The sequence below is a fragment of the Sphingobium estronivorans genome (assembly GCF_008692605.1).
Taxonomy (GTDB): domain Bacteria; phylum Pseudomonadota; class Alphaproteobacteria; order Sphingomonadales; family Sphingomonadaceae; genus Sphingobium; species Sphingobium estronivorans.
In genome coordinates this window covers 167158-261897 of sequence record NZ_LFCT01000003.1, presented here as the reverse complement: position 1 = coordinate 261897, position 94740 = coordinate 167158, and the positions used below count along the sequence as shown (strand labels likewise).

General features: G+C 64.1%; 92 protein-coding genes and 1 tRNA gene (1 of these 93 only partly in view). 59 read left to right on the top strand and 34 right to left on the bottom strand.

Annotation, left to right across the window (positions count from 1 at the left end):
• Both F7P65_RS21950 and F7P65_RS04010 read right to left on the bottom strand, forming a co-directional pair.
• Window positions 1-812, bottom strand: an 812-nt coding sequence (locus F7P65_RS21950; protein ID WP_162854521.1) for a hypothetical protein, incomplete at its 3' end; no start/stop codon positions are given.
• Window positions 813-857: 45 nt separating this feature from the next.
• Window positions 858-1748, bottom strand: coding sequence for a LysR family transcriptional regulator (locus tag F7P65_RS04010; protein ID WP_150290457.1), 891 nt, complete (start codon window positions 1746-1748; stop codon window positions 858-860).
• An 88-nt stretch (window positions 1749-1836) separates the two neighbouring features.
• Between F7P65_RS04010 and F7P65_RS04005 the strand changes: the two genes are divergently transcribed.
• Entirely contained in the window at window positions 1837-2982 is a 1146-nt protein-coding gene (locus F7P65_RS04005; RefSeq protein WP_150290456.1) for an isovaleryl-CoA dehydrogenase, read from the top strand.
• A 53-nt stretch (window positions 2983-3035) separates the two neighbouring features.
• Here the strand turns inward: F7P65_RS04005 and F7P65_RS04000 are convergent, their stop codons facing one another.
• On the bottom strand, window positions 3036-3374 hold the full coding sequence (locus tag F7P65_RS04000; RefSeq protein WP_150290455.1) for a DMT family protein: 339 nt from the start codon (window positions 3372-3374) through the stop codon (window positions 3036-3038).
• 60 nt (window positions 3375-3434) lie between these two features.
• Between F7P65_RS04000 and F7P65_RS03995 the strand changes: the two genes are divergently transcribed.
• The 4 genes from F7P65_RS03995 to F7P65_RS03980 are packed head-to-tail and all read left to right on the top strand — an operon-like array spanning window position 3435 to window position 8198.
• Complete coding sequence (locus tag F7P65_RS03995; protein WP_150290454.1) at window positions 3435-5036, top strand: carboxyl transferase domain-containing protein; 1602 nt, start codon at window positions 3435-3437, stop codon at window positions 5034-5036.
• Complete coding sequence (locus F7P65_RS03990) at window positions 5033-6913, top strand: acetyl/propionyl/methylcrotonyl-CoA carboxylase subunit alpha (protein WP_150290453.1); 1881 nt, start codon at window positions 5033-5035, stop codon at window positions 6911-6913. Before F7P65_RS03995 ends, F7P65_RS03990 begins: the two co-directional genes overlap by 4 nt.
• Window positions 6913-7365, top strand: coding sequence for a MaoC family dehydratase (locus F7P65_RS03985; RefSeq protein WP_150290452.1), 453 nt, complete (start codon window positions 6913-6915; stop codon window positions 7363-7365). Before F7P65_RS03990 ends, F7P65_RS03985 begins: the two co-directional genes overlap by 1 nt.
• Window positions 7362-8198 (top strand): HpcH/HpaI aldolase/citrate lyase family protein, encoded by an 837-nt coding sequence (locus F7P65_RS03980; protein WP_150290451.1) that lies wholly within the window; start codon window positions 7362-7364, stop codon window positions 8196-8198. The genes F7P65_RS03985 and F7P65_RS03980 overlap by 4 nt, the downstream gene beginning before the upstream one ends.
• Window positions 8199-8308: 110 nt before the next feature.
• Here F7P65_RS03980 and F7P65_RS03975 read toward each other — a convergent pair whose 3' ends face one another.
• Window positions 8309-9235 (bottom strand): DUF2171 domain-containing protein, encoded by a 927-nt coding sequence (locus F7P65_RS03975; protein ID WP_150290450.1) that lies wholly within the window; start codon window positions 9233-9235, stop codon window positions 8309-8311.
• A gap of 217 nt (window positions 9236-9452) precedes the next feature.
• Here F7P65_RS03975 and F7P65_RS03970 point away from each other — a divergent pair.
• The 3 genes from F7P65_RS03970 to F7P65_RS03960 all read left to right on the top strand — a co-directional run bounded on the left by F7P65_RS03970 (window position 9453) and on the right by F7P65_RS03960 (window position 10713).
• Window positions 9453-9528: transfer RNA gene (locus F7P65_RS03970), tRNA-Ala, on the top strand.
• 65 nt (window positions 9529-9593) lie between these two features.
• Complete coding sequence (locus F7P65_RS03965; RefSeq protein WP_150290449.1) at window positions 9594-10364, top strand: NUDIX hydrolase; 771 nt, start codon at window positions 9594-9596, stop codon at window positions 10362-10364.
• A 76-nt stretch (window positions 10365-10440) separates the two neighbouring features.
• Window positions 10441-10713 carry a DUF4242 domain-containing protein gene (locus F7P65_RS03960; RefSeq protein ID WP_150290448.1) on the top strand — a complete coding sequence of 91 codons (273 nt, stop codon included), beginning with the start codon at window positions 10441-10443 and terminating at the stop codon, window positions 10711-10713.
• A gap of 3 nt (window positions 10714-10716) precedes the next feature.
• Here F7P65_RS03960 and trpE read toward each other — a convergent pair whose 3' ends face one another.
• Both trpE and F7P65_RS03950 read right to left on the bottom strand, forming a co-directional pair.
• Complete coding sequence (trpE, locus tag F7P65_RS03955; RefSeq protein ID WP_150290474.1) at window positions 10717-12219, bottom strand: anthranilate synthase component I; 1503 nt, start codon at window positions 12217-12219, stop codon at window positions 10717-10719.
• 25 nt (window positions 12220-12244) lie between these two features.
• The gene (locus F7P65_RS03950; RefSeq protein WP_150290447.1) at window positions 12245-14194 is read right to left on the bottom strand and encodes a peptidylprolyl isomerase; all 1950 of its coding nucleotides are present in this window, start codon (window positions 14192-14194) and stop codon (window positions 12245-12247) included.
• 165 nt (window positions 14195-14359) lie between these two features.
• Here F7P65_RS03950 and tpiA point away from each other — a divergent pair, with 165 nt between their 5' ends.
• The 3 genes from tpiA (at window position 14360) to F7P65_RS03935 (ending at window position 17434) form a co-directional block, all read left to right on the top strand.
• A complete protein-coding gene (gene tpiA / locus F7P65_RS03945; RefSeq protein ID WP_150290446.1) occupies window positions 14360-15100 on the top strand; it encodes a triose-phosphate isomerase in 741 nt (246 codons plus the stop codon).
• Between the two features lie 243 nt (window positions 15101-15343).
• On the top strand, window positions 15344-15712 hold the full coding sequence (gene secG / locus F7P65_RS03940; protein ID WP_150290445.1) for a preprotein translocase subunit SecG: 369 nt from the start codon (window positions 15344-15346) through the stop codon (window positions 15710-15712).
• Window positions 15713-15802: 90 nt separating this feature from the next.
• The gene (locus F7P65_RS03935; protein WP_150290444.1) at window positions 15803-17434 is read left to right on the top strand and encodes a CTP synthase; all 1632 of its coding nucleotides are present in this window, start codon (window positions 15803-15805) and stop codon (window positions 17432-17434) included.
• Between the two features lie 68 nt (window positions 17435-17502).
• Here the strand turns inward: F7P65_RS03935 and F7P65_RS03930 are convergent, their stop codons facing one another.
• The gene (locus F7P65_RS03930; protein ID WP_150290443.1) at window positions 17503-18636 is read right to left on the bottom strand and encodes a PQQ-dependent sugar dehydrogenase; all 1134 of its coding nucleotides are present in this window, start codon (window positions 18634-18636) and stop codon (window positions 17503-17505) included.
• A gap of 169 nt (window positions 18637-18805) precedes the next feature.
• Between F7P65_RS03930 and rimP the strand changes: the two genes are divergently transcribed.
• From rimP to ligA, 17 genes are all read left to right on the top strand, one after another.
• Window positions 18806-19330 carry a ribosome maturation protein RimP gene (gene rimP, locus F7P65_RS03925; protein WP_150290442.1) on the top strand — a complete coding sequence of 175 codons (525 nt, stop codon included), beginning with the start codon at window positions 18806-18808 and terminating at the stop codon, window positions 19328-19330.
• 13 nt (window positions 19331-19343) lie between these two features.
• A complete protein-coding gene (gene nusA / locus F7P65_RS03920; protein ID WP_150290473.1) occupies window positions 19344-20915 on the top strand; it encodes a transcription termination factor NusA in 1572 nt (523 codons plus the stop codon).
• 6 nt (window positions 20916-20921) lie between these two features.
• On the top strand, window positions 20922-21158 hold the full coding sequence (locus F7P65_RS03915) for a tautomerase family protein (RefSeq protein ID WP_150290441.1): 237 nt from the start codon (window positions 20922-20924) through the stop codon (window positions 21156-21158).
• A gap of 63 nt (window positions 21159-21221) precedes the next feature.
• On the top strand, window positions 21222-21878 hold the full coding sequence (locus F7P65_RS03910) for a DUF448 domain-containing protein (protein WP_150290440.1): 657 nt from the start codon (window positions 21222-21224) through the stop codon (window positions 21876-21878).
• Window positions 21879-21949: 71 nt separating this feature from the next.
• Window positions 21950-24577: a translation initiation factor IF-2 gene (gene infB / locus F7P65_RS03905; protein WP_150290439.1), complete on the top strand. Its 2628-nt coding sequence runs from the start codon at window positions 21950-21952 to the stop codon at window positions 24575-24577.
• A gap of 106 nt (window positions 24578-24683) precedes the next feature.
• Entirely contained in the window at window positions 24684-25082 is a 399-nt protein-coding gene (gene rbfA, locus F7P65_RS03900) for a 30S ribosome-binding factor RbfA (protein ID WP_150290438.1), read from the top strand.
• Window positions 25083-25153: 71 nt separating this feature from the next.
• Entirely contained in the window at window positions 25154-26050 is an 897-nt protein-coding gene (locus F7P65_RS03895; protein WP_150290437.1) for an alpha/beta hydrolase, read from the top strand.
• Window positions 26050-26631: a thymidine kinase gene (locus F7P65_RS03890; RefSeq protein WP_150290436.1), complete on the top strand. Its 582-nt coding sequence runs from the start codon at window positions 26050-26052 to the stop codon at window positions 26629-26631. The genes F7P65_RS03895 and F7P65_RS03890 overlap by 1 nt, the downstream gene beginning before the upstream one ends.
• 111 nt (window positions 26632-26742) lie before the next feature.
• Entirely contained in the window at window positions 26743-27117 is a 375-nt protein-coding gene (locus F7P65_RS03885; RefSeq protein ID WP_240334186.1) for a DUF6491 family protein, read from the top strand.
• A gap of 33 nt (window positions 27118-27150) precedes the next feature.
• Window positions 27151-28056, top strand: a complete 906-nt coding sequence (gene truB, locus F7P65_RS03880) for a tRNA pseudouridine(55) synthase TruB (RefSeq protein WP_150290435.1) — start codon at window positions 27151-27153, stop codon at window positions 28054-28056.
• 19 nt (window positions 28057-28075) lie between these two features.
• Window positions 28076-28345, top strand: coding sequence for a 30S ribosomal protein S15 (rpsO, locus tag F7P65_RS03875; protein ID WP_046763409.1), 270 nt, complete (start codon window positions 28076-28078; stop codon window positions 28343-28345).
• A 176-nt stretch (window positions 28346-28521) separates the two neighbouring features.
• On the top strand, window positions 28522-30831 hold the full coding sequence (gene pnp, locus F7P65_RS03870; protein ID WP_150290434.1) for a polyribonucleotide nucleotidyltransferase: 2310 nt from the start codon (window positions 28522-28524) through the stop codon (window positions 30829-30831).
• 146 nt (window positions 30832-30977) lie between these two features.
• On the top strand, window positions 30978-31991 hold the full coding sequence (locus tag F7P65_RS03865; RefSeq protein WP_150290433.1) for a sensor histidine kinase: 1014 nt from the start codon (window positions 30978-30980) through the stop codon (window positions 31989-31991).
• Between the two features lie 59 nt (window positions 31992-32050).
• Entirely contained in the window at window positions 32051-32836 is a 786-nt protein-coding gene (locus F7P65_RS03860) for an outer membrane protein assembly factor BamD (protein WP_150290432.1), read from the top strand.
• A gap of 61 nt (window positions 32837-32897) precedes the next feature.
• Window positions 32898-34574 (top strand): DNA repair protein RecN, encoded by a 1677-nt coding sequence (gene recN, locus F7P65_RS03855; RefSeq protein WP_150290431.1) that lies wholly within the window; start codon window positions 32898-32900, stop codon window positions 34572-34574.
• A gap of 14 nt (window positions 34575-34588) precedes the next feature.
• Window positions 34589-34999, top strand: a complete 411-nt coding sequence (locus tag F7P65_RS03850; RefSeq protein ID WP_240334185.1) for a putative quinol monooxygenase — start codon at window positions 34589-34591, stop codon at window positions 34997-34999.
• A 158-nt stretch (window positions 35000-35157) separates the two neighbouring features.
• Complete coding sequence (gene ligA / locus F7P65_RS03845) at window positions 35158-37293, top strand: NAD-dependent DNA ligase LigA (RefSeq protein ID WP_150290430.1); 2136 nt, start codon at window positions 35158-35160, stop codon at window positions 37291-37293.
• 23 nt (window positions 37294-37316) lie between these two features.
• On the opposite strand, the gene yghU is transcribed toward ligA, so the two are convergent.
• Entirely contained in the window at window positions 37317-38183 is an 867-nt protein-coding gene (yghU, locus tag F7P65_RS03840) for a glutathione-dependent disulfide-bond oxidoreductase (RefSeq protein ID WP_150290429.1), read from the bottom strand.
• 128 nt (window positions 38184-38311) lie between these two features.
• Window positions 38312-41329, bottom strand: a complete 3018-nt coding sequence (locus F7P65_RS03835) for a TonB-dependent receptor domain-containing protein (protein WP_150290428.1) — start codon at window positions 41327-41329, stop codon at window positions 38312-38314.
• A 468-nt stretch (window positions 41330-41797) separates the two neighbouring features.
• On the opposite strand from F7P65_RS03835, the gene groES reads away from it, so the two are divergent.
• The 3 genes from groES (at window position 41798) to F7P65_RS03820 (ending at window position 44554) form a co-directional block, all read left to right on the top strand.
• A complete protein-coding gene (groES, locus tag F7P65_RS03830) occupies window positions 41798-42085 on the top strand; it encodes a co-chaperone GroES (protein WP_025549259.1) in 288 nt (95 codons plus the stop codon).
• 49 nt (window positions 42086-42134) lie between these two features.
• The gene (gene groL / locus F7P65_RS03825; RefSeq protein WP_150290427.1) at window positions 42135-43781 is read left to right on the top strand and encodes a chaperonin GroEL; all 1647 of its coding nucleotides are present in this window, start codon (window positions 42135-42137) and stop codon (window positions 43779-43781) included.
• Between the two features lie 170 nt (window positions 43782-43951).
• Window positions 43952-44554 (top strand): hypothetical protein, encoded by a 603-nt coding sequence (locus tag F7P65_RS03820; protein ID WP_150290426.1) that lies wholly within the window; start codon window positions 43952-43954, stop codon window positions 44552-44554.
• Here the strand turns inward: F7P65_RS03820 and F7P65_RS03815 are convergent, their stop codons facing one another.
• The gene (locus F7P65_RS03815; RefSeq protein WP_150290425.1) at window positions 44555-45235 is read right to left on the bottom strand and encodes a GNAT family N-acetyltransferase; all 681 of its coding nucleotides are present in this window, start codon (window positions 45233-45235) and stop codon (window positions 44555-44557) included.
• 174 nt (window positions 45236-45409) lie between these two features.
• Here F7P65_RS03815 and F7P65_RS03810 point away from each other — a divergent pair, with 174 nt between their 5' ends.
• A complete protein-coding gene (locus F7P65_RS03810; RefSeq protein WP_420853301.1) occupies window positions 45410-47359 on the top strand; it encodes a putative bifunctional diguanylate cyclase/phosphodiesterase in 1950 nt (649 codons plus the stop codon).
• 12 nt (window positions 47360-47371) lie between these two features.
• Here the strand turns inward: F7P65_RS03810 and F7P65_RS03805 are convergent, their stop codons facing one another.
• Window positions 47372-48331: a crotonase/enoyl-CoA hydratase family protein gene (locus F7P65_RS03805; RefSeq protein ID WP_150290423.1), complete on the bottom strand. Its 960-nt coding sequence runs from the start codon at window positions 48329-48331 to the stop codon at window positions 47372-47374.
• A gap of 236 nt (window positions 48332-48567) precedes the next feature.
• Between F7P65_RS03805 and F7P65_RS03800 the strand changes: the two genes are divergently transcribed.
• Both F7P65_RS03800 and tgt read left to right on the top strand, forming a co-directional pair.
• Window positions 48568-48747, top strand: a complete 180-nt coding sequence (locus F7P65_RS03800; RefSeq protein ID WP_150290422.1) for a hypothetical protein — start codon at window positions 48568-48570, stop codon at window positions 48745-48747.
• Window positions 48748-48799: 52 nt separating this feature from the next.
• Entirely contained in the window at window positions 48800-49930 is a 1131-nt protein-coding gene (gene tgt / locus F7P65_RS03795) for a tRNA guanosine(34) transglycosylase Tgt (protein ID WP_150290421.1), read from the top strand.
• A 3-nt stretch (window positions 49931-49933) separates the two neighbouring features.
• Here the strand turns inward: tgt and F7P65_RS03790 are convergent, their stop codons facing one another.
• From F7P65_RS03790 to F7P65_RS21945, 3 genes are all read right to left on the bottom strand, one after another.
• Window positions 49934-51487 (bottom strand): sensor histidine kinase, encoded by a 1554-nt coding sequence (locus F7P65_RS03790; protein ID WP_240334183.1) that lies wholly within the window; start codon window positions 51485-51487, stop codon window positions 49934-49936.
• A 188-nt stretch (window positions 51488-51675) separates the two neighbouring features.
• The gene (locus F7P65_RS03785; RefSeq protein WP_240334181.1) at window positions 51676-51900 is read right to left on the bottom strand and encodes a NepR family anti-sigma factor; all 225 of its coding nucleotides are present in this window, start codon (window positions 51898-51900) and stop codon (window positions 51676-51678) included.
• A gap of 92 nt (window positions 51901-51992) precedes the next feature.
• Window positions 51993-52157, bottom strand: a complete 165-nt coding sequence (locus F7P65_RS21945; protein ID WP_162854520.1) for a hypothetical protein — start codon at window positions 52155-52157, stop codon at window positions 51993-51995.
• 66 nt (window positions 52158-52223) lie between these two features.
• On the opposite strand from F7P65_RS21945, the gene F7P65_RS03780 reads away from it, so the two are divergent.
• From F7P65_RS03780 to prsR, 7 genes are all read left to right on the top strand, one after another.
• Window positions 52224-53018, top strand: coding sequence for a response regulator (locus tag F7P65_RS03780; RefSeq protein ID WP_150290469.1), 795 nt, complete (start codon window positions 52224-52226; stop codon window positions 53016-53018).
• Window positions 53019-53111: 93 nt separating this feature from the next.
• Window positions 53112-53246 (top strand): hypothetical protein, encoded by a 135-nt coding sequence (locus tag F7P65_RS22470; protein ID WP_275897545.1) that lies wholly within the window; start codon window positions 53112-53114, stop codon window positions 53244-53246.
• 116 nt (window positions 53247-53362) lie between these two features.
• Window positions 53363-54010, top strand: a complete 648-nt coding sequence (locus tag F7P65_RS03775) for a sigma-70 family RNA polymerase sigma factor (protein ID WP_150290468.1) — start codon at window positions 53363-53365, stop codon at window positions 54008-54010.
• Window positions 54011-54058: 48 nt separating this feature from the next.
• The gene (locus F7P65_RS03770; protein ID WP_338053886.1) at window positions 54059-54331 is read left to right on the top strand and encodes a hypothetical protein; all 273 of its coding nucleotides are present in this window, start codon (window positions 54059-54061) and stop codon (window positions 54329-54331) included.
• 140 nt (window positions 54332-54471) lie between these two features.
• Window positions 54472-55860: a TIGR03013 family XrtA/PEP-CTERM system glycosyltransferase gene (locus F7P65_RS03765; RefSeq protein WP_150290418.1), complete on the top strand. Its 1389-nt coding sequence runs from the start codon at window positions 54472-54474 to the stop codon at window positions 55858-55860.
• A 10-nt stretch (window positions 55861-55870) separates the two neighbouring features.
• A complete protein-coding gene (gene prsK / locus F7P65_RS03760; protein WP_150290417.1) occupies window positions 55871-57955 on the top strand; it encodes an XrtA/PEP-CTERM system histidine kinase PrsK in 2085 nt (694 codons plus the stop codon).
• Window positions 57955-59319 (top strand): PEP-CTERM-box response regulator transcription factor, encoded by a 1365-nt coding sequence (gene prsR / locus F7P65_RS03755; protein WP_150290416.1) that lies wholly within the window; start codon window positions 57955-57957, stop codon window positions 59317-59319. The genes prsK and prsR overlap by 1 nt, the downstream gene beginning before the upstream one ends.
• A 39-nt stretch (window positions 59320-59358) precedes the next feature.
• On the opposite strand, the gene F7P65_RS03750 is transcribed toward prsR, so the two are convergent.
• Both F7P65_RS03750 and F7P65_RS03745 read right to left on the bottom strand, forming a co-directional pair.
• Window positions 59359-59703: a GntR family transcriptional regulator gene (locus F7P65_RS03750; protein WP_150290415.1), complete on the bottom strand. Its 345-nt coding sequence runs from the start codon at window positions 59701-59703 to the stop codon at window positions 59359-59361.
• Between the two features lie 72 nt (window positions 59704-59775).
• On the bottom strand, window positions 59776-60354 hold the full coding sequence (locus F7P65_RS03745; RefSeq protein ID WP_150290414.1) for a nitroreductase family protein: 579 nt from the start codon (window positions 60352-60354) through the stop codon (window positions 59776-59778).
• Window positions 60355-60493: 139 nt separating this feature from the next.
• Here F7P65_RS03745 and F7P65_RS03740 point away from each other — a divergent pair, with 139 nt between their 5' ends.
• Entirely contained in the window at window positions 60494-61999 is a 1506-nt protein-coding gene (locus F7P65_RS03740) for a peptide MFS transporter (RefSeq protein ID WP_150290413.1), read from the top strand.
• Window positions 62000-62008: 9 nt separating this feature from the next.
• Here the strand turns inward: F7P65_RS03740 and F7P65_RS03735 are convergent, their stop codons facing one another.
• Window positions 62009-62476: an SH3 domain-containing protein gene (locus F7P65_RS03735; protein WP_150290412.1), complete on the bottom strand. Its 468-nt coding sequence runs from the start codon at window positions 62474-62476 to the stop codon at window positions 62009-62011.
• A 113-nt stretch (window positions 62477-62589) separates the two neighbouring features.
• Here F7P65_RS03735 and F7P65_RS03730 point away from each other — a divergent pair, with 113 nt between their 5' ends.
• The 3 genes from F7P65_RS03730 to F7P65_RS03720 all read left to right on the top strand — a co-directional run bounded on the left by F7P65_RS03730 (window position 62590) and on the right by F7P65_RS03720 (window position 64192).
• Window positions 62590-63588 carry a 2-hydroxyacid dehydrogenase gene (locus tag F7P65_RS03730; RefSeq protein ID WP_150290411.1) on the top strand — a complete coding sequence of 333 codons (999 nt, stop codon included), beginning with the start codon at window positions 62590-62592 and terminating at the stop codon, window positions 63586-63588.
• Between the two features lie 208 nt (window positions 63589-63796).
• On the top strand, window positions 63797-63982 hold the full coding sequence (locus F7P65_RS03725) for a DUF1328 domain-containing protein (protein WP_150290410.1): 186 nt from the start codon (window positions 63797-63799) through the stop codon (window positions 63980-63982).
• A gap of 6 nt (window positions 63983-63988) precedes the next feature.
• On the top strand, window positions 63989-64192 hold the full coding sequence (locus F7P65_RS03720) for a DUF5818 domain-containing protein (RefSeq protein ID WP_150290409.1): 204 nt from the start codon (window positions 63989-63991) through the stop codon (window positions 64190-64192).
• 38 nt (window positions 64193-64230) lie between these two features.
• On the opposite strand, the gene F7P65_RS03715 is transcribed toward F7P65_RS03720, so the two are convergent.
• A complete protein-coding gene (locus F7P65_RS03715) occupies window positions 64231-64518 on the bottom strand; it encodes a hypothetical protein (RefSeq protein ID WP_240334180.1) in 288 nt (95 codons plus the stop codon).
• A gap of 390 nt (window positions 64519-64908) precedes the next feature.
• Between F7P65_RS03715 and acnA the strand changes: the two genes are divergently transcribed.
• The 3 genes from acnA (at window position 64909) to F7P65_RS03700 (ending at window position 68677) form a co-directional block, all read left to right on the top strand.
• Window positions 64909-67578 (top strand): aconitate hydratase AcnA, encoded by a 2670-nt coding sequence (gene acnA / locus F7P65_RS03710; protein WP_150290408.1) that lies wholly within the window; start codon window positions 64909-64911, stop codon window positions 67576-67578.
• Between the two features lie 74 nt (window positions 67579-67652).
• Window positions 67653-67904, top strand: a complete 252-nt coding sequence (locus F7P65_RS03705) for a CBU_0592 family membrane protein (protein WP_150290466.1) — start codon at window positions 67653-67655, stop codon at window positions 67902-67904.
• 71 nt (window positions 67905-67975) lie between these two features.
• Window positions 67976-68677, top strand: a complete 702-nt coding sequence (locus F7P65_RS03700; protein ID WP_150290407.1) for a glutamine amidotransferase — start codon at window positions 67976-67978, stop codon at window positions 68675-68677.
• Here F7P65_RS03700 and F7P65_RS03695 read toward each other — a convergent pair.
• Complete coding sequence (locus F7P65_RS03695; RefSeq protein ID WP_150290406.1) at window positions 68674-69330, bottom strand: glutathione S-transferase; 657 nt, start codon at window positions 69328-69330, stop codon at window positions 68674-68676. The two genes, F7P65_RS03700 and F7P65_RS03695, sit on opposite strands and share 4 nt — an antisense overlap.
• Before the next feature lie 124 nt (window positions 69331-69454).
• Here F7P65_RS03695 and F7P65_RS03690 point away from each other — a divergent pair, with 124 nt between their 5' ends.
• The gene (locus F7P65_RS03690; protein WP_150290405.1) at window positions 69455-70678 is read left to right on the top strand and encodes a polyhydroxyalkanoate depolymerase; all 1224 of its coding nucleotides are present in this window, start codon (window positions 69455-69457) and stop codon (window positions 70676-70678) included.
• Window positions 70679-70690: 12 nt separating this feature from the next.
• Here F7P65_RS03690 and F7P65_RS03685 read toward each other — a convergent pair whose 3' ends face one another.
• The 5 genes from F7P65_RS03685 to sppA form a co-directional block, all read right to left on the bottom strand.
• Entirely contained in the window at window positions 70691-71044 is a 354-nt protein-coding gene (locus F7P65_RS03685; RefSeq protein WP_150290404.1) for a YbaN family protein, read from the bottom strand.
• Window positions 71044-72348, bottom strand: a complete 1305-nt coding sequence (locus F7P65_RS03680) for a sensor histidine kinase (protein ID WP_150290465.1) — start codon at window positions 72346-72348, stop codon at window positions 71044-71046. The genes F7P65_RS03685 and F7P65_RS03680 overlap by 1 nt, the downstream gene beginning before the upstream one ends.
• Before the next feature lie 84 nt (window positions 72349-72432).
• Complete coding sequence (locus F7P65_RS03675) at window positions 72433-73098, bottom strand: response regulator transcription factor (protein WP_150290403.1); 666 nt, start codon at window positions 73096-73098, stop codon at window positions 72433-72435.
• A 38-nt stretch (window positions 73099-73136) separates the two neighbouring features.
• Window positions 73137-73445, bottom strand: coding sequence for a hypothetical protein (locus F7P65_RS03670; RefSeq protein ID WP_420853300.1), 309 nt, complete (start codon window positions 73443-73445; stop codon window positions 73137-73139).
• 79 nt (window positions 73446-73524) lie between these two features.
• Complete coding sequence (sppA, locus tag F7P65_RS03665; protein WP_150290401.1) at window positions 73525-75426, bottom strand: signal peptide peptidase SppA; 1902 nt, start codon at window positions 75424-75426, stop codon at window positions 73525-73527.
• Window positions 75427-75581: 155 nt separating this feature from the next.
• Here sppA and gpmA point away from each other — a divergent pair, with 155 nt between their 5' ends.
• The 8 genes from gpmA to F7P65_RS03625 all read left to right on the top strand — a co-directional run bounded on the left by gpmA (window position 75582) and on the right by F7P65_RS03625 (window position 83362).
• Window positions 75582-76268 (top strand): 2,3-diphosphoglycerate-dependent phosphoglycerate mutase, encoded by a 687-nt coding sequence (gpmA, locus tag F7P65_RS03660; protein ID WP_150290400.1) that lies wholly within the window; start codon window positions 75582-75584, stop codon window positions 76266-76268.
• Window positions 76269-76385: 117 nt separating this feature from the next.
• Complete coding sequence (gene purE, locus F7P65_RS03655) at window positions 76386-76880, top strand: 5-(carboxyamino)imidazole ribonucleotide mutase (protein WP_150290399.1); 495 nt, start codon at window positions 76386-76388, stop codon at window positions 76878-76880.
• A gap of 1 nt (window position 76881) precedes the next feature.
• On the top strand, window positions 76882-77952 hold the full coding sequence (locus F7P65_RS03650) for a 5-(carboxyamino)imidazole ribonucleotide synthase (protein WP_150290398.1): 1071 nt from the start codon (window positions 76882-76884) through the stop codon (window positions 77950-77952).
• On the top strand, window positions 77949-78476 hold the full coding sequence (locus F7P65_RS03645) for a dihydrofolate reductase (protein WP_150290397.1): 528 nt from the start codon (window positions 77949-77951) through the stop codon (window positions 78474-78476). The genes F7P65_RS03650 and F7P65_RS03645 overlap by 4 nt, the downstream gene beginning before the upstream one ends.
• 8 nt (window positions 78477-78484) lie before the next feature.
• On the top strand, window positions 78485-79423 hold the full coding sequence (locus F7P65_RS03640; protein ID WP_150290396.1) for a bifunctional riboflavin kinase/FAD synthetase: 939 nt from the start codon (window positions 78485-78487) through the stop codon (window positions 79421-79423).
• A 34-nt stretch (window positions 79424-79457) separates the two neighbouring features.
• Window positions 79458-82289, top strand: coding sequence for an isoleucine--tRNA ligase (gene ileS, locus F7P65_RS03635; protein ID WP_150290395.1), 2832 nt, complete (start codon window positions 79458-79460; stop codon window positions 82287-82289).
• Between the two features lie 147 nt (window positions 82290-82436).
• A complete protein-coding gene (gene lspA, locus F7P65_RS03630) occupies window positions 82437-82949 on the top strand; it encodes a signal peptidase II (protein ID WP_205451907.1) in 513 nt (170 codons plus the stop codon).
• Window positions 82949-83362 carry a DUF3035 domain-containing protein gene (locus F7P65_RS03625; RefSeq protein WP_150290394.1) on the top strand — a complete coding sequence of 138 codons (414 nt, stop codon included), beginning with the start codon at window positions 82949-82951 and terminating at the stop codon, window positions 83360-83362. Before lspA ends, F7P65_RS03625 begins: the two co-directional genes overlap by 1 nt.
• A gap of 10 nt (window positions 83363-83372) precedes the next feature.
• Here F7P65_RS03625 and F7P65_RS03620 read toward each other — a convergent pair whose 3' ends face one another.
• The 9 genes from F7P65_RS03620 to F7P65_RS03580 all read right to left on the bottom strand — a co-directional run bounded on the left by F7P65_RS03620 (window position 83373) and on the right by F7P65_RS03580 (window position 92800).
• Window positions 83373-83702 carry an ArsR/SmtB family transcription factor gene (locus F7P65_RS03620; protein ID WP_150290393.1) on the bottom strand — a complete coding sequence of 110 codons (330 nt, stop codon included), beginning with the start codon at window positions 83700-83702 and terminating at the stop codon, window positions 83373-83375.
• On the bottom strand, window positions 83689-84144 hold the full coding sequence (locus tag F7P65_RS03615) for an SRPBCC family protein (RefSeq protein ID WP_150290392.1): 456 nt from the start codon (window positions 84142-84144) through the stop codon (window positions 83689-83691). Before F7P65_RS03615 ends, F7P65_RS03620 begins: the two co-directional genes overlap by 14 nt.
• A 65-nt stretch (window positions 84145-84209) precedes the next feature.
• The gene (dxs, locus tag F7P65_RS03610) at window positions 84210-86144 is read right to left on the bottom strand and encodes a 1-deoxy-D-xylulose-5-phosphate synthase (protein WP_205451904.1); all 1935 of its coding nucleotides are present in this window, start codon (window positions 86142-86144) and stop codon (window positions 84210-84212) included.
• Window positions 86145-86193: 49 nt separating this feature from the next.
• Window positions 86194-86664 (bottom strand): Fur family transcriptional regulator, encoded by a 471-nt coding sequence (locus F7P65_RS03605; protein ID WP_150290390.1) that lies wholly within the window; start codon window positions 86662-86664, stop codon window positions 86194-86196.
• Between the two features lie 50 nt (window positions 86665-86714).
• On the bottom strand, window positions 86715-87041 hold the full coding sequence (locus F7P65_RS03600) for a DUF423 domain-containing protein (protein ID WP_150290389.1): 327 nt from the start codon (window positions 87039-87041) through the stop codon (window positions 86715-86717).
• Window positions 87038-88846: a monovalent cation:proton antiporter-2 (CPA2) family protein gene (locus F7P65_RS03595; protein ID WP_420853299.1), complete on the bottom strand. Its 1809-nt coding sequence runs from the start codon at window positions 88844-88846 to the stop codon at window positions 87038-87040. Before F7P65_RS03595 ends, F7P65_RS03600 begins: the two co-directional genes overlap by 4 nt.
• Before the next feature lie 11 nt (window positions 88847-88857).
• Window positions 88858-89280: an iron-sulfur cluster assembly scaffold protein gene (locus F7P65_RS03590; RefSeq protein ID WP_150290387.1), complete on the bottom strand. Its 423-nt coding sequence runs from the start codon at window positions 89278-89280 to the stop codon at window positions 88858-88860.
• Between the two features lie 56 nt (window positions 89281-89336).
• Entirely contained in the window at window positions 89337-90722 is a 1386-nt protein-coding gene (locus tag F7P65_RS03585) for a hypothetical protein (protein WP_150290386.1), read from the bottom strand.
• A gap of 2 nt (window positions 90723-90724) precedes the next feature.
• A complete protein-coding gene (locus F7P65_RS03580; RefSeq protein ID WP_150290385.1) occupies window positions 90725-92800 on the bottom strand; it encodes a transglycosylase domain-containing protein in 2076 nt (691 codons plus the stop codon).
• Between the two features lie 105 nt (window positions 92801-92905).
• On the opposite strand from F7P65_RS03580, the gene F7P65_RS03575 reads away from it, so the two are divergent.
• Window positions 92906-93103, top strand: a complete 198-nt coding sequence (locus tag F7P65_RS03575; protein ID WP_150290384.1) for a hypothetical protein — start codon at window positions 92906-92908, stop codon at window positions 93101-93103.
• 16 nt (window positions 93104-93119) lie between these two features.
• Here F7P65_RS03575 and F7P65_RS03570 read toward each other — a convergent pair whose 3' ends face one another.
• Entirely contained in the window at window positions 93120-94415 is a 1296-nt protein-coding gene (locus F7P65_RS03570) for an MFS transporter (RefSeq protein WP_150290383.1), read from the bottom strand.
• 134 nt (window positions 94416-94549) lie between these two features.
• On the opposite strand from F7P65_RS03570, the gene pgsA reads away from it, so the two are divergent.
• Window positions 94550-94740: the 5' end (the start) of a CDP-diacylglycerol--glycerol-3-phosphate 3-phosphatidyltransferase gene (gene pgsA / locus F7P65_RS03565; protein ID WP_150290382.1), read on the top strand. Its footprint extends 373 nt past the window's final position; the window shows 191 of its 564 coding nt (coding positions 1-191); the start codon lies at window positions 94550-94552; the stop codon falls past the right edge of the window.

Below are 94740 nucleotides of genomic sequence, written 5' to 3'. Positions count from 1 at the left end.
GCCATGGGCGCTGACGGCGGACAGTGATTGGCACTGAAGGATGAGGCGCTGAAGTCGATGGTGCCGGTTCCATCGAGCGTTCCAAAATATAGCTTCGTTCCGTTGAGCACGTGCTGCCCCACCGGAGTCATGGAGAAATTGACGGTTCCCGCGCCGAAGTCTGCCCCGAAGCTGCTGTTCCCGCTCACGGCGTAAACACCACTTGCATCGGCAAACTGGCCGTCAATGGTCGTTTGATAGCTTGCCGCGCCTGTTCGTGGCATGTCCGACGCAGCCGTTTTCAGGCCATAGCTCAAAAAGACTGTCCGAACATCCAGGCCGGATGTGCCCTGCGCAATGCGCTGCCAGGCGCCATAGCTGGTATAGGTGAGGGCCCGCGTCGGATTGCCGCTGCCTGGGTTGGACAGCACCAGATTATCGATCGTGGCGCCGCTCTTTTTCTCATATACCGTGATCGCGGCATTGGACTGGGCAGCGACGCGGTCAGCTTCGGTAAACTGCATTGAGGCATTGGACGGGCCGACGGTTTTGACGGTGTAGGATTTGGAACTCGCGTCGTAGCGAATTTCGGTCCCATAGTCGCTGCCAGCCAGAATGCCCCCGCTGCTTGTTGGGGGAGTGGCAGAGCCATTGGGTGCGACGCTATAGTTGATTTCGGCTCCGCGCGCGCTGAAGGTCTGGCTATATTGCAGATCGACAAGGGTTGCGTTGGTCGGTGCCGGCGGTGTCGAATTGACCTGGTCTCCGCCCCCGCCGCACGCAGACAGGGAAAAGGATGCCGCACCCAAGGCAGCGTAAAGCCGGTAACGCATTGTGTAATATCCCCCGATAAAATGGCCCCGACGGGTAATATTTTTTTACCTGTTGTCAATGCGTTGTCGAAGTGGAGGGGCTTTGAGTGCCGCTTCCAGTGCGGCCAGTATCGATGCTCCGCGTACACCGTCAGCACGTGCGCCATGGAGGAAGCCGATGGTCCGGCGCTCGCCAAAATCCTTGAGCTGTGCGTGAACCATATCGGGCCAAGCATAGCTCATCGGCATCACTGTCACGCCCAGTCCTGCGGCGACCATTTGCATGACCCGTTCGTCATTGGTGGACCGGAAGGCGAAATGCGGTCGCACGCCGCGGTCGACGAAATAGCGGCTGGTGGCCGACAGGGCTTCGCAATGGCGGCGCACGATCATGGTTTCGGTCGCCAATTCCTCTGCCGAGACGGTGTCGCGCCCAGCCAAACGGTGTGTGGCTGGCATCGCAACGCCATAGCCTTCCTCAATAATGGTGTGGGTGCCGAACCGATCGGTGCCGGGGCGGATGAGGCTGAGCGCCACATCGATCCGCTCTGCGTCGAGCCGACCCAGCAATTCCCGCTCACTGCCGGGGATGAACTCGATCCGGCCCTGCTGCGCGGGCGGGCAGCTTGCGACGGCGCGGGCCACGGCTTCTCCGGGGATGCTCAGCAGCAGGCCGATGCGCAGGACCGGGGCTTGTTCCGCCTTCTCCCCTGCCAGTTCGGCGAGGTTGAATTCGCGCTCGATCCGCCGGGCATGGGTGAGGAGGCGCGCTCCGGCTTCGGTCAGTTCGACCCGCTGGTTGCTGCGCAGGAACAGCGGCGCGCCGACGGCCTGTTCCAGCTTGGCGATGCCGACCGACAGCGTCGGCTGCGACACGAGACAATGCGCGGCGGCGCGGGAGAAATTGCCCTGGTCGACCACGGCCAGAAAATAGCGCAGCAGATAGCGTTCGATCATAGACAGAAACTATACACTATCCTGCGCGGTTTCAATTTTTCTTGGGGTGCGTTGAGGGTTAGGATGCGCGCCAAGGAGAGCCAAGCCAATGACCGATTTCGATTTCGCGCTGGGTGAAAATGCGGAGATGATCCGCGAGACGAGCGCGCGCTTCGCCACTGACCGCATCGCCCCGCTGGCGGCGGAAATCGACGCCAAGGACTGGTTCCCGCGCGAATTATGGCCCGAAATGGGCGCGCTGGGGCTGCATGGCATCACCGTCGATGAGGCGGATGGCGGGCTTGGCCTTGGGTATCTGGAGCATGTGATCGCGCAGGAAGAGGTGGCGCGGGCGTCAGCCTCCATAGGTTTGAGCTATGGCGCGCACTCCAATCTGTGCGTCAACCAGATTCGTCGCTGGGCCACGCCGGACCAGAAGGCGCGCTATCTGCCCAAGCTGATTTCCGGCGAGCATGTCGGATCGCTCGCCATGTCGGAAGCGGGCGCCGGATCGGACGTTGTTTCCATGAAGCTGCGCGCGGAGAAGCGCGGCGATCGCTATGTACTCAATGGCACGAAATTCTGGATCACCAACGCGACTTATGCGGACACGCTGGTCGTCTATGCCAAGACGGGTGAAGGGTCGCGCGGCATCACTGCCTTTCTGATCGAGAAGGATTTTGCGGGCTTCTCCATCGGGCAGAAGATCGACAAGGTCGGCATGCGCGGTTCGCCCACCGCCGAACTGGTGTTCGACGATTGCGAAGTGCCGGAGGAAAATGTGATGGGGCCGCTTCATGGCGGCGTCGGTGTGCTGATGTCGGGTCTCGACTATGAGCGGGCGGTGCTGTCGGGCATTCAACTCGGTATCATGCAAGCCTGTCTCGACGTGGTGCTGCCCTATGTCCGCGAGCGCAAACAGTTCGGCCAGCCCATCGGCGCCTTCCAACTGATGCAGGCCAAGATTGCCGACATGTATGTCGCGCTCAATTCGGCGCGGGCCTATGTCTATGCGGTGGCGCAGGCTTGCGACCGGGGCAGGACCACGCGCTTCGATGCGGCGGGCGCGATCCTGCTGGCGAGCGAAAATGCGATGAAGGTCGCGTTGGAGGCGGTTCAGGCGCTGGGCGGCGCGGGCTATACCAAGGACTGGCCGGTCGAGCGTTATATGCGCGACGCCAAGCTGCTCGACATTGGGGCTGGCACCAATGAAATCCGCCGGATGCTCATCGGCCGCGAATTGATCGGGGTTTAGAGCATCGTGCGGAAAAGTGGGTACCGGTTTTTCGCCAAAACGATGCGGGCTCTCTACGCGCGGCCCACGAACAGGAAGCCGACCGCTGCCATGATGCAGAGGAAGGCGGCCAGATGGCGCCAGTGCAGCGGCTCGCCCAGCACTGTCACCATGAAGCCGCCGAAGATCAGCAGTGCAATGGCTTCCTGCGTGATCTTGAGCTGGCCCGCGCTCCAACCGCTGGCGAAGCCGAAGCGGTTGGCGGGCACGGCGAAGCAATATTCGACGAAGGCGATGCCCCAACTGATCAGGATGACCGTGAACAGGGGTTTGTTCATCCCGCCCTTCAGGTGCCAATACCAGGCGGTGGTCATGAACAGGTTGGATATGGTGAGGAGCAGGATGGTCGGCATGAATGGCCTCGGATATGCAATCAAAAGGCAGGGGAACGCAAGGCAGGGGAGCGCAAGGGCATGAGTGCGCCGGTTCTCGACACGAAGCTCTCGGCGGAGAGTGAGGCTTTTCGCGCCAACGCCGTGCATAACCGGGCGCTGCGGGATGAGTTGCACGCCAGGGTCGCGCAGGCGGCGCTCGGCGGCAGCGAGGCGGCGCGGGCCAAGCATGTGGCGCGCGGCAAGCTGTTGCCCCGTGAGCGGGTGGAACGGCTGCTCGATCCGGGGAGTCCCTTTCTGGAAATCGGCCAGCTTACCGCAGGCGGCATGTATCATGGCGAGGTGCCGGGCGCGGGCATGATCGCGGGGATCGGTCGGGTGTCGGGGCGGCAGGTGATGATCGTCTGCAATGACGCGACGGTGAAGGGCGGGACTTACTATCCGCTGACGGTGAAGAAGCATCTGCGCGCGCAGGAGATTGCTTTGGAGAACCGGCTCCCTTGCGTCTATCTGGTCGACAGCGGCGGCGCGAACCTGCCCAATCAGGCGGAGGTCTTCCCGGATCGGGATCATTTCGGTCGCATCTTCTACAATCAGGCGCAGATGTCGGCGCGGGGCATCCCGCAGATCGCCTGCGTCATGGGCAGCTGCACGGCGGGCGGCGCCTATGTGCCCGCCATGTCGGACGAGACGGTGATCGTACGCAATCAGGGCACGATTTTCCTTGCCGGGCCGCCGCTGGTGCAGGCGGCGACGGGCGAGGTGATCTCCGCCGAGGATCTGGGCGGCGCGGAAGTCCATGGCCGCCGCTCCGGCGTGGTCGATCATGTCGCGGAGAATGACGAACATGCGCTGACCATCGTGCGCGACATTGTTTCGACGTTGCAGCCGGCGCCGGGCATCGACCTCAACCTGCGTGAGCCGAGAGCGCCGAAATATGATCCGGAGGAGCTTTACGGCATCGTGCCCCAGGACGTCCGGGCGCCCTATGATGTGCGCGAGGTGATCGCGCGGATCGTCGACGGCTCTGAATTTCATGAGTTCAAGGCGCTTTACGGCACCACTTTGGTCTGCGGCTTCGCTCATATCTGGGGGATGCCGGTGGCGATCCTCGCCAATAATGGCGTGCTGTTCAGCGAGAGCGCGCAGAAGGGCGCGCATTTCATTGAACTTGCCTGCCAGCGGCGCATCCCGCTGCTGTTCCTCCAGAATATCTCCGGCTTCATGGTCGGCGGCAAATATGAGGCGGAGGGGATCGCCAAGCATGGCGCGAAGCTGGTGACGGCGGTGGCGACGGCCAGCGTGCCCAAGATCACCGTGCTGATCGGCGGCAGCTTCGGCGCGGGCAATTATGGCATGTGCGGGCGCGCCTATGGCCCGCGTTTCCTCTTCACCTGGCCCAACAGCCGGATTTCGGTGATGGGTGGTGAGCAGGCGGCGAGCGTGCTGGCGACCGTCCACCGCGACGCCGCGAAGTGGACGCCGGAGGAGGCCGAAGCCTTCAAGGCGCCGATCCGCCAGAAATATGAGGATGAAGGCAATCCCTATCACGCCACCGCGCGGCTGTGGGACGATGGGGTGATCGACCCCGCCCAGACCCGCGACGTGCTGGGCCTTGCCTTTGCCGCCACGCTCAACGCTCCAGTCGAGGAGGCGCCCCGCTTCGGGGTGTTCCGCATGTGATCCAGTCCCTGCTCATAGCCAATCGCGGCGAGATCGCCTGCCGTATCATCCGCACCGCGCGCCGCCTCGGCATCCGCACCGTGGCGGTCTATTCCGACGCCGACGCGAACAGCCTGCATGTGCGGCAGGCCGACGAGGCGGTGCATATCGGTCCGTCGCCGGCGCGCCAATCCTATCTGATCGGCGAGCGGATCATCGCCGCCGCTAGGGCGACGGGGGCAGAGGCGATCCATCCCGGTTACGGCTTCCTGTCGGAAAATGCCGCCTTTGCGCAGGCGGTAATCGACGCGGGCCTGATCTGGGTCGGTCCGAACCCGTCCAGCATCACCGCCATGGGGCTGAAGGACGCCGCCAAGAAACTGATGGCCGACGCGGGCGTGCCGGTCACGCCGGGCTATCTGGGCGAGGATCAGAGCGCTGACCGCCTGCAAGCCGAAGCCGACGCCATCGGCTATCCCGTACTGATCAAGGCGGTCGCGGGCGGTGGCGGCAAGGGCATGCGGCGGGTGGACGCGGCGGCGGATTTTGCCGACGCGCTGCTTTCCTGCCAGCGGGAGGCGGCTTCCAGCTTCGGCAATGATCAGGTGCTGATCGAGAAATATATCCTCTCGCCGCGCCATATCGAGGTGCAGGTGTTCGGGGACAGCCACGGTCAGGTGGTTCATCTGTTCGAGCGCGACTGCTCGCTCCAGCGCCGCCACCAGAAGGTGATCGAAGAAGCCCCCGCGCCCGGCATGGACGAGGCGACCCGCCAGGCCATTTGCGCCGCGGCGGTGCGGGCGGCGCAGGCGGTCGACTATGTCGGCGCGGGCACGGTCGAGTTTATCGCCGACGCCAGCGCCAAAGAGAGTGGGGGCCTGCGCGCCGACCGCATCTGGTTCATGGAGATGAACACGCGGCTCCAGGTCGAGCATCCGGTGACGGAGGAGATTACCGGCGTCGATCTGGTCGAATGGCAGCTTCGTGTGGCGAGTGGCGAGCCGCTGCCAAAGAAGCAGGGCGAGTTGTCGATCAACGGCCATGCCATCGAAGCGCGTCTCTATGCCGAGGACCCGGTGAGGGGTTTCCTGCCCAGTCCCGGCCGGATCGACCGCTTGTCGTTCGACCATCACGCCCGCGTGGAAACGGCGGTGGAAGAGGGCGATACCGTCAGTTCCTTCTACGACCCGATGATCGCCAAGGTCATCTGCCATGGCGCGGATCGGGACGCGGCGCGGCTTGGTCTGCTCCGCTGGCTGGACAGCAGCTTCGTCGGGCCGCTGCGCACCAACAAGCCTTTCCTGCACGCCTGTCTCGCCATGCCGGATTTTGCCGAAGGTCGGCTCGACACCGGCATGATCGAGCGGCAGGGGGAGGCGCTGACGGCGATCGATGGCCCCTCCGATCGCGTTCTTGCGGCGGCTGGCCAGCATTTCCGCAGGGAATGGCAAGGGAAGGGGCTGTTCGGTTTCCGCCTCAACGCAGCGCCCAAAACCTCAGTCGATCTGTTCGTGGATGGCCGTCCTGTCGTCGCGGAGGCGAAGTCCAGCGAGCTTCGCACCGGTCTTTGCTCCGACATGGAGCGGGACGGCACGATCATCGTGACCGAGGCGGGACAAAGCTGGTTCTTCAGCCAGACGCCGCCGGTCAAGGCGGGCGGCGCGGCGGCATCGGACGGCGCGATCCTCTCCCCCATGCCGGGCCGGATCATCGCCGTCGCCGTGGCGAAGGGCGACAGGGTCGCCAAGGGCCAGAAGCTGGTCACGCTGGAGGCGATGAAGATGGAGCATAGCCTTGTCGCGCCCTTCGATGGCGTGGTGGCGGAACTGGATGCCAGCGAAGGCGGGCAGGTCAGCGAAGGCACGCTGTTGGTGCTGGTCGAGCGGGAGGAAGGTTGATGGCGGGCCGCTATTTTGACGAATGGCAGATTGGCGACCGGATAACCCATGAAATCCGCCGCACGGTGACGGAAACCGATAATCTGCTGTTCAGCACCATGACCCATAACCCCCAGCCGCTGCATCTGGATGCGGAAGCGGCCAAGGCGTCGGAGTTCGGGCAGATTCTCGTCAATGGCACCTTCACCTTCTCCCTGATGGTGGGGCTGTCGGTGGGCGATACGACCTTGGGCACGCTGGTTGCCAATCTGGGTTATGACAAGCTGGTCATGCCCAAGCCCGTCTTCATCGGCGATACCATGCGGGCGGAAACCGAAGTCACGGACCTCAAGGAAAGCCGCTCGCGCCCCGAAGCGGGGATCGTGACATTCACGCACCGCCTCTATAACCAGCGGGACGAGGTCGTCTGCCAATGCCTGCGGACGGCATTATTGCGGAAGAGGCCCGCATGAAGCTGCGCTCGCTGCTGTTCGTGCCCGGCGACCGCCCCGAACGCTTCGCCAAGGCGGCGGCCAGCGGCGCCGACGCGATCATCCTCGATCTGGAGGATTCGGTCGCCCCGGAACGCAAGGCCTTCGGGCGCGAGGCCATTGCCGAATGGCTAGCCGGCCCGCGCGATTGCGTGGCCTTTGTCCGGGTGAATCCGCTGGACGGGGATCATAGCCGGGCCGACCTTGCCGCCATCCTGCCCGCGGCGCCTGACGGCATCATGCTGCCCAAGGCGGAAGGCGCGGCGAGCGTCCATGCACTGATCGGCCTGGCCGATGGCGGGACCGTGCCGCCGATCCTTCCCATCGCAACCGAAACGCCCGTCGCCATTTTCGAACTGGGCACCTTCCGACAGGTCGGGGACCGGTTGGCGGGCCTGACCTGGGGGGCTGAGGATTTGCCGGCATCGATCGGCGCCTCGACTTCGCGCGAGGAGGATGGACGCTATACTGCGCCCTTCGAAATGGCGCGCGGCCTGACGCTCTTTGCCGCGCACGCCGCCGGAGTGCCCGCAATCGATACGGTGTTCCCCCGGATCGGGGCGATGGACGACCTCAAGGCCTATGTCGGACGGGCGCGGCGCGATGGCTTCACCGGCATGATGGCGATCCATCCGGTACAGGTCGCCGTGATCAATGAAGGCTTTACCCCCAGCGCAACCGAAGTCGCGCACGCAAGGGCGGTGGTGGAGGCATTCGCCACCCATCCCGGTGCTGGCGTGCTGAAACTCGACGGCAAGATGATCGACCGGCCCCATCTCATCCAGGCGCAACGGGTTCTGGCTGCGGCTCAATAGGCGGGGGGCTCAATAGGCGGGCAGGGAGGGGCGCGACTTTCGCCGCGCCCCGGTTATTTCAGGGCATATGCTGCCCTCAACATGCTCAGACACCCCATGAGAGCCTGGTTCTAATGCGGACGGCCCTGGTCGTCGGGCGCGTTGAGGCTGCCGCGATCCTCCCGGCTCCGATCCTCCATCCCCCAGCCGGCATCGCCGCGGCGGTGGGCATGTTGACCGCTTTCGACATACCAGGCGGCATGGGCTTCCGCGGCCGTCTTTTCCAATGTCACAAGGCGGGCATCGACCGATTTGATCCAGAAGCAGGGGATGGAATGGTGCATCCCGCCCGCATCGGGATCGTTTCTCGTCAAGATGATGCGATCCTCGCGCAGCGCATCGACGGTGCCGACATGCAGGCCATCGGCCCCGACCACTTCCATATTTTCGCGCACCTGCGCCATGGCCCTGCGCTGATCGCCGCGCCGACTGCGCCAATCGCCGAACTCCCGGTTGAAGCGTTCGCGATTTTCGCGTTGATATGCGGCATAGTCGCGGTCCAGTTCCGCGATCCGGTCCTGCCGCCAGAGATAATAGTTGGCGTCGTGATGCCCGCCATAATCATGCACCGGGCCATAGGAGCGGATGGCCGAGCCATGATCCTCGCTGCCATAGCCGCTGCGTTCGCCGGTGAACGGCGCATAGCCGCTGTTGGGCAGATAGCGGTTGCTGCTGGAGGCGGAGGCGAAGCCGACGCGACTGCTTTCATCGCGCGGATCGCCATAGGGGCGGTTATAATATTCATCATATTCGCGGCGCACTTCGGCGTCATGATCGCCGAACCAGCTTCGGATCTCATCCCCCGCCCGGTCGAAGAAGCCGCGCATATCCGGATCGTAGCCTTCGGGGTAATGCTGGAAATCCGGGCCGCTTGCGGGTCTCCGCATCCCGGCGCCATATCGATGGCCGCGCAACATCCGGTAACGGTCCGATCCGCGATCCCAATCGCTGTAGATGCGGTCATTGTCGCCATAGCGGCGCCCGCCTTGGTAAGCCATGGTCCTTCTCCTTTGATTATCCTTTCCACGGTGCATGGACTGCCCCGTCGTCGCACCAATGAGCGGGGACACGCATCGTTCCAGTTGTTGCGCGACATCAACGTTCCTGCTTTGTCCTTGTTCCAGCCGAGGGGCCGCAACGCAGCGAGGAATTGTGGTTTTGCGCAAAAAGACCGTTGCGCGGGCGCAATCGCTCGCTTATAGGCAGCGCTCCTTCGGGGCCGTAGCTCAGCTGGGAGAGCGCGTCGTTCGCAATGACGAGGTCAGGGGTTCGATCCCCCTCGGCTCCACCAATTCCTCCATGGGATTGGCCTGAAGGGACTTTACCGCTGGCGATGTCCATGCCTATGGCGGTTTCATGACAGACAATGCGATCCAGGCTCGCGCTGCAGCGACCGTGGTGATTCTGCGCGATCGCCACGATGCCGCGCCGGAAATCCTGATGATGGAACGGGCGTCGAGCATGGCTTTCGCTGCGGGCGCGTTGGTATTTCCCGGCGGGGCGGTGGATGCGGACGACCGCGAACTGGCGGCGGCGATCGGCAGCGGCCTGGCCCTGGACGAAGCGGCGGCCCGCATTGCCGCCATTCGTGAGACGCTGGAGGAAAGCGGCCTTGCCATCGCCTTCAAACGTCCTGTCGAAGCGGATCGGATCGTCGCCATGCGGCGGGCTTTGGCCGCGGGCTCGGGTTTCGGAGACGTGCTGAGCGTCCATGGGCTGGAGATCGCGCTGGATGCGCTGGTGCCGTTCGCGCGCTGGCACCCTTCAAGTTTCGATCAGGTGAAGCGCGTGTATGACACCCGTTTCTATCTGGCACGCGCGCCGGAAGGGCAGGCGGCAAGCGTCGATGAAACCGAAAATGTGCGCCTCTTCTGGAGCGGCGCGGCGGACACGCTGGCACGATGCGAGCGGGGGGAAGGCCAGATCATCTTTCCGACGCGGCGCAATCTGGAACGGCTGGCGCAGTTTCCCTGCTATGACGATCTCGCCGCTCATGCGCTGTCCGTCCCGGTCGAGAAGGTGACTCCCTGGATCGAGGAGAGGGATGGAGAGCGGCGTCTCTGCATCCCCAGCCACCTTGGCTATCCGGTGACGTCGGAACTTTTGGAGGCGGCCTGGCGCGGCTAAGGCATGTGATATCGCCTCTCGAACCGGGATCGCGAAAGGCGTACACTCCGCCCGCCTTCGAGATGGGGAGGATGTCATGCCGCAATTCGTGATCGAACGGGACATGCCGGGTGTCGGCCAGTTGTCGGGCGAGCAGTTCAAGAGCGCGTCGCAGGGGTCCTGCACGGTCCTGCGCCAGCTTGGGCCGGATATTCAATGGGTTCACAGCTATGTGACGGACGACAAGATTTATTGCGTCTATCGCGCGCCCAGCGAGGCTCTGATTCGCCAGCATGCGGAAATGGCGGGCTTCCCCGCCAACAGCATCGTGCAGGTCCGGGCGACGATCGATCCGACGACCGCCGACTGACCTTTACTGGCCGAAGCCCGATTCGCGTGCCAGTGCGACCGCTTCGCGCGCGGCGGCGACCAGCGCGCCGCTTTTCGCCTCGCATTCGCGCTGCTCATATTCGGGGGTCGAATCGGCGACGATGCCGGCGCCGGCCTGCATGTGCATGACGCCGTCCTTCAGGACCGCGGTGCGCAGGACGATGCAGCTGTCCATATTCCCGTCCGGCCCGAAATAGCCGACGCCGCCGGCATAGGCGCCGCGCGTTTCCGGTTCCAGCTCCGCGATGATTTCGCAGGCGCGGACCTTGGGCGCGCCGGAAACGGTGCCTGCCGGGAAGCCCGCGAAAAGGGCGTCCAGCGCATCCTTGCCCGGTGCCAGCCGCCCGACCACGTTCGAGACGATGTGCATGACGTGGCTGTAAAATTCGACCGTATAGCTGTCCGTTACGGTGACGGTGCCCGCCGCCGCGACCCGGCCCACATCGTTGCGGCCGAGGTCGAGCAGCATCAGATGTTCCGCCCGTTCCTTGGGATCGGCGAGCAGGCTTTCACGGTTGGCGGCGTCCTCGACTGCGTTCCGGCCGCGCGGGCGGGTGCCGGCGATGGGGCGGATGGTGACTTCGCCGTCGCGGGCGCGGACCAGGATTTCCGGGCTGGACCCAATCAGCGCGAAGCCCGGCAGGTCCAGATAATAAAGGAAGGGGGAGGGATTGATCCGCCGCAGCGCGCGATAGAGCGCAATCGGGGGCAGGGTGAAGGGGCTGGTGAAGCGTTGGGCCAGTACCACCTGAAAGATGTCGCCCGCGACGATATAGTCCTTTGCCTTGTTGACCATCGCGGCATAGCGGCCCGGTTCCAGCACCGGCGTCACATCGACATCGGCAATGTCGGCGGCGGCGATCTGCGCGGGGAGGGCCGCCGCCAGTCGCGCGGCAACGCCGTCGATTCGCTCCAGCGCCTGGTCGATGGCGCGGTCGGCATCGGTGAAACCGTCTTTCCACACCGGCGCGACCAGATAGAGCGCGTCGGCCAGCCGGTCGAAAACCAGGATCACGGTTGGCCGCACGAACAGCATGTCGGGCAGGGCAATCGGATTTTCGGCGGGGCGCGGCAGCTTTTCGACCAGTCCGACCGTCTCATAGCCGAAATAGCCGACCAGACAGGCCAGGGCGGCGGGCAACGCCGGATCGAGCTCCGCCCGGCATTCCGCCACCAGCGCCCGCAGCGCGTCGAGCGCATTCACGCTTTCCGGCTGAAACGCCTCCCGGTCGGTCGCCCATTGCCGGTTGATCTCGGCCCTCTGGCCCTGCGCCCGGAACACGAGGTCGGGGGCGAGGCCGATCAGGCTGTAGCGTCCCCGGACCGCGCCGCCCTCGACCGATTCCAGCAGGAAATCGCCGCGATCGGCTTCGAACAATTTGAGCGCGGCGGAAATCGGCGTGTCGGTGTCGGCGATCTGGCGCCGCCACACCAGCGCGGACTGTCCCGCCGCCAGTGCCTTGCGCGCGCTGTCGATGCCGTCCATCGCGGCCGATCCCCCCGCGACCATCTTACTGACCGCCGCTATTGGTGCTGGCGAGCGCGCGCTGGACGCTGGCGACGGCATTCGCGTTGCGCTTGACGCCCATATCCTTCTCGACCGCGCGTTCGAACTGCTGGCCATATTCCTGGCCGACGACATCGCTCAACTGGTCGCGGACCTGATTGAGCAGCGCCTTGTCGCTGGCCGCGTCACCATGTTTGATGCCGTTCAGCTGCACCACGAAATAACCGCGATCCTGACCCACCGGCAGCGTCTTCACGCTCCCTGCGGCCATGGAAAAGAGCATGGCGACTTCCGCCGGCGGGCGCTGCCCGTCGCGCATCAGGTCGGCGCGACGGCCGCCCACCACCTGCGGCGCGGGCAGCGGGATACCGGCGGCGGCGATCGCGTCGGACAGCTTCGCGCCCTTGGCGACCTTGGCGCGGATCTGTTCGGCCAGCGCCTTCGCCTTCTCATTGCCCTGGGCCAGCTTGTACTGCATCACCACCAGCGCCTTGATCTTGGCGAGCGGCGGCGGCGCGGCGGCCTGGATGTCGCCGGGCGCGGTGAGCGCATAGCGCTTGTCGGCGGCGATGGGGATCAGTTGCGCATCGTCATCCTGGCTCATCGCGAAGACGGGGGCCAGCAGCGGCTTCACGTCGGGCGAAACCTGATCGGCGTCATCCTCAACCTGCTTGCCGGAGGACACGAGGAAGGGCGTGGTTTCGAGCTTGAGCCCATTATCCTTCACCACTTCCTCGAAGCTGCCGCCATTGGCGATCTGATCCTCGATCTTGCCGGTGAAGTCGCTGAGCAGCTTCTTTTCCTTCTGCGTCCGCAGCGTGGCGACGATTTCGCCGCGCACGGCGTCCAGGGCGCGGGCAGGGGTCGTCTTGACCGCCGTGACGCGCAGCAGCACCCAGCCCAGCGAACCGCGCGTCGGGCCGACCAGTTCGCCCTGCTTCGCGGCAAAGCCTGCATTGGCGACGGCGGCGGACGTGGCAGCGGTCAGCGCCTCCCGGCTTTCGTCGGTAAGCTGCGAGACGGAAAGGCCAGCACCCTGCGCGGCGGCGGCGAGCGACTTTCCACCCTTGACCTGATCGGCCATCGCCTTGGCGCCCGCTTCGGTCGGCAGGATCAACTGTTCGAAGCTGCGGCTGTCCCTGGCGGCATAGACGGCCTTGTTCTGATTATAATAGGCGGCGATCTCTGCGTCGGTGGGCTGCGCGGCCTGGGCGAAGCGCTCCACGTCGATCACCGCGTAGCGGATGCGGCGTTGTTCCGGGATGGTGTAGCGCCCGGCATTGGCCTTGTAGAATGCATTGAGCTGCGCGTCGGTCGGGTCCTTGATGTCCTTGAACGCGCTGGCCGGGATGGCCGCGATGGTGCCCTGACGCGCTTCCAGCAGCAACGAGGCATAGGGCAGCACCAGGGAATCGCCCAGCTTCACGCCCAGGCCCAGGGGGCTCAGCATCTGCCGTTCCAATATTTCGCGGCTGAAGTCGTCGCGCAGCGCCTGCTCGGTGATCCGTTCGCGCATCAGCAACTGGCGGAAATTGTCCTGGCTGAAATTGCCGGCCGCATCCTGAAAGGCGGGAATCTGCGCGATCTGGGCATCGACGAGCCGCTTGGAGATATGGATTTTCTGATCGTTCGCATATTCCTTCAGCGTCAGCGATGCGACCAGCTGGTCATAGACCTGCGCCGCGCCGCCCTGCGCCAGAAAATCAGCGATTTGCAGTCCCGGATTGGAACGGCGCGCATTTTCGAACACGCGCTGTACCCGGTCCTGAAGCTCCGTCACGGTCAACCGCGATCCGCCCGCCTTCGCCGCGGTTTCCCCGGCGCCCAGCGTCGTGCCGAACTTGCCGCTGGTAATATCCCCCATGATGAAGGCGGCGGCGACGATCCCAAGGAAGATCAGGGCCGCGAAGGCGCCGAATTTGGAGTGGATGAAACGGCGAAAGACTGAAAGCATGGAGGAAAGTCCGTAATGCGGCTTTGATGGCGGCCCGCTTTAAGGGCGGATCGTCGCGCGGGCAAGGGGCGCAAGGCTGGACAAATGGCCGAGCGCCGTTCATCGGCTCGAACAACTCGACAGTTCGTCCAAATGGGCGGGCCACTATCACAAGGGGAACAGCGGATGAGCAGGCGAAAGCTGGTTGTCGGTAACTGGAAGATGAACGGCTTGCGGGCCCAACTGGGCGAGGTCGAGGCGATTGGCGCGCTTGCCCGCGATCATGCGGCGGCCGAGGTTGGGCTGTGCCTGCCCGCGACCTTGATCGCGGCGGCGGACGGCGTGAAGGGCGCGGTCTTTGTGGGGGCGCAGGATTGCCATATGAAGGACAGCGGCGCGCATACCGGCTGCCTGTCCGCGACGATGCTGGCGGAAGCGGGCGCAAGCTGGACCATTGTCGGCCATAGCGAGCGGCGGCAGGATCAGGGCGAAAGCGATGCCGACATCGCCGCCAAGGCGCTGGCGGCGAAGGCTGCGGGCCTGAAGGTCATTCTCTGCGTCGGCGAAAGCCTCGACGTCCGCGACGCGGGCAATGCCGAGGCGGTGGTGTCGGAACAATTGCTGGCGTCTCTGCCGGAGGGCGCGGCGGCCGATTGGCTGGCGATTGCCTATGAACCGATCTGGGCGATCGGCACGGGCCGAATCCCGACCATGGAGGCGGTCGCGGCAATGCACGCCGCGCTGCGCGCCGCGCTGGCGAGCCGGATCGGGGCAGAGGCCGACGGGATGCGAATCCTCTATGGCGGGTCGATGAACGGCGACAATGCCGCCGAACTGATGGCGATTGTCGATGTCGATGGCGGTCTGGTCGGCGGCGCGAGCCTGACGGCAGCAAAATTCGCCCCGGTGATTGCGGCGGCCGCCTGAAAACGGCCCTGTTTTCGGTTAGGGCCACTCTTTTCGTTTCAGGCCCCATCCTTTCGTTTCAGGCCCATCCTTGCGTTTCGGGCCCATCCTTGCGTTTCAGGCCCATCCTGGCGTTTCAGGCGAAGTCGGGACATGCGTCCTGCCCTCGCCTGAGCGACGCTTGGCGAAGGCGGGCGGTTGCCCCCGCGCGCTATCGTCGCTATGTGCGCGGCAACGCACCCTTTACCGGACCATTCGCTAGCCATGTTCACCTTCATCCTCGTCGTGCAGGCCATTGTTGCCGCTCTGCTTGTCACCGTCATCCTGATGCAGAAGTCGGAAGGCGGCGGCCTGGGCGTCGGCGGCAGCCCGGCGGGGTTCATGTCGGCGCGCGGCGCGGCGGATTTTCTGACGCGTTCGACCACGATTCTGGCGACGGTGTTCGTGTCGCTGTCGATCGTGCTGGCGGTGATCGCCTCGGTCCAGCATCGTCCGAGCGACATCGATACCTCGCTGGTGAAGCAGGCCCCCAGCGCGCCGGCGTCGGCTCCGGCCCCGGCGACGGGCAATAATCCGCCGGCGGGTACGCCGGGCGGTACCCCCTCCAATGGCGCGGTTCCGCTCGCCAACTAGGCGACTGAACGCTCAATTCGACTTTTTTTGCTCGCGCGTGGATTCGCGCGCTTGCCCAACTCGTTTGTAAAAGGCTAAGCCTCTCCTCCCATGGCGCGGTATATTTTCATCACCGGCGGCGTGGTCTCCTCGCTTGGCAAGGGCCTGATGGCCGCTTCGCTTGCAGCTCTGTTGCAGGCGCGAGGTTTCCGTGTGCGCATTCGGAAATTCGATCCCTATCTCAACGTCGATCCGGGCACGATGAGCCCGTATCAGCACGGCGAAGTCTATGTGACCGATGACGGGGCTGAAACCGACCTCGACCTTGGCCATTATGAGCGCTTCACCGGCGTGTCGGCGCGGCAGTCGGACAATGTGACGCAGGGCCGGGTCTACCAGACCATCATCCAGCGCGAACGGCGCGGCGATTATCTGGGTGCGACGGTTCAGGTGATCCCGCATGTCACCGACGAGATCAAGGCGTTCGCCACCGCCGACACGGACGATCTCGACTTCGTGCTGTGCGAAATCGGCGGCACGGTGGGCGATATCGAATCGCTGCCCTTCATGGAGGCGATCCGCCAGCTTCATAACGATCTGGATCGCGGCCAGTCGATCTTCGTCCATGTGACGCTGGTCCCCTATATCGCCGCGGCGGGCGAGCTGAAGACCAAGCCGACCCAGCATAGCGTGCGCGAGTTGACCTCGCTGGGCATTCAGCCCGATATCCTGCTCTGCCGCTGCGAACATCCGCTGCCGGAGAGCGAGCGCAAGAAGATCGCGCTGTTCTGCAACGTTCGCCCTGAAGCGGTGATCCCGGCGCTCGACGCCAGCAGCATCTATGCCGTCCCCCAGCAATATCATGCCGAGGGGCTGGACGACGAAGTGCTCAACGCCTTCGGTATCACCAATGCGCCCGCGCCCAAGCTGGACCGCTGGGACGACATCATGGATCGCCAGCAAAATCCCGAGGGCGAAGTCACCATCGGCGTGGTCGGCAAATATGTCGGCCTGCTCGACGCCTATAAGTCGCTGCATGAGGCGCTGCATCACGGTGGCCTTGCCAATCGGGTGAAGGTCAACATCAAGTGGATCGACGCTGAGCTGTTCGAGAAGGGCGAGGATCTCGCCGCCAGCCTTGAACCGATGCACGGCATTCTGGTCCCCGGAGGCTTCGGCGTACGCGGGTCGGAGGGCAAGATCGCTTCGGTCAGGTTCGCCCGTGAGCGCAACGTGCCCTTCTTCGGCATCTGCCTCGGCATGCAGATGGCCTGTATCGAGGGGGCGCGGAACACGGCGGGGATCGCGAACGCCTCGACCACCGAGTTCGGCGAAACCAGCGAGCCGGTCGTCGGCCTCATCACCGAATGGATGAGCAAGGAGGGTCTGCAAAAGCGCACCGCCGAAACCGATCTGGGCGGCACCATGCGTCTGGGCGCCTATCCGGCCAAACTCACCGGCAACAGCGTCGTCGCGGGCATCTACAATGCGACCGACATCAGCGAACGGCACCGCCATCGCTATGAAGTCAACGCCGGTTATCGCGAGCCGCTGGAGAAGGGCGGCCTGATCTTCTCGGGCATGTCGCCGGACGGCACGCTGCCGGAGATCGTCGAGCGGCCCGACCACCCCTGGTTCGTGGGCGTGCAGTTCCACCCGGAACTCAAGTCCAAGCCTTTCGACCCGCATCCGCTGTTCGCCAGCTTCATCGAAGCGGCCGTCAAGCAAAGCCGGTTGGTGTAAGAGGAACGGGGCCGGATTGGCCCCGTTTTCTTGCCGTCATCCCTGCGGTGGGATGACCGCTATGTATGTCATGCCGCAGGCGTCAGCTTCAACAACCGACCCTGCGACCCTTGCCCGCCATCTTCCAGCAGCCAGAGCGCGCCATCCGGTCCTTGCTCCACCTCCCGGATTCGCGCGCCCATATCCCACTGGTCGGCCTTGGCGGCATTCTCGCCATTCAGCGTCACCCGCACCAACGCCTTGCTCGACAGCCCGCCGATGAACAGCGAGTTCTTCCACTGCGGGAACAGGTCGCCGGAATAATAGGCAAGCCCGCTCGGCGAGATCACCGGGTTCCACCAGAGTTTGGGCGCCTCGAATCCGTCTCCCGGCTTGTGATCGGGAATGTCGCGCCCGTCATAATGGCTGCCATTGGAGGCAAGGGGGTAGCCATAGTTGAGGCCCGGTTTGATGAGATTGACCTCATCTCCGCCCTTCGGCCCCATTTCCTGCTCCCATAGCCGCCCATCCTTGTCGAAGGCGATTCCCAGCAGATTGCGATGGCCATAGGACCAGATCGCCGGATGGAATCCCTTGGCCGCCAGCGGATTGCCCGCAGCCGGTGTCCCGTCCAGATTAAGCCGCAACACCTTGCCAAGGGTTGATTTGGGGTCCTGCGCCGGATCGAATTTCTGCCGCTCGCCATTGGTGAAGAACAGATATTTGCCATCCGGCGAAAAGGCGATGCGGCCGGAATAATGACCATTGCCGTCGACATAGGGCGATGCGCGGAAGATCACCTTAACCCCGTCCAGCCGGGTCGTGCCGTCGCTGGCCTGATGGAAGGCGCCCATGGCCAGCGCCACGCCCTTGCCGCCCCGACCGGCTTCGGAAAAGCTGAAATAAATCCTCTTGGTTTGCGCGAAGTCGGGCGCCGGCACCACATCCATCAGCGCGCCCTGGCCTTCGCTGTCGACCCCCGGAATCCCCGCCACCGGGATTTTCGTCCCGTTCCCCGGATCGAACAGGATCATCTCGCCCGCCTTTTCGGTGATCAGCATTCGTCCATCGGGCAGGAAGGTCATAGCCCAGGGAGAATCGAAATCGGCGATCACCGACGTCTTGAACGGCTTGCCCGTCGAGGCACTGTTCTGCCCCACGGCATGATCCGCCGAACAGGCGGTCAGCACCAAAGGCAAGGCAATCAGGGCGAATTGGCGCATGGCATCCCCTCTCGTCGGCACGTAAAACACCTCGTCACAAATAATGTTGCAGCGCGGGCGCATCGCGCCTATATCGCCCTTGCTTCCTTACATCGTCAAACATGTCAGGGTCGCGGGCGGAACGCCTGCGGCAACAACGAAGCTGCATATTTTGTTTTTTGGAGACTCCATGGCGGACATCGCCGAACTGACAGCCCTGATCGAACCGGAGGTGAAGGCCTTGGGCTTCGCCCTCGTGCGCATCAAGCTGTTCGGGTCGGGTGACGAATATACGCTTCAGATCATGGCTGAACGGCCCGAAACGAAGCAACTCGTCATCGAGGATTGCGCCGCCATCTCCCGCCGCCTGTCGGATGTGCTGGACGAAGCCGACCCGATCGAGGAGGCCTATCGCCTGGAAGTGAGTTCGCCGGGCATCGATCGTCCGCTGACCCGCCTCACCGATTTCCTCGAATGGGCGGGGCATGAGGCGAAGATCGCCGCCACAGAAACCGTGTCCGGCCGCAAGAGCTTCCGGGGCGTGCTGAACGGCATTGAAGGCGAAAATATTTTGTTCACCGACGCCAAGGCCGGTGACGTGGTCATCCCCTTTGCGCTGGTTGGCGACGCCAAGCTGATACTGACCGACGCACTGATTGCTGCTAGTATGCCGCTCTCCTCCGATGGGGCGGATGAGTTCGAAACCGAAGAATAAGGGTTCAACGATCATGGCCAACGCCATTTCCGCCAACAAGGCCGAGCTGCTCGCGATTGCCAACAGCGTCGCCAGCGAGAAGATGATCGACAAGGCGATCGTCATCGAGGCGATGGAAGATGCGATCCAGCGCGCCGCCCGTGCGCGCTACGGCGCCGAAAACGACATTCGCGCGAAGTTGGACCCGGACACCGGCGACCTGCGCCTGTGGCGCGTCGTCGAAGTGGTCGAGGCGGTCGACGATTATTTCAAGCAGGTCGATCTGCGTCAGGCGCAGAAGCTGAAGAAGGACGCCGTGATCGGCGACTTCATCGTCGACCCGCTGCCCCCGATCGATCTGGGCCGCATCGACGCCCAGTCGGCCAAGCAGGTGATCTTCCAGAAGGTCCGGGACGCCGAGCGCGAGCGCCAGCATGAGGAATTCAAGGACCGCGTGGGTGAGATCATCACCGGCGTCGTGAAGTCCGTCGAATTCGGCCATGTCGTGGTGAACCTGGGCCGCGCCGAGGGCGTCATCCGCCGTGACCAGCAGATCCCCCGCGAAGTGGTTCGCGTCGGCGACCGCATTCGCTCGGTGATCCTGAACGTGCGCCGCGAAAATCGCGGTCCGCAGATTTTCCTCAGCCGCGCGCATCCCGAGTTCATGAAGAAGCTCTTCGCGCAGGAAGTGCCCGAAATCTACGACGGCGTGATCGAGATCAAGGCCGCCGCTCGCGATCCGGGCAGCCGCGCCAAGATCGGCGTCATCAGCCGCGATTCGAGCATCGATCCGGTGGGCGCCTGCGTCGGCATGAAGGGCAGCCGCGTGCAGGCCGTCGTGCAGGAAATGCAGGGCGAGAAGATCGACATCATCCCCTGGAGCGAGGACACGGCGACCTTCGTCGTCAACGCGCTCCAGCCCGCGCAGGTCGCCCGCGTCGTCATCGACGAGGAAGAAGAGCGCATTGAGGTCGTCGTCCCCGACGATCAGCTGTCGCTCGCCATCGGTCGTCGCGGCCAGAATGTCCGTCTCGCCTCGCAGCTGACCGGCAAGGCCATCGACATCATGACCGAGGCCGACGCGTCCGAGAAGCGTCAGAAGGAATTCGTCGCCCGCTCCGAAATGTTCCAGAACGAACTGGATGTGGACGAGACCCTCTCGCAGCTGCTGGTAGCCGAAGGCTTTGGTGAGCTGGAGGAAGTGGCCTATGTCGGTATCGACGAACTGGCCGCCATCGAAGGCTTTGACGAGGAGTTGGCGCAGGAGCTGCAAAGCCGCGCGCAGGAAGCGCTGGATCGCCGCGAAGCCGCCGCGCGCGAAGAGCGTCAGGCGCTGGGCGTCGAGGATGCTCTGGCGGACATGCCGCACCTCACCGAAGCCATGCTGGTGACGCTGGGCAAGGCGGGCGTGAAGACGCTGGACGATCTGGCCGACCTCGCCACCGACGAGCTGATCGCCAAGAAGCGGGTCGACCAGCGCCGCCGCCGCAATGAGAGCAATGAGGACAAGGGCGGGATTCTCGCCGAATATGGCCTCAACGAAGAGCAGGGCAATGAGATCATCATGGCCGCCCGCGCCCACTGGTTTGAAGGCGAGGAAGCGTAAGCCGATATGCCCTTTGTCGACATCCGTCTGGCCGGAAACGCCACCCGCGAGCAGAAGGCGGCCATCGTCGCCGACGTCACCCAGTCGCTCGTCGAGCGGCTGGGGAAGCCGGCCTCTGCCGTGCAGGTGGTGATTTTCGAAATTTCGACGGAAAATTACGGCGCGGCCGGTCAGCTCATTGCTGACCGTGCGCCTGCACCCAAGCCTGGGGAGGACGCCAATGCTGCGGTCACTTCCCGATGAGAGGCTGACGCTCTCCCACAGCGCGAAGATCGGCGTGGCCGCTCCCATAAGGGAGGCACGGGCATGACCGAACGCAAATGCATCCTGTCGGGCGACCGCGCCGACCCGGACATGCTGGTCCGTCTTGCTTGCGGTCCGAATGGCGAAGTCCTTCCCGACATCCGCGCCAAGGCACCCGGTCGCGGCGCCTGGATCGGCGTATCACGCGGCGAAGTCGAACAGGCGCTCGCCAAGGGCAAGCTCAAGGGCGCGCTCGCCCGCGCGTTCAAGACCGGCGAGCTGCAAATTCCGGACAACCTGCCCGAACTGATCGAGGACGGTTTGCGCAAGGCTTTGCTCGACCGGCTCGGGCTGGAGGCGAAGGCTTCCCTGGTGCTCACCGGTTCGGAAAAGATCGACGTCGCCTGCCGCAAGGGCGATGTCACGCTGCTGCTCCACGCCGCCGATGCGGCCGCTGACGGCAACCGCAAGCTGGACCAGGCATTGCGCGTCGGACAGGAAGCCGAAGGCACGGATTTGGCAGGCATCGTCTTGCCTGTGGACCGACACGCCCTATCTATGGCAATGGGGCGGGATAATGTCGTCCATATCGCAGTGACCGACTCGCGTGCGGCGTCGCGTCTGCGTGCGGCCATCAGCCGCTTGGAAAGCTATCTGGGTTGCGCTAACGGGGCGCCGGTGCATGGGGAGCAGGACTCCGCTGGTGCGCTGGGCGTCTGAGGCAGCTTTTGGAATGAGGCGCCGGCGGGCCTTACCGGCCGGAGTTGAAGTGAAGGGTATAGTTCAGTCGTATGAGTGACAGCAAGGAAGACAAGCCGGTTCTGGGCCGCAAGCCGCTGGGGATCAAGCGCACGGTCGAGTCCGGTCAGGTGCAGCAGCAGTTCAGCCATGGCCGTAAGAATACGGTCGTGGTTGAGGTGAAGCGGCGCCGTATCCTGGGCAAGCCGGGCGAAGCCGGCCACGCTGCGCCTGAACCGCAGGCCGATCCCGCGCCCGCACCCCGCGCCGAAGCGCCGGCACCCGCGCCTGCGCCGCAGCAGCCCCGCGCGCCACAGCCCGCCCCGGTGCGTCAGGCGCCGCCGCAGAGCCTGATGTCGCGTCAGGAATTGCAGGCCAAGCTGCTGCGCGAGGCTGAGGAAGCCCGCATGGCCGCGCTGGAAGATGCGCGCCGCCGTGAGGACGCCCAGCGTCTTGCCGCGAGCGAAGAAGAAAAGCGCCGCGCCGAGGAAAACCGTCTCGCCGCCGAAGCTGCCGACGCGGATGCCGCGCGTCAGGCAGAGGAAGCCGCCAAGGCCGCCGAGGAGGCTGCCAAGGCGCCCGCCGCGCCTGCGCCTGTCGAGGAACCGGCTGCGCGCGCCGCTGCCGCTCCGGCCGAAGCCGCGCCCGCCGCTGCCGAGCAGAAGCCCGCTGCGACGACCACCAGTTCTTCGACCATGCCACCGCCGCGCCGCTTCACGCCGGTCGCGCCGGTCAAGCGCCCGGAGCCTGCCAAGCCCGACCGCGCCAAGCGCGGCGACGACAATCGCCGCCAGGCCGGCAAGCTGACCGTCACCCGTGCCCTGTCGGATGACGACAGCGCCCGCGCCCGCAGCCTCGCCGCACTGAAGCGCGCCCGCGAGAAGGAACGCCGCGCCCATTATTCGGGCGGCGCCCAGCCGCGCGAGAAGCAGTCGCGCGACGTGGTCGTGCCGGAAAGCATCACCGTTCAGGAACTTGCCAACCGCATGGCCGAAAAGGGCGCGGATCTGGTGAAGGCCCTGTTCAAGATGGGCACCGCTGTCACGCTCAACCAGGCGATCGATCAGGATACGGCTGAACTGCTGGTCGAGGAATTCGGCCACCGCATCCAGCGCGTGTCGGACGCCGACGTCGAAATCGGCATGGAGGGTGAGGTTGACGCGCCCGAAACGCTCAAGGCCCGCGCCCCGGTCGTGACCATCATGGGCCATGTCGACCACGGCAAGACCTCGCTGCTCGACGCGCTGCGCGGCACCAATGTGGTGTCGGGCGAAAGCGGCGGCATTACCCAGCATATCGGTGCCTATCAGATCAAGACCAAGGGCGGTGATCTCATCACCTTCCTCGATACGCCCGGTCACGAGGCTTTCTCGGAAATGCGCGCCCGCGGTGCCAATGTCACCGACATCGTCATCTTGGTGGTGGCGGCGGACGACGGCCTGATGCCGCAGACCATCGAAGCCATCAACCATACCAAGGCGGCAGGCGTCCCGATGATCGTCGCGATCAACAAGTGCGATAAGCCGGAAGCCAATCCGCAGAAGGTGCGCGAGCGCCTGCTGAGCGAAGAGGTCGTGGTCGAGGACATGGGCGGCGACGTCCAGGATGTGGAGGTTTCGGCGCTCAAGAAGACCGGCCTTGACGAACTGCTCGAGAAGATCCTGCTCCAGGCCGAACTGCTCGAACTGACCGCCAACCCCGATCGCGCTGCCGAAGGCAATGTGATCGAGGCGCAGCTCGACAAGGGCCGCGGCGCGGTCGCGACCGTGCTCGTGCGCAAGGGTACGCTGAAGATCGGCGATACCTTCGTCATCGGTTCGGAAAGCGGCAAGGTCCGCGCGATGATCAACGACAAGGGTCAGCAGGTGAAGACCGCCGGTCCCTCGACCCCGGTCGAGGTGCTGGGTCTGTCCGGCGTGCCGATGGCGGGCGACCAGCTTACCGTCGTCGAGAATGAAGCCCGCGCCCGCGAAGTCGCTGCCTATCGTCAGGAACAGGCGACCAAGAAGCGCACCACGGCCGCCCCGACCAGCTTCGAACATATGTTCTCGGCGCTCAACACCAAGGTCATCGAATATCCGGTGGTGGTGAAGGGCGACGTGCAGGGTTCGGTCGAGGCCATCGTGTCGTCGCTCAACCGCATCTCGACCGACGAGATCAAGGTCCGCATCCTGCATTCGGGCGTCGGCGCGATCACCGAAAGCGACGTCACGCTGGCCGCTGCCAGCCGCGCGCCGCTGATCGGCTTCAACGTGCGTCCCAATGCCAAGGCGCGTCAGTTGGCGGAGCGCGAGAAGATCTCGCTGCGCTATTATGACGTGATCTACGACCTGCTCGAAGAGGTTCGCGGCGAAATGGCGGGCCAGCTGGCTCCCGAGCGCATCGAAACCATCGTCGGCCGTGCCGAGGTGCTTCAGGTGTTCCCGGCGGGCAAGAAGGACAAGGCGGCCGGTCTGCTCGTCCTCGACGGCATCATCCGCAAGGGTCTGTCGGCGCGCCTTACCCGCGACGATGTCATCGTGTCGCGCACCAACATCGCCTCGCTGCGCCGCTTCAAGGACGATGTGTCCGAAGTCCGCGCCGGCATGGAGTGCGGTGCGGTGTTGCAGGACACCAACGACATCAAGGTCGGCGATACGCTCGAACTGTTCGAGGTCGAGGAACGCGCCCGCACGCTATAATGTAGGAAAACCCGCCCTCCCGGAGATTTGTTTTTGTGATTTTCGAGTCAGCAGATGATGCTGCCTGCTTCGAAATCACTCCGGGGGGAGGGGAGATTTTTTGGCTATGGCTCAACAAAATGAAGGCCCTTCTGTCCGTCTGCTTCGCGTGGGCGAACAGGTGCGCCATGTCCTGTCCGACATCCTCCAGCGCGGCGACGTGCATGACGATGTGCTGACCAGTCATGTGGTCAGCATCACCGAAGTGCGCATGTCGCCCGACCTGCGCCACGCAACCGTGTTCGTGAAATCGCTGCTGGGGCAGGACGAAGGGGCGGTGATCAAGGCGCTGCGCACCAACACGGCCTATCTCCAGCGTGAGGTCGCGACCCGCATACGCCTCAAATATGCCGCGAGACTTAAATTCCTGGCCGATGAGAGCTTCGATGAGGGCAGCCATATCGACAGGCTGCTGCGCGATCCCAAGGTCGCCCGCGATCTGGAAAAGCCCGAAGAGGAAGAGTAACCCCGTCGACGGAACGGCGCGGCCCGGCTAACAGCGTCTTTCCCGCAGGCGAAGCGAAAGGGGCAGGGGGCATGACAAGGATCGGCATTTTCGGGGCCGCAGCTTTGGCGTTCGCGTCGCCGCTGTCCGCGAAGGAAGCGGCGATCCATCCCGCCGTCATCAGCGATCCCGCCCCCGATGCGGCCTATCCCGCAGGCATGAGCGCCTTCGTCATCCCGTCGGAAGACGGCGCGCTGAATGCGCTATTCTACACCGCCGCCGGTTCGGGCCTGCACCCGACACTGCTGTTGCTCCACGGCTTCCCCGGCAACGAGCAGAATCTGGACCTCGCGCAGGCGGCGCGCCGCGCCGGGTGGAATGTGCTGACGCTCCATTATCGCGGCAGTTGGGGCAGTCCCGGCAGCTTTTCCTTCACCCATGCCTCGGAAGATGCATGGAACGCGCTGCAATTCCTCCAGCGATCGGCCAATGTCGCCCGATATCGCATCGATACCAGCGCCATCGTTATTGCCGGGCACAGCATGGGCGGCTTCATGGCCGCCGATGTCGCCGCCGCCGAACCCCATGTCGCGGGCCTGTTCCTGATCGACCCCTGGGACCCGGCGGAGACCGTTGCCGCCCTCTCCACCCCGCAAGGCGAGGCGGGCTGGAAGGAAGAGGTGGCAGGCGACCTCCCGCCGCTCAAGGGCGCCACCTATGAAAGCCTGACCGGCGAAATCCGCGCCAATGGCGAGAAATTCGACCTGGGCCGTCAGCTCGTCGGCTATGGCCGCCGTCCGCTCACCATCATCGGCGCGGAGCGGGGCATTGGCGCCATGGCGCGCAAGGTCACGGCCGATGCGCAATCCGCCAATCCCGACACGCGCCTGATGGTCTGGCCGACCGACCACAGCTTTTCCGACAAGCGCATCGCGCTGGCCGACGCGCTGGTGCGTTTCCTCAAGCAGATCGCGCCCATGGCACGCTGATGGCCAAGCTCTATTTCTATTATAGCTCGATGAATGCGGGGAAATCGACGATCCTGCTGCAATCCAGCTTCAACTATCGCGAACGCGGCATGGAAACCATGCTCTGGACCGCCGCCGTCGATGACCGCTACGGTCACGGCCTGATCGTTTCGCGCATCGGGCTGGAGGCGGAGGCGCATCTGTTCGATGCGGGGACCGATATGTTCGCGGGTATCGCCGCCCAGCATGCCCAGACTCCTTTGTCCTGCGTGCTGGTCGATGAGGCGCAGTTCCTGAATATGGCGCAGGTCTGGCAACTCGCCGCGATATGCGATCGACTGGGCATTCCCATCCTCTGCTATGGCATCCGCACGGATTTTCAGGGGCAATTGTTCGAGGGCAGCGCCGCGCTGCTGGGCGTTGCCGACACGTTGACGGAGATCAAGACGATCTGCGAGTGCGGACGGAAGGCAACGATGAACCTGCGCGTCGATGGGGAGGGGCATCCGATCCGCGAGGGGGAGCAGACCGAAATCGGCGGCAATGACCGCTATGTCGCGCTCTGCCGCCGGCATTTTGTCGAGCGGCGTTCGGGCCACTAATTTGTCTTAAAGTGTCGCATCGGCCTCCCGGCCGGGCGGTCGGCGCTCTATCTTGGCGTGATAAGGATAGAGCAATTGGGGGTTCTGCTCTCTGGAAGATGGAGACGAACCATGAAGACAATGATCGCCTTTCTCGCCGCGCCGCTGCTGTTGACGGGGGCGATGGCATCCGCCGCGCCGATGGCGGCGGCCCGGCAACCTGTCCCCGCGGAAGCCTCGATCCCCTTCGTCAATCATGGCGGGGTCTGGAACTGGCAGGCGGACGGCTCGCACGGCCTGTATGTCCAGGACCAGCATCGCCGCTGGTATTATGCGAAGCTGATGGGCAATTGCTTCGACCTGCCTTTCGCCAATGCGGTGGGCTTCGAAACGCGCGGGATCGACACGCTCGATAAGTTCGGCACGGTGATCGTGCGTGGCCAGCGCTGCCCGATCATGAGCTTCACCCTGAGCGACGGTCCGCCCGTCAAGGCAAAGAAAGGCTGACAGCAGGCGGCGCTCCCGGTAGAGGGCGCCGCCATGCACGGCTGGATCATCATCGACAAACCTCATGGGCTGGGATCGACGCAGGCAGTCAGCGCGGTGAAGCGCGCCCTGCGCCAGAGCGGCGCCGGCAAGTGGAAGGTCGGCCATGGCGGTACGCTCGATCCGCTGGCGACCGGCGTGCTGCCGATCGCGATCGGCGAGGCGACCAAGCTCGCCGGGCGGATGCTGGACAGCGACAAAATCTATGATTTCACCGTCACCTTTGGCATCCAGACCGACACGCTGGACCTTGAGGGCAAGGAAATAGCCATCAGCGACCATCGTCCGACGCTGGCCGAGGTCGAGGCGGTCCTGCCGTGCTTCACCGGCCTCATCGAACAGGCGCCGCCGGCTTATTCCGCGATCCTGATCGATGGCCAGCGCGCCTATGACCTCGCCCGCGCCGGGCAGGATGTGGAGATGAAGACGCGCGCCGTCACCATCCATGCGCTCACCGTCACGGATCGGGAGGCCGAAGGGCAGGGCTTGGGCTCCGTCACGCTGACCGCCCATGTCTCCAAGGGCACCTATATCCGCAGCCTGGCCCGCGACCTTGCGCTGGCCCTTGGCACGGTGGGCCATGTCACCATGCTCCGCCGTGTGAAGGCGGGGCCGTTTACCCTGGAATCCGCGATTTCGCTGGACAAATTGGACGAAGCTGCTAGGGGCGGCGGCATCGCGCAGCTGATGCTGCCGTTGACGGCGGGGCTGGACGACATCCCGGCTCTCGCAGTCTCTCCCGACGACGCGCTGGCTCTCCGACAGGGGAAGGCGCTTGTGGGGAAACCGCATACCGGTCTCATGCTGGCGATGGAAGGCGAAACGCCCGTCGCGCTGGTGGAGGCCAGTGGCCCAGAAAACCTTAGGGAAATCAGGGTGGTGCGCGGCTTCAATCTCTAGATGTTACGAAAGGAAGCCGATGTCGATTACTGCTGAGCGCAAGGAAGCGCTGATCAAGGAACATGCCCGCGCCGAAGGCGATACCGGTTCGCCGGAAGTCCAGGTTGCGATCCTGTCGGAGCGCATTTCGAACCTGACCGAGCATTTCAAGGGTCACCACAAGGATAACCACAGCCGTCGCGGCCTGCTGATGCTGGTCAACAAGCGCCGTTCGCTGCTGGACTATCTGAAGAAGAAGGATGCGGGTCGCTACACCGACCTCATCACCAAGCTGGGCCTGCGCAAGTAAGTCTGCTAAAGAAGGGACGGCCCCCCAGCGGGGCCGTTTCCGATTCTGGAATAGGGCGCAATCCGGCGCCCCGTTTCATAAAGGGGCCAGACGATGCCCCGACACCGCAGCGGGCCGGTTAGCCCGCAACACAGGCCCCGCCCGGCAATAGGGCCAGGTGGGCGAAGGAAAAATCTATGTTCGATGTAAAGAAGGTATCAATCGAGTTGGGCGGCAAGACCCTCACGCTCGAAACCGGCCGTATCGCGCGTCAGGCCGACGCCGCCGTGCTGGCGACCTATGGCGAAACCGTGGTGCTGTGCGCCGTGACCGCCGCAAAGTCGGTGAAGGAAGGACAGGACTTCTTCCCGCTGACCGTCCACTATCAGGAAAAATATTCGGCTGCCGGTCGCATTCCGGGCGGCTTCTTCAAGCGTGAGCGCGGTGCCACGGAAAAGGAAACGCTGGTTTCCCGCCTGATCGACCGTCCGATCCGTCCGCTGTTCCCCGAAGGTTTCTATAACGAAATCAACGTCATCGCGCAGGTCCTGTCGTTCGACGGCGAGAGCGAGCCCGATATCGTGGCGATGATCGCCGCTTCGGCCGCGCTGACCCTGTCGGGCGTTCCTTTCCTGGGGCCGATCGGTGCTGCCCGCGTCGGCTACAAGGACGGCGAATATCAGTTGAACCCGTCGCTCGACGAAGTGAAGACCGGCGATCTCGACCTGGTCGTCGCCGCCACCGGCAATGCCGTGATGATGGTCGAATCCGAAGCCAAGGAGCTTTCGGAAGACGTCATGCTCGGCGCGGTCCTGTTCGCGCATGAAGCGTCGAAGAAGGTCGTCAACGCGATCATCGACCTCGCCGAGAAGGCTGCGAAGGATCCCTGGGACGTCGCCAAGGGCGATGACCTTGAAGACCTGAAGAAGAAGCTGAAGAAGCTGATCGGCAAGGACATCACGGCCGCTTACAAGCTGACGGACAAGTCGGCCCGCTCCAACGCGCTGAACGAAGCCCGCGCCAAGGCGAAGGCCCAGTTCGCGGCCGACGGCCTCGACGCCCAGACCGTGATGGCCGGCATCAAGCTGACCAAGAAGCTGGAAGCCGAAATCGTGCGCGGCGCCATTCTGAAGGACGGCAAGCGCATCGACGGCCGCACGACCACCCAGATCCGTCCGATCGAGGCGATGGTGGGCTTCCTGCCGCGCACCCATGGTTCGGCGCTGTTCACCCGTGGCGAAACGCAGTCGATCTGCACCACCACGCTGGGCACCAAGGACGCCGAGCAGATGATCGACGGCCTGAACGGCGTTCATTATGAAAGCTTCATGCTGCACTATAACTTCCCGCCCTATTCGGTCGGTGAAGTCGGCCGCTTCGGCGCGCCGGGCCGTCGTGAAGTCGGTCATGGCAAGCTGGCATGGCGTGCCCTGCACCCCGTTCTGCCTACCAAGGAAGAATTCCCCTACACCATCCGCGTTCTGTCGGACATCACCGAGTCCAACGGCTCGTCCTCGATGGCGACGGTCTGCGGCGGTTCGCTGTCGATGATGGATGCGGGCGTTCCGCTGAAGCGTCCGGTGTCGGGCATCGCCATGGGCCTGATCCTGGAAGGCAAGAATTTCGCTGTCCTCAGCGACATTCTGGGCGATGAGGATCACCTCGGCGACATGGACTTCAAGGTGGCCGGTACCGAAGCGGGCATCACCACCATGCAGATGGACATCAAGGTTGCCGGCATCACGCAGGAAATCTTCGAAGTCGCGCTGCGTCAGGCCAAGGAAGGCCGCGCCCATATCCTGGGTGAGATGAGCAAGGCGCTGTCGACGACCCGTACCGAACTGTCAGCCCATGCCCCGCGCATCGAGACGATCCAGATCGACAAGTCGAAGATCCGCGACGTCATCGGCACCGGCGGCAAGGTGATCCGCGAGATCGTTGCGGAAACCGGCGCCAAGGTCGATATCGACGATGAGGGCATCATCAAGATTTCGTCGTCCGACATCGCCCAGATCGAAGCCGCCAAGAAGTGGATTCTCGGCATCGTCGAGGAAGCGGAAGTCGGCAAGATCTACACCGGCAAGGTCGTCAACATCGTCGACTTCGGTGCGTTCGTGAACTTCATGGGTGGCAAGGACGGCCTCGTCCACGTCTCCGAAATGAAGAATGAGCGCGTCGAGAAGCCGACCGACGTTGTCTCCGAAGGCCAGGAAGTGAAGGTCAAGGTCCTGGAGATCGATCCGCGCGGCAAGGTTCGCCTGTCGATGCGCGTCGTCGATCAGGAAACCGGCGAGGAACTGGAAGACACCCGTCCTGCCCGCGAGCCGCGCGAACCCCGTGGGGATCGCGGCGACCGGGGCGACCGCAACCGCCGTGACCGCGGCGGCGACCGGGGTGGGCGTGGGGATCGCGGCCCGCGCCGCGACCGTGGTCCGCGTGGCGAAGGCAAGGGCGGCGATGATGACGGCTCCAACGCCGGCCTGCCCGATTTCCTGACCCAGGACTGATCGCGAGCCATCGGCTTTGACGGAAAAGAAGAGGGCGCCTGGATCATCCAGGCGCCCTTTTCGGTGAATCGAAGACTTTACTGATCTCAATCAATTGGCGCAGGCAAAAGTTATGTTACTGTAACAAAGGGCCTAGGGGGATCGACATGCAGCGAAAAAACGAACGCTTTGTCGAGCGTCTGCCGCTTGTCCTGCACCGACCCTGGCATGCTTATCTGCTGGCGGCTGCTCTGTGTCTGATGGCGTTGGCGATGCGTAGCGCCGCCGAGATCGCCATGCCGGTCGGTTATCCGTTCGTTTCCTTCTTTCCCGCCGTCATCCTGGCGACTTTTTTGTTCGGCGTGTGGCCCGGCGTCTTTGCGGCCGTGCTTTGCGGCTTCATCTCCTGGTATTTCTTCATTCCCCCGCGCATGGGCTTTTCCTTCAATCCGGGGGTGATGCTGGCGCTGGGCTTTTACGGCGTCGTCGTGGCCGTGGACATCGCGCTCATCCATATGATGCAGAAGGCGAATTTCGATCTGGCGGTGGAGCGGGAACGCAGCCGCGTGCTGGCTGAGAATCGGGAATTGCTGTTCCACGAATTGCAGCATCGCGTGTCCAACAATCTTCAGGTCGTGGCGGCCATGCTGTCGCTCCAGCGCCGTCATGTCGACCATGATCTGGCTCGCCGCGCGCTGGACGATGCCTCCGCCCGGTTGGCGCTGGTCGGTCGCATCAGCCGGGCCCTCTACAATCCTTCGGGGGAGGGACAGAATATCAGCGCCTTCCTGACCACCCTGACCGCCGATGTGATGGAGGCGAGCGGCCGCGACGACATCGCCATGACGGTCGAGGCGCCCCGGGGGCTGATTCTCGAACCCGATGTCGTCGTCCCGCTGGCGCTGATCGTAACGGAGGCGGTCAACAATGCCATCGAACATGGCCTGCCGCACCGGGGCGGGCGTATCCACGTCGGCCTGGACGTGTCGGAGGAGGGGCTTGCGCTGCATGTTACCGACGACGGCAAGGGCATAGCGTCGGATTTCGACCATAGCGGCGCCAGGAGCCTGGGCCTGCGCATTTCCAATGCTCTCGCCAGTCAACTCAACGGCCGCTTCTCGCTCAAGCCCTCGGCGCAGGGCGGCGCAATCGCATGGCTCGACCTGCCTGCCCGTGCATAGTGTGCGTCACCCGCATTCTGCCGCTTGGCGCGGCGCATTCGCTCGGCTATGACCCGGCCATGTTGACGAAAACCATGACGCGCATCGGCGCGGCCACTGCACCGCTTCTGCTTGCCGCTCTTCTTGCCGGATGCGCCACGTCGAAGAACAAGGCCGACACCCAATATGTCGCTCGCGACGTTTCGACGCTCTACAATGCGGGCAAATACCGGCTGGATCGCGGCCAGTACAAGCTCGCCGCCGCGCTGTTCGACGAAGTGGAACGCCAGCATCCCTATTCGCCCTGGGCGCGCCGGGCGCAGCTGATGTCCGCCTTCAGCTATTATATGAACAAGGATTATCCGGAATCGATCAGCGCGGCGCAGCGCTTCCTGTCGATTCACACGGGTAACAAGGACGCGCCCTACGCCTATTATCTGATCGCGCTCTGCTATTATGAGCAGATCGCCGACGTCACCCGCGACCAGAAGATCACGAGCCAGGCACTGGATGCGCTGGGCGAGATGATCCGCCGCTATCCCGACACGCGCTACGCCGCCGATGCGCGGCTCAAGCTCGACCTCGTCAACGATCACCTCGCAGGCAAGGAAATGGAGATCGGCCGTTTCTACCAGCGTCGCGGCCAGTGGCTCGCCGCCACGCTGCGCTTCCGCACGGTGGTCGACAAATATCAGACGACCACGCACACGCCCGAGGCGCTGGAGCGTCTGGTCGAAAGCTATCTCTCGCTCGGCATTCCCGCTGAAGCGCAGAAGGCCGCCGCCGTGCTGGGCAGGAACTATCCCGGTTCCAAATGGTATGAGCGCAGCTTCAAGCTGATGCGGGAACATCCCAACAAGGCATAAAGGTGCTGCCATAAGCTGCTGGCTTGTTCCCCTTTTGTGCATTAGCGGGTAGAAACCTGCCATGCTGACTGCCCTGTCCATCCGCAATGTCGTGCTGATCGAGGCGCTGGATCTGGATTTCGGGTCCGGCCTGGGCGTACTGACCGGCGAGACGGGGGCGGGCAAGTCCATCCTGCTCGATTCGCTGGGCCTCGCTCTGGGCGCCCGCGCCGACAGTGGCCTTGTCCGCAACGGGGAGCCGCAGGCCAGCGTCACGGCCACCTTCGACGCGCCCCGCTCCGACCATCGCGCGACCGATCTGCTTGCCGACAATGGCATCGACCTGGAACCGGGCGAACCGCTCATCATCCGTCGCACGGTCAAGGCCGATGGCGGCAGCCGCGCCTTCATCAACGACCAGGCCTGCTCGGCGGCCCTCCTGCGCGACATCAGCAGCGCGCTGGTCGAAATTCACGGGCAGCATGACGATCGCGGCCTGCTCAACCCGCGCGGCCATCGCGCCTTGCTCGACGCCTATGGCCGCTGCGATGCGGGCGCGGTCAGCAGCGCCTATCACGCATGGCGCGCCGCCGCCGATAGCCTTGCGGAAAGCCGCGCCAGTGTGGAGAGCGCCGCCCGCGACCGCGATTACCTGGCCCACGCGGTGGACGAACTCACCCGCTTCGGCCCGGAAGCGGGCGAGGAAGCCACGCTCGCCGAAGAGCGCGCAACCATGCAGAAGGGCGCGCGGCTGGCCGACGACCTGACCGCCGTCACCGACTGCTTCACCGGCTCGGCCGGCGGCCTCGCGCAACTCCGGCAGGCCGCCCGCCGCCTCGACCGCATGGTCAGCGAATATGAGCCGCTGGCCGAAGTTCTTGCCGCACTCGACCGCGCCGTCATCGAGGCGAGCGAGGCCGAGGACCGCCTGAACGAAGCAGCCGAGGCATTGAGCTTCGATCCCGCCCGGCTCGATGCCATCGAAACCCGCCTGTTCGATCTGCGCGGCCTTGCCCGCAAGCATCATGTCCAGCCCGACGATCTCGCCGCCCTACGCGATGACATGGCGGCGAAACTGGCCGCCATAGAAGGTGGGGAGGAGCATCTCGCCGCGCTCGAGGCAGAGGTGAAGGCCAGAGCCGCCACTTACCGCGAGGCCGCCCAGGCCCTTTCCGCCGAACGGCAAATGGCCGCGGGAAAGCTCGACGCCGCCGTCGCCGCCGAGCTGGCGCCGCTGAAACTGGATGCCGCCCGCTTTCGCACCGTGGTCGCGCCGCAGGAACAGGGGCAATGGGGCGCGCATGGTCTGGACCGGGTGGAGTTCGAAATCTCCACCAATCCGGGCGCGCCCTTTGCGCCGCTGGTGAAGATCGCGTCGGGCGGCGAACTGTCCCGTTTCATTCTGGCGCTCAAGGTCGCGTTGGCGGAGCAGGGCGGGGCGGACACGCTGATCTTCGACGAGATCGACCGTGGGGTAGGGGGCGCCGTCGCTTCCGCCATCGGCGATCGCCTCGCGCGCCTGTCGCGGACCAACCAGATACTGGTCGTCACCCACAGTCCGCAGGTGGCGGCGCGCGGCGCGGATCATATGCTGATCGCCAAATCGAGCGCCGAGGTGAACGGCGCCACGGTGACGCGCACCGGGGTTCATGCGTTGAGCGATGGCGAACGGCGCGAGGAAATCGCCCGCATGCTTTCCGGCGCGGAGATCACTGCAGAGGCCCGCGCACAGGCGGAAAGGCTGCTGGAAAAATTGTAGGAAAGGCTTCGATCATGAACGGACAGGAAAAATCCTCCTCCTCACAGGAGCCTCTCCATGATCGCCGCGGGATGCTCACGCTCGCGACCGCGGGACTGGCCGCGACCATTGTCCCCGCCGCCGGACAGGAAACGCAAAACCGATTCGGCCTGATCGGGCAAATGCTTGCCAGGTCCGGCAAGCGGGACGAACTGGTCGGCTATCTCCGGGAAGCGATGGGCGTCATGCCGGGCTGCATTTCCTATATCATCGCGCTCGATGCGGCGAATGCCGATGCGCTGTGGATCACCGAGGTCTGGGATAGCCGCGAAAGCCATGCCGCTTCGCTCAAGCTTCCCGCCGTCCGCGCCGCCATTGGCAAGGCGCGCCCCATCATAGCGGGCTTGCCCCAGCATTTCGAAACCGTGCCCGTCGCCGGAATCTGAAGATCGATCCCGCTCGAATTGCCGCTACCCGCCGCCGGACGCTGAGGCTAGAGCAAGCGCTAAATCAGACGCGGGCCGCTTGCTCACCTCCTTTGTTGTCGCATCGTTTTTACGAAAACCGGTGCCCACTTTTTCGCACGATGCTCTAAGGAAGGCGCATGACCGATCCTGCCCAGATGACCGAAGCTGACGCCGCCAATCGCCTGATGCGGCTGGCGCGGGAGATTGCGCGCCACAACCGGCTCTATCACGATCAGGACGAGCCGGAGATTGCGGACGCCGATTATGACGCGCTGGTTCGCGAGAATAACGCGCTGGAAGCCGCCTTCCCGCACCTCGTCCGCAGCGATTCGCCCAATGCGCAGGTCGGCGCGGCGCCTACGTCGGCGCTCAAGAAGGTCCAGCATGCTGTTCGCATGATGAGCCTCGACAACGGTTTTTCGGATGAGGACATCGCTGAGTTCATTGCCCGCGTCCGTCGCTTCCTGGCGCTGCCGGAGGGTGCCTCGGTGGCGCTGACCGCCGAGCCCAAGATTGACGGCCTGTCCTGCTCGCTTCGTTACGAACAGGGCGAATTGGTCCTTGCCGCCACGCGCGGCGACGGGACGACCGGCGAGGATGTCACCGCCAATGTCCGCACCATCGGCGACATCCCGCAGCGCCTGATGGGAGAGGCCGTTCCCGAGCTGTTCGAGGTGCGCGGCGAAGTCTATATGGCCAAGGCCGATTTTGTCGCTCTCAATGAACGGCTGCTGGCCGAAGCGGACGACCCGGAAAAGGCCCGCCAGTTCGCCAATCCGCGCAACGCCGCCGCCGGTTCGCTGCGCCAGAAGGACGCCGCCGTCACCGCGAGCCGCCCGCTGCGCTTCCTCGCCCATGGCTGGGGCGAGGTAAGCGCCGTCCCCGCCGAAACCCAGCTTGGCGTGATGCAGGCGATTGCGGCCTGGGGCCTGCCTGTGTCGGACCGTCTGGCCTGCGTCGACACGCTGGAGGCGCTGATCGCCCATTATCGCGCGATCGAGGCGGCGCGCGCCGACCTGCCCTTCGACATTGACGGGGTGGTGTACAAGATCGACCGGCTCGACTGGCAACAGCGACTGGGCTTCGTCGCCAAGGCGCCGCGCTGGGCCATCGCCCATAAATTCCCCGCCGAACGCGCCCAGACAACGCTGGAGGCGATCGACATCCAGGTGGGCCGCACCGGCAAGCTGACCCCGGTGGGCCGCCTCACGCCCGTCACCGTGGGCGGCGTTGTCGTCTCCAACGTCACGCTCCACAATGCTGACGAGATTGCGCGCCTGGGCGTGCGCCCCGGCGATCGCATCGTGGTCCAGCGCGCGGGCGACGTCATCCCGCAGGTGGTCGACAACCTGACCCGCAACGATCCGCGCCAGCCCTTTGCCTTTCCCGACCATTGCCCCGTCTGCCAGTCGGAAGCGGTGCGGGAAGAGGGCGAGGTCGACATCCGCTGCACCGGCGGTCTCATCTGCGCGGCCCAGCGGTTCGAGCGCCTGCGTCATTTCGTCAGCCGCGCCGCGCTCGACATCGAGGGGTTGGGCGAAAAGAGCATCGAGGAGTTTCTCGACCTTGGCTGGATCGCGGAACCGGCCGACATATTCCGCCTGCGGTCGCATCGCGCCGACCTGCTCGGTCGGGAGGGCTGGAAGGAAAAATCGGTCGACAATCTGTTCGCCGCCATCGAGGCCAAGCGCCAGCCCGACGCCGCGCGTCTGCTCTTCGGCCTGGGCATCCGTCACATTGGCGCGGTGACGGCCCGCGACCTGCTCAAGCGCTACACGACGCTGCCGGGTATTCGCGCGCTGGCCGAAGAGATCATCGCTCTGCGCGAAGCCATAGTCCCGGCTGAAGGGGAGGAGGAGAGCCGCTTCCGCAACCGGCTCGACAAGGCGATAGCCGAACATATCGGGGTGGAGAATGTCGGCTCGGCGGTTGGCCATGCGCTGGCGGACTTCTTCCACGAACCCCATAATGGAGAGGTCTGGAACGACCTGTTGGGTGAAGTCTCCCCGCCCGATTATGTGGTCGAAACGACGGCCAGCGCGGTAACGGGGAAAACCGTCGTGTTCACCGGCAAGCTGGAAACCATGAGCCGCGACGAGGCCAAGGCGCAGGCCGAACGGCTGGGCGCCAAGGCGGCCGGTTCGGTCAGCGCGAAAACCGATCTGGTGGTGGCCGGCCCTGGCGCCGGTTCCAAGCTGAAGCAGGCGGCGGCGCTTGGCATTGAGGTGATCGATGAGGCTGCCTGGGCCGAAATCGTGAAGGCGGCGGGGTAGGATCACCACCCCGCCGGGGCTGTTTATGCAGTTCCTTGCAGCTTGTCCTGCGTCCGCGTCTGGAAGTCGCTGGCGTCATGACGCTCATGCAACTGCTCTTCCAGCGGGCCGTTCGTCTTATTGACCATGCGCCCGCGCTTGACCGCAGGCCGTGCATCGATCTGCTGCGCCCAGCGCATCAGATTCCTGTAGCTCTGGGCATCGAGAAACTCCGCCGCATCATAGGCGCGGTCCAGAACCACTCCGCCATACCAGGGCCAGATCGCCATATCGGCAATCGTATATTCGTCGCCCGCGATAAACTCGTGGTTCGCAAGCTGCCGGTCCAGAACGTCCAGTTGCCGCTTCGCTTCCATGGCATAGCGATTGATCGGATATTCCCACTTTTCAGGCGCATAGGCGAAGAAATGCCCGAACCCGCCGCCCAGCAGCGGTCCCGCGCCCATCTGCCAGAACAGCCAGTTCAGCGCCTCCGTCCGCTTGGCCGGATCGGTCGGCAGGAACGCGCCGAACTTCTCCGCCAGGTAGAGCAGGATCGACCCGGACTCGAACACCCGGCGCGGCGGGGACACGCCATGATCCATCAGCGCCGGAATCTTGCTGTTGGGGTTGACCGAAACGAAACCGCTGCCGAACTGGTCGCCATCGCCGATGCGGATCAGCCAGGCGTCATATTCCGCATTCTTGCCCGCCTCGAGCAACTCCTCCAGCATGATGGCCACCTTCTGCCCATTGGGCGTGGCGAGCGAATAGAGCTGCAAGGGATGCTTGCCGACGGGAAGCTCCTTGTCATGGGTCGGGCCGGATATGGGTCGGTTGATATTGGCGAAGGCGCCGCCATTATCCTTGTCCCAGGTCCAGACGCGGGGCGGGGTATAGCTGTCGGTCATGCGGGGATATGCTCCGGAAATGCATTGCCCACCGCAGGTAGGAAGCAGCCCGGCGCACCGCAACCGCACAACGAAAAAAGGGCGGCCCAAGGGAGGCCGCCCTTCCTCTCCGATCCCCCCGTCGAAGATCAGAACTTGAAGTTCGCCCCCGCCTTGAAGGTGCGGCCGATCAGCCCGGGCAAGTGCCACGAGGCCAGATAGTTCGGCTGCGTCGTATAGAGCGTGTTCGCGTAGAGCGGCGCCCCGGCATTGGTGACGTTGCCGACGAAGACGAAGAAGCTGAAGTTCTCGTTGACCTCCACCGTTGCGTTCAGATCGGCATAGACGAAGGTCTTGATCTTGCAGAAAGAGTTTCCACCATTGGCATCCTTATAGATTGTCGCGGCGCAGGAGGTGTCCAGATTGCCCTGATCGGTCGCGACGCCCTTCATGCTGCCGACATAATAGGTCGTCGCGGTCAGCGACACCTTGCCGACGGTCAGCGTGTTCTGCCAGTTGCCGCGCCATTTCGGCGTGCCGCCGCCCGACGAGAGATCCGCCGGGCCGACCGTGCCGACAAAGCGCTGCACATCGCCGTTTGTCAGGTGGCGATTGAACTTCAGCGTCGCCTGCAAATCCAGACGAGTCTGGAACTGCACGTTATCGCTGAGATTGAACTGACCGTTGGCGCCGAACTGCAGACCCGTGGTGACGTCAAAGTTGGCATTCACATAAGGCGCATTGACCACCAGCAGACGCGGCAGCGCGTTGAGTGCGAAGGGATCGGCGCCGTCGATGACGTTGCACGAATAGCCGGCACCAACAGCGGCGACGGCGGCGCACCCGGCGGCCGCGGCCGCATCCGCCGAGGGGAAGGTCTGGCCCGCGACCGAGTAATAGGCTCTGATTGCATCGCCGGCCTGCGGCCCCGTTACGATCAGGTTGGACTTCTTGACGTTGAAATAGTCGACGGTGAAGCTGATGTTTCGGGTCGGCTCGAAGACCGCGCCCAGCGTAAAGCTGCGCGACGTTTCCGGCTTGATGTCAGGATTGCCGACATAGCCTCGGCCAAGCGAGTAATTGGCGATGTACGCGGGGTTGGCGGCGTGGGCCTGGGCGAACGCGACGGCGTCGGGCGAGGTGCTCGGGTTGAAACCGACGAAGCCCGAGAAGGAGCTGCGCGGATCGATCTCGGCAAAGGTCGGGGCGCGGAAGCCTTTCGAATAGGTGCCGCGGAGCGAGATTTGCTTGATCGGGGTGAATTTCGCGCCGAACTTTGGCGAGAAGTGGCTGAAGCCTTCCGAATAATGGTCGTAGCGACCCGACGCATTGACTTCGAGCGAGTCGAGAATCGGGGCATCGATTTCGAAATAACCGGCCCAGACGTCGCGATTGCCATAGGCCTGCGCGGTCGAGAGGCCCGGAACGTCCAGATTGGGGTTGGCGCTCCGGTTGGCCAGCTTCTCCTTGCGATACTGCCCGCCAACGGCGACCTGCAGGTCCCCGCCCGGCAGGGTGAACAGGCTGCGGCTGAGCGAGGCATCGACGGTAAATTCGCTCGAATTGGAGAGAGAGGTGATCGGCGGCAGCACCGAATCCCGGACGGCCTGGCTATTCAGGCTCGGATTGACAAAGTTGTACGAGCCGGTGTTGATCGCCTGCGTTAGACCGGCGAGATTGGCCCAGCCTGTCTGGACGAGCTTCAGGTCGTCGCGTGAATAGCCCGCTTCCAGATTCCAGTTCCAGCTGTCCGCAAACGTACCCTTCAGCCCGCTGGTGATGCGATACAGTTCGTTGGTGCGAACCGAACCCGACTTCACGTCGCCGAACAGATAATAGATGCGCGCCGCGCCGGCTGCGGGGTTGTTCGCGAAAGCGGCGGCATAGGGATTGTTCGGGTTCAGCGTACGGCCCGGCGTCGCGGGGTCGGCGCAGTTGACGCCCGACGGACAGATCCAGACGGGCAGCACGATGCCGGGATTCGTCGTCGAGGTGGCTGGCGCGCCGCCGAACGCCTGATTCTGGCGGATCGAGCGCGGCAGCAGGGTGATGTCCACCTTGTTATGCGAATAGCTGCCCGCGACATAGCCCTCGATATCGTCGCTCAGGCGGAAGCTGAAGCGGGCGACGCCGGCATAGCGTTCCTGCTTCGGCATGATCTGGACATATTCGCGGGTCAAGTCATGGGCACAGGCCGTACCGACACGCGTTCCCGTGTTTTCGGAATATGTGCCGAACTGGCAGTTCCCGAGCGGTGTCAGCGAGGTGAAGAGCGCTGGCGTCGTGGCGTTCGCCACGCTGCCCGCCAGCGGATTGTTGAGGTCGGTCTGGGTCACGCGGGTGACGACCGCATCGGTTGTCGCGGTGCCCAGCGTGTCGTCGGCGCGGTTGTTGTCGACACCGCCTATGGAGCTCAGGTCCAGCGTATTGAAGGGGAAGCCGCGCGAGTTGGCCGTGACCTTGCCGCCCTTCTCATATTCGCCGCCGATATAGACGTTCCAGCCCTGGCTTTCATAATCGCCATAGCCGGCGAGGAGGCGCAGACGGTATTTCTGGCCATCGCCCTCTTGCGTAAGGCCGGATTCGGCACCGCCTTCGATCCCGGTGAACTGCTTGCGCGTGATGATGTTCACCACGCCGCCGATCGCATCGGCGCCGTAGGTCGACGACGCGCCGTCCTTCAGCACTTCGACACGCTCGAGGTTGACCTGCGGGATGCTGGCGAGATCGACATAGCTGTTATGGCCGTCATCGCTGAGCGGGAAGTTCGCGGACCGCAGGCCGTCAACCAGCACGAGCGTCGACGAGACGCCCAGATTGCGCAGCGAAACCGCAGAGCCGCCGGCCGAGAAGCCGCTGGTGAAGCCGATGCCGATCGAGCCGGCGCCATCGGCCGACGCCTGGCGGATGGCATCGGCCATGTTGGTGACGCCCGCCCGCGTCAGGGTCTCGGCGGTGATCACGCTGACGGGCGATGGCGTTTCCGCGTTCGCGCGGCTCAGTAGCGACCCGGTGACGACGATGGTCGCGCCTTCTTCAGGCTCATTGGCGGATTGTGGCGGCGTCTGGGCCAGGGCGGATGCCGTGGCAGCGCTCAGGCTGGCAAGGGCAAACACAGAAAGGGCCGCGCCATCACGCAGCCGGGCAAATGTCTTCATCATAGACATCAGGCTATCCCCTCTGATGCGCGTATCGCGATCGACTATGTCGCGATATCACGCTGTCTTTGCCGGACAATCCGGTGGAGGATGGACCGGCCTTCGCATTTGTTGCCTCTCTGTTTTATTATCGTAAAGCGCTATTTCCGAAAGACGGCGGTGTATTCGTCGTATTTTCAGCACGTAGAAGCATAATTGCAACAGTTTCGCTGTCTGTCGGGCGACGGAACTCCTATAGGGGCGCCGTCTGATATATTTTGTCTCTTTTTCCGCCGAGGGCCTGGCCGTCGGCAAGGCATAAAAATATCGGGGACCACCCTTGACCCCCGGCTTGCCCGTTCCATATGAAACGGCGCTGGCACTCCCCAATGGAGAGTGCTAACAAATCCGAGTTCATCGGGAGAGGGAGCAGGAGTCGCTGTTCATGCGGTTCCTTCCCTTCCCATTTAAACGTCGTAAGAGGGAAAGGCACTCAACATGGCATTTCGTCCGTTGCATGACCGCGTTCTCGTTCGCCGCGTAGAGGCGGAAGAGAAGACTGCTGGCGGCATCATCATCCCCGACACCGCCAAGGAAAAGCCGCAGGAAGGCGAGATCGTCGCTGTCGGCACCGGCTCCAAGTCGGAAGACGGCAAGGTCACCCCGCTGGACGTCAAGGCCGGCGACCGCATCCTGTTCGGCAAGTGGTCGGGCACCGAGGTCAAGGTCGACGGTGAAGACCTGCTGATCATGAAGGAAAGCGATATCCTCGGCGTCGTCGCCTGAGATTTTCGTCGATTTTCCTGACATTCACATTTGCTAGAAGGTTTTTACCATGGCTGCAAAAGACGTAAAATTCTCCCGCGACGCCCGTGAGCGCATCCTGCGCGGCGTCGACATCCTGGCCGACGCGGTCAAGGTGACCCTGGGTCCGAAGGGCCGCAACGTCGTCATCGACAAGAGCTTCGGCGCGCCCCGCATCACCAAGGACGGTGTTTCGGTCGCCAAGGAAATCGAACTGAAGGACAAGTTCGAGAATATGGGCGCCCAGATGGTCCGCGAAGTCGCTTCGAAGACCAACGACATCGCCGGTGACGGCACCACCACCGCGACGGTTCTGGCCCAGGCCATCGTTCGCGAAGGCATGAAGTCGGTTGCCGCCGGCATGAACCCGATGGATCTGAAGCGCGGCATCGATCTGGCCGTCGCCAAGGTTGTCGAGGACATCAAGGCCCGCTCGAAGCCGGTTGCCGGTTCGAACGAAGTCGCCCAGGTCGGCATCATCTCGGCCAATGGCGACCGTGAAGTCGGCGAGAAGATCGCCGAAGCCATGGACCGCGTCGGCAAGGAAGGCGTGATCACCGTGGAAGAGGCCAAGGGTCTCGACTTCGAGCTGGACGTCGTCGAAGGCATGCAGTTCGACCGCGGCTACCTGTCGCCCTACTTCATCACCAACCCGGAAAAGATGCAGGTCGAACTGGCTGACCCCTACATCCTGATCCACGAGAAGAAGCTGTCGAACCTCCAGTCGATCCTGCCGATCCTGGAAGCCGTGGTGCAGTCGGGCCGTCCGCTCCTCATCATCGCCGAGGACATCGAAGGCGAAGCGCTGGCGACCCTGGTCGTCAACAAGCTGCGCGGTGGCCTGAAGGTTGCTGCGGTCAAGGCTCCGGGCTTCGGCGACCGCCGCAAGGCCATGCTGGAAGACATCGCCGTCCTGACCAAGGGCGAAGTGATCTCCGAAGACCTCGGCATCAAGCTCGAGAACGTGACCCTCGGCATGCTCGGCACCGCCAAGCGCATCACCATCGACAAGGACAACACCACCATCGTCGATGGCGCCGGTGATGCCGAAGCGATCAAGGGCCGCACCGAGCAGATCCGCGCGCAGATCGAGACGACCACGTCCGACTATGACCGTGAAAAGCTCCAGGAGCGTCTGGCGAAGCTGGCTGGCGGCGTGGCCGTCATCAAGGTCGGCGGCGCCACCGAAGTCGAGGTGAAGGAGCGCAAGGACCGCGTCGACGACGCGCTGCACGCGACCCGCGCCGCTGTGGAAGAAGGCATCGTCCCCGGTGGCGGTACCGCTCTCCTCTACGCGACCAAGGCTCTCGAAGGCCTCAAGGGCGCCAATGACGACCAGACCCGCGGTATCGACATCATCCGCAAGGCCATCGAAGCGCCGCTGCGCCAGATCGCCTCGAACGCGGGCGTCGATGGCGCCGTCGTCGCCGGCAACCTGCTGCGCGAAAATGACGAGACCAAGGGCTTCAACGCCGCGACCGATACTTACGAGAATCTGGTTGCCGCGGGCGTCATCGACCCGACCAAGGTCGTTCGCGCTGCTCTGCAGGACGCCGCTTCGGTGGCCGGCCTGCTGATCACCACCGAAGCGACCATCGCGGAACTGCCCTCCGACGATAAGGCGCCGATGGGCATGCCCGGCGGCGGCATGGGCGGCATGGGCGGCATGGACTTCTAAGTCCGGCACGATGCTGAAACGAGAAGGGCCGGCGGAGCGATCCGCCGGCCTTTTTCTTTGCTTCGTTCAAGGACCGCCCCGCCTTTGTTGCCCCAATCCGACGGTTCCGTTCGTTGACGCTCCTTCCCCGGAAGCGTAAGTTGGCGGCAGGTTGGGGAAAGGACGGCCTCATGACTCGCGCTGCATTGGCCATGCGCTGGGCACGGCGATGGGCGATCGCCGCCACGGCCTTCTCCGTCGTCCATGCCTTGCCCGCATCCGCCCAATATCTGGTGCTTCCCGAAGGCATGGCCATCTCGTTGCAGACGCGCGCGGACCTTTCGTCCAAATCGGCCCATGTGGGAGATGAAGTGGAACTGGCCGTCGCCAAGCCGGTGACGATCAATGGAGTCACCGTGCTTTCCGCCGGAACGTCTGCCGTCGGGGAAATTACCCGAGCCAGGGACAATGGCCTGTTGGGCCGTTCCGGCAAGCTCGACATCAGGGTCGATCGGGTGAAAGCGGGCCAGCTGGAAATCCCCGTGCGCGGTCAACGCAATGCGCAGGGCAAATCCGGCACGCTCGGCGCGGTGGGGGCGGGCATCGTTTTCCTGCCTCTGGCCATATTGGTGCGGGGGAGGGACGTGAAGGTGCCGGCGGGAACCGCTTTCGACGTCTATGTCGACCAGGAAGTCCATGTGCCTTTGGACGCGCCTGCGGTCAGCGCCCCTGCGGCTCCCGCTGAAACCTCCGCGATACGCTCCGTCGATCCCAATGATGCCGCCGCGCGCTGATCAGGCGGCTGCGATCACCATCATGTGCATTCGCACCCGAACCTCAAAGCCGAGCGTCCGGTAGAGCGCCACCGTCGCCTCATGCGCGGCATAGGCATGGAGGAACGGTGTCTCGCCCCGATCGAGCATGGAGCGCCCGACAAGCCGCATCAGCCCCTTCGCATAGCCCTTTCCGCGATGCTCGGGATGGGTGCAGACGCCGCTGATTTCGGCAAATCCGGTTATGCGCATCCGCTCTCCGGCCATGGCGACGAGCCTGCCCTGCGCCTTGATCCCGATGAAGCGTCCCAGCCGATGGGTGAGGGGGAGGAACGGTCCCGGCCTAGTCATCAGCGCCAGAGCGCGCATTTCCGCCGCATCCGCTTCGCCCAGCGGCACCGGATCGAGTTCGGGCCCGCCGCCGGGAATATCCACGGCGACCATCTGCACCAGCACGGCTTCGCGCAGGATTCGCGTGCGCGGCGGGGCAATGATCGGGTCGGGTTCCACGATCCAGGCTTCTCCGCCCGCTGGCACCAGCGCGGCGAGGGCGGCCTGCGCTGCCGGCCCCGTGTCCGCCGCCGCTGCGAAGGGACCGTAGCGCGGATCGATCCGCAAGGCGCGCGGCCCTCCTTCGGCGAGTGCCGACCAGCCGCTGTTGAGGGCGTTCCAGACCGGGCGATGGAGCAAGTGAGGAGCCATGGCGTATTTTCCGCCGATGAACCACGGAACCACGAAAGCAAGGTTTTCCCGCGCTTCCACGACCGATGGCTCACTATGGAGCGCTTTGCGAAGGCGCGATTTACCAAATGGAAATCATGTTTCGCCAATGGTGCGGATGACGTGTCACGCCTTATTCGAAACCTGATCGCCTCCATGCGAGCGCGCTTCGCGCCAGGCACTCAGCACAGTGCTGAAGTGCAGGCGAATCTCGTCAAGGCGCTCTATGCATCCCCGGCATCGCTGATGAGCGGCGCGATCGCCGGTGGCGGCGCCAGCCTGGTCATCGCCTGCAAGGCGCAAATCCCGCAGATCACGGCCGTTTCGATCCTCATCTGCCTGGTCGGGATCAGCCGTTCGATCGCCTCGCTCTATTTTCACCGGGAACTGGCGCATCAGGATCGGCCGGCCAAGCCGATCTGGGGTTTTGCCTATGAACTGGGTGCCTGGGGCTATGCCGCGCTGCTGGGCATATTGGCGTTCGTCACCCTGACCTTTACCGACATTTTGACCCTGCATGTGTTGAGCGTGGGCACGGTGGCGGCCTATGCAGGCGGCATATCGGGGCGCAATGCGGGACGAATCCATGTCGCCGTGGGGCAGACCTGCTTCACGATGCTGCCGACGTCGTTCGGACTGCTGCTGGTCGGGGGGGTGGCTTACACCACTCTTGGAGTGCTGTGTTTCCTGATGATCTTCGCCATGGCGGACATCACGCGCACCACCCACCATATCGTTCTGGACGCGTTTCAGGGCAAATATGAGAAGTCGCAACTGGCGCTCAAGTTCGAACGGCTTGCCCGCTTCGACAGCCTGACCGGCGTGGAAAACCGCATGGCGATGCACATGCGATTGCGCGAGTGGTTCGATTCGCGAAGATCCGACGATGAATTGTTGGCGGTCATGTGGATGGACCTGGACCGCTTCAAGGAAATCAACGATTCGCTCGGCCATATCATCGGCGACCAGCTGCTCCGCCTGGTCGCCGAGCGGCTTTCGCGGGCCTTGAACCGGCGCGGCCATGTCGCGCGCTTCGGCGGCGACGAGTTCATTCTCATCTGTCCCGGCGTGGACCGGGCCGGGGCGGAGGAGATCGCCTCCGATCTGCTGGCCGAATTCGTACCCGATTTCGAGGTCGAAAATTATCATCTGAACATCACGGCATCGATGGGCATCTCCGTCGCGCCGGAGGATGGCCGCGACAGCGACGAATTGCTGCAACATGCCGACATGGCGCTGTATCGCGCCAAGCATGAGGGGCGCAACCGCCATGCCCATTTCCACTGGGAGATGAAGGAAAGGCAGAACCGCACCTATGAACTGGAAATGGGTCTGCGCACCGCCATCGCCAATGGCGAGCTGGCATTGCATTACCAGCCGATATTCGACGCCGCCACGGACCGGATCGCCATTTGCGAAGCGCTGATGCGCTGGGAGCATCCTGTGCTCGGCCGGATTTCTCCGGCGGAATTCATTCCGATCGCCGAAAGCTCCTCGATGATCGAGCCGATGACGTTATGGGCGCTGGAACAGGCCTGCCGCGACGCCATGACCTGGGACGAGAATATCCGCGTGGCGGTCAATATCTCTCCCGCGCTGATTCGGGGGGACAAGCTGCCGCGCGGGGTCATGGCGGCCCTGCTGCAATCCGGTCTCAAGCCGCGCCGCCTGGAGTTGGAGGTGACGGAGTCGATTTTCCTGGAGGATGACGGCCGGACCCACATGATCCTGAACGAATTGCGCCGGATCGGCCTGCGGCTGGCGCTCGACGATTTTGGTACGGGTTATTCGTCGCTGGGCTATTTGCGCAACCATATCTTCGACACGATCAAGGTCGACCAGAGCTTCATGCGCGGCGTCGGTGAAAATCCGCGCGACCGCGCCATTGCCCAATCCGTCGCCTATCTGGCCCGCGCGCTGGACGTGGAGACCGTGGCCGAAGGCATCGAAACCGAGGAACAGCTACGCTATGCCCGCGAAACGGGCTTCACCAATGTGCAGGGCTTTGTCCTGTGCAAACCGATGCCGGCCGATCAATTGCTGCGGCGGATGCAGGGGCTGGCCGTCGATGAGGTGCCTGTGCCGGTGGACCGCCGTCGCGCCTGAGCCTATTCCGGCTTATTTGCCGAGCCGGGTCTGTGCGGAGGCCAGTCGCCGCATCATGCGCAGATCCTTCAGGTCGATCTTCAGCGCGCATTCGGCCCAGTTTTCGACAATGTCCTTAAGCTCCGCGTAATCGAGCGGATCGACCCGCCGTCCGGCCTGAAACACGCCGACATGACCGGCATGATGCGGCCGGTTCGCGGCGATATAATCGCGCACGGCCTGTTCGCCTTCGCCATCCTCCACCAATGTGTGGACGATGCCCATGTCGTACATCGCCTCCGCCGTATAGACCTTGCCCGACAGGATCATGCGTTCGGCCATCAGCCGACCGAGCTTGCGTGCCAGGATCGAATAAGCGCCCATGCCGGGGAACAGGCCGAAAAGCATTTCGGGCAAACCGAAACGGGCGCTGCGTTCAGCGATCACGATGTCGAAGCAGAGCAGCGCCTCGAAACCGCCGCCCAGAGCGTCGCCCTGCGCCAACGCGACGGACACGACCGGCAGATCGGCGTTGCGCCATGTCTGGTGCACGACATCGATGCAGGCATGGCCATATTTGATCAGGCTGGGCAGATCGCGCTGCTCGATGCAGGCGGCAAACAGTTCCAGATCGCCCCCGAGGTTGAAGACGCCGGGGAAGCGCGATCCGGCGACCATATATTTGACGGGCAGCGCGCCGGCTTCGAACAGCCTTTTGGTTTCCGAATACCAGCTTCCCACGTCGCGCAGCATCTGCATGCTGAAATTGGGACGATTCGTGGGCGTCATATAGGCCCACAAAGTCTCCGCGGGAGCGTCCCAGCTGACGTCGATCTGGCCCAGGTCGAACAAAGTCGATCGGCCGATCCGCGGCATCGAGGCCAGGCTTTCCGTAGCGGCGACGAGCGCTTCGCCATCGCCAGCGGGGAGCTGCGCCGGCGAAAAATCGTCGATCTGCTCGTGTCTCGAATTAAATCGTCCGGAATCAACCATCTGCGCCCCCAAATTGGTCTTGGGACTGAGGTGAACAGTCTTACAACTACTATGCAACCATCCCATAGCGGCTTCACGACCGTTAACCATTTTTCTCCTCTTCTGTTGCGCATAAGTCGCTGAAAAATGCAATTTAACATGGTTAATGTTGCTTTAATGCAACGAGGGCGCGTTAAGACTTTGAGGGGGATGAGCAGGCAGGTCTTTGTTAACCTTTATTAATTACGAAGGGGTGCATGAAGACGCCTCGAACCGATATGCAGATTGTGACCCTGCTGCTGCACGATGCGCAGGGCGAGTCCTGGCAGCTCAGCCTGTCCGCCGATTGCCTCTGTTTCATCGGCAATTATTGCCGGATAGAGGGTTTCGCCGTCGATGCGATCATTGCGTTGGATGGGTTGCGCAAGGACGGCTGATCCGGTCCGGGCGGCCTTGTCTGGCGCGCTTTCCCCTTCTACAGCGCCGTCTGTGACCCATTCCCGCTTTTCCTTTTCCATTGCCGCGACCGACGGCAAGGCCCGCACCGGTGCCATCCAGATGCGCCGGGGCGAGATTCGCACCCCCGCCTTCATGCCGGTCGGCACGGCCGCCACGGTGAAGGCGATGCGCCCCGCCGAAGTGCGCGCGGCCGGCGCCGACATCATCCTGGGCAACACCTATCATCTGATGCTGCGTCCCGGCGCCGAGCGCATGGCGCGTCTGGGCGGCCTGCACGGCTTCATGGGCTGGGACCGCCCGATTCTGACCGACAGCGGCGGCTATCAGGTGATGAGCCTCAGCGCGCTGACCAGGATGAGCGAGGAGGGGGTTGCCTTCTCCAGCCATGTCGACGGGTCGAAGCATATGCTGACGCCCGAACGTTCGATGGAAATCCAGCGCCTGCTCGACAGCGACATCGTCATGGCCTTTGACGAGTGCACCAAAAATGGTTGCACCCATGACGAGGCGGCGAAATCGATGGAGCGGTCCATGCGCTGGGCCAAGCGGTCGCGCGACGGTTTCGATGCAGGCGGCGAGCATGCGGAGCGCGCGGCCCTGTTCGGTATCCAGCAGGGGTCACTCAATGAAGGGCTGCGGCGGATTTCGGCGGAAAAGCTGATCGACATCGGCTTTGACGGCTATGCGGTCGGCGGCCTTGCGGTGGGCGAGGGGCAGGAGGCGATGTTCGCCACGCTCGACTTCGCGCCCGACATGCTGCCGGCCGACAAGCCGCGCTATCTGATGGGTGTGGGCAAGCCCGACGATATTGTCGGCGCGGTGGAACGGGGCATCGATATGTTCGACTGCGTGCTGCCGACGCGCAGCGGGCGCAATGGCCAGGCCTTCACCTGGGCGGGGCCGCTCAACATCCGCAATGCCAAATTCGCCGAGGATATGGGGCCGCTCGATCCGCGCTGCGGTTGCCCGGTCTGTTCGACATGGAGCCGCGCCTATCTGCACCATCTGGTGAAAGCGGGCGAGATGCTGGGCGCGATGCTGATGACCCAGCATAATATCCATTTCTACCAGGCGCTGATGCAGGGCATTCGCGACAGCATCGCGGAAGGGCGATTCGCCAGTTTCGTCGCCGATTTCCGCAGGGATTACCGGCGCGTCTGACCGTCAGGGCAGGACCGTGATGGCGATCGCATAATCCCCGGTCTGGGCATCATGCTCCAGCGGGGAGCGGAGTTGGCGCGAAAGCCCGGTCAGGACCCGGCCATAGCGTTCCTCCAGTCGCTCCGTCATCTCTGGCGATCCGCGCAATGCGGGCGAGACGATGTGCAGCACGGCGCGATCCTGACGCTCATCCTCCAACTGCACCGATATGCGCATGGCCGTGCGCGGATCGGACAGCATGGCCAGTTCCACCAGTTCGGTCAGCAGAAAGGCGATCGGCACCGCCACATCCTGGCTGATATGCAGATTGTCGCTGTCGATCTGGATGCCGAAGCGCCGGGCTTCGGCCGGGGCGGTGGCGCGCAGGCTGGCGGAGAGTTCGCTGATGAGCGATCGCACGCCGACGCCGCGATGCTCCTCCAGTTCCGCATAATGATTGCGATGGACGACGGAGAGGGCATCGACCCGGCGCTGAATCGTCGCATAGGCCTCGACCGCCTCGGCGTCGTGAGCGGAACGGGCATGCAGGTTGATGAGGCTGGCGATGATCTGGAGGTTGTTCTTGACCCGATGATGCACCTCCCGCGTCAGCTTGCGCTGGGTTTCCAGCCCTTCGGCCATCTCCGCCTCATGGGTGGCGACATCCTCGCTGATGGCGCGGAAGGTGTCGCCCAGCGCGACGATCTCCTGCGCGGGGGTGCGGATGCGGCGCATCGGCTCCAGCACTTCGCCGGGCTGATAGGCGGCAACGGTGCGGCGCAGCAGGACGAGTGGCCGTATGAGCAGGCGGTTGACGACGAACCAGCCGATCGCCGCCGCCGCGAACCACATCACCAGCGGCAGGAAGAGCGAGAGCATCCGCGCCATCGTCACCGGCGGATCGCGCAGCGACATGGTGAGGATCATGTCGGGCGGATCGAGTCGCGCAGACAGGGTGGTGCTGCGGCCACGCGACGGAGCGGAGGGGTGGGTGGTGATGAGCAACCTGTCCCGGCCCTGCTGCAAACTGATCTGCCGGTTCTGCAGGGCGCCGCTGGGGCTGGTGATCGCTTCCAGATAAGCGCGCGAATAATAGGCAATGGCGACGACCGCGCCGTTGGCGCTTTGCGCCCGGCTGACCAGAAATTGCGCGGTGGGGAGCAACTGGGCCGGCCGTCCGGAAAAACGCCGCGACGGTTCCAGCCCCTTCGGCTCGGGCAAGGGCGAGCCGCAAAGCCGTCGGCCCTGCCGGTCATAAATATAATAGCGCCCGCCGCCGCCATCATGGGCAGAAAGAAAGATCGAAAGGCGCGCGCACATGGCCGGGTCGGGACCGGTCGCCGCAAAGGCGCTGGCGGTGAGCAGCAACGCTGTCCGATCCGATGTCAATTCGGCGGACAATTTGCGCGCGCTCTGCGTGACCGCGACGCGCAGCAACGCTTCCTTCTCCAGATCAGTGGTGCGGATCGCCTGAAGCGAGGCCACCAGCGCGATCAGCCCCAGCGGAAGCAACGCCAGAGTGAGGATGAGGAACATCTTGACGCCCGTGGATTGCGACAGGGCGTTCAATCTTTGCATTAAGGACATTGCAGCCGGAGAATGGCTGTCCTGCGCGACGGACGTTTCAGAACTGGTGGCCATGGGCCCGATGCCGACCGGAGTGCGCCATTTGCGCGATGACGCCGGATCGTTGCGGGCATGGATAGACGCCGCCTTTTGCAATTTGCGTCATGGCCCCTCCGCAGTCCTGTCGGTGAGCTTACGGCCTAGTCGAGCTTGCTGAGAAGGTCGAGCATTTCGGAGGGAATATCTTCCTCCACCGCGCGCTGGTAGACGGAACGCAGGGCGTTGCCGACCTGTCCTTCATCCTTCGCCACGGTGACGCGCTTCTTGCGGGTCGCGCTGTTCTTCCCACGCGAACCGGGAGTGCTGGCGCCGACATCTTTCCTGTCCCCTCCCGTCACGTCCCGTTCCGTCGTTGAAGCAACCAAAACACGCCCCTCTGAAGCCATTACCATCACGCCAGCCTGCTCTTCTTGCGGCTTTCCCCCATGACGTCAATTCGACACCAGGGAAAATGAAATCACAAAATTCCAAAGATTTTGGAAAAAACCGAACGCCAGTGAAACAAATCCCCCGCTTGATGGTTCCCTTGCCGAAGCATTTTTTGCCTCGCCAGCATTGATAGAAAGAAATCGGCGGCGGAGCGGCAAGGGGAAGGGGGGCTTGCCACAATGGCATCGTCCATCCATCCTTCCTGTCCGGCGAAATGGCTCGGAACAAGGCGCCCATTGGGCTGGGAGAATTTTTACAGATGTCGCTTGGTCAGCAACTGCACCCCCACCTTCCCTTCCTTCGTCGCTATGCCCGCGCCCTGACGGGTAGCCAGGCGCATGGCGATGCCTATGTTCGCGCGACACTGGAGGCCATCGTGGCCGCGCCGGAGGAATTTCCCACGACTGTCGATCCGCGTCTTGGCCTGTACAAGACGTTCCACGCCATCTGGTCCTCCTCGCATCTGGACGACGGCCCGGTGCTGACGGGCGCCGACGGCCAGGAAGCCATTGCCCAGGCGCGGCTTGCCCGTCTGACGCCGCTGCCGCGCCAGGCGCTGTTGCTCACCGCGCTGGAGGGCTTCACCATCGAGGATGTCGGCTATCTGATCGGTCTCGACAGCGACGATGTCGAGGAACTGGTGAAGGACGCGCTGAGCGAAATCGAGGCGCAGACCCGCGCCAAGGTGCTGATCATCGAGGATGAACCGATCATCGCCATGGACATCGAAACCATCGTTCGCGACCTGGGTCATGAAGTGACCGCCATCGCCGTGACGCGTGAGGATGCCGTGCGGGAGGCGATGGCCGAACGACCCGGCCTGGTGCTGGCCGACATTCAACTGGCGGACGATTCCAGCGGCATCGATGCGGTGAAGGACATTCTTTCCGAATTTTCGGTGCCGGTGATCTTCATCACCGCTTTCCCCGAGCGCCTGTTGACCGGCGAGCGTCCGGAGCCGACTTTCCTGATCACCAAGCCGTTCCAGCGCTCCACCGTCAAGGCCGCCATTTCCCAGGCCCTGTTCTTCGATGAGGCGACCGCTCCGGCGTGAATGCGCGCTTAGTTGCCGAAATTCAGGCCGAAAATGGGAACTCCGGTCCGCGACTCGCGTTATTGATGCGTAACGAATTGGAAAACACCCCGAATGGCGGAGCAGGAGCATCATATCGCGGCGGAAGAAGCCAGAGCTGGCTCGACGCCGCATATGGTGCGTTATGTCCTTGGTATTTCACTCACATTCGTCATCATCGCGATGATCGTGATTCTGTGGGGTCATTGAGCGGCGTTGCGGCAATTGGTGCTGGGGAAGAATAAGGTTAGGATGCAGGCGCAGATATGGCTTTGACGACTTCGGTTCATGCGGCGAGGGCGACAGCCGATGAGAAGGTTGTGTCCATGGACGACAGCGTGAACCAGCATTTGGAGCGCGAAACCCTGTCCGACGCCGATTTCAAACAGGAATTGGCGGCTGTTATCCCGCATCTCCGGGCGTTTGGACGGTCCCTGTCGGGCAATCGCGACGTGGCGGATGATCTGGTGCAGGAAACGCTGCTGAAGGCTTGGGCGGCGCGGGCGCGCTTTCAGGCGGGCACGAACATGCGCGCCTGGACCTTCATCATCCTGCGCAACCATTATCTCTCTCAGATGCGCCGTTCGCGTTTTCGGGGCGATTGGGACGATCTGACGGCGGATCGGCTGTTGGCGGCGCCGGCGAGTCAGGACAAGCATGTCGAACTGTCGGACATGCAGCGCGCCCTGCTGCAATTGCCCCAGCCCCAGCGGGAAGCACTGATCCTGGTGGGCGCGGGCGGCTTCGCCTATGAAGAAGCCGCCGAGATCTGCGGCGTGGCGGTCGGCACGATCAAGAGCCGCGTGGCGCGCGGTCGCGCCGCTCTGGAGCAGATATTGGAAAATGGCGATCTGCCGTCCCGCCGCAGCCATGAAAGCAGCGACGCCGCTGTATTGGATGAGATCATGGACGATGTTGACCGACTGAGCCGGGGCCGGGAGGCAAAAGAAGATAGTCCCCCCGACGGCGATTGATCCATGCTATTCTGCCATCCATTCCGGTTGGCCGACGGGAGAAGGAGAATGGTTGAGGATCGGAAAAGCGAATCCCCCATTCCGCTCAGGGATATGAACGGACCGTTCCCGGTGGCGGGCCGGTCGCGCGGCAGTATGATCATTTTCGTTCTGGTTGCGATTGCCCTGATCCTGGCGATCGGTTTTTTCTACATCACCAAGGAGCGGAGCGACCGCCGGGCCGATGCCGCGAGCGAAGCGGTCGAATCGCCCGATAGCGCGGCCCGCCTGGTCAGCAACGCGGCGAAGAACGCGGCGGACGCCATCCAGAAGCGCGATTGAGCCACGCCGCGCGCGCCCTGTTCAGAAATTCTTTGCGATTGTCGTGCATTGTGACGGCATGTCGGATTTCCTTACAGACCCCTGTAAGTTGATCCGGCCCTCTGGGCTGCCCGCCGGGCGCAGCGGGATATGCGCGACGAATGATCAGAGTGTTCAAACATTATGTGCCGCATGCGGTGCTTCTGCTGGGCCTGCTCGACCTCATGCTGCTGCTTGGCGCCGCGGAGGGCGGATGGATTTTGCGCGCGCATCAGATCGGCATGGACGTCGATCATGTGATGACCCGGATCGGGCCTTTGGCGAGCTTCGCCATTGCGATTCAGACCGCGATGATCGCCGTCGGCGTCTATGGGACGGAGGCGCTGCAATCGATCCGCTATGCTCTGGCGCGGCTGTTGGTGGCGATCTCGCTGGGTGTGCTGTTCCTGTCGGTCATGCATTTCGCGCTGCCGGACATCACCCTCTGGCGATCCAATTCGCTCTACGCCATGGGACTGGCCATCGCCTTGCTGCTTGCAATTCGCCTGTTGCTGGGGTCGATGCTGGGCGGAGAAGCCTTCAAGCGGCGGCTGGTGGTTCTGGGCGCAGGCAACCGCGCCAACCGCATCCGGGAGATTGAGGAGCGCAAGGGTTCCGGCTTTCTCGTCGTCGGCTATATCGCCATGAACGACGGCGCGCAGGTGATCCCCGAGGCGATCAACCGCAGCGCCATCTATAATCTTGCCGATTTCGTCGTCCGTCTGGGCTCGAGCGAAGTGGTGCTGGCGCTGGAGGAACGGCGCAACGCGCTGCCGTTGGCGGACCTGCTGCGCATCAAGACCACCGGCGTCCATGTGAACGAAATCTCGACTTTTCTGGAGCGGGAGACGGGTCGGGTCGACCTCGACAGCGTCAATCCGAGCTGGCTGATTTTCTCCGATGGCTTCTCCGCCGGCCGCCGCCTGTCCAGCATTGCCAAGCGGCTGTTCGACATCACCGCCAGTTCGATCCTGCTGCTGCTCACCGGTCCGATCATCCTGCTCGCGGCGCTTCTGGTGAAGCTCGACAGCAAGGGGCCTGCTTTTTACCGCCAGAAGCGCGTCGGCCTCTATGGCGAGGAATTCTGGATCGTGAAGCTGCGCACCATGCGGCAGGATGCCGAGGTGTCGGGGCAGGCGATCTGGGCAGAAAAGGACGATCCGCGCATCACGCGGCTTGGCTATTGGCTCCGCAAGCTGCGCATCGACGAACTGCCGCAGACCTGGACGGTGTTGAAGGGCGAGATGAGCTTCGTCGGCCCCCGGCCGGAGCGTCGCCAGTTCGTCGAGGATCTGGAACAGCATCTGCGTTATTATGCCGAGCGGCATATGGTGAAGCCCGGGATCACCGGTTGGGCGCAGATCAATTATCCCTATGGCGCATCGATTGAGGACGCCCGGCACAAGCTGGAATATGACCTGTATTACGCCAAAAATTACACGCCCTTCCTCGATCTTCTGATCCTGATCCAGACGCTGCGGGTCATCCTTTGGCCCGAAGGCGCGCGCTGAGGAACGGGCGATGGGCACGCTGCTGCAATTTGTCGGGGATTGGGGGCACGCTCTGGCGGCCGTGCTGTTCGCGGCGCTCGGCATCTTCGTCCTGCGCCGTCGCGATGAAACCCCGGAACAGCGGCTGCTGGCCGCCGCGCTGCTGCTCACCGCCTGCTGGTCGCTCTACGTGTCCTTTGGCGGGGTGGAAAAGCCGCTGTCCGGCATGGGCGAGAATATCCGCAATGCCGCCTGGCTGCTGCTGCTGTTCGTCATGTTGCGGCGGGGGCCGGCGGCGCGCATCGGGTCGATGGTGGCGGTCGGATCGCTTTATGCGGCGGTGGCGGGGCTGATCCTGCTCCAGACCTTCGCCGACCTTATCTGGCGGCAATTGCCGGTGATGAGCGACATGCATCGCGCGTTCGTACATGTCGCGCTGGTCCTGCGCATGATGACCGCGATCGGCAGCCTGATCCTGGTCCATCACCTCTATATCGGCTGGCCGACGCGGGAACGGGGCAGGGTGGCGTTGCTGCTGGGGGCGCTGGCGGCGATGTGGACCTATGACCTCAATCTCTACGCTATCGGCTATTTCGCGATGCACCGGGCGAATGAGCTATATGCCCTGCGCGGCGCGATGATGGCGTTGCTGGCGCCGGTCATCGGGGCGGGGTTGCGCACTGATGGCGGGGGCCGCCTTCAGCTTTCGCGCACGCTGACCTTGCAGTCGATCTCGCTGGCTGCGGTCCTGCTCTATGGCGTCGCGCTGACGGCGGCGGCGGTGCTCATCGAACTGGTGGCCGGCCCCTATGCCCGCGTGGTGGAGATCGGCTGTGTCTTCCTGATGGCGGTCAGCGCGCTGGTGCTGCTGCCCTCGCGCCGGTTGCGCGCCTTCTGGAAGGTGCAGGTCGCCAAGCATTTTTTCCAGCATCGCTATGATTACCGCACCGAATGGATGCGCTTCGGCGACACGTTGGGCCGGGCGGGGGGTGACAGGGGCGACAATGCCCTGCCGTTGGGCGAGCGCGTGGCGAAGGCGGTGGCCGACATCACCGATTCCCCAGCCGCGATCCTGATGCTGCGCAGCGAGGATGGCGCGCTGGCCTTCGAAACAGAGTGGAACTGGCTGGAGGAACTGCCGGATGGCGCCGTGATTCCGGCGCCGCTTGCGCTGCTGATCGAACAGAGCGGCTGGATCATCGATGTCGACCGCCCGCCCAGCGGCGCGGGCGAAGTCGTCGCTCCCCATTGGATGAGCGAGGATCGCCGCGCCTGGGCGATGGTGCCGCTCATCCATTTCGGACGGCTGATCGGTGCGATCCTGCTTGCCCGGCCGCCCATCGACCGGCGGCTCGACTGGGAGGATTTCGACATGCTGCGCGCCGCCGGACGGCAGGCGGCCAGCTATTTGAGCGAGGCGCAGGGACAGCAGGCGCTGGACGACGCCCAGCGGTTCGATGAGTTCAATCGCCGCTTCGCCTTCATAATCCATGATGTGAAAAATCTGGTGAGCCAGCTTTCCCTGCTCGCCCGCAACGCGGAACGCCATGCCGACAATCCCGATTTCCGCGCCGACATGGTGCTGACGCTGAAGGAATCGGTGGGCAAGATGAACGACATGCTCGCCCGCCTGTCGCAGCATAATAAGGGCCGAGCGGAGGAGCCGCGAGCGATGGCGCTGGACGAAGTGGCGCGACAGGTCGCGCGAACCCGCTCTCGCCAGCATCCGGTGCGGGTCACGGGCGAGGCGCCGTTGGTGCTGGCCGACCCGGCACGGGTCGAGCAGATACTGATCCATCTGCTCCAGAATGCCATCGACGCCAGCGCGTCCGATCGTCCGGTCGAACTGCGGCTTTCGACAGATGGCACGGTCGCCCGGCTCGACATGATCGATCAGGGTCGGGGCATGACCGCCGAATTCATCCGTCGTGAGCTGTTCAAGCCTTTCTCGTCCAGCAAGGCAGGGGGCTTCGGCATCGGCGCGTTCGAGGCGCGGGCGCTGGCGCAGGCCATGGGCGGCCGGATCGACGTGGAAAGCAAGCCGGGGGTGGGCAGCCGTTTCACGCTGAGCCTGCCCTTGGCCCAGGGGGAAGAATTTAGGGGGAAGGCCGCCTGATGAGCGACACGCGACCGAAATTGCTGATCGTGGAAGACGATCCGGGTCTTCAGCGACAATTGCGCTGGGCCTATGAGGAATATCAGCTTTTCATCGCGGGAGACCGGGAGGAAGCCATCGAAATGCTGCGGGAACAGGCGCCGGACGTGGTGACACTGGACCTTGGCCTGCCACCCGATCCCGACGGCACCAGCGAGGGTTTCGCGACGCTGGCGGAGATATTGCGGATCAAGCCGGACACGAAGGTCATCGTCGCTTCCGGCCATGGTGCGCGGGAAAGCGCCCTCAACGCCATTTCCGGCGGGGCCTATGATTTCTACCAGAAGCCGGTGGACATCGATGAACTGGGGCTGATCGTCCGCCGCGCTTTCCACGTCCATGCGCTGGAGCGGGAAAATGTGCGCCTGTCCGAAGCCGCGCCGGAAGGCGGGCGGGTGCTGGGGCGACTGATCACCGCAGCGCCGGAAATGATGAAGGTCGCCCGGACGATCGAGCGGGTGGCGGGAGCGGATGTTTCCGTGCTGCTGCTGGGCGCGAGCGGCACCGGCAAGGAATTGCTGGCGCAGGGCCTGCACGACGCCAGCCCGCGCCGGGAGGGGGGCTTTGTCGCGATCAACTGCGCGGCGATCCCGGAAACGCTGCTGGAAGCGGAACTGTTCGGGCATGAGAAAGGCGCCTTCACCGGCGCGGTCAAAACCACGCCCGGAAAGATCGAACTGGCGCAGGGCGGCACGCTGTTCCTTGACGAGGTGGGTGACATTCCGCTGGCGTTGCAGGTGAAGCTGCTGCGCTTTCTCCAGGAGCGGGTGATCGAGCGGATCGGCGGCCGCCAGCCCATTGCGGTCGACACGCGGATCGTTTGCGCGACCCATCAAAATCTGGAGGAGATGATCTCGGCGGGCACCTTCCGCGAAGACCTTTATTATCGGCTGGCCGAGATTGTCGTGCGCATTCCCGCGCTAAAGGAACGGCCCGGCGACCCGGCGCTGCTGGCGCGCCATTTCCTCCACCGCTTCGCCAAGGATATGAACCCGCAGATCAAGGGGCTGGCGCCTGACGCGTTGGCGGCGCTCGACGCCTGGGGCTGGCCGGGCAATGTGCGCGAATTGGAAAACCGCATGAAGCGGGCCGTCATCATGGCGGACGGCAAGCATGTCACCGCTGCCGATCTCGATCTCGACGGGGATCGGGCCGAGGGGAGCGATGTGGTGAACCTCAAGGCTGCGCGGGAAATGGCCGACCGCCGCGCGATCCGGCGCGCCATTGCACGGACGGACGGCAATATTTCCGGTGCGGCGAAAATTTTGGGGATCAGCCGGCCGACGCTCTACGATCTGCTCAAGCAATATCGGATGCAGAATTGAGGCGTGCGTCTGTCGATGTCGGAATAGGGAGCAACGGGATCAAACCCGCTCCACACCCAGGTCCGCGGCGCTGATACCAAGCCGCCTGATCTGCTCGGCCACGGGCGGCCACACCGCATCCATGAACCGCGCCCGTTCCATTTCGCGCAGCCTTCTCGTGGCGCCGTCAGCGACAAACATGCCGACGCCGCGCTTCACCAGGACCAGCCCGTCATCCTGGAAACATTGATAAGCCTTGGCCACGGTCAGCGGATTGGCGCCCTGTTGCGCGGCGAGCGCGCGAACCGAAGGGAGCAGGTCGCCGTCGCGAAATTCGCCATCCAGAATGGATGCGGCAATGATCTCCCGCAGGCGGAGATAGACGGGTTTGGAGTCGTCGGCCATAGTGCATCAGTGACATAATACAGCCATGCGCGTCAAGGCACACTCTTTCGCCATATTGGGTAGATAGCGTAACTATCTATCCCAGATGGAAACTCTGTTGTCATATTCTGGCCGAGGCCGCTCTTCCTGCGGCTTACCCGGCGTGCCGATGAAGATGAATCCGGCGATCCGCTCATCCCCTTGCGCGAAGGCGGCGCGGACATCCTCATTATAGGCCGGCCATCCGGTCAGCCATCCGCCGGCAAAGCCCAGCGCATGGGTGGCGTGCAGCAGGTTCATGATCGCCGCGCCCGCCGACAATTGCTGTTCCCAGATCGGAATCTTGCTGCCCGCGACCGGTGCCGAAAGGGCGACGACCAGCGCGGGCGCCTGGTGCGCGAACTGGTGCATCGCCTCGATTTCCAGCCGTCCCGCATCGGGTTTTTCAGCGCGATAGGCGCTTTCCAGCAGGTCTGCGAGTGTATCGCGCCGGTCCTGCGGCACGATCACGAAGCGCCAGGGGGCCAGCTTGCCATGATCGGGGGTGCGCAGCGCCACTTCCACTATGGCGCGCAGTTGCTCCGCATCGGGGCCGGGCGCCACCAGATCGCGCGGCTTGCCGGATCGGCGGGTCTGGAGGAGCGAGAGCGGAGAACTGAGGTCATTGAACATGGCGGACCAGATGGCCTGCCGACAGGAAGGACGCAAGGGCATCGGCCTTCTTTGACAGATGAATAATTTCCGCTCTACGCTGGCGGCATAAGGGGTCGCGTTTGCGGCTCGACAACAAGTTAGGGTAAAAGGGGCCTGAATGGCGACCTCAGTTTCAAATCCGGGCGAGGTGGGCGCAAAGACCTGGCTCGGCCATCCGCGCGGCCTGTTCCTGCTGTTCTTCGTGGAGATGTGGGAACGCTTTTCCTTCTACGGAATGCGGGCGCTGCTGATCTTCTACCTGACGCAGCATTTCCTCTTTTCCGACCGCGACGCGTCCTATGCCTATGGCGCCTATATGTCGCTGATCTACATCTCCCCGCTGATGGGCGGTTATCTGGCCGACCGCTATCTGGGGCAGCGCAAGGCGGTGCTGTTCGGCGGCATCGTCATCGCCATCGGCCACATCATCCTGGGCGTCGAGGGCGACAATGCGGGGGACATGGGCCTTGGCCTCTTCTGGCTGGGGCTGGCGACGGTCATCACCGGGACGGGTTTCCTGAAGTCCAGCGCCTCGGCTCTGGTGGGCCAGCTTTATCCGCGCGACGATATGCGGCGGGACCCGGCCTATACGATCTTCTACATGGGCATTAATCTGGGGGCGACCATCGGTCCGGTGATCTGCGGCTATCTGGGCCAGGCATGGGGCTGGCACTGGGGTTTTGGCTCGGCATCGGTCGGGATGATCGCGGGCGTCATCGGCTTCGCCCTGAGCAAGCCGCTGTTGCAGGGACGCGGAGAGCCGTCCGATCCCGCCCGTCTGGCCGAACGGGTCGGCGGGATCATCAGCCGGGAATGGCTCGTCTATCTTTCCAGTCTTGTCTCCATCGTCCTGTGCTGGGTTCTGATCCAGCAGCATGTGATCGTCGGCTGGATGCTGGCGTTGGCGAGCGTGGGGGCGGTACTCTACATCCTCTGGGAAGCCTTTGGCCGGATGGAGCGGATCGGGCGCGACCGGATGCTGGCGGCGCTGTTCCTGCTGGTCATCAATCCGATCTTCTGGGGCCTTTACGAGCAGACCGGATCGTCGCTCAGCCTGTTCACGGACCGCTATACGAACCGGCACATATTGGGCTTCAACGTTCCGGCATCGATGTTCCAGTCAGTCAACGCCGCCTATATCCTGATGTTCGGGCCAGTGATGGCGGGGCTATGGATCTTGCTGGCGAAGCGGGGATGGGAGCCCTCGACGCCGGCCAAATTCGGCATCGCCATCGCGCTGGTCGGGGCGGGTTTCCTGGTCCTGGTCGCGGGAACGGGCGCGCCCGGCACGCTGACGCCGGTGCTGTTCATCTTCCTGCTCTATCTCTGCCACACCATTGGCGAGCTATGCCTGTCGCCGGTCGGGCTGTCGGCCATGTCGACGCTGGCGCCCTCACGCATGATCGGGCTGATGATGGGCATCTGGTTCCTCGCCATGGCGCTGGGCGAATATGCCGCCGGGCTGATCGCTGCGGCGACCGGCGGGGAGGGTGGCGCGGCCAGCCGGGATCAGGTGCTGGCCGTCTATGGCAGCATCGGCTGGTGGTCGGTGGGGGTCGGCGTCGTCGTGATGGCGCTCGCGCCGCTGGTCAAGCGACTGATGCACGCGGAGGAGGCGAAGTGAGGCGCGGCTTTATTCCGTCGCGCCCCAGATATCATCGGCGCGGATAAAGCCCTTTTGCCCGCCCACATCGAACGCGCACCAGCCCTTGCTGCAAGAAGAGATCCGCCCCACCACGCCCCTTTGCGCGCGAAAGACGGCGCGGGCATCCGCGCTGGGGGAGGTGCGCATCGGCGCGATGTCGGCGGTGACGATGCCGGTCGGCGCGTCGCTCAGCAGCCGGACATGCATCCAGCCCTGGGCGCCCGTCGAATCCTCGACCTTGCGCCACAGGCCCAGCACCTGCACCACCTTCACCGGCAGGTCGCGGCGGCGATAGACCCAGTTGGAGGGGTAATCGAGGCTGGGGCCGACGCGCATCCGCGCTTCGGCATGGCTGAGCGAGGCCCAATAGGGAACCGCCTTCACCGGGTTCGCCCCTGCGCTGCCGCTCACGCAAAGCGCGGCGAGAATGGATGCGCCCAGCAAATAGCCCTTCATAACCCAATAGTCCCCATGCCGATCCGTTCGCTTTCATAGACGTTGGAGGGCATGGCGGACAACTGCTCTTATAAGCGCTTGACCATCGCCGCGACGGGGAATAGCGGCCAGACATGGCCAAAAAACCGCGCCCCGCCACGCCGCGCGTCATCGTTACGCGCCGCCTGCCTCCCAATGTGGAGGCGCGCATGGCCGATCTGTTCGACACCGTCTTCAATATTGGCGATGTGCCGATGGACCGCACCGCGCTGACCCGCGCGATGGCGCAATGCGACGTGCTGGTCCCTGCCGTCAGCGACCAGATCGACGCCGCGCTGATCGAGGCGGCGCCCGAACGGCTGCAACTGATCGCCAGTTTCGGCAGCGGCGTCGACCATATCGACCTTGCCGCCGCGCGGAAAAAGGGGATCATCGTCACCAACACCCCCGGCGTGCTGACCGAGGACACCGCCGACATGACCATGGCGCTGATCCTGTCGGTGCCCCGCCGTCTGGCCGAGGGGGAAAAGCTGGTTCGTTCCGGCGCCTGGACCGGCTGGAGCCCGTCGGGCATGCTGGGGCATCGCATCGGCGGCAAGAAATTGGGCATCATCGGCATGGGCCGCATTGGCCGCGCGGTGGCGCGGCGGGCGGCGGCCTTTGGCCTGACCATCGCCTATCACAATCGCCACCGCCTGCCTTTCGAGGTCGAGCAGGAGCTGGAGGCGCAGTGGTGCCCGGACCTGGATATGCTGCTGGGTGACTGCGACATCCTGTCGATCCATTGCCCGCTCAACGCGGACAGCCGGGGCCTGATCGACGCGCAGCGGATTGGGCTGATGCGGCCCGACGCCTATCTCATCAACACCTCCCGCGCGGAAATCACGGACGAACCGGCGCTGATCGCCGCGCTGTCGGAAGGGCGCATCGCGGGCGCGGGGCTGGACGTCTACACCCATGAACCGGCGATCGATCCGCGTTTGCTGGCGCTGTCCAATGTCGTGCTGCTGCCGCATATGGGGTCCGCCACCTTCGAGGGGCGGGATGCCACCGGGGCGCGGGTGATCGCGAATATCCGCAGTTGGGTCGATGGGCATCGTCCGCCCAATCAGGTGCTGGAAGGCTGGGTCTGAGGACCCGCCAGAAAGACTGAATCCTATAGGGACCGGCGTTCCTCTCCAACACGGGCGGCACTGTCCGCTTCGCTCGCGCGGCGTTGCGGCGGACGTTGCAAATTCGCAGGATCGGCCAGAGCCGATCATGGCGCACACCCCGAAAACCGGAACTCGTCGCCCTGTCATCCGTTAAAAAACGCAGGTCTTTCCATCGAAGGAATATTGCATGATCCGTCTGGCCATCATTTCGCTCGTCATTGCTGCCGTGCTTGCCATATTGGGTTTCGGCGGTGCGGCGGGCACCTTTGTTGGCATCGCCAAATTCCTATTCGTGCTCGCGATTGCCTTGTTTGTCATCTTCCTCGTCCTGGGGCTGTTGGCCGGCAAGGGAATCAGGGACGCGATAGATTGACGGGATATGAGAGAGATTGGCGCTGGAGTGGATGAAACCGGCCGGCTGATACGCGATGAGGCCGGGTTCCTGCTCCAGCGCGATCTGGGCGGCACCTATCGGTTGGTGCTGCTGCGCGTGCCCATCGATCATGTCGAAAAGCGGGTGCGGGTTCGGGGATTTTATGCCGGCGACGGCATAGTAGAGGTGGAGGGGGTGGCCGCTGCCTGATCGGGCTGCGGCCTTATGTGCATCAGGGTCGTGTTCCGTCAGGGATTGAACGACTCGCGCGGATCATAGGACTTCACGGCGTCGTGCGCGTGCACGAAGCGGGCGCAGGACCCGAAACCCCGGTTATTTTCAAGCGGAAGCGCGGTTTCGCAATAGGCGCATTCCGCCATCAGGCGACCGACCATCCACTGGCTGCGGCCGCAACTGGGGCAGTGATTGGCTTCCCCCGGATGATAGTGAATGATGTAACCCCTTAAGGCCGGATCAAAAGATTTGCCGGTCGCGAGGCTCGAAACTGGGCGCATCGTCTCTTCCTCCTCAGACATATATTCTCGGCATCGGCGCGAAAGTGCACGAAACCCGATCACGCCTGCATTGATGCAACGACGATAGTCAGAGCGAGCGACCCATTTTCATCTCTGTGCAACCCGCTCCTTGAACCAGAACGCGGTCGCCTCACAATGTATCCCGCGTGGAATGAGCGCGTCTACAAGAAAGATTCCAAGAAACGTCCCATTTTCACGCCTTCGCATTTGACTTGGTGCCCGCAGGCGCTATGGCGGCGGCCATCGGGACATATCCGCTTCGGCCATGAGTTGGGGCGCATCCCGCCACCTTGCCGTCCGGTAGTTTTTTCGCCGTCCGGCGAGCCTCTGGTGGAACTGCGTCATCCTGCCTCCGCATGGTCGAGGCAACTGCGAGGAGACGCACGACTCATGACCGCCATCGGACAGGACACTCTTGGCACGCGCGACCTTTTGAAGGTCGGCGGCAAGGACATTGCCTATTATTCGCTGAAGAAGGCCGCCGCCAAACTCGGCGACGTCAGCCGTCTGCCCTTCTCGATGAAGGTGCTGCTGGAAAACCTGCTCCGCTTCGAGGATGGCGTTACCGTCACCACCGACGACGTGAAGGCGATCGTCGATTGGCAGAATGACAAGGGCAAGGCCGAGCGTGAGATCCAGTATCGCCCCGCGCGCGTGCTGATGCAGGACTTTACCGGCGTTCCCTGCGTCGTCGACCTCGCCGCCATGCGCGACGCGATGACCGCGCTGGGCGCCGACGCTGGCAAGATCAACCCGCAGGTGCCCGTTCACCTCGTCATCGACCACTCGGTCATGGTCGATGAATTCGGCACGCCCAAGGCGTTCGAGCAGAATGTGGAAATCGAATATCAGCGCAACATGGAGCGCTACGACTTCCTGAAGTGGGGCAGCAAGAGCCTTGCCAATTTCTACGCCGTGCCCCCGGGCACCGGCATCTGCCATCAGGTGAACCTGGAAAATATCGCGCAGGCCGTCTGGTCGAGCGAAGGCCCTGACGGCGTGACCGTCGCCTATCCCGACACCTGCGTCGGCACCGACAGCCACACCACCATGATCAACGGCCTGGGCGTTCTGGGCTGGGGCGTCGGCGGCATCGAAGCCGAAGCCGCGATGCTGGGTCAGCCCGTCTCCATGCTCATCCCCGAAGTCGTCGGCTTCAAGCTGACCGGCGAACTGAAGGAAGGTGTGACCGCCACCGACCTGGTGCTGACCTGCACCCAGATGCTGCGCGCCAAGGGCGTGGTGGGCCGTTTCGTCGAATATTTCGGCCCCGGCCTTGCCTCGCTGTCGCTGGCTGATCGCGCGACGCTCGCCAACATGGCGCCGGAATATGGCGCGACCTGCGGCTTCTTCGGCATTGACGACAAGACGCTGGATTACATGCGTCTGACGGGCCGGACCGAAGAGAATATCGCGCTGGTCGAAGCCTATGCCAAGGAGCAGGGCTTCTGGATCGATCCCTCCATCGAGCCGATCTTCACCGACACGCTGGAACTGGACCTCGCCACCGTCGTCCCCAGCCTGGCCGGTCCCAAGCGTCCGCAGGACCGCGTCGCGCTGCCGGAAGTCGATGACGTGTTCAACGCCGACATGGCGAACGTCTACAAGAAGGCGCAGCAGCGCGTTCCGGTCGAGGGCATGGATTTCGACATTGGCGACGGCGACGTCACCATCGCCGCGATCACCAGCTGCACCAACACGTCGAATCCCAGTGTTCTGGTCGCCGCCGGTCTCGTCGCCAAGAAGGCGAACGAACTGGGCCTGAAGCCCAAGCCCTGGGTCAAGACCTCGCTGGCCCCCGGTTCGCAGGTCGTCACCGACTATCTGGAAAAGGCCGGTCTCCAGTCGCACCTCGACGCGGTCGGCTTCAACCTGGTCGGTTATGGCTGCACCACCTGCATCGGCAACTCCGGCCCGCTGGCCGAACCGATCAGCAAGGCGATCAACGAAAACGGACTGGTCGCCGCCGCCGTGATCTCGGGCAACCGCAACTTCGAAGGCCGCGTGTCGCCCGACGTGCGCGCCAACTTCCTCGCCTCGCCGCCGCTGGTCGTGGCCTATGCGCTCAAGGGCACGGTGGTCGAGGACTTCATCACCACCCCGATCGGCACCGGCAAGGACGGCCAGCAGGTGTTCCTGAAGGACATCTGGCCGACCAATGACGAAGTCGCCTCGACCATGGCGGGCTGCATGGACCGTCCGATGTTCCAGGCGCGCTACGCCAATGTCTACAAGGGCGATGCCCACTGGCAGGCGATCGACGTCACGGGTTCGGACACCTATCAGTGGCGCGCCGGTTCGACCTATGTCGCCAACCCGCCTTACTTCGAAGGTCTGACCATGACCCCGAAGCCGGTCACCGACATCGTCGAAGCCAAGCCGCTGGCGATTTTCGGCGACTCGATCACCACCGACCACATTTCGCCGGCTGGCTCGATCAAGGCGACCTCGCCTGCGGGCAAGTGGCTGTCGGAGCATCAGGTCGCGCAGGCCGACTTCAACAGCTATGGCGCGCGCCGTGGCCATCATGAAGTCATGATGCGCGGCACCTTCGCCAACATCCGCATCAAGAATCTGATGCTGGACGGCGTCGAAGGCGGCATGACCCGCTATGAAGGCGAAGTCATGCCGATCTACGACGCGGCGATGAAGCACAAGGCGGACGGCACGCCGCTGGTCGTCATCGGCGGCAAGGAATATGGCACCGGATCGTCGCGCGACTGGGCGGCGAAGGGCACCAATCTGCTGGGCGTCCGCGCTGTCATCGTCGAGAGCTTCGAGCGTATCCACCGTTCGAACCTTGTCGGCATGGGCGTGCTGCCGCTCCAGTTCAAGGACGGCCAGAATAAGGATACGTTCGGCCTGACGGGCGACGAGACCTTCACCATCCAGAATGTCTCGGGCCTCAAGCCCCGTCAGGACGTGGACGTGATCGTGAAGCGCGCCGACGGCTCGACCTTCACCTTCACCGCGCTCTGCCGGATCGACACGATCAACGAGCTGGAATATTTCCTGAACGGCGGCATCCTCCAGTACGTTCTGCGCAAGCTGGCCGCTTGATCGGCTGACATAGCAACCTAAAGAGAAAAGGGTTTCCGCCGCTGCGGGGGCCCTTTTTTCGTTGGGGGATGGATTTGGCGATCCTTGTCGAAGTGGCCGGATGGCTGGGCGCGATGCTGGTGCTGGGCGCCTATATGCTGGTTTCCTCCGGTCGCCTGACCGGCTCCTCGGCGATCTTCCAGGGCATGAACGCGCTGGGGTCCGCGCTCTTCATCCTCAACACCGGATGGCACGGCGCCATCCCTTCGATGGTGCTCAACATCATCTGGCTGTGCATCGGGCTGTTTGCGCTCTGGCATATCCACCGTCGCGGACGGACGGGATAGGAGGATTTTCGAGCGGTCAAGAAAGGCTGGGGTGGCGGTCGGCCGACCCTTTGGCTAGCCATCTGACGGAGATGAAAAAAGCGCTTATCGTCCGTCATGTGCCGCGCGAAGGAGCGGCGGGCTATCTCCAGCCGATCGAGGCCGCAGGCTATGAGATCGGGCGGATCGATGTCGCCAGCCCTGATTTTCTCGATGCCGATCTGTGCACGCCCGACCTGCTCATCATGATGGGCGGGCCGATGGGCGTTTATGAACAGGACATCCATCCCTGGATTCCCCATCAGATCGAAAAGCTCGCGGCTCGGTTGGAACAGGACCTGCCGACGCTGGGCGTGTGTCTGGGTAGCCAGATGATCGCGGCGGCGCTGGGCGCCCGCGTCTATCCCGGCGGGCAGATGGAACTGGGTTTCGCGCCCGTCACGCTGAACGGGGCAGGGGCCGACTCGCCGCTGCGTCATTTGGAGGGGGTGCCGGTGCTGCACTGGCACAGCGATACTTTCGACCTGCCCGCCGGGGTCGATCTGTTGGCGTCAACGACCCGCTATGCGCATCAGGCTTTCCGCCGTGGCCGCAATGTGCTGGCGCTGCAATTCCACGCGGAAATGGGCGAGGACCCCCGGTTCGAGGATTGGTTGACCCATTTCTGGGCCGATCTCGACATCGCCCGGCAATGCGGCATCGCGCTGCGGCAGGATCATGCGGATCATGGCCCCGGCGCAGTGGCGGCGGGTCGGGCGATGATCGGGGAATGGTTGGCGGGGCTGGACGCTTAAAACTCGACTTCCAGTTCCTCGACCTCGGCCTTTTCCTGTCGCGCTGCGTCGATCCACTCGCGCATCAGATTCCAGTCGTTACTGAAATTGCAATAGATCGCCGATTTGGCCGACAGCGGCACGGCATAGGTCAGGAAACGCTGCGCCACCGGAGCGAACATCGCATCCGCGACGGTCGGCGTTTCTCCGAACAGCCAGGGCCCGCCATAGGCGTCCAGACATTCGGTCCAGATTTCCTCGATTCGCTCGATGTCGGGCTTGGCGCCCGAAAAGATCGGAAATTTCTCGTGCCGGACCTTCAAATTCATCGGCAAAGCGGAGCGCAGGTTGATGAAACCCGAATGGATTTCCCCCGACACCGACCGGCAATGGGCGCGGGTGATGCGGTCCTCCGGGTAGAGGCCGACATGGGGATAAAGCTCATGCAGATATTCCGCAATTGCGAGCGTGTCCCAGACGCTCGCGCCCTCATGGGTCAGGCGCGGCACCAGTACGGAGGGCGACAGCAGCAATAATTCCGCCCGGTTTTCCGGGTCATTGAGCGCGATGGTCTTCTCCGTCACCTGCAATCCCGCAAGGCGGCACAACAGCCATCCGCGCAGGGACCAAGAGGAATAAGTCTTGCTGGAAATGGTCAGTTCCGCGACGGCCATGGCAATCCTTCCGCTTCGTCCCATTTTTCCATCAATCATGATGCAGTGCAATATGGAAAAACTGTATAACGAGCGTACAACGAGCCGAATCGGCGATGGCACAGATCAAGGCACGCTTAAATAGATGATGATGTTGTACAGCGGCTACCAGGCCTGGAATGACATGCTGGCTCCGGCGCGTTTTGGCGCGCAGATCGCCTTGTCCTATCGGGACAGGATGGGACCGATGGCCAATTGGGCGATGCCCCGCCGCATGTTCGCCCTGATGGACGTGTTCCAGGGCGCAAAGCTGACCCATCGTCGCCCAGCTTACGCGATTCGCCCGGTGGAAACCGGCAATGCGGTGGTGCCGGTGCGCGAGGAGGTGGTGCTGGACATGCCCTTTGGCGATCTGCTGCATTTCGCCAAGGACGATGTCGAGACCGCCCAGCCCAAGATACTGGTTGTGGCGCCGATGTCCGGCCATTTCGCGACGCTGCTGCGCAACACGGTCCAGACGCTGCTGCGCGATCATGACGTCTATATCACCGACTGGAAGAATGCGCGGGACGTGCCGCTCAGCGCCGGTCGTTTCGGCTTCGACGATTATGTCGATTATATCATCGCCTTCATGCAGGAACTGGGGCCGGGATCGCATCTTGTCTCCGTATGCCAGCCCTGCGTGCCCGCCATGGCGGCGGTTTCGCTGATGTCGGAGGACAAGGACCCGGCGACGCCGCGCTCCATGACGCTGATGGGCGGGCCGATCGATACGCGCGCTGCGCCCACGGTCGTCAACGAACTCGCCAATGAACAGACGCTGGAATGGTTCGAGGATAATCTGATCAGCATGGTGCCCATGCGCTATGCGGGCCGGGGACGGCGGGTCTATCCGGGCTTCCTCCAGCTTTCGGCTTTCATGTCGATGAACATGGAGCGCCATGGCGCGGCGCATCGCGAACTTTATCAGCTTCTGGCCGACGGCAAGGCGGTCGAGGCCGACAGGATCAAGACCTTCTACGAGGAATATTTCGCCGTCCTCGATATGACGGCGGAATTCTACCTGGAAACCGTGGACAAGGTGTTCCAGCGCACCCTGCTGGCAAAGGGGGAACTCACCTATCGCGGGCGGAAGGTCAATCCGGGCGCCATCCGCAACACCGCGCTGCTGACGGTCGAGGGTGAGAAGGATGACGTCTGCGCCGTGGGCCAGACGGCGGCGGCCCATGCGCTCTGCACCGGTCTGCGCCCGCATCTCAAGCGCCATCATCTTCAGCCCGGCGTCGGTCATTATGGCGTGTTTTCGGGCAGCAAATGGGAAAAGCAGATCTATCCGCAGGTGCGGAACATGATCCTGGCGATGAACTGACCGATCCGGGAATTACGCTTCCGGCCGCGTCCAGATCCACGTCCCGCCGATCAGCGCGGCGGCGACGGGGATCAGGCACCAGGGAAAGGGCGAAAAGAACAGCGCCAGCACGACGCTGAACGCAAAGGCAGCCAGAGCCGCCTTCTTGCCCCGACGGCTGATCGCGCCGTTTCCTCGCCAGCGCCGGATATGCGGGCCGAAATGGCGATGCTCCAGTAGCCGCGCCTCCAGCCTCGGGCTGGAGCGGGCGAAGCAGAAGGCCGCCAGGATCATGAACGGCACGGTCGGCAACAGCGGCAGGAACACCCCGACCGCTCCCAATCCGAGCGAAAGAAAGCCGGAAAAAAGATAGAAATGCCGCAGCATCAGCCGGCCGGTAGCCGCAACCGCACCAGCACCCCGCCCAGATCCTCGCTCTCCTCCAGCCTGACCGACCCGCCATAGATTTCCGCGACATCCCGCACGATGGCGAGGCCAAGGCCCGTGCCGGGTTTCCCCGAATCGAGACGCACGCCCCGGTCGAAGATGCGGATGCGATCCGCTTCGGGGATGCCCTTGCCGTCATCCTCGACCAATATCTCGACCATCGTGCCCTTGCGACCGACCGTCGCGAACACGCTGCCGCCGCCATATTTTGCAGCGTTTTCGACAAGATTGCCCAGCATTTCATCGAGATCCTGTCGCTCGACCCGGACGGAGGCATCCTTCGCGCCGTCCATGTCGATCCGCACATCCGGATAGAGCCGCTGCACCGCCCGCTCGACCGCGTCCAGGCTGGGCCAGACCTCCGCCCGGCTCTGCGCCGCGCCACGCCGGCCGACCGCACGGGCGCGCGCGAGGTGATGGTCGACCTGCCGCCGCATCGTCGTCGCCTCGCGGATCACGGTGTCGCCCAGGTCCGGCGATTGCGCCGTCGCGGCGTTCATGATGACGGTCAGCGGCGTTTTGAGCGCATGGGCCAGATTGCCCGCATGGGTTCGCGCCTCCTCCGCCTGTCGCTCATTATGGGCGAGCAGGGCGTTCAGTTCCTCGACCATGGGCAGCACTTCGGCGGGCATCGGTTCGGTCACGCGATTTTTCTCGCCCGCCCGCATCCGCACGATTTCATGCCGCACCATGCGCAGGGGGCGCAGGCCATAAATGGTCTGGAGGGTCGCCAGCACGATCAACCCCAGCGCCAGCAGCGCAAAGCTTTCGAACAGGGTCGAGCGCAACGTCTTGATCTGCGCGTCCAGTCCCTCGCGCGCCTGCGCCACCATGAACATCCAGCGCGTGTCCGACCCCGGCAGAATGATGCTCCGCTCCATGACGCGCAGGTCCTCGCCGGGGAACTGGTTGCTGTCGTAGATGTGGGGGGCGTCGTCCTGATGGTTCGGATTGACCTTCAGCGCCCGGTCCCAGAGCGACCGCGACCGCCAGTCCTCATGCCCCTTGCCGCTGATCTGGTAGTAGATGCCGCTATTGGGCTCCAGAAAACGCTGGTCGGCGGGTTCGCGGTTGAACAGCACCTCGCCGTCCGGCCCGATTTCCGCCGACGCGATCATGGCGGTCAGGACATAATTCATCCCGTCGTCGAAATTGCGGGTGATGGCGTTGGTCAGCACCCGGTCCAGCGCCAGCCCGCCGCCCAGCAGCAGCAGGCTGATCCACAGCGCCGCAATGCCGATCATGCGGCGGCTCAACGATCCGGTGGAACGAACCTGGGAAGGGGAATGGGGATCGGTCATCGCGGGGCGCCGGAACCTCGGCCCCGATTACCGCCCCGGTTCGTCGAGGCTGTAGCCAAGCCCGCGAATCGTCGTGATGACGTCCGCGCCCAGTTTCTTGCGGATGCGCGTCACGAACACTTCGATGGTATTGGAATCGCGGTCGAAATCCTGATCGTAAATATGTTCGATCAGTTCGGTGCGGCTCACCACCTTGCCCTTGTGGTGGAGCAGGTAGGACAGCAGCTTATATTCCTGCGCCGTCAGCTTCACCGGCTCGCCCTTCAGCGTCACCTTGCCCGACCGCGTGTCCAGCCGCACGTCGCCCGCGATCAATTCACTCGACGCATTGCCCGACGCGCGACGAATAAGCGCGCGCAGGCGGGCGATCAATTCCTCGCTCTGGAACGGCTTGGCCAGATAATCGTCGGCGCCCGCGTCCAGCCCGGCCACCTTGTCCGACCAGCTGTCGCGCGCCGTCAGCACCAGCACGGGAAAGCCGCGCCCTTCCTTGCGCCAGCGGTCCAGCACGGTCAGCCCGTCAATGGTCGGCAGGCCCAGGTCCAGCACCACCGCGTCGTAATTTTCCGTTGAGCCGAGGAAATGTCCGTCCTCGCCATCGTCGGCAAGGTCCACGGCATAGCCCGCGCCTTCCAGCGTGTTGCGGAGCTGCTGCCCCAGGCTGGGTTCATCTTCGACGATCAGCAGACGCATATGGCTCCGTTTCTTTTCTGTTGCTCTTATGGCGCCGTTCAGCGCGCCCAGCCGATTATATCGCCCGTGCGACCGTCCGCATCAACCCATACCACCTTGCCGTCCTTCACATATTTCAGGCGGTAGCGGTTGGAGGAAGGGTTGAATTCGCTGCCCAGATAGGTGGCGCCGCCCATGGCGGCATCGACCCGGCGCTTGATGACGGAGAAGGGCATGACCTGCCCATCCAGCATGGCGCGGCGCGCCGCATCCTGCTCGTCACGCTGGCTGTTGGCATAAGCAGCGGGATTCGTGGCGAAAACCGCCGCCATGGCGCCAAGGGCCGTAAGGAATTTCAACCGCTTCATTCGCATGACCTTGGCATAGCGGTGCACCATTGAACAGGTGGTGAATGGGGCTGGGGAGGGGACGCGGCTTCCTCCCGGCCTATTTCCACGATCCCAGCAGCAGCGCCATCAGGCCGCGCTCGTCCGCCGCCTTCGTGACCCTGGGCGCGCCATAGCCCCGGCATTCCAGGCAATCCGCCCGCACGCCCGCGCCGCTCACCAGCGCCCGCACGTCCGACAGCGCCTGCAAGGCCCAGTTGCGCTGCACCATCGCCTGCCGTCCCAGCAGATCGCGCCCCACAAGCCCGCTGGGCGCGCCCGCATCGTCATCACCCTCGCGATCCACGATGGACTGGACGAACTTCGCGAACCTGTCCGGCTCCTTCGCGATGCGATAGGGGCGGGCCTTGGCCGGATCGATCTTCGCCAGCTTCGCCGCCTCGGCAATCGCGTCCTCCAGCCCGCCGAAGCGATCGACCAGCCCGATCTGCCGCGCCGTGCCGCCGTCCCAGACGCGGCCTTGCGCAATGGCGTCGATCTGCTGCGGCGTCTTGCGCCGGGCTTGGGCCACCAGTCCCACGAAACGGCCGTAAATATCCTCGACCCCCATCTGCATGATCCGGTCGAATTCCGGCGTCGTGCCGCCGACGACATCGGGCTGGCCCGACAGCGGCGTGGTCTTCACGCCATCGGTGGTGACGCCGATCTTCGCCAGCGTGCCCTCAAAGCTGGGGATGATGCCGAATACGCCGATGGAGCCGGTGATCGTGTCAGGCTCGGCAAAGATGACATCGCCCGGCGTCGACACCCAATATCCGCCGCTGGCCGCGACATTGCCCATGGAGACGACCACGGGCAGCCCATCCGACTTGGCGGCCATGATCGCGCTGCGGATCTTTTCCGACGCCATCACCGAACCGCCGGGCGAATCGACCCGCACCACCAGCGCCTTCAAATCCTTGTCCGCCAGCGCCTTGCGCAGCAGCGCGGAAATCGTGTCGCCTGCTGCGGTTCCAGGTCCCGCCTCGCCATCGACGATGTCGCCCGCCACGGTCAGCACGCCGATATTGCCGCCATTGGCTGGCTTGTGTGCGCCCATGTAATTTTTCAGGTCGATGGTCGCGAAGCCGCCGGGCTTGTCGTCCGGCGCGTCGCCCGCCACCTGTGCTACCCGCTCGCCAAAGGCCGCTGCGTCGCCCAGCCTGTCGATCAGTCCGGCATCCAGCGCCGCCTTGGCCAGATTGCCGCCCGCACCCTCCGCCGCCGCCGCCGGATTGCCGGTATAGGCGGCCAGCTTCGCCTTGGGCCGCGCCTTGGCGACTTCCTGCTGCCAGTCCTCCCACAGAGCATTGGCCAGCGCCTGATTGGCCTGTTTCGCTTCGGGCGACTGGCCCGTGCGCGTGAACGGTTCGACAAAGCTCTTATAGGTGCCGACGCGATAGACATGGGTGTTGACGCCCAGCTTGTCGATCAGGCCCTTATAATAGAGGCCCGATCCGCCGCGTCCGATGATCGCGACCCCGCCCAGCGGATCGACCCAGCTTTCGGTTGCGTGGGCCGCCAGTTGATAGCTGTCGTCGCTATAGATGGTGGCATAGGCGAAAATCGGCTTCTTCGCCGCGCGGACTGCGTCCAGCGCCTTGCCGACCCGCGCCAGCGCCACCTGACCGCCGCCCATGAACCCGTCCAGGTTCAGCACCACGGCCTTCACCTTCCGGTCGTCCCTGGCGGCATCCAGCGCGGCGACGATGTCGGCCAGGCCATATTCCCGGGCCTTGTCCTTCGATCCCGTCAGCAGCGCCATCGGGTCGACCTCCGACGGCTGCTCGACGATGGTGCCGTCCAGCTTCAGCAGCAGCGCGCCGCTGCTCACGCTCTGGGCGGGCTTGGGCGACCAGGACAGGGCGGCATAGAGCAGCCCGAAGAAGCCCAGCAGGAACAGCAGCACCAGCCCGTCCTTGATCGCGACCAAAATGCGCCACGCGCCTTTCACAAAAGCCAAGATGCCTGCTTCCTTTTTTGCTCTGCCCAAGGGCTATCCCATCGACGGACCGACTGCAATGTGGGGGGAAGCGGAGACCGCACAAGCTTGCGCCCATATTTTCCGACGCTATGGGAGGGCGCAATATTTGGTTTCTCTTGCAGGAGACACGCTTCATGCCCACGCTCGTCCTTATCCGCCACGGTCAATCCTCGTGGAACCTTGAAAACCGCTTCACCGGCTGGTGGGACGTGGATGTGACCAAGAAGGGCGCCGAGGAAGCACGCGCCGCCGGGCGCCTGATGGCGGCAAAGGGGCTGGACTTCGACCAGTGCTACACCTCGGTCCAGACCCGCGCGATCAAGACGCTGAACCTGGCGCTGGAGGAAATGGGCCGGCTGTGGTTGCCGGTCGAAAAGGACTGGCACCTCAATGAGCGCCATTATGGCGGCCTCACCGGCCTCAACAAGGCGGAGACGGCGGCCAAGCATGGCGACGATCAGGTGAAGATCTGGCGCCGCAGCTTCGACACGCCGCCGCCGCCGCTGGAAGCGGACAGCGAGTTCGACCTGTCGAAGGACCGCCGCTATGCCGGCATCCCGATCCCCGCGACGGAGTCCCTGAAGGACACCATCGCCCGGGTGCTGCCCTATTGGGAGGCGAAGATCGCCCCGGACCTGAAGGCGGGCAAGCGCGTCCTGATCTCCGCCCACGGCAACTCGCTGCGGGCGCTGGTGAAGCACCTCTCGAACATCCCCGATGACGAGATCACCGAACTGGAAATCCCGACCGGCCAGCCCATCGTCTATGAACTGAATGACGATCTGACCGCGAAGGACCGTTACTATCTGTCGGAGCGTTGATTTTTCTCCGCATCGATTGAACCGAAATCCCGCATTGCCCCTTGGCGGTCCTGCCGCTAAGGGGCTTTGCTTTCCATACCCTTTTGGGTGGCATCAGGCAGGGAAGTGCCAAGCAAAATGACCGGGGCAACCGAAGCCGCGACCGTCGGCATCATCATGGGCAGCCGATCCGACTGGGAAACGATGCGCCACGCCTCCGAAACGCTGGAAGCGCTTGGCGTCGCTCATGAGTGCAAGGTCGTTTCCGCCCACCGCACTCCGCAGCGCCTCTACGACTATGCCACCGGGGCGGTCGGACGTGGCCTGAAGGTCATCATCGCGGGCGCGGGCGGCGCCGCGCACCTTCCCGGCATGGCCGCGTCGATGACCCGTCTGCCGGTCCTTGGCGTGCCGGTGGAATCCAAATCGCTGAAGGGCATGGACAGCCTGCTCTCCATCGTTCAGATGCCCGGCGGCATCCCGGTGGGCACGCTCGCCATCGGCAAGCCCGGCGCGATCAATGCGGCTTTGTTCGCCGCGTCCATCCTCGCCACCACCGATGAAGCGCTGGCGCAGCGTCTCGACGCCTGGCGCGTCCGGCAGACCAACGACGTAGCGGAAACCCCCGAATAAGATGACCATCATCCCGCCCGGCTCCACCATCGGCATACTCGGCGGCGGCCAGTTGGGCCGCATGATCGCGATTGCCGCCGCCCAGCTTGGCTACCGCACGCATATCTACGCCCCGGAAACGAGCGGCCCCGCCGCCGACGTATCCCCCCGATGGACGCGGGGCGCCTATGAGGACGCGGCCGCGCTCGCCGCCTTCGCCGACAGCGTCGACGTGGTGACATACGAGTTCGAGAATATCGACCCCGCCGCCGTCGAAGTCCTCGCCACCCATGGCCTCGTCCGTCCCGGCGCTCAAGCCCTCCGCGTTGCGCAGGATCGTCTTGCGGAAAAGCGCTTCGTCTGCGACCTTGGCGGCCTGACCGCGCCTTTCGCGCCGGTCGAAAGCCTCGACGACCTGAAAGAAGCGCTCGACCGGATCGGCAGCAAGGCGATTCTGAAAACCAACCGCATGGGCTATGACGGCAAGGGGCAGGCGCGCCTGAGCGATCCCGGCGACGCGGTCGGCGCCTGGAACGCCATCGGTCGCCAGAGCGCCATTCTCGAAGGTTTCGTGACCTTTGCCGAAGAATTTTCCGTCATTCTCGTGCGCGGCGCCGATGGCGAAATCCGCTTCTGGGACAGCGCCGCCAATGTTCACAAGGACGGCATTCTCGACAGCTCGACCGTCCCCGCAGGCGCCCTGATCGAAGGGCAGGTCGCGCAGGCCCGCGCCCTTGCCTCCAAGGTTGCCGACGCTCTCGGCTATGTCGGCGTCCTGACGCTGGAATTCTTCGCCAGCGCCGACGGCCCGGTGTTCAACGAAATGGCCCCCCGCGTCCACAATAGCGGCCACTGGACCATCGAAGGTGCGCTCACCAGCCAGTTCGAAAATCATGTCCGCGCCATTTGCGGCCTGCCGCTGGGCGACACCATGCTCGCGGCGGCGAAGGCCGAGATGCACAATCTGATCGGCGATCAGGCCAATGACTGGCAGCAGATTCTGTCCGACCCGGCCAACCATCTGCACCTTTACGGCAAGCATGAAGCCCGCCCCGGCCGTAAGATGGGCCACGTTACCCGCCTGACGCTGTGAACGCAGCGCCAGAAATCGTCCTGATCCTCGCCCGCGCCGACAATGGCGTGATCGGCAAGGATGGCGACCTGCCCTGGCGCCTGCCCGCCGACCTCAAACATTTCAAGGCGCTCACCCTCGGCCATCCCATGGTCATGGGCCGCAAGACCTTCGACAGCCTGCCGGGCCTGCTTCCCGGCCGCCGTCACATCGTCCTGACGCGTGACGCCGACTGGGCGGGGGAGGGCGCTGAACCTGCCCCGACCCCGGAAGCCGCCATCGTGCGGGCGGCCGCGCCCATCGTCGCGGTCATCGGCGGCGCGGAAATCTACAGGCTGTTCCTGCCCCTCGCGCACCGCATCGAACTTACCGAAGTCCATGTCGAGGCGGAAGGCGACACCCACATCGCTTATCCCGACCCCGCCGACTGGCAGGAAACCGCCCGTCACGATCATCCCGCGCAGCAGGGCCGCCCCGCCTACAGCTTCGTCACCTTTCACCGCCGCCCCGCCGCGCATTGCCAGCGGCCGGACGTGCCCTTATAGCCCGGCCCATGGAGCGCCTGCACAGCAGCGACCCGATCCCCGCCCATTTGCGCGGGTGCATCATGGCGCTGGGTAATTTCGACGGATTCCACGCAGGTCATCAGGCCGTGGCCGGTCGCGCCATCGACTGCGCCCGCGCGCAAGGCCGCCCCGCGATCATCGCGACTTTCGACCCGCACCCCATGCGCCTGTTCCGCCCGGACACGCCCTGGTTCCGGCTGACGACGCTGGACCAGCGCGAACGCCTCTTCGCCCGGGCGGGCGCTGACGCCATGCTGGTGTTCGACTTCACCCGCAATCTCGCATCGCTCGATCCCGAAGCCTTCGTTCGCCTGCTCGTCGATTGGGGTGTGGCGGGAGTGGTCACGGGGCAGGATTTCACCTTCGGCAAGGACCGCGCCGGTTCCATCGAGACTCTCGCGCGGCTGGGCGCCACCATGGGCCTCAGCGCGGAGGCTGTCGCGCCCGTTACCGACGCCGGCGGAGACATTATCTCCTCCACCCGCATCCGCGGGGCGCTGACATCGGGCGACTGCGAAACGGCGACCCGTCTGCTGACCCGTCCCTTCGCCATAGAGGGGGTCGTCCAGCACGGCGATAAATTGGGTCGCACCATCGGTTTTCCGACCGCGAATGTCGATCTCGGCCATTTTCTGCGTCCGGCCTACGGCATTTACGCCGTGCGCGGCCTGCTCCCCGATGGACGGGTCCTGGACGGCGCCGCCAATCTTGGCATCCGTCCGACCTTCGATCCGCCCAAGGAATTGCTGGAGCCGCATTTCTTCGACTTCGCCGAAAGCCTCTACAACCAGCGGATCGAGGTCCAACTCATCCATTATCTGCGTTCCGAAGCGAAATTCGACGGCCTGGATGCGCTGATGGCCGCCATCGCCAAGGATTGCGACGATGCACGGCAAATCCTTGCGGGAACGCCGCACCTCGCCTAATGCCGCGCGATCAAATTAACACGCGCGGATCCCGATGACCGACCAGCCTGACTATAAGAGCACCGTTTTCCTTCCCGTCACCGACTTTCCGATGAAGGCGGGGCTGGCGCAGAAGGAACCGGCCATTCTGGCGCGCTGGGAGGAAATGGACCTCTACGGCAAGCTGCGCGAGCGGCGGAAGGGCCGCGAACGCTTCATCCTGCACGACGGCCCGCCCTATGCCAATGGCGACATCCATATGGGCCATGCGATGAACAAGGTGCTGAAGGACATCATCGTGCGTTCGCAGAGCCTTCTCGGCAAGGACGCGCCTTATGTGCCCGGCTGGGACTGCCACGGCCTTCCGATCGAATGGAAGATCGAGGAGGAATATCGCAAGAAGAAGCAGAATAAGGACGAGGTTCCCGCGCAGGAGTTCCGCGCCGAATGCCGCGCCTATGCCGACAAATGGGTCGGCGTGCAGAAGGAGCAGTTCAAGCGCCTTGGCGTCATGGGCGATTGGGACGATCCCTATCTGACCATGAAGTTCGACGCCGAAGCCACCATTGTCGGCGAACTGCTGAAATTCGCGGAAAGCGGCCAGCTCTATCGCGGCGCCAAGCCCGTCATGTGGTCCCCGGTCGAAAAGACCGCGCTGGCCGAGGCGGAAGTGGAATATGAGGACATCGTCTCGACCCAGATCGACGTGGCGTTCGAGATTGTCGAAGCGCCGGGCGCGCCGGAGTTGGTCGGTGCCCATGCGGTGATCTGGACGACGACGCCGTGGACGATTCCGGTCAACCAGGCTTTGGCCTATGGGCCGGAGGTTGAGTATGTGCTGCTGGAAGGCGATGGGCGCAAGTTCATCATCGCCGAAGCCCTGATTGCCGCCTTCAAGGAGCGCTCGGGCCTTGTTCACGCCCAGCCGCACAAGCATTTTAAGGGTGCCGCCTTGGCCGGCGCCGTCGCCCGCCATCCGATGCACGCGCTCGGCGGCTTCTTCGCCAAGCCGCGTCCGCTGCTCGCAGGCGATTTCGTGACCACCGACGCGGGCACCGGCCTTGTCCACATGGCGCCCGACCATGGCGAGGACGACTTCGCGCTGTGCAAGGCGAACGGCATTAATCCGGTCTTCGCCGTCGAGAATGACGGCAAATATCGCGAGGATTGGCTCTGGCTCGGCGGTCAGGGATCGGTCATCAACCCGAAGTTCGTCGGCAAGGACGGCCCGATCTGCACCGATCTGCGTGAAGCAGGCGGGTTGCTCGCCGCGTCCGATGACTTCAAGCACAGCTACCCCCACAGCTGGCGCTCCAAGGCGAAGATCATCTTCCGCTGCACCCCGCAATGGTTCATCCCGATGGACCAGCGGCAGGCGGGCGCCGTGGTCGAAGCGGGCGAGGGCATCCTGCCCACGCCGATCGTCACCAATGACCCGACCCTGCGCGAACTGGCGGTCGACGCCATCGAACAGACCCGCTGGGTGCCGGAACGCTCGATCAACCGCATCCGCTCGATGGTGGAGGGGCGTCCCGACTGGGTGATCAGCCGCCAGCGCGCCTGGGGCGTGCCGATCGCGCTCTATGTCCATCGCAAGAGCGGTGAATATCTGGTTGATAAAGCAGTCAATGCCCGCATCGTCGAAGCGTTCAAGGGCGCGGGCGCCGACGCATGGTTCGGCGCCGACCATCAGGTCCTGCTCGGCCCCGATTACGACCTCAACGATTATGAGGTGGTGAACGATATTCTCGACGTCTGGTTCGACAGCGGCTCGACCCACAGCTTCGTTGTGGAAGGCCGCTACGGCCCCGACGCCCGCGCCGACCTCTATCTCGAAGGCTCCGACCAGCATCGCGGCTGGTTCCAGTCCTCACTGCTCGAAAGCAGCGGCACCCGCGGCCGCGCGCCCTATGACGCCGTCCTCACCCACGGCTTCGCGCTGGATGGGCAGGGCCGCAAAATGTCGAAGAGCCTCGGTAATGTGGTCGACCCGCTGAAGGTCATCGGCGAAAGCGGCTCCGACATATTGCGCGTCTGGGTTGCCAGCACCGATTATTTCGATGACGTCCGCATCGGCAAGGAAGTGCTGGCCGGCTCCTCCGACGCCTATCGTAAATTGCGCAACACTTTCCGTTACTTGCTGGGTGCTCTTTCCGATTTTTCGGAAGAAGAAAAGCTGCCCGTCAGCGAGATGCCGGAACTGGAGCGCTACATGCTCCATCTGCTCGCCAAGCTCGACGCGGATCTCAGGGATGTGGTCGACAAGGCGGCGGACAGCGAAAACTGGCTGGAATTCAGTCGTTACACCCGTGCGTTGATGGACTTTGCGAACAGCGACCTGTCGGCCTTCTTCTTCGACATTCGCAAGGACTGCCTCTATTGCGATGCGAAGTCGGACCCCAAGCGCCGCGCCTATCGCACGGTACTCGACACGCTGTTCCACGCGCTGGTCCGCTATGCCGCGCCGATCATTCCCTTCACCGCTGAGGAAGTCTGGCAAAGCCGCTATCCAAATGCCGAAGAAAGCGTCCATTTCCTCGAATGGCCGGAAGTCGATTCCCATTGGGCCAATGGCAGCCTTGGCGACAAATGGACGGAACTGCGCGATCAGCGCGATCAGGTCAACGAAGCCATCGAACCGCTGCGCCGCGAAAAGATCGTCCGCTCAAGCCTGGAAGCCGATGTCACCATGGGCGAGTTGCTGGCAACCGGCGGCGTCGATTTCGCGGAGATCGCAATCGTTGCCCGCGTCGAAATGGGCAAAGGCGACGGCATCGAGGTCAAGCCTAGCGACTGGCACAAATGCGGCCGCTGCTGGCGCCTGCTGCCGGAGGTTGAGGAAGACGGCACGCTTTGTCATCGCTGCGACGAGGTGCTGAAGGCCTGACGCAAAAGGCCCTGTCCTATAGCCCCTTCTCTGCGCTATAGCCCCGACGTCGATTTCTCGCCTGTAGGAAAATTGAAGAAAAATGGCGGTTTTTCAGGACCTCATCGTGTCACCCATGTCACCCAAATCCTATCCGGCAGCGCGCTGATGGCGACTGTCCATCACCGTCCGCTGGGCCTGGCCGTGGCGATCGTCACGCTCGTGCTCGACCAACTCGTCAAATATACCGTCACCTATCCGCTGGCGCTGAAAAGCCGGATGGATGACGGTATTGAAATCCTGCCGATCTTTCGCCTGCACTGGCTGGAAAATCGGGGCGTTTCGATGGGCTTTTTCCATGCGGACACCAATGCCATGCGCTGGATACTGGTCGGCATGACCATGTTGATCGCGGGCTTTGTGAGCGTGTGGATGTGGCGCGAAAAAGCGCGGCAGGATGTCGCGGCCCTCGGTCTGGTGCTGGGCGGCGCCATCGGCAATATCATGGACCGCGTGCGGCTGGGTTATGTGGTCGATTATGCCGACCTGCATTTCGGTGAGTGGCGGCCCTTCCTGATTTTCAACCTGGCGGATGCGGCCATCACTTTCGGCGTGCTGATCCTGCTTGCGCGGGCGCTTCTGCTGCGCGAGAAGGGCGCAAAGACGGAGTCATTGAACTAATGCGTAAACTGATCCTCGCCGCTGGCCTGATTTCCATGCTGTCCGCCTGCGGCGGCGGTGGCGGCCTGTTCAACCGTGCCCGTCCCGATGAGTTTGCAGTCTCGCGTCAGGCTCCGCTGGTGATCCCGCCGGACTTCGCGCTGGTCCCGCCCGCGCCGGGCACGCCTGCGGCCGCCTCGGTCGATTCGAGCAAGGCCGCGATGGAGGCCATGTTCGGCGGCCCTTCCGCTCGCAGTGCCGCTGAAACCGGCACCCTGACCGCCGCCGGCCGCGCCAATGCCGCTGCGGGCATCCGCTCTTCCGCGGGCGATCCGGGTACGGACGTCGTGGAAAAGGGCGCGACCACTCGCGACATCATCGCCGCGCCGGAAGGCGACGGGCAGGATGCCCGCGCCTCCACGCCGCAGCCGTAAAAGCAAAAACTCAGGGCTGGTTCTCGATAAAATTCTTGAACCGGCCCAGGGCATCGTCCCACTGGGTCCCCACCGTGCGGAGCCAGTCCTGAGCCTCCGCAACAGCCTCCCGGCGCAGGGTGAACAGCACCTCGCGCCCGCTCTTCGTGCGGCGCACCAGCCCGGCACCCAACAGAACGTCCAGGTGCTTGGCCACGGCCTGACGACTGATCGGCAAGCCATCGCCCAATTGGACGATCGAGCGTTCCGAACCGTCGGAAAGCCGCCCGATCAAACCCAGCCGCGTAGCATCGCCCAGAGCCGCGAACAGCCGGGCAGGGCTGTCCTCACCCTTCAACATAATCGCGAATATTCTTCACCTGTTCGGCCCAGCCGCCATCGTTGGAGCGCATGACATTGCTCCGCCGGGGCTCGGGCACCTTGTCGAACCCGCTTTCGGTCACGGTCAACCGCGTGCCATTTTCCAAGGGTTCCAGCACGAATTCGACCAGCGTCCATTCCGGCACGGGCACGCCACTTTCCATCAGCGCCTTGTCGCCGCCGGTCGCCGGCCATTCATAGGCAAAGCGGGTCATCGGCTCGATCGCCACGATCCGCGCTTCCCAGCGATAATGTTCATAGCCGGGATAGGTCATATGCCCGGTCGAGGACTGGCCCATGACGAAGGGCTGGTCCAGCGCGACCCGGAACCAGGCCCCGAACTTCTCATGATCGGTCAGCGCGTCCCACACTTTTGCGACGGGCGCGGCGATGTCCATGGTCTTGATGATGGAATCGGTCATATCAGCAACCTCCTGGTTGCCAATATGGACCGCTTACCGATTAATGCAACCTTTTGGTTGCCAAATCACGCGCGCGCTTCGGCACCAACGCCCGCGCTGTTATGGCGCAGCGCCGTCAGCACGGTGTCCGTAATCGCGTCAGCATCCAGCCGGGCGTCGGCATATTGTTTTTCCGGCTTGTCCTGATCCTGGAAAATGTCGGGCAGGCGCATCGTCCGCAGCTTGAGACCATTGTCGATCAGCCCCAGATCGCTCGCCAGAGTCAGCACATGGGCGCCCAGGCCGCCAATGGCGCCTTCCTCGACGGTCACGGCGACCTCATGGGTCGTGAGCAGTCGCCGGATCATCGCTTCATCCAGCGGCTTGGCGAAGCGCAGGTCCGCCACCGTGGTCGACAGGCCTTTCGCTTCCAGTGCTTCGGCCGCCTTCAGCGCTTCCCCCAGCCTGGTGCCGAGCGAGAGGATCGCCACCTGACGCCCCTCGCGCACGATGCGACCCTTGCCGATTTCCAGCCGCTCGGGCGTTTCGGGCAAGGCGACGCCCACGCCATTGCCACGCGGATAGCGGACGGCGATCGGGCCATCGTCATGCACGGCGCAGGTGTGGACCATATGGACCAGTTCGGCTTCATCCGCTGCCGCCATCACCACGAAATTGGGCAGGGTGGCAAGATAGGTGACGTCGAAGCTGCCCGCATGGGTCGATCCGTCCGCGCCGACCAGTCCGGCGCGGTCGATGGCGAAGCGCACCGGCAGGTTTTGGATCGCCACATCATGGACGACCTGATCATAGGCGCGTTGCAGGAAGGTCGAGTAGATCGCGCAGAAAGGCCGCATGCCCTGCGCGGCCAGTCCTGCCGCAAAGGTCACGGCATGCTGTTCGGCAATGCCCACGTCGAAGGCGCGGTCGGGAAAAGCCTCCCCGAATTTATCGAGGCCTGTCCCCGATGGCATGGCGGCCGTAATCGCGCAGATCGTCTCGTCGCGGGTCGCTTCGGCGATCAGTGCCTTGGCAAAGACGCCGGTATAGCTGGGCGGGCCGGGTGGTGCCTTCGCCTGTGTGCCGGTGACGACGTCGAATTTCTGCACGCCATGATATTTGTCCGCCGCCGCCTCGGCCGGGGCATAGCCCTTGCCCTTCTGCGTCACGACATGGATCAGGCAGGGGCCTTCCGCCGCATCGCGGACATTTTCCAGAACCGGGATCAACTGGTCGAGATTATGGCCGTCGATCGGGCCGACATAGTAGAAGCCCAGTTCCTCGAACAAGGTCCCGCCCATCGCCATGCCACGGGCGAAGGAATCGGTCTTGCGCGCGGCGTTGTGGAGCGGGCGGGGCAGTTTGCGCGCCAGTTTCTTGGCGATGTCGCGCAGGCCGAGGAACTCCCGGCTCGACACCAGCCGCGCCAGATAGGCGGAGAGACCTCCCACCGGCGGAGCGATCGACATGTCATTGTCGTTCAGGATCACGATCAGCCGGTTGCCCGCCTCCCGTGCATTGTTCATCGCCTCATAGGCCATGCCCGCCGACATCGATCCGTCGCCGATCACGGCAATGGCCTTTCCGGGCTTGCCGCTCAGCTTGTTGGCCACCGCAAAGCCCAAGGCCGCACTGATCGAAGTGGAACTGTGCGCCGCGCCAAAGGGATCGAATTCGCTCTCGCTGCGCTTGGTGAAGCCGCTCAGACCGCCGCCCTGGCGCAGGGTGCGGATGCGGTCTCGCCGCCCGGTCAAGACCTTGTGGGGATAGCATTGATGCCCGACATCCCACACCAGCTTGTCGTCGGGCGTGTTGAACACATAATGGATGGCGGCGGTCAGTTCCACCACGCCCAGCCCCGACCCCAGATGCCCGCCCGTCACCCCGACGGCGGAAATCACTTCCTGCCGCAGTTCATCGGCGAGTTGCCGCAGCTGTTCGGGTTGGAGGGCGCGCAGGTCCGACGGCCAGACAATCTGGTCGAGCAGCGGGGTGGAGGGGCGATCGTTCATGAAAGGCATAGACTCCGGTGTGCGCTAGGCCGTTCGAAGGCGAAGCGCAACGTCTCCATCACGCTGCGCACTTGGCGCAGGTGCCCAATATCTCGATTACGGGGCGTTCCGGCTGAAAACCTTCCCCCCGGGCGACGGCGCGGACCTTGTCGGTGACCTTGTCGTCGTCGACATGGGTGGCTTGCTTACAGTGGGTGCATACCAGAAAGATGCAGTCGTGGTGACAGCCCGGATGCACATTGGCGATATAGGCATTGGCGCTTTCCACCCGCATCGCGATATTGTTGCTCACGAACAGGTCCAGGATGCGGTAGACGCTGTTGGGCGCCACCCGCTTGCCGCGCGCCTTGGACACGGTATCGGCGATGTCATAGGCCGACGCGGGCGTTTCCTCTGCCGCCAGCGCGTCGAAAATGGCGGCGCGCATCGGCGTCCATTGTTCCTGGCCCGCTTCCAGCGTGGCGCGGGCGGCATCGGCCAGACTGGCGCCGGACGGTTCATGATGGTCGTGATGGTGGTGATCGGCCATGGGGTCAATCTAGGCTGCGGCGATGCCGGGGGCAAGGGCGACCAGGGACATCAGCCGCGCCCATAGATCCACGCCGTCCAGAGCCAGGCCGCGATCATCAGCGTCCCGCCGACCGGCGTCACCGCACCCAGCCATTTCGGCGCCCCAAGCGCCATGGCATAGAGGGTGAAGGCAAAGATCGCCGCGCCGGCCAGCATCAGCGCGGCCGGTCCCCGCGCAACCCCCATGACCGCCAGCGCGCCGACGCCGTGGATCAACTGGTAGAGGCCACCGGTTCGCAGCCATTCCGCCGCTTGCGGATTCGCCGCTCCATGCGCGCCAAAGGCGCCCGCGCCAATCGCCAGAGCCGCGGACAAGGCCGCCAGAACCGCAATCATGCCTCTTCCTTTCCTTCGCCCCGCGTCAGCAGGCGCATGCGCCTGCCGGGCCGGTACATCAAGTCCTTGGCCGCCAGCAAATCGCCATGTTCGATCTGCAGGCTCATGCGTTGCGCATCATTTTCGCGATATTGGCGCTCGACTTCCTCGACCTCCTCCTTCGGCACGCCCAGCGCCCGCATCGCCTGCACGCCCATGCAAATGGCGGATTCGAACACTTCGCGCACGACGCCCGCCAGATCGAGATCCTTGAAGGCCAGCAATTGCCGCCGGTCGAATGCCCGGACCACCAGCGCCGCCTGCGGAAACGCCTCCGCAATCGGTTCCAGCATCCGCCCGTCGAGTGAAGGATCGTCGATGCAGAAGGCGATCAGCCGCGCCTCCTCCGCGCCCGACCGGCGCAGCAGGTCGATGCGCGTGCCGTCGCCATAATAGACCTTCATGTCGAACTGGCTGGATACTTCGATCTGGGAGGGTTTCTTGTCGATCAGGACAACGCCGAAGCCATGGCCCATCAGCATCTGCGCCACTGTCTGGCCGAAGCGGCCATAGCCGACGATGATCGCCGTGCCGCGCGGCGCGTCGTCGGGCTTGGGCAGGTCCTGCCCGTCCCTGGGCTTCGCAAATTCCAGCCGGCTCGCGAACAGCATCAGGAACGGCGTCGTCGCCATGGAGAAGGTGACGATGGCGCTGAACAGGCTGGCGGCTTGCGGCGCGATCAGCAGGGCGTTCTGCGCCTGAGTGAACAGCACGAAGCCGAACTCCCCGCCCTGACTCAGCAGCAGGCCTGCGCCGATGGCCTGGTTTCTTTCCATGCCGAACAGCCGGGCGAGGCCGGTGATGAGCGCTGCCTTGGTGGCGACCAGCACCGCTGCCATGCCGAGGACGAAGAAGGGATTGGCGGCCACCGCGCGCAGGTCCAGCACCATGCCGACCGCCAGGAAGAACAGGCCGAGCAGGATCGAGCGGAAGGGTTCGACATCCGCCTCGATCTCATGCCGGTAGGGCGAATCGGCCAGCATCACGCCTGCGACAAAGGCGCCCAGCGCTGTCGAAAGATGCAGCGCATGCATCAGCGATGCGGCCGCCAGCACGGTGAACAGTCCGACCGCGACGAACAGTTCCCGCTCGCCCAGCCGACCCACGAAGCGGAGCAGCGGACGCAGTATGAAGCGCCCGGCCAGCACCAGTCCGGCAATGGCGGCCACCGTATAGCCGGCCATCATCCATCCCGGCGGCCCGGCGGCGTCGTCCGGATTGCGCGACAGGGCGGCGACGATGGTGATGAGCGGAACGATGGAGAGATCCTGGAACAGCAGGATTGAAAACACTTTTTCGCCGAAGGGCGAGTTGATGCGGCCGCTGCTCTTGAGGCCCGGCAGCACCTGCGCGGTGGAGGAAAGCGCCAGCGGCAGCCCCAGCGCAATCGCCGCGCCCCAGGTGAAGCCGGTCGTGAAGAAGATGATCGCCGCCAACACGCAGCCGCACAGCACCACCTGCATCAATCCCAGCGCGAAAATGTCGCGTTTCAGTCGCCAGAGCCGCGCCGGATGAAGCTCGAGCCCGACCAGGAACAGCAGCAGCACGATGCCGATCTCGGCAATGGCGAGCTTCGATTCCGCGCCGCCGACCAGCCCCAGTCCCTGCGGCCCGACCAGCGCGCCCGCGACGAGGTAGCCAAGCACGGCGCCCAGGCCGAAGCGGCGGAACAGCATGACGAACAGCACCGCCGCACCGAGCAGGATGACGCCTTCGGACAGCAGGACATCCGTGGCGGAGAGGGGGCCGGCGGTGGCCTGGGGCATCCGGCCCTGCATCAGGTGTCGGCCATCCGGGCGGCTTCGGCAATGGCTTCGAAGCCCAGCCGGATCGACGCATGGCGGGCCGGATAGCCCCGCGCCGGCGCCAGCACCGCCAGCCCCGGCCAGAAATCCAGATCCTCGCTTGTCCCCGCCAGATAGGCGGTCAGGCGATCTCGCGCCTCGGCCAGTTCATCGGCGGTAAGGCCGACGGCATGGGCCGCCATCAGCGACGCCGATGCCTGGCCCAGCGCGCACGCCTTCACGTCCAGCCCCATGTCGCTGAGACGTCCATCGGTCATCCGCGCGTCCGCCGTCACCCGCGACCCGCAGGTAGGGGAACGCTTCTCGACGCTGGCCTGCGCGTCGGGCAGCCGCTTGTGATGGGGAATATTCGCGGCGAGCCGCAAAATGTCCTTGTTGTAGAGGGGGGCGCTCATCCAGACCCATGTAGGGCAGGACAAAGGGATGAGAAAGGGCGCAGGCACATGTTTTGTCACAGCCGCCCCAGGGTGGCCGCCGACAGGACCGCCATTGTCGGCAGGGCGATCTCCAGCCCAGCGCGCCATCGTGCCGACCGGGGCAAGGCAGGAAAATCGCCCAGCGCGATCACGGTCGCCATCGCCGCCGCGATCATGGTCCAGAGATAATAGCGCAGTTCTGACGCTACGCTGAGCATGGCGTAGCCCAGCCCATAGAAGAGCGCCGATCCGGCCAGCATCCAGATGATCCGTGCGGACGCCATCCGTCGCGCCGCCAGCATCAGCCCGAAGGCCAGTGCCATCCACGCGCAGGGCCAGCCGAGCGGCGTATCGGCGCTTCCGACCGCCGCCGCATCGACGAAGTTCAGCACCGGGCCGGGCGTCACATGGAAATTCCAGTCATTGGGCGCCGATTCCCGCTGCACGGGCCGCTCGACCTCATCATGGACCCGGAAGCGGGCATTGATATTCCAATGGGCGAGGCGGTGTTGCGCATAAGCGATGGGATGACGGACGATCTGCCCGATCCAGAAGGGCAGGGGGTCGACGTGCGCGGCGTGAAAGTCCCGCCGGACCTGTTCGAAATTCAGCGGGCAGAGCGGATCGACCCACCAGGCAAAGCTGTCCCATTTAACCGGCGTATAGCAGTGGCGGACTATTGCGACCGGATTGGCGACATGCATCGGGGGAAAGACATCCTGTCCGCCCTGTTCGGTGATTCCGGCGAGGTCGAAGATCACCAGCGACAGATTGACGTCGCTCGCTTCCGCGCCCAACGCCCGATTGGCCAGCGGCATGGCCATCAGCAGCGCCACAGCCATGACGGCCGCGCCCACGGCCATCCGCATCCGCGAAACCAGCACGACCGGCCCCAGCGCCAGCAGCAGGATCGGCACGCCCGCCAGAAAGGCATTGAACCGCAAGGTCGCGGCAAATACGACCAGCACCGCCGCGCCGGCCCGCGGCAGGACGGACCGGCTTTCCTGCGACAGCAGCATCAGCGCCACCGCCGCCGTCAGCGCGCCTGCCATCAGGCTGTCCTTCAACACCTCGCCCATCAGCGCGACGGACAGGGGCAGCAGCGTGCACAGGCCAAGGCCGAGCGCCACCCCCGGCCGTCCCCGTCGCAAGGCCCAGACGATGACGCCCGCCATGCCCGCCCCATAAAGCCCCAGCTGCAACAGCAGCATCGGCGCGGGCCCCGGCCAGAGGGGCAGGATCAGCCGCCAGATGCCCTCCATCATCGGCGGATGCCAGTCGTCGAACGCGCCGCTCAGCGCCTGATCATATTGCCGCACCGAATCATAGGTAACGAGGCCCGGCCAATAGCTGAGCGACAGCGTCAGCGCCGCAAGCACCGGCAGAAATGCCAGAATATGCGACGGACGCGCCGCCTTCATCCTTAGGGGCGCGACTCGGCGGGGGCGGGATCGGTCGGCACGACGCGCGGCGGCGGGGTTCCCGGCTGAGGTCCCGGCGCGCCGGGCGGTGGTCCTTCAGGCTGGTCGATCGGCAGGCGCAACTGCCCGCCGCCGATATTGACCGTCACCCCCTGCGTATCCAGACCCACGCTCATATTGCCCAGCCCCGCTTCGGTCGCGACATTGGCGATGGCGTTGACCAGATCGCTGTCCTTCGTCTCTTCCGGCGCGTCCTCCACCGGCTCGTTGATCGCGCCTGCCATGAAATTGCGCCAGATCCGGGCAGGGACGCCGCCGCCCGCCGCGCCGCCGGGCAGGGGGGTGTTGTCGTCATTGCCGATCCACACCGCCGTCACCAGCCCGCCTGCATAGCCGACGAAGATCGCATCGCGGCTGTCCTGCGTCGTTCCCGTCTTGCCGAACGTGCTGGTGCGCAGAGCCGCTGCGCTGCCCGTGCCGCGATTGGCGGCGGAGGAGAGGAGGTCGCGGATCATCTCCAGCTGATCGTCGCTGAAATGGCGCTGGCGGCTCATCAGCCGGTCGAACCAGCCCTGTTCTTCGGGCGGCAGGCCATGGGCGAGCACCGGATAGGCGCCCGCCGCAACTGCTGCATAGGCTTCCGTCAGTTCCACCAGCGGGATTTCCGAGGTACCCAGCGCCAGGCTGAGATCCTCCGTCAGAGGCGCGGTGACGCCCAGATCGCGCGCGACCTTGATGACATTGTCGACGCCGACCTTCTGCGTCAGTCGCACCGCCGCCACATTGCTCGACGCCGCAAAGGCCTGACGCAGGGTGATCCGTCCGCGATATTTGCCGCTGTGATTGGCGGGGCGATAGGTGCCGCTGGTGATCGGCGTGTCCTCTATCATGTCGTCCGGGGTCATGCCCGCGCGGAAGGCGGCGAGATAGACGAACAGCTTGAAGGTCGATCCCGGCTGGCGCTTGGCCTGCACTGCGCGGTTGAAGGCGCTGTCGCTGTAATTCTTGCCGCCGACCATCGCGACAACGCTGCCGTCGGGCTTCATCGCCACCAGAGCCGCCTGCGCCTTGCCCAGCGGGGCGCGCCGGATCGCGGCCTCCGCCAGCCGCTGGATGCGCCAGTCGAGCGTCGTCGTCACATTCTGCGCGCCATAGACCGCGCCCGCCCGGTCGCGCGCCTGCGGCAGCACCCAGTCGGCGAAATAGGTTCCGCTGGTGGGATCGGGCGTTTCATGCACGTTGAGCCGCGCGGGGGGCAGGGCATTGCGCTGCGCCCTGGTGATATAGCCCGCCTCGACCATCGCCTGCGTCACCAGCGCCGCCCGTTCCTGCGCGCCCTTGAGATTTGTCGTCGGGGCAAGGCGCGAGGGCGCCTTCAGCAGTCCCGCCAGCATCGCTGCCTGGGGGATGGTCAGCCGTTCCGGCTGGCGGTTGAAATAGTGCAGCGAGGCTGCCCTGAGGCCATAGACATTGTCGCCGAAATAGACGTTGGAGAGGTATCTCTCCATGATCTGGTCCTTGGTCAGCCACGCTTCCAGCCAGAAGGCGATCAGCGCCTCCCGCGCCTTGCGTCCGAAGGTCCGGTCGGCGGAAAGGAACACGCCCTTGGCAAGCTGCTGGGTGATGGTGCTGCCGCCCTGCGACGACCCGTTCGACCAGAGATTATGCCAGGCCGCCCGCGCGATGCCGCGGGGGTCGACGCCCCAATGGCTGTAAAAACGCCGGTCCTCGATCGCCATGAAGGCCTGCGGCACATGTTTGGGCAGGGCGGCGACGGTGACAGGCCTGTCGATGATCGCTCCGCGCCGCGCGATCAGATGGCCGTCCGCCGACATCAGGCTGATGCTGGGCGGCGCGATGGGCTTCAGGGATCGGGAGAGCGGCGCCGTCACCGCCAGCCAGGCGATGACGATCATCAGCAGCGCCAGCAGCGCGGCGACAATCCACCCGCCGATCTGCAAGCGGCGCTTCCACGGGCCGGGCCGGGCAAAGGAACTGGGCGGCCCGGCGCCGAATTCGCGTGGGGGCAGGGCGTTGGTTTCAGGAATCGGCAGGGGATCGTTCATTGCTTCGGCCATGCTGTGTTATTTGCCTGATACAGTCAAGCATGTCCCTTCGCGGGACAATCCTTAACGACGAAACGCCATGGCCTAAATGGTAAAGAATCCGTTAACATCCGACTCATGCGAACACGTCCTCTTGTCCTGACGACCGAAGCCGCGCGCCATCCGTTCCGCCAGCGGCTGCCGCGCCATGTGCTGCGCCAGACGGAGACGGCAAGCCACGCCGCGCGTCCCCCGGTCTCCGACGATAATGACTGGAAGCTGTTCCTGCTGAGCTTCGGCGCTTTCTTCACGGCCTTCTACAGCTTCATTTTCTAACGCGCGCCGCCGGGCCTCAGTCGCAGGCCTTGTGCAGCGTCCAGGCGATCCAGGCGCAGGGCAGGCACAGCGCGGCCACCAGCAGCAACTGGTTGACCACCGACATTCCCGCGATGCTGAGGCTGATGGTAATGATCGAACCCAGCACCATCGCGCCTGAATTGACGATATTGTTCGCCGCCACCGTCCGGGCCGCCTCGCATTTTTCGACAGTGGTGGTGAGGAAGGCGTAGAGCGGCACCACGAACATGCCGCCGAATGTCGCCACGCTCAGCAGGCAGATCGACAGCGGAATCGCCAGCGGATGCGACAGGAAACCGGTCAGGGACAGCATCTGTCCGGTCGATTCCGCCATCCAGAGATCGCACACGATATGGAAGGCGACGACGCTGAGCCCCATGCCAATCACGGAAGCGGGCGCATATTTGGCCGAAACATGCCCGCCCAGCAGCCGGTTGATCGCAATCGACCCGATGGCGATGCCGATGGAGAATATGCCGAGGAACAGGCTGGCGACGGCCTTGTCGGCGGTCAGCACATTCTTCACCAGCGGCGGAAACTGGATGAACAATATCGTGCCCACCGCCCAGAAGAAGCTGATCGCCATGATGGCGAGGTAAAGCCGGCGGATATGCATCGTTCCCCGGACCAGAGTGACCGAGGATCGGATGATGTGGAAATCGATCGGCTGCCGCTCCAGCAGGGAGGGGGCGGAGGGGACCTGCCGTCCCGCCAGCCAGCCAATGGCCGCCGTCAGGATGATGCCGGCTGCGGCGGCCTGAATCGGGATGATGCCGGCCAGGATCGTGCCCGCCAAAATGGCGATATAGGTGCCTGCCTCGACCAGTCCGGTGCCGCCGAGCACTTCCTCGTCATGCAGATGCTGCGGCAGGATCGCATATTTGATCGGTCCGAAGAAGGTCGAGTGCACCCCCATGGCGAACAACGCGACCAGCAGCAGGGGAATGGCGAGCGAGTGCACCGCGATTCCGCTCCAGATCAGCGCCAGCCCCGCCGCGCCGACCGCCATGATGACGATTTCGGCCGCTTTCACGATGCGGATGATGGTCGCCTTGTCCCGCTGATCCGCCAATTGCCCGGACAGGGCGGACAGCAGGAAGAAGGGCAGGACGAACACGCCGGTCGCCAGCGCGCTGAACCATGTCTCCGACTTTTCGTCGTTATAGACGGTGTAGACGACGAACAGCACCATCGCATTCTTGAACAGATTGTCGTTGAAGGCGCCGAGCATCTGGGTGATGAAAAGCGGCAGAAAACGTCGCTTTGTGAGGAGCCTGAAAGAGGCTTGCATGGGCGATGGGGTCTTCTTCGCAGTGAATTGGCGAGGGGGGTCTAGCCATAGAAAGGGGGTCTGTCCAACCCTCCCGTGCGTTAATCCTGTCGGCTCCGCTTGTGCGGCGCGCCCGACTGTGGCAGTCCGCCGCCATGCTGACGCTGCCCAATTTGCTGACGCTTTCGCGGATATTGACCGTGCCCCTGCTTGTCGCGCTGCTCTGGCCCGCGGAGGTGGGCGCGCGCTGGACGACCGGCTATATGCTCGCCTTCGGGCTTTATTGCCTGATGGGGATCACCGATTATTTTGACGGCTATCTCGCCCGCGCACAGGGGGCGGTGTC

Coding starts and splice junctions, on each gene's coding strand:
- F7P65_RS04010 (WP_150290457.1), bottom strand. CDS start 1,748: ATGATCGAACGCTATCTGCTGCGCTATTTTCTGGCCGTGGTCGACCAG.
- F7P65_RS04005 (WP_150290456.1), top strand. CDS start 1,837: ATGACCGATTTCGATTTCGCGCTGGGTGAAAATGCGGAGATGATCCGC.
- F7P65_RS04000 (WP_150290455.1), bottom strand. CDS start 3,374: ATGCCGACCATCCTGCTCCTCACCATATCCAACCTGTTCATGACCACC.
- F7P65_RS03995 (WP_150290454.1), top strand. CDS start 3,435: ATGAGTGCGCCGGTTCTCGACACGAAGCTCTCGGCGGAGAGTGAGGCT.
- F7P65_RS03985 (WP_150290452.1), top strand. CDS start 6,913: ATGGCGGGCCGCTATTTTGACGAATGGCAGATTGGCGACCGGATAACC.
- F7P65_RS03980 (WP_150290451.1), top strand. CDS start 7,362: ATGAAGCTGCGCTCGCTGCTGTTCGTGCCCGGCGACCGCCCCGAACGC.
- F7P65_RS03975 (WP_150290450.1), bottom strand. CDS start 9,235: ATGGCTTACCAAGGCGGGCGCCGCTATGGCGACAATGACCGCATCTAC.
- F7P65_RS03965 (WP_150290449.1), top strand. CDS start 9,594: ATGACAGACAATGCGATCCAGGCTCGCGCTGCAGCGACCGTGGTGATT.
- F7P65_RS03960 (WP_150290448.1), top strand. CDS start 10,441: ATGCCGCAATTCGTGATCGAACGGGACATGCCGGGTGTCGGCCAGTTG.
- trpE (WP_150290474.1), bottom strand. CDS start 12,219: ATGGACGGCATCGACAGCGCGCGCAAGGCACTGGCGGCGGGACAGTCC.
- F7P65_RS03950 (WP_150290447.1), bottom strand. CDS start 14,194: ATGCTTTCAGTCTTTCGCCGTTTCATCCACTCCAAATTCGGCGCCTTC.
- tpiA (WP_150290446.1), top strand. CDS start 14,360: ATGAGCAGGCGAAAGCTGGTTGTCGGTAACTGGAAGATGAACGGCTTG.
- secG (WP_150290445.1), top strand. CDS start 15,344: ATGTTCACCTTCATCCTCGTCGTGCAGGCCATTGTTGCCGCTCTGCTT.
- F7P65_RS03935 (WP_150290444.1), top strand. CDS start 15,803: ATGGCGCGGTATATTTTCATCACCGGCGGCGTGGTCTCCTCGCTTGGC.
- F7P65_RS03930 (WP_150290443.1), bottom strand. CDS start 18,636: ATGCGCCAATTCGCCCTGATTGCCTTGCCTTTGGTGCTGACCGCCTGT.
- rimP (WP_150290442.1), top strand. CDS start 18,806: ATGGCGGACATCGCCGAACTGACAGCCCTGATCGAACCGGAGGTGAAG.
- nusA (WP_150290473.1), top strand. CDS start 19,344: ATGGCCAACGCCATTTCCGCCAACAAGGCCGAGCTGCTCGCGATTGCC.
- F7P65_RS03915 (WP_150290441.1), top strand. CDS start 20,922: ATGCCCTTTGTCGACATCCGTCTGGCCGGAAACGCCACCCGCGAGCAG.
- F7P65_RS03910 (WP_150290440.1), top strand. CDS start 21,222: ATGACCGAACGCAAATGCATCCTGTCGGGCGACCGCGCCGACCCGGAC.
- infB (WP_150290439.1), top strand. CDS start 21,950: ATGAGTGACAGCAAGGAAGACAAGCCGGTTCTGGGCCGCAAGCCGCTG.
- rbfA (WP_150290438.1), top strand. CDS start 24,684: ATGGCTCAACAAAATGAAGGCCCTTCTGTCCGTCTGCTTCGCGTGGGC.
- F7P65_RS03895 (WP_150290437.1), top strand. CDS start 25,154: ATGACAAGGATCGGCATTTTCGGGGCCGCAGCTTTGGCGTTCGCGTCG.
- F7P65_RS03890 (WP_150290436.1), top strand. CDS start 26,050: ATGGCCAAGCTCTATTTCTATTATAGCTCGATGAATGCGGGGAAATCG.
- F7P65_RS03885 (WP_240334186.1), top strand. CDS start 26,743: ATGAAGACAATGATCGCCTTTCTCGCCGCGCCGCTGCTGTTGACGGGG.
- truB (WP_150290435.1), top strand. CDS start 27,151: ATGCACGGCTGGATCATCATCGACAAACCTCATGGGCTGGGATCGACG.
- rpsO (WP_046763409.1), top strand. CDS start 28,076: ATGTCGATTACTGCTGAGCGCAAGGAAGCGCTGATCAAGGAACATGCC.
- pnp (WP_150290434.1), top strand. CDS start 28,522: ATGTTCGATGTAAAGAAGGTATCAATCGAGTTGGGCGGCAAGACCCTC.
- F7P65_RS03865 (WP_150290433.1), top strand. CDS start 30,978: ATGCAGCGAAAAAACGAACGCTTTGTCGAGCGTCTGCCGCTTGTCCTG.
- F7P65_RS03860 (WP_150290432.1), top strand. CDS start 32,051: ATGTTGACGAAAACCATGACGCGCATCGGCGCGGCCACTGCACCGCTT.
- recN (WP_150290431.1), top strand. CDS start 32,898: ATGCTGACTGCCCTGTCCATCCGCAATGTCGTGCTGATCGAGGCGCTG.
- F7P65_RS03850 (WP_240334185.1), top strand. CDS start 34,589: ATGAACGGACAGGAAAAATCCTCCTCCTCACAGGAGCCTCTCCATGAT.
- ligA (WP_150290430.1), top strand. CDS start 35,158: ATGACCGATCCTGCCCAGATGACCGAAGCTGACGCCGCCAATCGCCTG.
- yghU (WP_150290429.1), bottom strand. CDS start 38,183: ATGACCGACAGCTATACCCCGCCCCGCGTCTGGACCTGGGACAAGGAT.
- F7P65_RS03835 (WP_150290428.1), bottom strand. CDS start 41,329: ATGTCTATGATGAAGACATTTGCCCGGCTGCGTGATGGCGCGGCCCTT.
- groES (WP_025549259.1), top strand. CDS start 41,798: ATGGCATTTCGTCCGTTGCATGACCGCGTTCTCGTTCGCCGCGTAGAG.
- groL (WP_150290427.1), top strand. CDS start 42,135: ATGGCTGCAAAAGACGTAAAATTCTCCCGCGACGCCCGTGAGCGCATC.
- F7P65_RS03820 (WP_150290426.1), top strand. CDS start 43,952: ATGACTCGCGCTGCATTGGCCATGCGCTGGGCACGGCGATGGGCGATC.
- F7P65_RS03815 (WP_150290425.1), bottom strand. CDS start 45,235: ATGGCTCCTCACTTGCTCCATCGCCCGGTCTGGAACGCCCTCAACAGC.
- F7P65_RS03810 (WP_420853301.1), top strand. CDS start 45,410: ATGCGAGCGCGCTTCGCGCCAGGCACTCAGCACAGTGCTGAAGTGCAG.
- F7P65_RS03805 (WP_150290423.1), bottom strand. CDS start 48,331: ATGGTTGATTCCGGACGATTTAATTCGAGACACGAGCAGATCGACGAT.
- F7P65_RS03800 (WP_150290422.1), top strand. CDS start 48,568: ATGAAGACGCCTCGAACCGATATGCAGATTGTGACCCTGCTGCTGCAC.
- F7P65_RS03790 (WP_240334183.1), bottom strand. CDS start 51,487: ATGCAAAGATTGAACGCCCTGTCGCAATCCACGGGCGTCAAGATGTTC.
- F7P65_RS21945 (WP_162854520.1), bottom strand. CDS start 52,157: ATGGACGATGCCATTGTGGCAAGCCCCCCTTCCCCTTGCCGCTCCGCC.
- F7P65_RS03780 (WP_150290469.1), top strand. CDS start 52,224: ATGTCGCTTGGTCAGCAACTGCACCCCCACCTTCCCTTCCTTCGTCGC.
- F7P65_RS22470 (WP_275897545.1), top strand. CDS start 53,112: ATGGCGGAGCAGGAGCATCATATCGCGGCGGAAGAAGCCAGAGCTGGC.
- F7P65_RS03775 (WP_150290468.1), top strand. CDS start 53,363: ATGGACGACAGCGTGAACCAGCATTTGGAGCGCGAAACCCTGTCCGAC.
- F7P65_RS03770 (WP_338053886.1), top strand. CDS start 54,059: ATGGTTGAGGATCGGAAAAGCGAATCCCCCATTCCGCTCAGGGATATG.
- F7P65_RS03765 (WP_150290418.1), top strand. CDS start 54,472: ATGATCAGAGTGTTCAAACATTATGTGCCGCATGCGGTGCTTCTGCTG.
- prsK (WP_150290417.1), top strand. CDS start 55,871: ATGGGCACGCTGCTGCAATTTGTCGGGGATTGGGGGCACGCTCTGGCG.
- prsR (WP_150290416.1), top strand. CDS start 57,955: ATGAGCGACACGCGACCGAAATTGCTGATCGTGGAAGACGATCCGGGT.
- F7P65_RS03750 (WP_150290415.1), bottom strand. CDS start 59,703: ATGGCCGACGACTCCAAACCCGTCTATCTCCGCCTGCGGGAGATCATT.
- F7P65_RS03745 (WP_150290414.1), bottom strand. CDS start 60,354: ATGTTCAATGACCTCAGTTCTCCGCTCTCGCTCCTCCAGACCCGCCGA.
- F7P65_RS03740 (WP_150290413.1), top strand. CDS start 60,494: ATGGCGACCTCAGTTTCAAATCCGGGCGAGGTGGGCGCAAAGACCTGG.
- F7P65_RS03735 (WP_150290412.1), bottom strand. CDS start 62,476: ATGAAGGGCTATTTGCTGGGCGCATCCATTCTCGCCGCGCTTTGCGTG.
- F7P65_RS03730 (WP_150290411.1), top strand. CDS start 62,590: ATGGCCAAAAAACCGCGCCCCGCCACGCCGCGCGTCATCGTTACGCGC.
- F7P65_RS03725 (WP_150290410.1), top strand. CDS start 63,797: ATGATCCGTCTGGCCATCATTTCGCTCGTCATTGCTGCCGTGCTTGCC.
- F7P65_RS03720 (WP_150290409.1), top strand. CDS start 63,989: ATGAGAGAGATTGGCGCTGGAGTGGATGAAACCGGCCGGCTGATACGC.
- F7P65_RS03715 (WP_240334180.1), bottom strand. CDS start 64,518: ATGTCTGAGGAGGAAGAGACGATGCGCCCAGTTTCGAGCCTCGCGACC.
- acnA (WP_150290408.1), top strand. CDS start 64,909: ATGACCGCCATCGGACAGGACACTCTTGGCACGCGCGACCTTTTGAAG.
- F7P65_RS03700 (WP_150290407.1), top strand. CDS start 67,976: ATGAAAAAAGCGCTTATCGTCCGTCATGTGCCGCGCGAAGGAGCGGCG.
- F7P65_RS03695 (WP_150290406.1), bottom strand. CDS start 69,330: ATGGCCGTCGCGGAACTGACCATTTCCAGCAAGACTTATTCCTCTTGG.
- F7P65_RS03690 (WP_150290405.1), top strand. CDS start 69,455: ATGATGATGTTGTACAGCGGCTACCAGGCCTGGAATGACATGCTGGCT.
- F7P65_RS03685 (WP_150290404.1), bottom strand. CDS start 71,044: ATGCTGCGGCATTTCTATCTTTTTTCCGGCTTTCTTTCGCTCGGATTG.
- F7P65_RS03680 (WP_150290465.1), bottom strand. CDS start 72,348: ATGATCGGCATTGCGGCGCTGTGGATCAGCCTGCTGCTGCTGGGCGGC.
- F7P65_RS03675 (WP_150290403.1), bottom strand. CDS start 73,098: ATGCGTCTGCTGATCGTCGAAGATGAACCCAGCCTGGGGCAGCAGCTC.
- F7P65_RS03670 (WP_420853300.1), bottom strand. CDS start 73,445: ATGAAGCGGTTGAAATTCCTTACGGCCCTTGGCGCCATGGCGGCGGTT.
- gpmA (WP_150290400.1), top strand. CDS start 75,582: ATGCCCACGCTCGTCCTTATCCGCCACGGTCAATCCTCGTGGAACCTT.
- purE (WP_150290399.1), top strand. CDS start 76,386: ATGACCGGGGCAACCGAAGCCGCGACCGTCGGCATCATCATGGGCAGC.
- F7P65_RS03650 (WP_150290398.1), top strand. CDS start 76,882: ATGACCATCATCCCGCCCGGCTCCACCATCGGCATACTCGGCGGCGGC.
- F7P65_RS03640 (WP_150290396.1), top strand. CDS start 78,485: ATGGAGCGCCTGCACAGCAGCGACCCGATCCCCGCCCATTTGCGCGGG.
- ileS (WP_150290395.1), top strand. CDS start 79,458: ATGACCGACCAGCCTGACTATAAGAGCACCGTTTTCCTTCCCGTCACC.
- lspA (WP_205451907.1), top strand. CDS start 82,437: ATGGCGACTGTCCATCACCGTCCGCTGGGCCTGGCCGTGGCGATCGTC.
- F7P65_RS03625 (WP_150290394.1), top strand. CDS start 82,949: ATGCGTAAACTGATCCTCGCCGCTGGCCTGATTTCCATGCTGTCCGCC.
- F7P65_RS03620 (WP_150290393.1), bottom strand. CDS start 83,702: ATGTTGAAGGGTGAGGACAGCCCTGCCCGGCTGTTCGCGGCTCTGGGC.
- F7P65_RS03615 (WP_150290392.1), bottom strand. CDS start 84,144: ATGACCGATTCCATCATCAAGACCATGGACATCGCCGCGCCCGTCGCA.
- dxs (WP_205451904.1), bottom strand. CDS start 86,144: ATGCCTTTCATGAACGATCGCCCCTCCACCCCGCTGCTCGACCAGATT.
- F7P65_RS03605 (WP_150290390.1), bottom strand. CDS start 86,664: ATGGCCGATCACCACCATCACGACCATCATGAACCGTCCGGCGCCAGT.
- F7P65_RS03600 (WP_150290389.1), bottom strand. CDS start 87,041: ATGATTGCGGTTCTGGCGGCCTTGTCCGCGGCTCTGGCGATTGGCGCG.
- F7P65_RS03595 (WP_420853299.1), bottom strand. CDS start 88,846: ATGCCCCAGGCCACCGCCGGCCCCCTCTCCGCCACGGATGTCCTGCTG.
- F7P65_RS03590 (WP_150290387.1), bottom strand. CDS start 89,280: ATGAGCGCCCCCCTCTACAACAAGGACATTTTGCGGCTCGCCGCGAAT.
- F7P65_RS03585 (WP_150290386.1), bottom strand. CDS start 90,722: ATGAAGGCGGCGCGTCCGTCGCATATTCTGGCATTTCTGCCGGTGCTT.
- F7P65_RS03580 (WP_150290385.1), bottom strand. CDS start 92,800: ATGGCCGAAGCAATGAACGATCCCCTGCCGATTCCTGAAACCAACGCC.
- F7P65_RS03575 (WP_150290384.1), top strand. CDS start 92,906: ATGCGAACACGTCCTCTTGTCCTGACGACCGAAGCCGCGCGCCATCCG.
- F7P65_RS03570 (WP_150290383.1), bottom strand. CDS start 94,415: ATGCAAGCCTCTTTCAGGCTCCTCACAAAGCGACGTTTTCTGCCGCTT.